Source organism: Psychrobacter sp. Ps6, from assembly GCF_022129235.1.
Classification (GTDB): domain Bacteria; phylum Pseudomonadota; class Gammaproteobacteria; order Pseudomonadales; family Moraxellaceae; genus Psychrobacter.
In genome coordinates this window covers 61502-176844 of sequence record NZ_JADQAI010000005.1, presented here as the reverse complement: position 1 = coordinate 176844, position 115343 = coordinate 61502, and the positions used below count along the sequence as shown (strand labels likewise).

Sequence of the window (115343 nt, the reverse complement as noted above, 5' to 3'; positions counted from 1 at the left end):
GATTCACCACGCCATATGCTACTTAGTGACGCACCATCATTGTGTAATGCAAAAATTTGTTGGCTAATATTTATCACACATAATTTTTACAATTTATTCGGTGACGGGTCGGGTTATATGAATGACTCGCTGCACACTAATTTAGCATATTTTTTATATTTTGATTTAAAAAGCTTGAACTTATAAGACTACCTACTACTTGTCTAGGGAGAGATAAGATGAATAGTGCTATTGTACTGATATTCGGCGTTGCTGCTATGCTTTGTGGCTACGTGTTTTACTCAAAATTCATTGCTACCAAAATTTTAGCATTGGATAACAGTCGTCCCACGCCAGCGCATACGATGAAAGATGGGGTCGATTATGTTCCTACCAATAAATATGTACTATGGGGGCACCACTTTACCTCGGTGGCAGGCGCTGCACCGATTATTGGTCCCGCAATTGCGGTTATTTGGGGCTGGGTACCTGCCATCATTTGGGTGGTTCTCGGTACGATTTTTATGGCTGGTGTACATGATATGTCGGCCATTTGGGCAAGTATGCGCAATAGGGGGCAGTCAATTGGCTCTATTGCGGGTACGGTCATGGGCACACGTGTCCGCAGCTTGATGATGGTTGTGATTTTCTTATTACTATTGATGGTCAACGCGGTGTTTGGTGTTGCTATTGCTAATATGATGATAAAAACGCCCTCTGCTGTATTGCCTGTTTGGGGCGCCTTGGTGGTTGCCTTTATCATCGGTCAGTGTATTTATCGCTACAAGATGAATTTGGTTTGGGTATCTATTCTCGGGGTAAGCGCTTTATACGGGCTGATCTATCTTGGCCCTATGTTCCCGATTGTGTTACCTGAGACCGTGATGGGCTTACCTGATAACGCTGTATGGATTCTTATTTTATTCGCCTATGCGGCGATTGCTTCGTTGTTGCCCGTATGGATGCTGCTTCAACCTCGCGATTATATTAATGGATTACAGTTATTTGTCGGTTTGATTTTATTGTACGCAGCTATCTTTATTGGCACGCCAAATATTGTCGCGCCAGCAATAAACACAGCACTGCCAGTTGGCACGCCATCACTGATGCCGCTGTTGTTTGTGACGATTGCTTGTGGGGCGATATCAGGATTCCACGGATTGGTCGCGACAGGGACGACGTCTAAGCAGATTGATAAAGAAGAAGACGCGCGTTTCGTTGGTTATTTTGGTGCGCTAGGTGAAGGTATGCTGGCACTCGGCGCGATTCTGGCGGCAACCGCAGGTTTTGCTACCCTTGGTGATTGGCAAGCGGTCTATCAAAAATTTGGCGACGGTTCTATCGGTGCCTTCATTGATGGTGGTGCGACCATATTAAACGCAGGTGTTGGTATCGACATGGTACTATCACAGACGATGCTCACGGTCATGGCTGCATTATTTGCAGGTACGACTATGGATACTGGTGTACGCCTGCAACGCTATATTTTCCAAGAGTTTGGTGAGTTTTATAACCTGCCAGTCCTCAATAAAAGCGTGGTTGCAACATTACTTGCTGTCGGCAGCTGCTTGCTGTTGGCGTTTGGTGCCGGTGGTATTGATGGTGCTGGTGGTATGATTATCTGGCCACTATTTGGTACAACTAACCAGTTAATGGCGGCGTTAACACTAATGATCGTAACGGTTATCTTGTTACGTAAAGGCAAACCAGTTTGGTACACTTTAGCACCATTGACGTTCTTGCTAGTCATGACGGTATTTGCACTACTCATTCAGCTCAAAACTTTCTTCACTGATGGCAATTGGCTGCTTATCATTATGGATATCATTATCTTGATAGCAACCATCTTAGTGACGTTTGAGAGTCTGTCTGTGCTGCGTAAGGAATGGTCGATACACAAAGGCAAAAGCGATAACATTTAAACGCTAAACAATACTAAATATTTATCAACGCAAAAACGCTAGCAGCAATTGCTGGCGTTTTTTGTATCATATAGGCATGATAGATAAGAAAAACAGGAAGAAGGATGAGTAAATTATGGACAATAATGGTGCGTCAAACGAGCGAGAAATAACTAAAAACGTCCAATCACCAGAGAGCACTCAACCATGGTGGCAACGGTTTGTGGCTGGGTTGAATGAGTTTTATCATGCACCTTATCGCCAAACGATGGCACGCGCTGCTCGTGATGAAGAAGATTTTTTTATGCTGCTGATGTTTGCTGAGAGCTTAGGCATTGATAACCCTGCCAGCTTTTATACCTTAGAGTTACAACCATTATTTTTAGAAAATTTTCACGAATGGCACACGCGCATGGGTATGGATAGATGTCCATTTGACCATGTTGGTTGCTGCTAATCGTTTGCTGATGATAGAAAAATAAGAATAATATAAGAAATGAGATAAAAATATGGCATTACATCCTCTACATACATTAGTAGAACAACTAAAAGCACAACCGATTATATTTATTGGCGGTAAGGGCGGTGTGGGGAAAACCACCACTGCCGCCGCACTTGCCAGTTATTACGCAAGCCAGCAGCAAAAGACACTGATTGTCTCAACGGATCCAGCACACAGCTTGGGCGATGTACTAAATACACAGCTTAATAACGCAAAAACAGCAATATCACCTTATCTAGATGCTATTGAGTTAAACCCTGATGTAATCGTTGATGAGCACTTTGCTCAAGTTGAGCGTACGATTAAATCCTATGCCAATCCAGATATGATGCCCAAAATTCGTGAGCATCTGCGACTCTCAAAGTCGGCACCTGGCGCCCAAGAGGCGGCGATGCTCGAATCCATGTGTCAGCATTTAGTCGAAGCGGCAGATGCAGGCTATGAGAATATTATCTTTGATACGGCACCGACAGGGCATACCTTGCGGTTGCTAGTATTACCAGAGATGATGGGCGCGTGGACAGATGGATTACTTGCTCAGCAGCGACGGCAGGCTAAGCTGCGCTCAGTAGCGACACATTTGGACAGTCACAATCAAAAAAGCAGTCAAACGAATGACTATCAAAAGAACAACGTAGCTAATCCGTTTGCCGCAAAAAAATCTGATCGCTGGGAGCAAGCGGTATCGGTCTTAGAGAAGCGTAAGCAGTTATTTCGCCAAGCAGGACTACTGCTACATGATCGTACACAAACGGCAATTGTGTTGGTTATGACGGCTGACGTGTTGCCGTTGGCTGAGACCAAACGCGCTATCGAGCAGCTAGAAGAGAGTAAGCTTACGCCGGCAGCGATCGTTATTAATCAGTTGATAGCACCCACCCAGTCAGATGAGTTTTGGCTCCGCCGTGCTGAGCGCCAGCAGCACTTGATGCAGGATATCGAAAAGAATTTTTCTAAATATCCGTTGTATCCAATTTATCTGCAGCAAACAGACGTGCGCGGCACGGAGGCATTAAGCGCGCTACTAGAATAAATGTATAGTAAACAGTAGGACAGTAAATAATTAAGACTCACGCTTGTAGGACTGTAACTTACCCGACAGCGACCATGCCATATCTGCACGCAGCAGCTGCGCCTGTTCGGACTTACCACTGCTAAGCGATGACCATTGCGGTTTGCCACGGGCTTTTTTTAGCTCACTGGGTAATTTATTCACAGGCCATACGGTGATTGAATTGTTATCTTCATCAGTATTGCTGTTGCTATTATTGTGGTAATTACCATCATTTGACGATGTATCAAAGCTGTTTTTCTCGCCTTTGTATAATAGTTGAGTGGCATCAGTCGCAGCATGGCCGCGATGGCGTAGGGCAGTGAGTAAGTCGAGCGCTCGCGTTGCTAACAATGTCAACGTCGCAGGATCGATATACAAGCGTTTTACCCCAGTGATCCTATCTGCAATACTACTGGTGTTAGACAGTAACCCGCCTGCGATACCACCTATCGCTGCACCCAAACCCAATGTCGTACCTAGCGCTGCGGCATCAATACCTAGTCCTAACAGCGCACCTGCTGCCGCGCCAGAAGTAGTGCGAATGCCATAGCTCTTGAGTAGCTCAGGATCGAATGGATCTTGCTGATAGGCTTGTAATTCAAGCGGGGTGGTCGCGACGGCATTATCGTAGAACTTATAAAGATTAAGCAGATTGTGCTGCATCGCACGCTCACTTTGTCTAACCGCTTCTTGCATTTGTTCTAATACAGGCATCGGGTCGTCATCTTCATTAATCTCGCGTACAAAAGAAGCGACATTCAATAAAAAGTCAGCAATAATAACATTGGCCTCGTCATACAACTGCGCCCAGTCTTCAATCCGGCGCTGCATCAATTGCTCAAGCATCTCAGAATGAGTGAGCATGGTCGCTAGGTTTTGCCAAAGATGCATCTCATCTTCAAATTCAAAAGCAACGGAATCAAAGCGTGTGGAGATATGTAGATTGCGTCTTGCTAGCATGGTTTGCCAGTCATCAATATTGGCATTCTGACTGTCGGTAAAGTTAAAGACAGGCATCACCGGAATGGCAGCCCACGATAAAATCGCCAGCTCGTCTTTATACTTACCCAATACTGGCTCACGAGCGTCTACCACATAGATGGCCATGTCACTTGCCAGCAATTGACGAATCACTTTTGCTTCTTGGCTATAATCATAACTATCTAGAACACCGCTATCTGCACCTTGAGCGATATCTGATGCCAAAAATTGCTGTAAGCGCTCGATACCATCACGGCGACTGGCAGTATTGTCCTCCAACCAGTCCATAAGCCCTGATGCATCCTCCAAGCCAGGTGTATCGTATAATGCTACTAACACCTCGCCAGTTTGACTGTCTGTCAGCTGTGCTTGCTCGACATGACGTGTGGTCGCCGCTTCATTTTTGACCTCACCAAAATAGACATCACGCAATAACGTGCGCAATATGGAGGTTTTACCCGTATTGGTATGCCCCACAACCGCCAGTTTTAGCGCCTCACCATTAGCAATAGTCTTTTTTGTCGCAGTTGATGTAGGTTTCATGTCATGAGTTACCTTAGACTGCGCAGCCGTTATTGACGTTGTTGAATGCGAGGTGTCAGAGTTATTTTTTACTTCATTAGGCAACGCTTTGTCTGCAAAAAGACCTACAGCCTTTTGATGCTCGTGATTTTGGTTTTTATTGTCATTAGTCATAGCAGTTTCTTATTGTTATTGATGATCAAAGCACGGTAGCCATTTATTGTAAAACAAATCTGATGGCATGTTGGTTATGGATGCGTAGTGTCCATATCGTAAACCGTATTTTATGTATCCATGATACGCTATGAGATTGCCGTAGGTGGGCGCAGCAGTACCTTAATTTTTTTCCTAATGCCCTTAGCACGAAAAAACCGTTGCCACATTCGGTAAAACACCCCAAATATCAGACCAATAATATTATCGTGACTGATCTCACCAACAGCCCCATATTTGACGGGGTTATTGACGGTGTCTTCTTCTACGTAAGTGCCAAACCAGCGATCAAAAATAATGAGAACACCGCCATAATTTTGGTCAATATATTCACTATTGGTACCATGATGGGCGCGGTGGTTGGATGGGGTGTCAAAGATATACTCAACCCATTCTGGAAATTTCCCCACCGTCTCGGTATGGATAAAGAACTGGTAAATCAAATCTAAGGCATAAAAGAAAAATACCCAGACAGGATGCACACCCAGTAGCATTAATGGAACAAAGAACAACCACCAACCTGTCACCGAGTACAGCAGGCTTTGACGCATCGCAGTGGATAGATTCATCTTATCATCTGAGTGGTGCACGACATGCGCTGACCAAAACCAATTCATACGGTGTGATGCGCGATGGAACCAGTAATAGCTGAATTCAACCGCGACAAATATGGGTATGGCGGTGAGCCAGTTAACTTCGATGGTAAATAGTCGGTATTGATATAACCACAGGCAAATAGGCAGCACAATAAGTGCTTGGACAATCAATTCAAACCCGAGATAAGAGCCGCCCAAGCTAAAATTAGTCATCCCACGGCGCCAGCTAAAGCTTTCATTTTTCCCACGCTTGGACTGGTAAAACCACTCTGCTAAAAACAGTAAGAAAAATGGGCCACCAGCCAGCGGTAACAGCCATTCTTGCCAGTGGGCAGGTAAGACATTTACCAGCATTGGCTGCCATGACTCTGGCACAGCCATCAAGATACTTTGGTTTAGCGCCTCTTTGTACCCATCCAATAGCTGACCATACTCACCTGATGTTAAGAGGGTGTTATCTGTTGACATATCTGGCTCCTAGCCACTATAAAACATCCTTGTTATCCAAGAGATAGCCGTTTTTCTATATTACTGATTTATTTTATCCTTTTTATAAAAATAATTTTTATTAAATATCGCATTCAAAAATTTTAAGAATTAATATCCACCAATCCAATTTTGCGCGCAGAGAGCGCTGTTTGCCACTGCTGATAGCGTACAGCTTGCTTGTCTACTGATTCATCGTCAAGTGTCAAATCAGCATCACTAAGCAGCTGTACAATAAGTCCATCTTTTGCATGAGCGGCGATTTGATCAAGTTTGCGTAGCGTGCCGCGATCAGGCAGTGCTTTGCTATGAATCCCCAATAACACTTGCACAGGATGGTCGTCTAAGTAGTTTTTTAGCCGTGCCATGTCCTCACGATCATCGACGATACCAAAATTCTCAATCTCACTTGATTCTGAAAAATCATGACGGTCATTAGTCAACCCTGACTGCCACCATTTATCCTGATTTGAAGGATATTCAAGCAGGGCGACCAGTTTCTTACCGGCGCTAACGGTCGCCTTTGGTGCGATAGGTACGGGTGCTTCCGTAAAGTCATCGGCATCAACCACATGGCGCTGCCAAAAATTTATTATCTTTTGGTAATACGGTTGCTTAATATCTAACCGCATCTTTTTGCGGCGGAACATCAAGGCACAAAATACCCACGCTATCGCACGCGGGACAATACCGTACATCAGCAAGCTACCGACTAGCAATCCTGCCCACTGCCGCGCGACAGACAGTGGCATCGCTTCTGTGACCAACCTGCTTTGTGCAATCGCTGTACTATCCGGCACATCAAAACCAACCATGCTTGGTAGCCAGCCGAGTATTTGCGTTAAGCTCACAAGCGCCTGATCAGAGAGTAGGGTCGACTCCCAGCTAAAGCTATACTGACGTACGATCAATAAAAATATAATGGCAAGTAGCATACCGGTCAATGTCGCGAGCCACAACTGATGACTAAACCGTCCCAAATACCAACGCATACCGCTGTGCTGTAATTGGCGCTCATACAGAGCGACCGCCGCCTTGGTCACATCGTCTTTACCACGTATGAGATAGCTGGGACTGACAAAGCTGGCAAACCAACTGGGCGATTGCTGGTCTCGATTGATAAGGGTCATCATCAGCCAGCCACCAAGCATAATGGTATGAAAACCAAGCAAGCAGACCAATACATAAAAGAAGTTCACCACATTGGACTGCAATAGCGTGAACAGCCCCAAAAATCCTGAGATACACCACACCACGCTCATGACGATCATGATACCTTTGATGCGACCGTCTATTTTGCCCAGTACTCGCGCAAGTGCACCATTGCTATCGATGCGTGAGGCCCGTCGATGCAGCTTTTGGATAGGCGTGCCATCCTCGCTCTGTAGCTTTTCCGTGATTAGTAACGGGTCAGTGGCAAAGACGTGCTGATCGGTCTCTAAGGCACGTACCAGCTCGGTCAGTTGGTCTTGGGGTGATAGCATAAGGCGCTGATATCCGTATAAGAACGTCAATATAAGTAATGGAAAGCAAAAAACGCGGGTTTAATCGCTAAAAATTATTGTAGCGTATATAGAATGAGAATAATGTCTATTATTTTTATCATAGCAAACGCTCGTAAAATCAGCCAAAATGAATAAACAAACCAACACTTATAAAAAAGGGAAGGTGGCATATGAATAATAAAACCTATCTTATCATCGGCGGAACGGGCGGTATTGGTCAGGCTATGGTCAAGCAACTGGTACAGCAGACAGCTGTTAATCAAACTGACGGCTCATCTGATGAAAGTCGCAGCTTACGAGTATTCGCTACTTATCATCGCAGTGAGCCGAACTTTGAAGCAGAAAACCTGCACTGGTTGCCCATGAATATCAGTGATGAAGACAGTATCAAAAAAGCGGCCGACAGCATCAAGCAGACAGTTGGTCATGTCGATTGGGTCATCAACTGCGTGGGATTATTGCATACCAAGACTGCGCAGCCAGAAAAGGCATTGCGCCAAATTGACAGCGAGTTTTTTTTACAGAACATGCAAATCAATGCACTCGCCAGTTTGCTCATAGCCAAGCACATTAAGCCATTATTCGCCAAAGCTGAACGCAGCGCTGAGAATCCAGCGATTTTTGCGACCATATCAGCCCGTGTTGGCAGTATTACTGACAATCAGCTCGGCGGTTGGTATAGCTATAGAATGAGTAAGGCGGCGCTTAATATGGGGATGAAAAATTTGAGTATAGAATGGGGCCGATCACTCAAAGACGTGTGCGTGGTGGTTATGCAACCGGGCACAGTGAATACCCAATTGTCCGCGCCGTTTCAAGGCAATGTCGCTGAAGGGCATCTATTCTCGCCAGCGTATAGCGCTGAATGTTTATTGGAAGTGCTATCAGGGATGACGGCTGCCCAATCAGGCAGTTTTGTCGATTGGGCTGGAGAGTCGATACCGTGGTAATAAATATATCAACAGAATGAGACATTAGTCACTGAGACGTTAATAAGCCATAAATAAGTCCATAAACTCGTTCACTGGCATTTGCTCCAATTTTTCTTGATCGTCACACAGCTCGATGATCTGCTGACAACGACTGTCGATAAATCGGGTGGCCAGACTGGCACGGAACTTTGCCTCAAGTATGGGAATGCCTTCGGCACGGCGGCGTTTATGACCGATAGGATACTCGATGGCGACTTTTTCTGTGCTACTGCCATCTGTAAAGAATACCTGAATAGCATTGGCAATAGAGCGCTTACTGGGGTCATGGTAGTCTTTTGAATACTGCGCGTTTTCTTCTACTACCATTTTTTCGCGTAGCTCATCGATTGATAAATGCTCTTCGTGATAATCATCTTCATAGTTCTCCGCCATCAGATCGCCTGTCAATAAGGGAACAGCCACCATATATTGTAAGCAGTGATCTCGATCGGCGGGATTGGCAAGCGCGCCTTCCTTTGAGATGATGCGAATCGCTGAATCATGGGTGGTTAGGACAATTTTTTCAATATCATCAATTCGACCTTTCACATGTGGGTGCAAAATAACCGCCGCTTCACAAGCAGTCTGGGCATGAAACTCAGCAGGAAAGCTTATTTTAAATAAGATGTTTTCCATCACATAACTACCAAAATCTCGCTGGAATTTAAAGCGACGATCGTCTTCAGGCTTTGTGGCGAAATCTTTATTGGTATGGCTAAACAGCACATCATAGAATCCCCACTGCGGTGCAGTTAATGCGCCAGGGATACCCATTTCACCACGTGCTGTGATATCTACCAGACGTACCGCTCGACTGGTTGCATCACCTGCCGCCCATGATTTGCGACTGCCAGCATTGGGTGCGTGACGATAGGTGCGCAGTGCCTGACCATCAACGATGGCTTGTGAGATAGCTGCCATGATGCGCTCGCGTGGCAGCTGATAGAGTTTGGCGACCACCGCAGTTGAGGCCAATTTGACCAAAAACACATGATCAAGACCCACACGGTTGAATGAGTTTTCGAGTGCCATCACACCTTGAATCTCATGCGCCATGATCATCGCCTCGAGCACGGTTTTCATCGTAAGCGGAGTTTGCCCTTGGCTGATGTTTTTTTGACTGATATAGTCGGCGACCGCCAAGATGCCGCCCAAGTTATCAGACGGATGACCCCATTCAGCAGCGAGCCACGTATCATTATAGTCAAGCCAGCGCACCATACAGCCGATGTCAAAAGCGGCTTTGATGGGGTCTAGTCTATAGGACGTGCCAGGAACGCGAGCGCCATACGGCGTTATTTGATCGGGGCAATCAGGCCCCAAGTGCTTGGTACACTCAGGGAAGCGCAGTGCCAGTAGTCCACAGCCGATGGTATCCATGAGACAGTGGCGCGCTGTATTCCACGCATCAGTGGGGTTTGATGACTCGTTGTCTATTGAGTAATTGAGCACATAATCGGCGATTTTTTGGATTTCATCGTCATATTCTGGACGAATATTGCTCTCTACCGTTGCCTCATTCGTATTTGAGTGGGCTGTATCTGAACTGGTATTTGACATGGTTGTTTCCTCTTCCTTGAGTGTGCTAACTTTTCGCTTTTTTGACGCATGCTCGCAGTCATCCTTTTAAAGCGGTTATCTTTCAAAAGTAGCACACTCAATATGGAACAACCAGACTGAATTATGTTAAGAAGTAAAACTTTGTAGGCCGTTTAAATCATCAAATACAACAAGCCTAAAATGAACAGCGCCGCTATAATAAACAGCAGAAAACTCAAAATTTTGGTTGTGGTTGATGCAGTATCCACACTTTCTTTTCTTACTTTGTTTTTCTTAGCAACGTATAGCACCATCTTCACGTGCTCAATATTATCTTCAAGATAATGCTCACCTTCAGGTACAAAACCCAAAGACTCATAAAAGCTCAGCAAATACACTTGCGCCGAGATAATAATCGGACGCTTTTTACCGTACTTTTTTCGGCAATGAGTGATAGCCTGAGTCATTATTTGGCGTGCTAGGCCGTCACCTCTGTGCTCTGATAGCACAAGCACTCTACCAATAGCAGGCATGGCAGTGTGGTTGGTCTTGATCGCAGGATCAGCGATCGATAGATTGGATTTTAGCTTATTGAATTCAGGTGGAATGATACGGCAATATCCGACCAATGCTGCATTTTGATGGGCAATCAAATGCAAGCAATCAAAATCCACTTCATCCATATCTTGATAAGCACAGTTTTGTTCGACGACAAACACTTGCGAGCGCGCCTTTAGGATATGGTAAAGGTCAACTGAGGTTAGCTCGTCAAAGGTTTTGATAGAAAATTCACAATTCATAATATCTAGCTTCTAGCGATAAGCGGTAAAATAGGGGCATTATAACGATTTAGGCAGTCATTCACCATGCCTAACCATTTAGGGTTTGGCTGATTTTGTCTAAATTTAAGCTATCCGACATGGCGCTAAAGATCTCAAAGTATTTGCCGCGTTGGGCATAAAGTACCTCATGGGTACCTGTCTCAACCACTTCGCCATTTTCTATCACCACAAGATCGTCGGCATCAATGATTTGAGCAATATTGTGCGAGACCATGATGACGGTACGGTCTTTTTTGATCAGATCGAGGCTTTTTTTGACCTGTTGACTGGCGATGGCATCGAGACTGGCGGTCGGCTCGTCCAAAAACACAATTGGTGGATCTTTTAAAAACATCCTTGCCAGTGCAATCCGCTGCTGCTGCCCGCCTGATAGGGACTTGGCGGTACTCTCGTAACCGTCTGTCAAGGCGATGATTTGTTCATGTATAGAGGCTTTTTTTGCCGCTCCAATGATGTCATCAATGCTAGCATTCATATCGCCATAGCGGATATTTTCACTGATTGTCCCTGAAAAAATATGATTGCTTTGTAGTACCAAGCCAATGCGCTGACGCAACTCGTGGGTATCACAATCAGCCAAATCATGACCATCTAGGCAGATCGTGCCAGCGTCTGGCGCATAAAATTTGACCAATAGATTGATAATCGTGCTTTTACCGGCTCCAGAGAGACCGACTAGTGCCGTGATACGGTTGGGCTTGATGGTAAAGCTGACGTCTTTGAGCGCTTGCGTACCATTAGGATAGGTGAAATCGACATTTTTAAGCTCGATATGACCCTTTAGGTTGTCGCTACTGATACCAGCAATATTTTCAACTTGTTTATCATCTTCTAAGATATCAAAAAACCCTTCGGCATAGGTCAATGCATTATTAATTTGGTCGTAGATGCGATGCAGCTGTCGGATAGGGGCGGCGACGTTTTGAAACAGCATGACATGAAACAAAATCATACCAATGGTCATCTCACCTTGTAGCACAAAATAAGCCGTGAGAAGGATAATAACCACGACGCCAATCTGCTCAATAAAGGTTTTGATGGCATCATAAATAAAGCCAATACTACGAATACGCAGCTGATTATCGGTCATTTCCTTTTGAATAGTTAAATGCTTCTCAGCTTCGATAGATTCACGAACAAAGGATTTCACCACGCTGATCGAATTGATCAAAGAGATTACCAAACCGCTTTTGGCCTCGCGAAACCCGCGCATCTGCCGACGAAAACCCTGCAGACGCTTGGCTTGTTTTTGGCTGATAAAAAAGTAAATGGGTATGATGACAAGACCAACCATGCCGACCCAAAAATTGGTCGAAAACATGATGATAAGCGCCACGATCGCATTGGCAAATAGTGGCAGCATATCGATAAAGAAGTTTTGTACGAGGCTCGTGAGACTGCTGACCCCATAATCAATACGGGTTTGCAATTTGCCACTATCATTTTCACTACTGGTATAAAATGCCATGCGATAAGTAAGAATGCGCTCAATGATCTTTTGAGACAAGTCGCGCGACAAGTTGATGCGTATTTTTTCACCAAAAAAACGCTGACCAAAAGAGATAAATATAGACAGTATCTCTTTGGTCAGGAGGACAGCGCTAATAATGCCTAACATACGCAGACCTGCCTGCCACGGTTCGGCAAGCGTGGCAATTTCGGTCAAGGTATCGACGGTATAACGTAGTACAAACGCATTGACCTGCGCGGTAAAGGAGCCTAGAGCAGTCAGCGCTAAGGTAGCAATGATTAGTAAGCGGTAGGGCGCGGCAAATACAGCCAGTTTTTTGAGAATGTCCCATAGTAGCGCCCGCCGTTCTTTTTTCTCGACTGGCGGTTTTTTGTCTAATTGCACACGGCGGGGTTGGGGAGATGTTGGCATGACACTCTATCAAAAATTAAAATAAAGCCATGACTATGCTTAAAACGCATCTGCAGGCACAAAAACCTCACCGACCATGATACGCCTTGCTGAGCGACTCATCGACACTTTTTTGGCTTGCCAGCGTCCATCGACCTGTTCAGTCTTACCACCGACGAGTAATGTCCCTGATGGATGACCAAAACGTACCTCATTAAGCTCGCCACCGCCAGCAGCCTCGTTAACAAGCGTACCTTGCGTGGTCGCGGCAGCAGCAATCGCGACCGCTGCCGTCCCCATCATGGCATGATGCAATTGCCCCATACTCATGGCACGTACGACTAGATCAATCTCGCCTGCATCGACTGACTTACCACTCGACGCCGTGTAACTTTTTGCTGCGCCAACCCAAGCGATTTTAGGAATGTGTTGGCTGGTTTGCGCCTCAGAGACATCTTTAAACACTCCCATCGCCACACCGCCTTTGGCACGGAGTTTTTCAAGGGTAGCAAGTAGATCGCTGTCGCTGTTGATGTCACCTTGCAACTCAGTACCGGTAAAGCCTAAATCTTCTGCGTTCATAAAGATAGTCGGTATGCCCGCGCTAATAAAGGTCGCTTTGACGCTATTAGTATCAAGGCCACAACCCGTCACATCAAAATCATCGTCCAAGTTGCCAGTAGGGAACATATCGCTTGTGGCATCAACCGGATCAATAAACTCAATTTTGACTTCAGCTGCTGGGAAGGTGACGCCATCTAATTCAAAATCGCCCGTTTCTTGAACCTGTACTTTGTCGTTTGTATCTTTATATACAGGCACATGAGCAATAATCGTCTTACCAATATTCTCTTGCCAAATGCGTACTTCACAAATGCCACTATCTTGATTGTCATCAATGCTATTAGCAATCTTGTCGGCATCAACCAAACCCATATTTATGGCACAGGCACCAACCGCTGCGGTTAAATTGCCACAGTTTCCCGCCCAATCAATCATAGGCTTGGCGATATTAACTTGTCCAAACAGATAATTCACATCATGATCAGGTCTATCTGATTCGGATAAGATAACCGTCTTTGAGGTGCTGGAGCTACCATTGCCGAGACCATCGATTTGCTTGCCATAAGGATCTGGGCTGCCGACGACGCGCAATAAGAAGTTATCCCGCGCCTCGCCAGCGACTTGGCAACGCTCAGGCAAATCAGATAGTTTAAAGAACGTGCCTTTTGAGGTACCGCCGCGCATATAGGTTGCGGGGACAGATAGTTGCGGGGCGAAAGGGGTTTTTGATTTAGTATTGGTTTGGGCCACTGTATTAAGTCCTTTTTATATTGTTATAAGATTGGGTATGGCGTCATCAGCAAGTAAACACGAACGACTAAGAACGCTCATTAATAATGATAGCGACAAGAGATAATCGTAAGATAGTTATCATCGACGGCATATACCAACCGATTGGCGTCGTCGATACGTCTTGACCAAAATCCAGATAGGTTTTCTTTTAGGGGTTCAGGTTTGCCAATGCCTTCAAACGGATTACGCTTACATTCGGTGATGAGTTTATTAATACGTTTGAGTGTTTTTTTATCTTGCGTTTGCCAATACAGATAGTCTTTCCACGCAGCATCTGTCCATGCTAGTTGTTCACTCATTATTAGACCCTTTGGATTGATTAAAGCCTTTGAGTTCAAGCATTCTCAGCGTTGATATCATTATCTTCTGCCGTATCAATTAACTCGCGCGTCACGGTCTTGCCAGCTTTATATTGGGCAATAGAGTCCGCTAAGTGCGCCGCATTGGCAGGAGATTTTAATAGATAGACGGTTTCCATCAGACTATTGTAATAATCAAGCGACATCACAACGGCATCATCAGCGTCACGGCGGGTTACGATAGTGGCATTGGCATCATCGTTTACCGTATCTAAGACGGATTTTAGGTGCTTTCTGGCTTCTGAAAAACTAACGACTCTCATGGTTTGCTCCTTTCATAATACGCTTCATGACTTGTACAATATATAGTACATGTTACGCTATTGATTAAGTAAACTCAATATTTAGCTGCTATCTAGTACTTAGGAGTAAGTCACAAAACTCAGTGTATAGAACGCAAAAGCAAATAAAAGCCGACGTCATATAAGGTTATACAACATCGGCGACTGTTATACTTTTCTATTTATCATGCTAAAACCTACAAGAGACTCTTAGACAATATCCAACGTACCTTCAATAAACTCTTTAGCAAAACGCTGTAGCATACCGCCAGCATTGTACATTTTTACTTCATCAGCCGTATCTAAGCGGCAGATAATAGGCGTCTCAGTGGTACTACCATCAGTACGATGAATCACTAAAGTCATCAACCCGCCAGCCGAGACTTCACCTGTAACATCAAAGGTTTCTGTGCCATCGATATTTAGCGTATGGCGAGTCGTGCCCTCCTCAAACTGTAAAGGTAGAGCACCCATACCAACTAAATTTTGACGATGAATACGCTCAAAGTCCTCGGCGACGACGGCTTCTACGCCAGCGAGACGCACACCTTTGGCAGCCCAATCTCGGCTTGAGCCTTGACCATAGCCATCACCTGCGATGATGATCAGCGGCTGCTCACGGTTCATATAGGTTTCAATCGCTTCCCACATACGCATGACTTGACCTTCTGGTTCGACGCGCGCCAATGAGCCTTGGATAACCTCACCATCTTCATCGCGTACCATTTCGTTCAATAGCTTAGGATTGGCAAAGGTCGCACGTTGCGCGGTTAAATGGTCGCCGCGATGGGTCGCGTATGAGTTATAGTCCTCAGCAGGCAAGCCCATGGTATCGAGATACTCGCCAGCTGCTGATGAGCCAAGAATAGCATTCGACGGTGACATATGATCGGTGGTGATGTTATCACCCAATACTGCCAATGGACGCATACCTTTTAGTTTGTTCATCGCTGCCATTTGACCTTCCCAATACGGCGGACGGCGAATGTACGTGGTCATTTCACGCCAGTCGTACAATGGGCTTAACGCTTTGCCCGTATCCTTCTTGGCTTCATCAAACATTGGGATATATACGGCATTGAACTGCTCAGGCTTCACGGCAGAAGCAACAATGGCATCTACTTCTTCATCATCAAACCAGATGTCTTTTAGATAGACATCGTTGCCATCTTGGTCTTTGCCCAATGAGTCTTTTTCGATATCAAAGCGAATGTTACCAGCGATGGCATAAGCGATAACGAGTGGCGGCGATGCCAAAAATGCTTGCTTGGCATACGGATGGATACGACCGTCAAAATTACGGTTACCAGATAGTACTGCCGTGGTAAATAAATCATTGTCGATAATTTCTTGCTCGATGTCAGGGTCAAGTGCACCACTCATACCATTACAGGTCGTACAAGCAAAGCCAACCACGTCAAAGCCAATCTCTTGTAATTCTGGCATCAGGCCTGCTTCTTCTAAGTACATTTTGACCGTTTTTGAGCCAGGTGCTAAGGATGACTTCACCCAAGGTTTACGTAGTAATCCTTTGGCATTAGCATTACGGGCAACCAAACCTGCGGCAACCATATTGCGTGGGTTTGAAGTATTGGTACAGCTGGTGATAGCAGCGATAATAACCGCGCCATCCGGCATCAAACCGTCTTTTGGTTCAGGCAGCTTTTGATCGGGCGCGTGGGCGATGCCTTTGGCCACCAAATCATCAGTAGATACACGGGAATGGGGGCGCGACGGGCCTGCCATATTACGACCAACTGATGACAAATCAAACTCAAGCACGCGGGTGTATTCGGCTTTTTCCATGCCATCAGCCCAAAGCCCCGTTTGCTTGGCATACTGCTCAACCAATTTAATCTGTTCCTCAGAACGACCCGTCAGACGTAGATAATCAATAGTTTGCTCATCGATATAGAACATCGCAGCAGTTGCACCATATTCAGGCGTCATATTGGAGATAGAGGCGCGGTCACCGACACTTAGCTGGCGTGCACCGTCACCGAAGAATTCGATATAAGTAGAGACCACGCCTGCATCACGTAAGAACTCAGTCATCGCAAGTACCAAGTCCGTACCAGTGATGCCTTTTTGCAATTTGCCTGTTAATTTTACGCCAACGTAATCAGGTAGGCGCATATATGATGGGTTACCTAGCATGACGCTTTCGGCTTCTAGACCGCCAACACCGATTGAGATCACACCTAGTGCATCGACCATCGGCGTGTGGCTATCCGTACCAACTAGCGTATCGGCAAACGCGACTTCTTCACCCGCTTTATTGTGCACGACCTGTACGACAGGTGACATTTTCTCTAGGTTAATCTGATGCATGATACCGTTACCCGGTGGTACGACGTTGACATTGTCAAAGGCATACTGACACCAGTTGATAAAGTGAAAGCGGTCATCGTTGCGGCGCTCTTCAATCGCGCGGTTTTTCTCAAAGGCATCATCTTCAAAGCCTGCGTGCTCAACGGCCAATGAATGGTCAACAATGAGCTGAGTTGGCACGATAGGGTTTACTTTAGAAGGATCACCGCCTTGCTCAGCGATAGCATCACGCAAACCTGCCAAATCAACAAAAGCCGTTTGACCCAAGATATCATGACACACCACGCGGGCAGGGTGCCATGGAAAATCGAGGTCTTGCTTGCCCTCGATATGCTGCGTGAGCGCCGCCGTCAGATCTTCTGGCGGACAACGGCGGACGAGGTTTTCACACAATACTTTTGAGCAAAATGGTAGTTTGTCATAAGCACCCGCTTCGATACGCTCGACAGCTTCGCGGGTGTCAAAATAATAAAGGTCAGTACCGGGAAGTGGTTTTTTGAATTCATCGTTCATGGGTTGTACTAGGGCGTTGTCCATAAGTCACCTTTGGCGGTTGGCTGGTTGGAATACAAATGTTGTTATTAAAAATAAGATAGATATTCAGTTTATAGTTACTTGTTGAACCTTTTGTTCATTTCTAATAGATCATATCTGGCATCGTTAAATTTTTTTCTAAACCATTGATTAAATGCGATTAGCACTTCGAATTTATTATTGAAATCTAAAGCAATGAAAGTCAGATATTCATCTTCTGTTAATTGGCAGGCGGTGCGCTCTAGCGTATATAGATAGTTTTCAAAGTCCTTATTCCCAATCAAGCCAATGGCATAACCAATCACATTTTGTTCAAAAAACTTAAATCACTTGGCACACCTAATATGTCAAAAAAATCGGGGATATAGTCTGTTTCATACCAATCATCTAAGCTTTCATATATTTGTGTTATTGGATAAGGGGGAATTTCAGTAGCATGTTTGCGAGTTAGATGCACAATACAGACTTGGCTTGACTGTTTTATTTTAAATAAATAATCGTCCCCTTGACCGTTTGCAAGAACTTCGACTTCCAATCCATACAGTGGGTGACCTATATAAAGCTCTCTTTCAAGCTCGTCTGTAAAAACTTTCTTGGAATCTGTACTTTCTTTAGTGAAAGACCACCAAGTATGTAAAAAGGGTGCATTTTTTAATGCTGATTTAATATCAAAAGTGTTATCAAATATCATTGTGTTTTAACTTGTTTAAAAAGCGACTGTAGAGCGCCAAAACAATGACACTCTACGCACTTTTATATAAATGAAATCAACGCGCACTCATATCTGGTACAGGGCGCAGCTCTTCACCCGTATATTCGGCACTTGGGCGAATGATACGGTTATTGGCACGTTGCTCAAACACATGAGCTGCCCAACCAGTCAGACGTGAGCAGACAAATATTGGCGTGAACAGTTTGGTTGGGATACCCATGAAGTGATAGGCAGAAGCATGGAAAAAGTCAGCATTACAGAACAGTTTTTTCTCACGCCACATGACTTCTTCACAGCGTACTGATACTGGGTATAGCACTTCATCACCAACGTCCGCAGCTAGCTTCTCAGCCCAGCCTTTAATCACCACGTTACGTGGATCTGACTCGCTATAGATCGCATGACCAAAGCCCATGATTTTGTCTTTACGAGCCAGCATACCCATCATCTCTTCTTCAGCTTCATCAGGTGAGCTAAAGCCTTCAATCATATCCATCGCCGCTTCATTCGCTCCGCCATGCAATGGACCGCGTAGTGAACCGATTGCACCAGTGATACAAGAGTGGATGTCAGATAAGGTAGATGCACACACACGCGCAGTAAAGGTTGAGGCGTTAAACTCATGCTCTGCATAGAGAATAAGCGAGACGTTCATAACCTTTTCGTGTAGCTCGTTTGGCTTTTCGCCTTTGAGCAAGTGCAAGAAATGACCGCCAATGGTGGCATCATCCGTATCAGTCTCGATACGCACATTGTCATGGCTAAAGCGATACCAATAGTTAATGATCGATGGGAAAGCTGCCAGCATACGATCAGTTTTATCGTTTTGCTGAGCGAAATCCGTTTCGCTCTCAAGGTTGCCTAGCATAGAGCAGCCAGTACGTAGCACATCCATTGGATGTGCGTCGGCCGGGATACGCTCAAGCACGTCTTTTAATGCTTGTGGTAGGCCGCGAAGGCTTTTGAGCTTAGCTTGATAGGCATCAAGTTCGCTTTGCGTAGGTAAGTTGCCATATAGCAGCAAATACGCCACTTCTTCAAAAATACACTTATCTGCCAGCTCTGATACGTCATAGCCGCGATAGGTCAGACCAGAGCCCGATTTGCCAACGGTCGATAATGCCGTCTTACCAGCAACTTGTCCGCGAAGTCCTGCGCCTGAAAGTTCTTTCTGTGCTGCCATGTCTACATTCCTTTTGTGGGTAGCTTTTTATATTGTTAAGTGAAAATACTGCTTATTATGGTTATTTATTGTCTGCGAACAGCTTATCTAAGGTTTGCTCAAACTCGTGATAGTTTAAGAAATCATAAAGCTCCATGCGCGTCTGCATGGTATCGACGACTTTTTCTTGCGTACCGTCATCGAGCAAGTGCTGGTAAACGTTCAATGCGGCCTTATTCATGGCACGGAAAGCGGATAGTGGATATAGCACCATATCCACACCCACACCATACAACTGATCAGTGGTATATAGATCGGTCTGACCAAACTCGGTCATGTTGGCGAGGACAGGAATGTCGAGTACATCGGTAAATTTACGATACATCTCGATATCAGTCAGCGCTTCTGCAAAGATCATGTCGGCGCCAGCTTCTTGAAAAGCAACGGCACGTTCAACAGCAGCGTCTAAGCCTTCAACAGACAGCGCATCAGTACGAGCCATCACCACAAAATCAGGATCCGTTTTGGCATCCAGTGCCGCCTTTAGGCGATCAACCATCTCAGAGATACTAACGATTTCTTTATTTGGACGGTGACCACAGCGCTTTTGCGCGACTTGGTCTTCGATGTGTACCGCTGCCACGCCTGCTTTTTCCATTTTTCTGATGGTTTGTGCAATGTTAAACGCGCCGCCAAAGCCGGTATCGATATCAACCAATAATGGCGTATCAACGGCATCAGTGATACGGCGCGCGTCCTCTAGCACATTATCAAGGCTGGTCATGCCAAGATCAGGCAAACCAAATGATGCGTTTGCCACACCGCCGCCAGAGAGATACAGCGCTTGGTGACCGACTTGGGTCGCCATCATCGCGGTATAGGCATTAATCGCGCCTGCAATTTGTAGTGGCTGGTTGTTATCGTTTTTTTGTTTAAGCGCACTGCGAAAGCGTGCACCTGCTGAGAGTGAGGTCATGTGAGTATCCTTTCATGGGCTTGTATGGATAGAAAATAATCTTGTTGTTGTCACTGATTATACCCAATTATCCACGTCTGCAAAGGTTTGCTTATAGATATCTGTTTACTATTTATAATAATTTATTGTAGTTAATTTAATAATATTTATAAAACAAATAGCATTATCTACTTTTTAACGTTTGGTTAGAATAAGTATTCATATTACTCAAATCGCCAAATTTTAACAGGGCGTATTTTTACATTTTGTTACAATTACAATGGGTGTATTGCTCTGTAAATTGCCCTTTTCCCACCAAAAAGCCCTAACAGCTGAGCTATTAGGGCTTCATTTATCATGAGCTTAAAAAAGACTAAGTTTAAGCAAATAAACCTGCCAAATTGGCTAGGAACAATAAGGCAAATCCTGCCAAGAATACCAAGCCTGCGATAGACAGGGCGTTCATACCGGCGGACAGTTTTTTATGTTTCTTAACCAATGAGTAGTTGAGCCAACCAAAGATAGGCGCAGAGACAAACGCAGATATCATGGCAAACTTAAGCATCGCGCCCAATTGTCCTGTGAAGAACGTAATAATCACAAACCCGCCACCGATAGCGTATGTCGTCCAAAAAGCGATTTGCTTTTTATTGATTTCGCTTTCGCCTTTAAGCAGACGCCAGCACTCAGCATTGGCACGGCCGTAGCCATCAGCACACGTGATTGTCGTGCCAAACATACACATGAAGGCGACGAAGGCCACCAGCAATCGTGACCATTCACCGATGGTTGCTGTATACATATTGATTAACTGGTTGATATAAGCACCGCCGACCAGCTCAATCTCTTGCCCTGAACCATACTGGACAAACACACCAAGCGATAAGAAAAACAAGGCTAGAATCGCTGAAACGGCATAACCGACGTTGAAGTCGAGCAATCCTTGCTTGTGCGTGGTGTGATCGGCTTTTACTTTGGCAGAGGTCCACATAGAAGTAATCGCGGCAAACTCAAGCGGTGCTGGCATCCAGCCCATGAGTGCGACGATGAAACCGAGTGTCGCTAGGTTCCAAGGAGACACAGCAATAAAATCTGCTGCCATAACCGTGGGCTTGCCAGCGGCAATCACGACCGCGGCAACGGTAGCTGCCGTCAAGGCAATCATAATCCATTTAGTCACACCATCGAGCAATTTATAATGACCAGCGATCAAAAAGAACCAAGAGACGGCCACGATGATCACAGACAGCACCATCGTCGATAACTCAAGAGAGGCGGGTAGCATAAAGCCCAAAATCACCGCTGCAATCAGCGAGACCGCACCCGTACTGATGACCGCTGATAAGATGGAGAGGATAAAATATACCCAAAGATACACCTTTGAGCGTTTGGCGTAGCCTGCAATCAAACTCTCGCCTGTGTCATAGACGTAATCGGTTGCAAAGCGAAAAAACGGATATTTAAAAACGTTGGCTAAAACAATCATAATCGCCAACTGCCAGCCATATATAGCACCAGCCTGCGTCGATGAAATCAGATGCGAACCACCGATTGCAGCGGTCGCCATCAAAATACCTGGGCCAAAGATACGCCAACTAAAGCCTTCTTGCTGTTCAGTAACGATATCGTCAGTGGTACTTGGGTTGTTGAGTGGTTGTGTGGACATGAATACCTCGAAATGGTTAAAACGGCAAATCATCACTTACCTGTGTCAGTTTGCCAGTGATCATTAGACAATCGCTTTATACATGCTTTTTTATAAAACGATTAATCTTGTATCGACTTTAGCACACCAATACGATTCAGGAGAACGATTATTCTAGTTATTAATAGTGATAGTTATTACTATTTGTTTGCATTGCCATTCTTTTTGGTTAGCATACTAATCTGATAATATCAAGTATTAGAGCATATTATTTTTGGCGTTTCTTTATAACACAATATCCACACAATATCTGGTCATTTAAGAACGTTATACAAATTTTTGTCGCCGGTAGGTGATGCCTCGTTCTTCATAGACCTGATAGATCGCATTCAATAACTCAGAGATACTTGGATGCACAAAATCTTTGAGAGTATGCAGGTAAATAGGAGAGGTGACGTTTTCGTGTACCAAACGCTGGTAACTGATTTGTTCCGTACGTACCGTGGTTAAGCTGGCAGGTACAAGCGTGATACCTTCGCCCGCAGCGACTAAGCCTAGGGCTACTTGCAAGTCACTCACCGTAGTGGTCATAAATGGTGAGATACCGTATTGTGCAAACAAATGTAGCAACGGCTCTGTAATCGGCTCACTAAGTGCAGATTTTTCATTGGTGACACGTCTGGTTTTTGTATTAGCTTCCTGCTTTGTGCTAACTGACTCTGATGTCGGTAGTGTGGTGGCAATCGGTAAATGCGTTTGATGGTACAAAATCAAGCGATTGTTTGCCAAATCTATTAATCGCTGCTCTTTTACATTGGCGAGAGGATGCGACTTTGGTAAGGCCACCACGTAGCGCTCATGCCGCAGTAATATTTGTTGAATCCAGGGATCTTGATGGGCAAAACGCCCAAAACCGATATCAATCTCACCAGATTTGAGTGCCTCCATTTGCTGATAAGAACTGATATCTTTGAGGTTGACCTCTATATCAGGATTGGACTGCTTGAGCATGGCGATGATTTCAGGGAGTAGACCATATAATACTGACGGCACAAAACCGATGTTTAGCGCACTACTTGGCGCTGATAAGCGCTGGGTCATACTCGTGACGGTCTCAATTTCTGTCAGTATGGTGCTTATCTTATCGTAAAAAAATTTGCCCGCTTCAGTCAGATGTAATGGCCTGTGGTAACGATCGATAAGTACCACATCCATATCGGTCTCGAGCTGTTTAAGCAGGCGGCTCAAACTTGGCTGTGACAGTCCTGTCTTTGCTGCGGCTGCACTAAAGCTGCGTAAATTCGCGACAGCAATAAATGCATTGAGCTGTTTTAAATCCATGTTATTAAGCCTGTTATGGTATATGTTGTCTCTATACGAGCTACTTTTGATAAGAATTCATCGCATTATTTAAGATGGGTCTTACGAATGTTAGCGGCCTCAAATAAATTGTGCTTGAAGATAGGGGTGCGAGCAACTATATTGGGGACTAGCGACGCTGTTACAGTTTAGCAATAAAATTCACAACTTCATTTTATCAGTCATTTACTGCCAGTAGCATAAACTGGCTTGGTGTTATTTTATGAACGACGAAAAAAAAGACATCGGTACTGATTTTGACGAAGAGTTGTCTCAACTCGTTCATAAAAAATCGCGTAAGCGTGCCAAAAATAATATTTACGAACGTTTTATCAGTCGAGTTCAAAGTGCTGAAAATGACACCCAAAATGATAATGATGATTCAACCTCATTAAAAACGGCAAGTAAGTTACCTGCTTTTGAGCCTCTAAGCGTAGAAGAGCTGCAACTATTCGAAGATGAAGAAAACGATAAAGAGCCAAGATTAGAGTTAGCCGACATCGTCACAACAAACGCTACTTTTGACTTTTCAGGTCAAAAGGCATCGACACAAAACAAGGTGTCAGATACGCGAATGGATAATTATGCTGGTGTTGACCATAACTTAAATAGTGACTTAGTTAATGAATTAAATAAGAATAATGAGGAAAAAAAGCCATCTTCTGTCGATCTCGATCAAGCGACGCCTTTATCTAACACAACGATTGATGACCCTTTAAATACTAAAGCCATGCCATTGGAGCCAGATCATAGGGATGCCATAACGCCACAAAAGAAAGTGGTAAGTAGTAAAAAGCCTCTCATTATTGGTATGATTTTTGGCTCACTACTCATTGCTATTGTCGTACTTACCCTTATTTTTACGGGATTTTTATCGACTTCTGTTTCTGACACTACTGTTAGCAATGATAGCGACTTAGACGGGATAGCGCCGGCAGCTACGACCAGCACGCCAGTGGTCGGCGCCGAACCTGTAGTGAATAGTGATGACAACCAATTATCTAATGATGCCAATACGGTCGAGGAGCCGTTAGTGTCAGCACAACCGATTAATGCAGACAATAACGAACAAAACGTGCCCGCAGCTGAAGTTGAGCCTATAGGACCTTCTCCAGCTCCAGAGAGTGAGGCTGCCATTACCTATGAGGACTTTAGGCAAGAGTCACAAACCACGTTATATCGCGAGACTAACGATTAATTTTTTTACCAGCTCTTGCTCACAAAGATACTTGTTTTATAGATAATCACAAAACATATCGTTTCGTCAGAAAGTAATTGTCGCTCAATAATTCACACGAATAGTCACAGTATCAGAATAATTATCAGGCGTCACATCAGCACTTGGTACGGTCACATATACGGTTTGAGATTGTGCTACGCCAGTACCAGTACTAGCAAGTCCATTTCCAACAGTTGTCGACGTTGCCGTATTGCCCCAGATGGTTCCGGCAGAGCCCGCGGTACTGCGTAATTGATACGGTACTTTGTCAGTGTTGCTACCAGTACCACTCATCATACCTGCACCGTTTATATTGCCATTCGAGGGAGATAGCCCGATATAGTAGGAGGTATTATTGGTGCAGGTCGTATTAATGGCATTGTTATTACTGCCCACAATATTGGTTTGATTTGCCGAATGGCTGCCTAGGTTAATGTCAGAGGTAGCATTAATCACACAGCTGGGCACAACCTTTGCTTGAACAGTAAACAGCAGAGGCTTCTTTTCTTTTATCACATCTGTTAGACAATCGGGAGTAGATAGTATTGGAAGTAGTCTATCCGCATAAGTGATGGCGGTACCGCTTGTATTAAAATTATTGATATAGGCGCCTAATGTCGCAAGCTTATTATCATTATTGGGTATTAAAGATATTTTGATCGGCACATCGACAGAGATACTGTTCTTTGGGGCAATGGTATGTACGACAGATTTATAAATTGAGCCTGATGCTGTACCCCAAACTGTATCTCCGGGTAATGTCATATTAAAGGCCAATCGGGAATTATTTAGCGTGTTTTTCAAAAAACGTGGAGATATTATACTGGGGTTATAGTCACCGCCATCAGCTGACAGACAGACCGATACTTTCATGCTAAGAAGAAGATCAGTATTTTTGCAAGTATAATTTAGGGTTGCATTGATATTGGCACTATCGGCGTTACTAGGGGTTATTGCTGTGCTGACATTTATGATGCTAGGGCTCATACTTGCGCTGCAATCAGCAGTTAATATGGCATTAGCATGCTGCACGGGCAACAAAGTCCCAGCCAGTGAAAGCAATGAACCATAACACCATTGTAATAGCTGCCTCATTTTTGTACCTCATCGCAGACGAACGGACCAATGAGTGGAATATCATTATGGTCACTGTGATATTCAAAGCTAACATGACAAACCTGACTGTCAGGCGTGGTTACTTGTAAAATATTTTGTGTATCCAGCATATCTAAATATACCTCACCATCAAAACCAACCATAGCTGCTGGTACACCTTTCTTTGAAAGCATCTCTACTGTACTACCGACTGGTATTACTTTATTTTTATCGTCCTGTAGAATAACTGATGCCGCGTTCACTGGTGTGATGTCTAAAGCTACCACCATACCGGATTGCTCTGCTGGCGTGGCATCAATGCTCACTTTGTCGATTCTCATATTGGCAGGCAAGTCCATAGGGTTGATACCTATTTTATTTTCTTGATAAGCATTGAGTGGTGATACTAGTAGCAACCCTTTACTATTGGTGCTGCCAATCGGACTATTTTGTAAAAGAATTGGAACATTAGCGATACCGTTAGTGGAGACTACCGCAAAGCTGCTATTAAGCCTGCGTGAAGGAAACAGGCCACCACCCATCATAACTAACGATCCTGTACTGCCACCATAAAAAGAGAGGTCATCTTCATTCGTTGCAATGCCTGCTTTTACTTGTCCATAGCGCCCAAGATAGCTCAACTCTGCCAACATGTCGTTACGGTCTGCGCTATTACGGGTTTGTGCTCGCCAGCCTACACCGCCCGAGTTAGGCTCGGCTTGCGATATATCTGCCACAAAAAAAGTGCCATTACCTTGCTGTTGTAAGCTGCTACTGGCTGACCGGTTCTGGCCCAGTGCCATAGATGCCCCAATTACTGCACTACTGTTGTCAGAGTTATTAAAATCATGCGTCAGGTTAACGTTCAGCATCAAGCGTCGACCAAAGTTTTTACTCCAATAGGCGCTGGCAAGTTGTATGGCGTCCTGCTGGTCATAAGTTACTTGGTTATAGCTGAGACCAAAGCTTCCTATAGACCGAGTACTGTAACCTGTTAAGAACTGCTCACTTCGATGGGCCGGTGCCGAGCCATATTGCGTACCAATATCTCGGTAGCTACCATGAGTGCCTATGGCATTGAGTCCAACATAAAAACGATGGTTATTCCACGAGTAGCTTGCACTATACTGTGTGCCGCTTTTGCCTTGACCCTCACTGCCCGCCAGCGATGCAAACAGCACTCCACCTGTACGCCCTAATAACCAAGTACCACCAATCCCAGCGTTCTGGAGACCAGAGGTTGCTTCAGCATGGGTTTCTGCAGTAAAACGATCATTTACGCCATAACGCCAAGTGCCACTAGCAGCTATATCGTCAGCATAATTGAAGGATTCAATACCATAATCTTCACGTACTGCTCCAATCTCAAAGGACCAGTCGGAAAGCCCTGATTGTAATAATTGATGTGTATTATATAAAGAGAAGTCGAGGGTCTGACTTTGACCTAATGCATCAGTCACTACTAATTGAGCTCTGCCAGCACCACTAAAACTAGGTACGGTATCAAATTCAAACGGGCCTGCAGGGACATCTGTACTAAATTGCTTAAGCCCATTTATATATAGCTCTACCGCTGAAGGTAGGGTTGCTGTACCAAAAAATGAAGGTAGGGGTGTGGTTACCATATAAGGCTGCAAGTTAAAATTACTGCCTATTTGTAGACCGCCCAAACGGGTGGGGCGTGTCCATGATAATGCACTTGTAAATATGTCTCCTGCCTGCATCGTAATCAGGCTGTCAGGGAATGATTTGCGCCAGCTGGTATCCAATCGAACGGTATGAGCGCTCCAGTCACTCCTATCCCAAGTATCATTTTTTGCGGCTGTTAATGCTGTACTACTCAGCACTCCAGAATTATTGAATGCTCGTAATTCTGTGTAAGCACTGAGGTTACTGTCATCGTTTGGGTCATGTGTACCGTAAAGCGTATAGTTTAATAATATGCCAGGTGATGTATTGGTGGTTAGACGTTTATGTTGATGAGTGCTATGTACTGTCATGTCTAAATTTAGCATGTCAATTGATGCAATCATACTTACCATTTGCTGGCGAGGATTATAGTCAACTTTGAGATTAGGAATACGGTTGAGAGAGATTGGCGTCACGATATGAGATGGTAATATAAAGCCCATCTGTTGTAATACATCAGTACTCGCCCACAGTTGATTGTCATCATAAATGAAATGAACCAAACCCACGTTTTTGCCATTCAATGTGACCTCCAAATACAGATCAAGCTCGGTATCTGGATTATCACTATAGTTGTCCAACTCAAGTTGAGACAATCTTTTTTGGTCAACCTCTAGAGGATTAAACCCATTTACAGCATGACCTATAGATATGGTCATCATATGAAAGATTAGGTTAGTGAGTAAAATTTTCCAGCGTGATATTGGGTATTGTTTGAGTTCCATTCATCAACACCTTAAATTTTCCACCTTTTTTTAGCGTAGCTGGTGATATTTTTAGCACCCAATGCATGGTAGATCCTGGCAAAACGTAACCTAGTAATCCTTTATTAATCTCAGTGAGATTGTTGTTATTGTCCACAAAACTTAGGGCTGCTAGCTGAGCATGCCCATTCCCACTATTACTTACTTTCAGCTTTATCTGATCGGTATTAGGTTGTGTCTGAGCGCTCCATTGTAACTTAGGGCCAATTTTTTTTGTGCCTTTAGGCTGAACGAATACGGGTAATGAATAACTTAATACAAATTGCAGACCAGTTTTTTTATCATCAGATTTGACAGGCAACTCGTTAATCAGCAGTCGAAATGCGTCCTCGGCTGCTGCTATATCTTGTGATTGTGTCTTAGTTCTAATAATTCGAATCAGCTGCTGCTCACCAGGATTTAAACGAATCATAGGCGGGCTTGCTAACAGTCCACGTGAGGATTCAAGTTCATCACGCATATTATTCTGTGACCAGTGATACACACGCACTTGCGCGTTGACCACGTTGTTACCAGAATTGCTAAGAGTCAGCCCACTGGCATTTTGTCTGGCTTGTAACGTTAGAGATATAGGGGATACTTGCAATCCACTTGCTCTTACCGCACCAGAAAACAATAGCAGTCCAGAAATAAGCCCATAATGCACCGTATGCCTTATACAGTCGTTTAACATCATTATTAGTACAGCACGCTAACAGCGACAGTATCAGAATAGTCACCAGGTTTAACGTCTGTTGTAGAAGTTACCTTGGCGTATACGGTATAAGTATCGGCGGCGGCGCTTAATCCAGCACCTGTACCAGAGACACCATCACCTTCCGCACTTAAGATCCCATTATTACCCCAAGCAGAACCACCTGTTGTTTTGGACAACTGATAACTAATTGTATCGCTACCTGGGCCTGTCATCGCTCCCGCCCCTGATGGGCTATTGTTGGATGGTGTTAAATTTATAACATAGGGTGCGTCTTTGGAACAGGTGACTGAAATATTGCTGGCTGAAGACTGTTCAGCGATTCCCGTGGGACCTGTATTTGCAGCATAGCTACCAAAATTAATATCTTGAACACCAGATGATGAGTCTACAGAGCAAAAAGAAGTTATCGTGAGTTTGACGTCGAAGGTGCCATCAGCTGTCGCAGCGTTAGCAGCAGAAAATCCTGCTAGGATAGTAGTAGCCACAAGTGCTGAGGTCATTAAGTGTTTTTTCAATTGCATAGTAATTTCTCCAAAAGTATATTTTGAACATATTCCAATACAAAGTAGGATACTGCTCTAGCAACTTACAATCACCTGTCAATAGCCAAGTAATTTATTTAGAGTATCTATAAAAACAATCAAACAAAAGTTTCTAATCAATTATTGCACAACTTTTGTCCAAGCGCACGACAAATGTATACATATCTATGCTTTTATTAGCGAGAAAAGTGTTTTTCCGAGAGATATGATGCAACTCAATGCTGAGGTCCGACTAACAAAATGCACATTAAAATATAGTTGTTGGTTGTTAGCAATTATAAAAAATAAAGTAAGTAGAGATAAGTTATTTTAGCTCTTAAAATGGGTTGGGTTAGATATGATTGAATAGATTATTCTGACAATAGATTAATGTCAGAAATGATAAGATATGTAGGCTGAGCTATAAATTATTACTCGTAGGCTATGCAATGAATGTGCATTAAATAATACACATTCATCTAGCTATCATAGTTTTCTTGTCAATTTTATCTAATTTTACCCCGTATTACGTAAGCCCGCTGCCAGTGCATTGATACTACGGATTAACGAGTCTTCTACATTGAAATCGCCATATTTATTGTTATCTATCGTATCTTCATCTTGTTGTCTGGCACGCTTTAACAGCTCAATCTGGATATAGTTAATGGGATCTAGATAAGCATCTCGCCACTGTAGAGAGGCAGCTAGATTTTGCTGGCTAGACAACAAAGAGTCTTGCTCAAGTAAAGAGTTCAGTCCTGAATAGGTCAGTTTATGCTCATCGAGGACTTCGCTCATAATTTTCTCACGCAATACAGCGTCTTCACATAATTGGCTATAGGCCTGTGCAATATTCATATTGGCCTTGGTGAAGGCCATCTCAATATTACTGACAAAGACGCTAAAAAATGGCCAGTGCGCATTCATCTCTTTCATCAAAATCTCGTTGTCTTTGACACTGTGCAGCGCACTACCTACACCATACCAAGCAGGTAGAGTGAAACGTGCTAACGACCAGCCAAACACCCAAGGAATCGCTCGCAAGGTGGTTTTACTCGGCAAGCCTTTTTTGCGGTGAGCAGGACGTGAGCCAATGTTTAATAACGAGATCTCTTGTACTGGGGTGACCTCGGAGTAGAATTTATAAAACCCTTCGGTATGATCGGTTAGCTCTCGATAACGCTGCTCGCCAGCATCTGCTAACCGTGCAAATAAGGCTTCATATTCTGGCAACTCATTCGGTTGCACGACAAATCTTGTTGAGCAAGCTTTGAGTGTACCCGTGATTGCCATGGTCAGCTCAAACACGGCAGTATCCGTATTGGCATACTTAGCATAGAGCACTTCGCCTTGTTCGGTCACTTTAATCTGACCATGTAACGTACCAGCCGGCTGTGCAGCAATGGCTTTGTGCGTTGATCCGCCACCACGGCTTACAGAACCGCCACGACCATGGAATAATCGCGTTTTTATAGCATATTGCTCAGCAATGTTATTGATGGTTTGCTGCGCGCTATAAAGCTGCCACGCAGAGGTGATGATACCGCCATCTTTTGATGAGTCCGAATAACCTAGCATGATCTCTTGCGTATTATCGGTATTCTGTAGCAATCCGCGATACAGTGGATTGTCTAACACGGCAGGTAAGATTTTATCAATATTTTTGAGATCTTCGATGGTCTCAAACAACGGTGCGACAGGGAGATCGGCAGACAACTGACCGTCATCATCCACTCTACATAAGCCTGCAAAGCGCATGAGCAGCAATACTTCTAGTAGTTGGCTAGCGTTGTTGGTCATCGAGATAACATAGCTACCAAAAGTAGCCGGTCCTACTAGTTTGCGTAAGGTGGCGACAGAATTCATCAGTGACAATTGCTCACGCGTTTTGTCTGTCAGGTTATCAGTATAGATGAGCGGCGTGCCCGGTTTTTGTAGCAAGCGTGTGAGCCACTCTTGGCGTTCGGTTTCGCTTAGCGTTTGATAATCAGGCAGGTTGGAGGCACTGGCAAAGATATCTGCAATCACTTCGCCATGGTATGACGACTCTTGACGGATATCGAGCGCTGCCAAATGAAAGCCGCAAGTTTTGACCAGGCGAATCACATCGAGCAATAATCCATCTGCATGCGCCTTGTCGTGAGTAGTGACACTTTGACGGATAATGCGCAGGTCCTCTAATAGCTCTTCTGGATTGGCATAAGCATCTTTTTCAGCCTCGATGTCAGTGCCCTTGCTTTGGATACGGCGATTGGTGGCATTGACCTTGGTAAGGATTAAAGAAAGCAGGCGACGATATGGCTCGTTGCCATAGTCATCGAGGTTATAGTCAAACACACGCTGATCGAGCTCATCATAACTTTTGATTTTGGCATATACGTCAGGTGAAATGGTGACAATAGTGTCACTATGAATTAGCTGTCGGCGCAGTTTTTTGAGTAGCACTTGATAGTGACGCAGCACAGTATCCGCATGCATCAATACAGCAAGCTCTGTGGTCTCAAACGTCACAAAAGGATTACCGTCTCTATCGCCGCCAATCCATGAACCAAAGCTCATGAAGGCAGGCAGTGGATAGTCTGTGAGCTCTGGATAGATATCGACAATAGCTTTTTTGATATTGCGATATACTTTGGGAATCGCATTGAATAAACTGGCGTTAAAGTAATGCAGGCCATTATTAATCTCATCATATACCAATGGCTTGCGCGTGCGCACTTCATCAGACGACCATAATAAGTCAATCGTTTGCGCGGTTTGCTCTTTGGCTTGCTCGTAGGCGAAGCTGTTTTCAGACACGTTGTTTAAAGCGTCGCTGTGAGCGAACAGACTTTGTAAGATATTCATTGTGGTACGGCGACGCGCTTCGGTAGGATGCGCCGTAAATACAGGCGTAAACTTTAGCTGATCAATCAGCTCTTGCATTTGAGCGGGCTCAATATTGCGTTCACGACACTCAAGTAAGGTGCGGCGAAACGATCCCTCCCAGCTTTGCTCCGATTGCATACGCAGCTCATGACGTTGCTCACGCAAGTAATTCTCTTCGCTTAGATTGGCAAGAAAAAAATAGATAGAAAATCCGCGTATGACATCCTTTAAAGTTTGATTGTCTAAAGACGCAATAAAGTCGATGAGCTGCTGCTTGTGTGCCTCATTAGGTTCACGGCGCTGTTGAATAAAGCCTTTACGCAGGGTTTCAATAGTATCTATTGTCTGCTCACCAGACTGGCGAGAAATGGCATCCCCTAATAATGAACCCAATAAGCTGGTGCGTTTACGTAGTACGTTGTTATCTAGTGTCATCCTTGACCTTCCTATCAAATGAATGGATAAAATACTATGGCTAGCTTAGATGTAATATCCTTATGGTTTTTTGCAATTTAACATAAATAGGGGAGGCCTGCTTGACGTTGATAACAACTTTTTATCCATTAACTTTTGCCGCATTATCACTAAATCGATTATTTATGGCCATGCTCCTGACTGTAATCGACCCAAAAGTCTGCATTGTCCACGCCAGCCTTTTTAGGATCAAAGACAGGATTGACGCCTAATTTCATCTGCTCGTCGTAATCTTTGAGGACTTTAAAAGCCACTTTGCTCAAAAGTAGAATAGCAATGAAGTTTAAGTAGCACATACTACCAAAGCCGATATCACCCAGCGCCCACATCATACCAATCGACTGAACACTGCCTGTAAAACAAACAATTAGAAAAATCAGCTTAAGTGCATGCTTAAGCATTGGATAGCGAAGCTTACTATCTAAATAAACCAAAGTCGTCTCGGCAATATAGTAATAGGCAATCAAACAGGTGAAGGCGAATAAGAAAATAGCAATTGCAACAAAACCACTGCCATACTGATTAAAGACCGTCGATACCGCTGCTTGGGTAAATGCAGTTCCTGCTTCCACACCAGGCATGTTGCTAACCAATGTTACACCCTCAGGAGTAACCACGTTGTACATACCTGTTGATAAAATCATTAACGCTGTTGCAGTACAAACAAGCACGGTATCTATATAAATAGAAAAGCTCTGTACCAAACCTTGCTTGGCAGGATGTGATACTTCTGCCGCTGCCGAGCTAAAGGTGGCCTCACCAGCACCTGCAACGTTTGAGAAAACCGCACGGCGTACGCCCCAAGATATCGCAGTTCCAACCATACCACCAAATACCGCATCCATTCCAAAAGCGCTTTTGAAGATAAGCGCGAGCATTGCAGGGATATTTTGCGCATTGAAAATCAATACAATCACCATCATGAGAATGTAACCGATAGCCATGATAGGGACGACTTTGCCGGCAAAATTAGCGATACGCTTCACACCACCAAATATAATAATGCCTAGCAGTACGACTAGCAGCATTCCAGTTGCCATGGGCGGTATATTAAATGCGGTATTAAAAGAATCGGCAATCGTATTGGCCTGCACGCCGGGTACTAATACGCCATAAGATAGGCAGGTGACGACAGCGACGAGAACCGCAAAGGGCTTAAGTTTTAAGCCTCTTTCTATATAGAACGGTGAGCCACCACGGTATTGATCGCCGACTTTGTGTTTATAGACCTGTGCTAGAGTAGACTCGATAAAAGCACTAGCACCGCCCAGAACACCCATAGAAATCATCCAAAATACTGCGCCTGGGCCGCCCGCTGCGATGGCAGTCGCCACCCCTGCAATATTACCGACACCAATGCGTCCTGATAACGCCATACAGAATGCTTGAAAAGAGCTAATCCCTGCCGGTGAGCTTTGCTTGTCGAACAACAATTTGATCATTTCTTTGAAATAACGGATCTGTACAGCACGGGTCATGACTGTAAAATATATGCCGACACCCAATGCAAGATAGACGAGCGCATCACTCCAGATATATCCAACGATAGTATTGATAATATTTTCCATAACGTTACTTCCTTGTAATGTTTTCGGTTATGCTAATTTGAGCGTGGCTGATGGCAGTTTTTAATTCACTAACCAGACGGTTTTTGTTTGGGTGTACTGCGATAGTGCCTCCAAACCATTATCACGACCGCCAAAGCCAGATTGCTTGTAGCCACCAAAAGGCGTTGTAATATCTCCTTCTGAAAAACCATTAATCGAGACCGTACCGGCCTTAATGGCAGACGCCACGCGAAAGGCTCGATGGATATTTTGAGTATAAAAAGAGGCGGCAAGCCCATAGTCGCTGTGATTGGCAAGCTGAATGGCCTCGTCTTCGGTCTCAAAACTTGTTACCGCTAAAAGAGGACCAAAAACCTCTTCTTTGAACAGCGTCATATCTGGGCTGACATTGTCAAAGACGGTCGGTTCGATATACCAACCACTACCAAGCTCATCGTGGATGCGACCACCTGCGATCAGACTGGCTCCTTCTGCTTTGGCTGTATTGAGGTGTGATACGACCTTTTCGAAATGTGCTTTTTCAATCATTGGGCCAATAGCGACCTCAGAATCGTAAGGATGACCAACCTTCCAAGATTTCAGACCTTCTTGTAGTAGTGATAATACCGCCTCTTTTTGGCTAGAGTGCACAAGTAAACGTGAACCACAGCTACAGTTTTCGCTCATATTCCAAAAAGCGGCAGATAAAATATGTTCAATGGTCTGTTCATTGACCACAGCATCTGCAAAGACAATCTGAGGACTCTTGCCGCCACATTCTAAAACCACTTCTTTCAGATTGCTTTGTGCAGAGTACTGTAGAAACAGTCGACCAACCTCTGTTGATCCTGTAAAAGAAACCATGTCAACATCCATATGCTGACCGAGTGCCGCTCCCACCTCTTCACCAAGCCCGCAGACCATCTGCAAAGCTGCTTTTGGTACGCCCGCCTCATACGCTAATTGTGTCAATCGATACGCTGAGAGTGAGGTCAGTTCAGCGGGTTTGACGATGACTGAGTTGCCGGTGATGAGGGCAGGCGCCACTTTCCATGCATACATCTGCGCAGGGAAGTTCCATGGCAGCACGGCACCCACCACACCGATAGGCTCTTGCACGACCAAACCTAGTGAGTCACTTCCCGTCGGAGCAACTTTGCCAAAAACCTTATCGGCTGTTTCGGCGTACCATTCAAAGGTTTCGATAGTAGCGGGCAGGTCAGTGTTAAGGCATTCTGTAATGGGTTTGCCAGCATCGACACAATCTAATGCCGCCAGCTCATCGATATGGTCATCCATCAACTGACACCAGCGCTGCATGACAGATTTGCGCTCAGCAGGAGACATCCGTCGCCATTCACCATGTTCAAAAGCTTCTCGGGCAGCCATCACTGCCGTATTGACATCTTGCTGACTGCCGCTGGCAATGTGACCTATGCAGGCATTATCAATGGGGCTATAGTTAGGTAGTGTCTTCTCTGATAGGGAGGCTTTGGCATCAATCAGATGGCCTGCCCAAAGCTTTTGGTTACTGGCGAGCTCAAAGACTTGTGCTGTGGTCATGCTCATTAGGTAGTCCTTTTTATATAGTGGTGAAAACGATAACGATGGCGCGATGTATTAAAACAGCATGGCTAAAAATGACTGAGTCTCTTCACTCGACATATCAGTCAACGGTAGACGCACCGACCCAACATTGATGTTGCCATTGACGCAGCCTGCTTTGGCTTTTTGGTTATAGTTCCCAGACTCCATAGAGTGGATGGCAGGATACATGGCTGTCATCAGCTCTTTAGCACGATTCCAATCGCCTTTTTGGGTGGCTTCAAACAGTGCCACTTGCTCGGCTGGAAATACGTTGGCTGCACCAGCGATCCAGCTCTTAGCACCCCAAAAGAAAAAATCTACGGGTTGGTCGTCACAACCACAAACCACTTCAAAGTCTTCAAAATTAGCCTGCAGCATACGTAATGCATGACTAAAATCGCCACTGCTCTCCTTGACGCCTACAATATTGGGATGCTTGGATAAATGTGCGACGGTTTCAAATTCAATGCTTACACCGACGCGTGCTGGAAAATTGTACATAACGATAGGTAGGTTAGTGGCATCAGCGACGGTTTCAAAGTGCGCAATAATACCTTCTTGGTCTGGTAGGCTATAAGGATTGGCAGATAGCATCAGGCCGTCATAACCCAATTTTTTGGCTTGATGGGCAAGCTCGATAGAATGATTGGTTGATAAACTGTTGATACCTGCAATCAGAGTGACTTTGCCTTTAGCAGCGTCAGCGATAGTGGTCAAAACCAGTTCGCGCTCTGCAGGCGAGAAAGTGTAATACTCACCCGTGGTACCACAAGCGACAATACCAGTCACACCCTTTTCTACAAAGACATTGACAAGCTCGGTCAGTGTTTGGGTATCAACCTCGCCGTTGGCAGTAAAAGGAGTCACGATAGGGACTAAAACGCCATGAATGTTCATATGAATATCCTTATTTGAAATAAAAGCCGTTAGCAAACCGTTGGCTATTAGCGGCATGGTTGGTTCTATGAGTGTTCATAGAGGTGAGAGTTTTTTATCTAAAGCGATCCAATCGATAAGCAGTCGGGTCTACAGTGGGGTTATCGCCAAAATACAATGCGGTGATAACCTGTGCACTGATGACAGCTTGGGTCAATCCCAAATGCTGATGCCCAAAGTTTAAAAAAACAGATTTTTGTCTATCTATGACGGGTAATGAGTCTGCGGTAGAGGGTCTAAATCCCATCCACGGCATACTATCTTCACTATTTAGTGGGATTTTTAGCATGGCTTGTGCTTGTTTCAATAACATGTGGGCACGGTTCATATTGGCTGGTGCTTCAAGCCCTGCATACTCTACAGTGCCAGCCAGACGCAGCCCTTTTTCCATTGGTGTCATAATAAAGCGGCGATCCATACTGGAAATAGGGATGTTGAAACGCTGACTTTCGTTAGGGAGCATCAGGTGATAGCCTCGCTCGGTATCCATTGGTACTGAGATGCCTGTGAGCTGTTTGGCTAAAGCTTTAGAGTGCGCCCCTGCTGCGAGCATAACTTTGCTGGCATAAAGCTGCTTTTGTGTTGTCGTCAGACGAATACCATCAGTCGTTACTTCTGCACTCAGAACACGGCAATTTTCATAAATTTGACCACCAAGCGATCTAAAAATAGTGCTTAATTTATGGGTAATAGCTTCTATATTGGTGATATGGCCTGTCTCTGGAAAAAACAAAGCACCCAGTTGATTGTCTTTTAATGTAGGCTCAAGATCTGTCAGTACTGACTGTGAGAGTAGGCTGTTAGAGACACCTAAACTGTTTAAGCGTTGACCATGTTCAGTCAGAACTTTTAGACTGTTGGGTGTCTCTGCGGTTAATACAGATCCTTGTATTTGTACCCAAGAACGTAACTGCCACTCTTTGGCAAAATCTTGCCAAGCTTGAAGGCTCTGTGCATTTAATGCCAAAAGCGCTTGGTGACTGCGTACAAATGGTTCGGTACGCATATTAAGCAATAGTTGGAAGGCCCATGGTGCTAAGCGTGGAAGGTAGCGCCAATCTATACGCAGAGGTCCTTCAGGATTGAGTAGCATGGCAGGAACATGTCGTAAGATACTGGCATCAGCGATAGGGAAAACCTGTTCAGTGGCAATGTGACCTGCGTTGCCATAAGTTGCACCGCGACCGATTTTATCCGCTTCCAAAATCGCAACTTTTACCCCGCGAGACTGTAGAGTAACCGCAGCACATAGCCCGATAATGCCACCACCGATGATATATATATCAAACACTTGTGTGTCCATGATAGTCTCGCTTTTCTGACATTACTGAGCAATGGTTGGTTATTTCCTAGAAGCTCTATAAACTGGTGTTTATAGAGAAACACCCCATTTGAACGGATCGCTATCTTGAACGATGAGAGAGGTCTCTGCACATACATAGGCGTACCCTCGGATCGTGGGTATAATAGTATTGATAGAATTATTATGAAGAGAGCTATGATTATTAAGTACATCAATAGGCTGATAGCTGGCACTAAAGATACTGCCAATGATGCTTTGCTGATACCAAGTCTCACCAGGTGCGAGTACATTGTCTGCGGCCAAGCAAGCCAATTTGGCACTGGTGCCAGTACCACAAGGAGAGCGATCATAGGCAGATCCAGGGCATAATACGAAGTTTTTGCTGTTAGTGCCGGCGAGATCGCTCTTGCCAAACAGTTCTATATGATCAATTTCGCCATTGTTAGCACCCGTTATTCCAGACTTATGAAGTGCTTCCTTAATCTGTATGCTAAATTGAGTAAGCGCCTTAACATTATTAGCTTCAATAGCTTGTTTATGATCGTTGACTAAGAAAAACCAATTACCGCCCCAAGCGATATCGCCATAGATAGGACCAATATCGGGTACTTGAACTTCTGTTTGTTTTTGGTAGCGATAAGAGGGGACATTCTGGACGCTACAACTACCATCATCATGCAAGGTTGCTTTAACTAGGCCTACGCTTGTTTCTAGATAGTGATCACCAGCGGTTATTTTTTGTTGATAAGCTAGAGATGCAATAACGCCGATAGTGCCATGGCCACACATACCTAAATAGCCATGATTATTAAAGAAGATCACGCCAGCCGTGGCACGAGGATCAGAAGGCGGGCACAAAAGCGCTCCGACAAGCACATCATTACCACGAGGTTCTAAAATAATGCTTCGACGCAAATGATCGAAATTCTTTTTGAAGTCTTGAAGTTTTTCTTGAATAGTTTGTCCAATAAGCTCAGGAAATCCTGCATACACCATACGAGTAGGTTCACCGCCAGTATGCGAATCAATAATCTTAAGAGTGAAAAGCGTATCAAACATGACTGCCTACCTGATTCATCCGTGAGTTAATATACTGTCAGCGTTATTCGTAAATGAACAAAGCGTAAATATAGAATGACGTTTTTCAGAAAAGCAGTCTTGATGTTTTTACATGAATAAATGCGCATTTCTGCACAGGTTATACAGACATATCGGAGTATAAAGGTGAGGTAGCTCCTAAAATCACCAACCACTCAATGCCAAATTTGAGATGCTATATGGAAATATCACCATGAGGCCGTTAGTATTAGATGCCCCAACAAGGCGACTAGCAAAGCACCTACAGACTTATCGACCCGCCACTTTTGATGAGTTTGCGGGGAATATATCCTTATTGATGCCTCTGTTTGATACGATGACGAATGTGGTGTTTTTTGTGAAAGACGATAAAGCCTGCTATCGACTCGTCAATAGAACGCTCATCAAACGCAGTGGGTTTAAGAATAAACAAGCACTAATAGGCCTGACACCCGAGCAAGTTTTTTTGAGTTCTCAAGGCAAGGATTATCTCAATCAGGATTTGAAAGTCTTAAAAGAGGGTAGAGATATCGTGGATAAGCTAGAGCTTCATAGCTATGCATCAGGCCAGCTGGGATGGTGTATCACGCAAAAAATCCCCGTCTATGATATAGAAAATTATATTGTAGCGATGGTAGGTATATCCGTAGATATTGATGAGGATAACGAGCGGATACTGCGTAAGCACGCTCGGCTGGCAAGCGTGGCTCAGTATGTACGAGATCATCTTGATCAAAAAATTCATATCGTCCAATTAGCCAAACTGGCAAATCTGAGTCAATCACAGCTAGAGCGTACGTTTAAAGCCGTACTAAATATGTCGCCTATTCAGTTTGTACAAAAAATGCGTCTAGAGCATGCCATTCGATTATTGGCCAATCATAAATTGACCGTGACTCAAATCTCTTTGAATTGTGGTTATGGAGACCATAGTGCTTTTAGTCGACAGTTTAAGCAATTTACTGGCATGTCCCCTGTGAGCTTTCGCAAAATACATTTTAAAGAATCATAAATAAGCGCAGCCAGATATGGTTTTTAGCTCTAAAATAACTTTCTAACAACTCCGAAGCTTATCTATATAATCCGCCCAATCTTGCATCATTCGTATCCTAGTATCTATCTCATCGAGTCTGTTATAAGCCCCGCCATGTGTATCTTTGATTCTGTGGCCTAACTGTAACTCTGTGACGACGTCTGAGTAGCGTAGCTCAGGCTGTTCCATGAGCAAGGTTTTGGCCGATGCACGAAAGCCATGCGCACATTGCACGTCTTTGTATCCAAGCCGGTGAAATATCTGTACCAGTGTCGCTTTACTGATATAAGCATTGCTTGAACCACGCATTGAGGCAAAGACATACTCTTTATGGCCTGTGATAGACTGAATATTTCGTAATCGCGCAATCACTTGCGTGGCTAATGGCACGACTAAGTGCGAGACCATATCGTCGCGACCTTCGCCTTTGGTCGGGGAGAACGCCCATGTATTATTATCCCAATCGATATCCTGCCAGCGCATCGAGCGTAAATCAATACTACGGACAAATACATAAGGCAGTAAATTCATGGCTTCTAATGTGAGCTTGCTTGCCCCTTTGAAATTGGACATATCATGTAAAAGCGTCGCAAACTGATCCGGTTTGGTAATGGCTGGCAAGTGATTGCCTGAGCCAGCTGGTGCCAGCTCGCCACGGGTGTCAATCGCTACATTTTTATCGCATAATCCTCGTGCGACGGCGAATGAAAATACTTTTTCCGTATAAAGTCGAGTGCTGGCACCAACGAATGTCGCTTGATTTTCATTATGTTGGATTGCTTCACACACACTTAATATCATCTCACTGGTAATATCATTCATCCTTAAATCGCCAATGTTTTGGCACATGTATCCCAAGCATAAATCCCAAAATTTGAGTGTCGACTCACTAAACGCAGGCTTTTTCGATTTGCTTTGCTGACGACTAGATGTTTTGTGATCTCGCCATGCTTGCGCAATGTCAGCGAACGTGGCGTTCTTTAGGTGAGCATACTTATTCACTTGTTCTTTTTGCTGTATGGCTTTGGGGTCAGAGCCGTTTGCGACCGTATTAAGTATGGTCTCTGCTTTATACTTGACCTCATATAAACTGATGTCCTCAACCTTGCCGAGCATCATTCTAGGTCGCTTACCATCGATATGTGGATGAGAGTAGCGCAGGTAGTATTCTTTTTTACCGTTTGGATAGACACGTAGACTCAAACCCGCGATACCTGAGACACTGACCGAGTAGTCCTTATCTCGACATTCAAGTTTGTTGATATCATTTATATTGTCGACAGCCATATTCTTATCCGTAATTTTTATGAGGCAAATGCGTGATGGTTTATGCAAATTCGATAACTTATGAAAATACCCCTATATAAAGAGCCAAAGAGTATTTGGACACTGATGTGGACACCGATATTTATGATGATAATATTACAGGCCTTTTATATAAAAGGATTTATGTGCTAATTATCCCCAAGGCTCACTTGGGGATAATTGTAGCATATTTGGGAAAATAAGGAGTAGACCATGCGCTTATTGGGTCAAGTATCGTTTTTTGCTCATTATTTTGGTACATACTTAGAGGGATTGATAAGGCGAATCGTCCATTTGGTAAGCGATAGCGCGGATTTATTATAAAAAACACGGTCGCGTACGCGCACAGAATATAAAAATCAGGGTAATAGTACTGTTCTATGCAAATTTGGAAGGTGCTATTTTAAGGTCTAATATCAGTGCAAGCACGTAAAACGACTAGAAGCTAATTTTCTAAGTATTCATAAAAACAAAAATCAGCAAGTCTATTGGCAAATTTAAAATAGGGCAGATAAATGATGCATAATAAGATAAACTGCCTCGCGAGCGCTGATGGTGTTCAGTATCTGTCAAAATGCGTGAGCAGCTACCATTTGGCGACCAGATCAACTGCGAAAGAAAATTTATAAAAAACTATTGATATAAGGCACATCGTTATGGAACAAAGAAGCAACTCTATGGCAAAAAGCCAAGACGCTGTAGAGCACAGACCTGTCTTTATGCCTAGAGTCAACAGTGACAATCTAGTAAAAACAGACATGGTCAGATTTGAACGGCATGTGGGGTTTGCGACCAGACAAAAGAAAAAATCTATCAATGATATGCATCAAGTCATTCGCAAAAAGTATGGCTTTAACCATGTTTTGGAATTATCCAGTAAATCTGGCAATAAGCTGAGTTTTCCGCTGAGTCCGTTCAGCTTAAAAATCACTGATGAGCATGATGGCAATCAATATAGTGTCGAAAATGCTTTTCAATCCAGTATGGTTTTTGAAGACGGTGGCCCTTACATTGACTTACTGACAGCACCGCCAAGACAAGCCAGAAAGGACGAGCGATTAATGACCTCGGGTGAGCTCATCGGCTACAATTATTTTGGTATGGAGTGGGGTACGGAGCCGTTGACTGTGTTTTATGATTGGCTGTATGTGAATGCCCTAAAGCAAAACCCTCAGCTACATGAGGAAGTGATGCAATATCAAGCCTTTACTGATATTACCTTTAATCCTAAAAAATCTATTCATAGTGCGGCTTATGCACTGGCGTTATTTGTGGCGCTCAATAAACGTGAGATGCTCGATAATGTTGAAGATCCAATGACGTTCTATGATTTATGTACTGAGTTTAAAATCAGTAATACTGAGCATCTTTTGGAAGAAGGTTGGATTTGATAGGCCAACAACGCAAGAAAGCTTGAGCTTTATCTGGCAAAATTTAGCCATTTTAAGACCGCTAAATGAGTCAATGAGCTAATTGATGACACGCCCTAGACTCATTGTATCGGCGATGAGTCTTCAAGGCGTCCAATTCAAAGTCGGCAGTCATATCAGTCACATCCCATATTTGTGAGCAGGATTTTTCCTTATTCCAAATTTCACGTTTGCTAATAATAACCCCGACAATATCAATATCATTGCCAACATTTTCCACCACGTTACAACTTCGCCGGTAAGCACTACGGACGTTGTCATACCGAATACCGGCACTAATAGAGCAAATGGCATAACCTTGGAGGCAGTATTTTGACTGAGTAGATGTGCCCAGAGTCCGAAGCCCACTAGGGTTGAGATATACACGATAAACCCAAGTGATAGCCAAGATTTGAGCGATGCATCCGTAAATGTCGCCAGCTGCCATGCATCAGCCTCAAACATAAGAGAAGATACAGTTAAGATCACGCAGGCAATGAGACCGCCCCATGCTACCAGTGCAAGAGCAGACAAAGCGGATGTCTTGTTTTTCCCAGTGGTAGGTGTGATAGCAGCCACGTCTGTTTTTTGTTGTGCCGCTTTTAAGGTCGCTTGTGCTGAGGCTTGCTTGGAGGCAATGTTACCAAAGCTCCAACCAACTGCGGCAATCAAAATGCAGACAAATCCAGCCACAGGCATATCTCCGCCAAGATTTAGCGCAATCACGCTAAGGCCTAATACTCCGACCAACATGCCGATGATTTGCATGCGACTGACTGCTTCGCTCAAGATAAAGTACGCCAACAATACAGTGATAAAAATTTGCATTTGTAGCAACAATGCCGTCAAACCTGGTGACGCACCTAGATGCATGGCTGTAAATACAAAGGCATATTGCATGACAAAGGTACCGATAGCATAGATGAGTAAGGTACGGTTAAAGGTAGGCGGTTTAAGAAAAAACACCAACGGCACGGCGGTAAAGAAAAAGCGTAGGGCCGTGAGCATTAGTGGCGGAAAACTCTCTAGCCCCCATGCAATAAAGGTGAAATTCACACCCCAGATAAAGGTAACCAGTACAGCCAGTGCAGTGTATATAGGGGTCATATGATCGTCCGTGCGTAATCTTTATTCTTAACACTCTTGTTATGGTTGGAATCTATACTTCACCTGTTGCCATATACTCTTCAAAAGAGAGGCGAATATGCGTACCAACACTACGAAATGGATCAGGCGGTATCCAGATCAGCATTGAATGATTAAGTATAAAATTTTGCCTGTGCATCAGGCTCTTTAGACTCTAGGTTGTCTCAAACTAATCAAGCTGACCATCTATGGCAGATAGTCTTTTGATCGGTCGCATTGGATAACTCCATGCTATCAAGTCATTTTATGGTTTATCATAATAGAAGAACAATCTATCACAAAGTAGTGCATTGAAAGTGCAGTATTTTCTATTAATCTTATATGCGGATGATATGAAATGCATGAGTGTTTATTAAAGCAGCTCAAAACCAGACATCAATATTAATAAAAGCGTGCATGCATATCCAAAGCATATAGACTTTATTTAACATAATATACATTATGCGAAAACATACCAACGGTTTTAGCAGAAGAATAAATATCAATCTGCGTCATATCATTTCTATATTTAAATGAGCATTTTTATTTTCAAAATAGCTTAACGCTAACATCTTTAATATCAATTCAGTTTTCTACTAGCGACAAGTTTCAAGCAAATGCTTACTCAAAGTTCCACCGTCTTCATTTAAGCTAACATCTGCGATTTGGCAAACTTTATCATTGCACGTCAATTCATAATAGATATCACTACCTTGCGCCAAGCTAACTTGAACCAATCCTTTATCAGTCATCGAAAACTTTTTGTCTTGCTTATAATCAGGATCTTGAGAATTCCACAGCACATCATAATCAACATTACAGGACATTTGATTTTTATCAAAATAATCTTGTTCTAGCTGCATGGCTGCTTGTAAGTCAGCATTGGCATATTGCTGTAGCACCACAGGATTACTCATACCTTGATCATCGATATCTTGTTGGTACATTTTTGTGATGGTCGTGATTTTTATATCAGCCACAGCAGTTTGTTTTTGAGATGTTTTTGTCACATCTGCTGTGGCAGTACCGACAGTTGTTAGTGCTATGGCTAATAGCAATATCAGTGATTTGTATATTGGCATGTCGTTCTCTACGAGCTTTTATCTTATAAGTGTTACGGTCTATTACATCATAGCCATATAACGACTCTGCTGTATTATCGTATCATTCAGGTTTACTCATCATAATTCCGATTACATAGCGCTTTTATGCTCTTTTTTATCTATTGTGATGATAAATTTTAGTGTCTTATCGTGACGTTTATTTCGCTAATAACTGTGGTAAGGATGCTTTTATGATAATACTACCTACCTTTTTTAAGGAAAAATCTACAATATTGGCTTCTAGTGGCCTTTTATTGCTTACTTTGACCGCGACTGGTTGTCAGTCCGCTTCTGAGTCCAGTGAAGCCATTGTTTCTCAACCTACCAGCACCTCAGCAACGCCTATAAGTACTGATATCAGTCAACAAACCCTAAAACAGCAAGCGTTGCGTATACAGCGGGCGCTCGCCAATAAGGATTTTGCTAGAATCACTGATGATATTCATCCCACACGTGGCGTTCGTTTTTCGATGTATGCCTACGTACGCCCTGAGTCTGATAAAGTCTTTAATCGCGCACAATATGCACAGTATTTAGAGCAGTCCAATATTCGCTTCACATGGGGCGAAAAAGATGGAACGGGTGATTTATTCATCACACCACTGCCGACATACTTGGACACTTGGGTGGATGGCAAAAAATTCAATGATGTGGATATCAGCGTCAATAAAACTACCAATAACGGCAATTCAATCAATAATTTAAAAGACATATACCAAAACTCAGACATTGTAGAGTTTTATTATAAAGGCACTGCAGAATACGCTGGCATGGATTGGCGGGTGCTGCGATTGGTGTTTGATGAGTATCAGGGTAAGCGTTATCTCGTTGCTGTCATTAACAATCAGTGGACAGTTTAAATAACAGCGTAAGCATCTGAAGGGTCAGATATAGTGTATTAAAAAAGGGCAATGTGTCATATATGAAGCACTGCCCTTTTTGTTTCTTTATTGCTTTATATTCATTTTTTAATATATATTTCACTTTATGGTTTTGTCTCAAGTGGGCTTTGCTTAAAAAACTTGACCATAATATCGTAAATATCAGGATAAGCATCCACCAGCTTTTGCGGCGTCTCAAAAAATACCTCGCTCAATACTGCAAAAAATTCGGCAGGATTGGTCGCACCATAACGATCTAAACCTGACTTACGGTGCGTTTGAAAATCTTCAAAATCGCGCGACATGATTTCAGTCCAACGTGCAGGATCCATGTCAGGCTGCATCGGCGGAAAGCCATTAGCGCGGCCATTCATCATATCAAGCTTATGGACAAATTCATGAATGACAACGTTGTGTCCATCACGCTCACCTGAGTGCTTGGCATCCTTCCAAGAAAGAACAACAGGGCCTCGCTGCCATGCTTCCCCGCTGCGGTGCTGACTGCCTTCGTGGACGATGCCGAACTCATCCATGGTGGTTTGGTTGCTTTTATATGAGCCACGATAAATGATAATAGACGACCAGCCGCTATACCACTCAAGGCTTAGGTTTAAAATGGGCAAGCAAGCCTGTAGCGCAATGGATTGTCTGACTGCATCAGTAATCTCAAACCCTTGCGCGCCTGTAAAAGACTTATCATCCAAAAACAAGGTCGCCAAATCAAACAAGCGGCTTAGCTCGTCTTCATTTAATCTATCCAATATCACGATACGCTCAGCTGCTCGTGTCCAGTCTTCATGCGTGAACTCGCTGTTGTCCAATATACGCTGCTCACGCCAGTCTTTGATGATGTCAAACATACACTTTATCCCTATTGTTCTTATTATATAGGCCGTCAATACTACACAGACTACAGCGATACCCAGTAGTACACTATGATAATTACTATATTAAAATGTATAAAAAACGCCGCTCATAAATACATTATTGAGCGGCGCAGACTGTCATCCATACATTATGTTTTAAAATTGATACTGTAAGCCTAACTGTACTGAGCTGTCTTTATCGTCACGTGCAAAGGTGGTATCGCCATTCAGATACGCGTAGACATTGTTATGAACCTTGTTGCTAACACTCAGCTCAAAACGTCCGTAGTCATCATCTTTATTTGTTTGGGTGATACTAATGTCTCTTTTTTGCCCGTCAGCAAAAGACGTTGTCGATAAACGGTCTACTAAACCATCTTCGATAACATGCACGTAAGCGAGTTTGCTCTGAAGCTTAGCAGGCGTGCCCATCAAATCAAAACCATACTGCAACTGGTAACCGAGCTCTGAGTTCCATGCTTCACTAGATGTGCTATCAATTTTTAAGGCTGTGCGAGAGTTAGCATTGCCACTCGTGTAGCCTTCTATGTCGGTATCGCTGTAGTTCAAACCTAAAAAAGCGCCATGAGCGATATTTTCCTTGATAAGGAAATTGTAGCCAAGCTCATTATAAGCACTAAACACATCGGCATCAGTATTACCGCGTTCGCTATTGTTAATAATGTTGATACCATTATTACCGTCTAGTCTAACGGTGCTATTAATGTCTAAATCGTGTTTGGATAAGCTTACAGAAGTCGTATTCCACCAAGCCGTGTCTTTGCCGCCCAGTAACGAGTAAGCTTGAATACCATAGTTGGTGTCTTTTTTGATGCCGTTTTCTACAGCTTTATTGTTTTGATTGGCCGCTTGTAGACCTGCACCAACACGCCAGCTAGGTTGCACAACGTATTCACCATAGATGCCAATATTGGCGCGAGTACCTTCTTGGACGTTATCAGAATCGACATAGCTTTGAGAGCCATCTACCCAGACCTGAGTACGCGAAGCATCAAAGGCATCACTATTATCAATGGCAGGTAAAGCCAAAGCATTGGCACGCTCAAGAATAGCTGAGTGCGAATCAGTGGCACTGCTCTTTAACGCAGCCACCATTCTATTTTGAAGATTAAGCGCGCTTTTATTTGCGGCAACGATGTCAGCATTGGTTTGCTCAACGATCAACCTACTAATAATACGTGAATAGTCACGCATTCTTTGTGCGATACGTTCTTCCCCAAATGCAGCTGTCAGTACTTCCTCGTTGTCTAATGCAGGGTTATGCCACGTATAGCCACCTGGAATATTTGGGTTTTCCGTTTGCGTATAACCATCATAATCAGTTCCAAGAGCCCAATTGGTCGCCTCAAATCCTACGACGGGCATCACGTTGTCAAAAGACTCCTGATCACTACAACAGCCAACGCCATAAGGCTCGTAGGGTTCTATCGCGCCAGGTGCAATGATGGCTGGATTGACGTCGAGTGTGATACCAAGCTCTTTTGCAATACGTAGCGCATTTTCACGCAGTCCTACATTGGCAGCCACTTCATTGCCATCATCATCGTAAGCATTGCGTCCTGCGTTGGCATACATCTTATCGCCTGTAATCAGGCTATCTAAGTTGATCATGCCCACTGCTGTCGATTTTTCTGCGTCAGTGAGCTGGTCAACAAACGCCTTTGAACCATTGAGACCGCCCTCCTCTGCACCAAACGCCACAAACTGAATGTCATGTTCTGTGTCAATGCCGCTCAGGTTTCTTGTCAACTCAGTCAACACGCCAGAGCCAGAGGCGTTGTCATCTAATGCCTCTAGATTTTGATAGTTTGGATAAGCAACAGCAGAATCATAATGCGCGCCAACAAATAGTGTTTTATTAGTATCAGCAATACCTTTTTGGGTCACGATAATATTATTACTCGTTAATGTTTGACCTCTAAACAAACCGCGAGGTGCAACGAAATCAAAAGTCTGACGATCGACTTTGTTGTTACTGCCATCAATGGTCATACGTTGCTGCATATAGTTAGCAGCTTGGGTTTCCTTGTCAGATCCGGTATAGCGACCAGCATAGTCGCGCGCGAGCGTTAGCGCCGTTTCTTTACCATAATCACCGTATTGGGCTTCTGCAAATGTTTGTGAGCTTGTAAGTAGTGTCAGCGCAGCGACCACTGAAATCGTAAGCGGTGATAATCTAGTATGCAAACTGTTTCTCCTTGGTTAAAGAAATGTAATCGACACTAAAAAATAACTCAAATAAATGTGGTTTACAAGAAAAAGAAACAACGCATTTTTTCAATCAAACTTCCAGCGACAACATGTTCATAATCAATTTAATCAAGGTTTCCTTTTGATTCGGGTCAGACTCAGCGACCAACAAGGTTAAAGACGGACTTGTCGCTTACCCTCCTAACGAACTACCGAGGATTGCTCGGTAGTTGCTTCTGGTCTAATTCACCTTCTTTATAGATGTTTTTTAGGTGCAAACCAATCGTATCAGAGTCTTTTTCAAACAGTACTGCATCATCATTCATAACAAGCTCTCGTCGCGTAATATCACACTATAATCTAATAAAGATAACGATATCTTAAGCTATCTAACTTTCAAGGACATCGATGATAATTAGGACAACAAAAAACCCAAGCCAGTACATAGTGACTGACTTGGGTTTAGTGTAGTGTTTTGAATAGCATCATAACGATGTCTTATTCAGTGTTGTGCAATCTACCTCATAACCTGGTACATGGAAGACTCACTGGACTGCACCTAGATAACACCTCTAGTGCATTAGCTCAACCACGATTGCGTGGTTGCGCCAGCGAGCTAATGACACTAGAGGTGTTATCTAGGTATTAGCAGGACTGAAACAGTCTTCCTTGGGTAAAATGTAATGGCTTGACTCGTGGACGACGCAGCATCGTCCTTCACCGAAAACGGTGAAACGCTAAATCTCACAACGTCCTTATTCTGCCTGATTCTTGATTCTACTGTCAATCATTCTTTAACCAATAGTTGAGATTTACTTCACCTATGCGACAAATAATGTCGTGTAATTATATTTATCTATCTACGCGACATATATTGTCGCATTTTAATTTTTTGGTTAACAAAAGTTCTTGATATTTATCATCAGATAGGCTTTTATATGCTTACAAAATATCATTCGCTTACTATATTATTAAGGCACACCGCTATGAGTCTGTCGTTCGAACAAATTCAGCATGCTTGGCAGGTACAAGATCCAAGCTTGGTCGAAAAGCTTTGTTTATTATCCCAGCAACCCGATCCGTTGCCTGAATCACCGATATCAGAGGATGAGCTGACATTTGAGCGATTTTTAAATAAAATTTTGAGTCATTCATTCCGCGAGCAGCATCCTGAAGCACAATTTGCAGAGCGTGTAGCGATGATGGCAGTCTTAGAGTCAGATGAAGGCGCACATCCTCTTCCTGATCGCTACAAAATCCACTTAATATTAATTGCACTTTGGGAAGATAAAAGTGCTTACTCAAGAACCATCTTAAAGCAAGCTATCAATGATTTAACTTTAGGTTACGGCGTTTGGCGCGGGTTAAAATATATTTATAAAGCGGCTGAATATGAGCAAGATTATGAGATTTTTGCGCCTATCACTGCCAAAATTGATTTGCATCGTTTTGACCAAAGTGCCCGAGACTCTGTCAGTCTTGCTACCAAAACCTATATGAGCCTCAGAGCATGGCGCTATCTGCGCAAACTGGGTCAGCAGATGCCAATGGGGTATATTGAGACCACAGTTTCTGTACTTGCCAGCTATGATGAGACTATGGTTGTCGGTCAATTGCCACAAATCAACAGTTGGGTGCTCAATCACATCTGTTTTCACAACTCAGCGGACTATGGTGTCAATCGATTTCATAGCCACGCACCGCGTAAATTGTTTGATAATAAAGGTCGCGCTTTTAAAGAAGCATGGCAACGTGATTCTGAACCGCTGATTAGACTATTAGCAACAGCGAAGAACGAGGCCATAAGGCAATTTGCGACGGACAGCCTAAAACATGACTTTAAGATCCAGCTGCGTGATGTAAGCCACCAAACTATTCAATATCTATCGGCAGGCTATGCACACAGTCAGGCGCGCGATGAGATGATCGTATGGCTGATTGAGCAATCGCCACATTTTGAGAAGTCAAAATTTGTAGCGCTTGGATTGCATGAAGTGGTTCTCAAGTTATTACGTTCAAGCTATCCTGCCGCTTATCAGTATGCCATCGGTTATGCCAAAAGTTATGCGCAATCTCTCCCGTTAGCGGAGTTAATGATGCTAGCCATGTCAGATCATGAGCCTGTTCGCAGCTTTGCCATCAGTGTTATTTTGAATCGTCATCCCATCAAAGATATTGGGGTATCAGGTTGGGGACAGTTATTGGATACCTCTTATCACCACAACATTGCCGCCGAACAGCTCAGTAAACACTTCACACGCCGTGATCTGACGGCTGAATGGTTTTTTGAGCGCCTGATCAGCAATCAGCGTTACAGCACACGCTTTGCAATACGTAGACTGCCAGAGCTGTATAGCGCACAGGAACTTGGCAGTGACTATTTTATTCGTTTGGCAGTACAGATGGATACCTCTACAAATCGTGACAGCAGCGAGCTGTGCATGGATTTTGCATTACAAGAGCTCAAACGCCTCGATTTGAATGTCATAGACATCAACGTTTGGCAGTATCTATTGCTGCATCCTCTAGCGCAGCAGACGATCGTTGATTGGATCGATGAAGATGTTTTGTCAGGAAATAAAATTCCAATACCCTACTGGCACGCGCTCGCCTATGAACCTGATTGGCATGGCAGTGAGGAGATTGCACAACTCAAAAACACTCCCTATCTCAACCATTATGATTATGATGGGGGAAAAACTCCCTCAATTGTAGATACTGTCAAACAGTGGCAAAAAGAGCTAACCTTTGATGAATATTTGGCTGATACCGTGCATGGTTGGTTGTCTGATGTTCGCCGGTTTGCACCAACTGACTTAGGGTTTGAGTGGCTCATGACACTTGCCCGTAGTGAGCATCCAGCATACCGTGAATTTGCGATCGAGCGTATTAACAAGGGTTTCTTGCCTGCTGATTTTGCGACCACTCAAAAGATATCATCAGAGGAAGATCAGGCTAAAGATACAAACACCACTCAAACCACTGGAGCCAACGAAGCCACTGTCGATTTGGGAAATCAGCGTTATTTGTTTACAGGTAAAATGCAAAGCATGAGCCGAGGCGATGCTGAAAAGCTGGTCAAAGCAGCCAATGGTGCGATCAGTAGTGCCGTGAATAATAAGTTGGACTATCTTGTAATCGGTGATGACGGCTCACCGCTTTATGGCGCTGGTCGCAAAGGCAGTAAGCAGCTCAAAGCCGAGGCATTAATTACCGCAGGCGCACCCCTCAAAATCATATCAGAAACCGCATTTTTGCAGATGCTGACAGGACAATCACGCGCAGCATCCGAAGACGATGTGATAGCGGGTGCAGAGGTGCTGTGGTCAATGGCAATCGACGATCCTACGGCACCCGTCAGCGAGCTGGCTATCAGTTACCTGAGTCATCATCATGAGCAGATCTGTATGGCATTAACGGATAGGCCTGTCGATCCCGATGCGATTGTTCCCTCTGCGTTTTTTAGCGCCGAGCGCGTTATACCGTTATTGCAAAGCAGTCAGCAAACGCTACGTCATTTCGGCCTCTTATTAACAAAATATGAGCTGGCTAAGTGGTCGCCAACGCCGACGCTTTGGCTAACAATGGCAGAATCGCCTTATCTTGAGGTCACGAAGTTGTTGCAACAAGCGCTATTGGCAGCACCTTCTGTCAGCAATCGTGCTTACCATGTACCTGTAGAGCAGCTTAACGAGGCGATGCTCAACGCATTCATTGGTAGCAAAAAACGACTGGCACGGCAGCTTGGCATGACATTATTGCAGCGACATCATCAATTTCAAAATCCGAAGTCTCTTTACCTATTAAGTCAAAGCGCTGATCGTGAAATACGCTATGCCGCAGTGACCATGCTTTGGAAGCAGTATAAGGCGCGCCATGTCTCGCCTCTTTGGCAGCCTGCAAACCAGCATGAGAAAAATGAGAATGCATCAGCAAGCAAAACAAGCACTGCTAACACTGAGCCCCATGCAAAAACTGACATAAAGACCTTTACGCATACCGCGCCAAGTGATTGGTCAACCAATCCACCTGCTGATTTGAATCAATTACTAATGCTATTAAGACGAGGTCTGTTTGAGTTGCCACCAGGACGGCTGAGTTCTTCTAACAACAATGAACGATTAAACTCACGAAAAAACGAGCAAAGTCACCGTTCAAAATATTCGCAGCGCCCTGATAAAATACAGGGAGCGACAGATCAAGCAGAAATCCTCTCATCCAAACACATACCTGCCAGCCGAGCAAAACTGGCATTGATTGAGACATTCCGTGATGTGGGATTGGCGGATGAGTATTTTGCTAAGTTGATCATGCCTTTGTTGTACACCTTTACCCATTCTGCAGGCAAGATGGAGCGTCATGCATGTCTGACCGCTGTCACGCGCTTATTGCATCGCTACCCCCAGTTGTCCGAACATTTACAGCCCTTAACAGCTAGCTCAAGTTAGAGAGTAAGTAGCGAAAAAATAAGAAAAATGAGCACATCACACGACGCCATTTCAACTGAGATTAGATCATGAAAACAATTGCATTGCCTTATTGGGGTCAGATTATAGGTTTGGTTAGCAGACCATTCACTCCTGAGTATACGCCGCAAAAAACCACAAAATCAGCAGCGCTACCAGTCGCACAGGGTCGCAGTTTATTCATCACTCGACCACCGCTAGGTGCTGAAAGTAGCCATGCAGACTTGTATCGACTCGATAATATCGGTGAGCAAATAAGCTTATCAACCACTGCATTGCCCTGTGCGATGGCTGCCATTACCACGATAACTGATGATACTATTATATTGCTTGGCTGTGATGGGCACTTATATCAGACTGACTGGCAAGGAGAGATAATCCATAAAATCAGTCAAGAGTCATTATTTGCAAGTATGATTGAGGCTCAGAATAGCACTGAAAATACAGAGACTAATACAGACAATGAGTTTGTCACCGAATCCTTACCAACGAATAGCAGCCCGCAAGCAATTGCGATGACCACGCTGCATCAAGCTGTCGTTGTGTTATATCCCAATGACATCGTCGTCTATCCATTTGCTAGCAATGATCCTTTAAGCCCATCAGTGCAGACAATAGCCAATCAGGTTGTCGTGCAGTCTTATACGGATAGTAAGTCTCAAAAAGCCACTTCGCTTGCTGCATCCAGTGATGGTAAGTGGTTGGTCATAGGCGATAATCTCGGTAACGTCAGTAGCTATCAATGGCTAAGCAATGATGACACTGGCGCTCAGCTGATTCAAAGTAGTCATAAGGCACTACATCAAGGCCGCGTCAATGCCCTGTGCTTTGAGCCTATTGGTCATTACTTCTTTTCAGCAGGCGCAGACAAGCAACTTTATCGCACCCATGTACAAGGTGAACTACAAGCGATAGATAGAGCCAAATCAAGCCAGCACAGTCAAATGATCACCGCGCTTTGTGTCTCAGATACGCGCCTATTTACTAGTGCCGATGACAACAGTATTAAATCATGGGCGTTTGATAAAGGTCAGCCAAACACCTGCAAAGAAGACCTTAGTAAAACACAGCGACTGGTCTATTCAAGCTATGCAGAAAAACCTGCACTATTAGCAGTTGGGTCGGATCAAAGCCTACGTTTTTTGCCGATTGATGAGACACAAAACAGTAAGCTGCTAACGGTTGCCACTGTCATTGAAGATGGATATCATCGTGTTCAGCAGCTACTCACTGACAATAGCCATAACAGTGAAGTAGCGTTTTTAGAGGGCTTGGCACTGCTTGAATCACAAGCGGATAAGCAAACGGTAAAGCTGGTTGGACGCCTTTTAGCAGATCGTAGCAATAGTTTGAGCGCCAGTCGCGCTTTACAATTAGTGCAGTGGCTCGCTGGTACGACGCTTGAGACGCGCTTAGCGATACTCGAGGAGCAGCTCAACTCACCGCGCAGTAGTAGTGTCCGCCTTGCAGCCTTTGATGGGCTGGCTATCGCTGCCACGCATACGGCAGACCCTCACGTACTACCTGCTTATTTAGAATATGCTCTTGGACGCACTAATGAAGACGTTATTAGTGCTGCACTACAAAGCTATCTAAAAATCGCCGTTCAAGACGCGGACAAACAGCCTCGTGTATTGCCGATTTTACAACAAGCGCTGTCACATTCTATGCTACCCATTCGCCGACAAGCATTGGCATCGCTTGAGCATTTACTGCCAGATATCAGTCCAAAAGCAGATTTTATGGCTTTGGACAGTCGCTACCCTGACATTATTCAAGCAGGTCTGATTCGACTTTATCAGCGTAGCTTATTGGATAACCCAGAAGTATCGCGCCAGCTGATGCTACTACAAAGCCATCATCAAGCCGACGTCAGACAAACCGCCTTTTATGCCGCTTTATTGGCGCAGCCTGAGCTCATCACTGCTTTAAAACAGCAAGCGCATGCTCTGGATGACGCTCAGTTACTACGCACATTGACCGACTTTGATGATTTTCGCTTACTGCGCGGTACAATCTTTGATAACGTAAAAACGGCTAAGCGTACGTCCGATCATGATGAGCTAGTAACTATCAAGATAGGTACACGTTTTGATCAACAAAACAAAAATGCGACTGGACGTACTGCTCAGGGCACCGAAGAGGACAGTGCTGCCATCAACCTTGCATTGAATACGCAGGATTTTGCTGCATCAGTAGCACAAACGTCCACACCAGAACGAGCAACAGATAAAAGCCCCATACTAAATAACTCAAGCCTTGAGCCTTTATTACAAAACTTGAGTAATCGCTACGAAGACATCGGATTTCGTGCCGCCTATGCCCTTGCCTGCTTGCAAGATGAGCGCGCATTTGGCACCTTGATACGGTTTATACATCACAAGAATGATGCGTTCATTCGTGCAGGCGTCGCTGCTGCTTTGGGATATCTACAGTTAGCCGATGGTAAGGCTATTTTGCCCACCTTGCTCGATGATTCTGATGCAGGCGTGCGTCAAGTGGCCATGAGCGCGTTAGGTAAGCTTGTCAGTGATGAGCTTTCTTGGGTGGCGTTTGGTTTTGCGTCAAAGCATCAAGACATTCATGAGCGCGCGCTTGCGATATTGCTAACACAAGTGCTTAATGACAAAAAAGTATCTGCTGACTCATCAAGCATGAGCACAATGCTAGCGCAAGCACTTAATAACCCTTTCACCAGTATTCGCCTTGAAGTGGTCAAAGTACTACTCAATAGAGCGCTTGAGCGCGCGTCCAAAAGCGCCATTATCAATATGATTGAGCAGCTACAGCACAGTTTGTTTGAGGATGTGCATCAAGTGGCATTAGAAGAATGGCAGCGGCTATTACTACAAAGCGCGTCAAAATCAGCTACGACGCAAGACAGTACTATAGACACCTATCAAGACGTTTTGACTTTGCTATTTGCAGATAACTTTGCCAATATCCGTCAGCAAGCGTTTGATACAGCACTTAAGAATAGCAAGCGTCTCGGATTTACCGAGCTGATGTTGACCGCACTGGCCAGCCCTTATCTTGATATCAAACGTTTGGCACTGAGCCAGTTGCAAGCCAAAGCCAGTAACCAGCATCTGCGTGACTTGATGCCTGCCTTAATCGCTTTGTTAGCCGATGATAGTATGGATGTACGCCAGCAAGCATTAGAGGTCGCTTTAGCGGCCACTGATATAGGCATTTCGTTCAGTCCAAACCATAACAATAGTCGTAAAAATGACAATGATACCAGTCCGATCGATCATGAGCCATTATTCAGCGCAGGGCTAAGTAGTCCTTATCCTGATATTAAACTGACCGTTGCCAAATTGCTGGCACGTCAATCTCGTGATTACCCTGCACCACTAAAAACACAGTATGAAGCAAACGCTTACGCAGTCTTTGAGCAGTATCTAAATAAAGAGATGCCTGTAGTCGTCAACGATAAAAAAAATAATGAGGACTATAAGCAGTGGCATCATCATATCACAGAGGCACTAACGGGCTTAGCAACGCTCTCTGATCCACAAAAATATCACGCTTTAGACTGGTATGCGCGTTACCTACATCATCCAGATGCAGATTTTAAAGCGCTCGCTCCAAAGCTTATGTACGTTGCGCCTGCACAAGATGCCGAAGTGGCTGCTGTGTTGGCCACATGGCAAAAAGACGAGCGCCCTATTATTCGTCAGTCAGCCAGTTTGGCTTTGGCAGTTTGGGGCGACAGTCGCGGCCAGCATTTTTTTAGCAACGCATCGAGCAATAACGCTCGCACCAACGATAATAAACAAGGTAGCTTGCGCCATCTTGTCGAGCCTATTGGCCCCATTCAGTGGCTACAAGCGCGCGCAGGTTTGGGTATTACTCAAGCACAGCAATTGCGCGAGTTATTCGATACGCAATCTTATGCACCAGCGGCTAGACTGTTGCTTATATTTAATGTCTTGGCGTCACCATTAGCACTACCGCGCATGCGACCTGAGCGCTTGATTGAGGCACTTAGCTTTGCAGACAATGAGACCGCTGTTGTTTATGCACATGTATTGGCACGCTTTGAGCTGCCTTTAATATCTAATTGGCAATACCTCAGTAAATACCTCTCTCAGAAGATTGACAACATTTTGTCTGCCCACCCAACGGTGCTAACACTGTTGTCAGAGACAAGTGGCACAAACGCGCTTAGCACGACTGACGCGCGCGCCAATATCCTTAGTACTGTAGATGTCGCAAGCTTACAGAAATTTGCACACTTGACCCAGCACGATCACCCTTTGATACGTGCGCAAGCAGTAGCAGTATTAGGGCATTTATCCCATCTACTGACACAGCAACCTTATGACGATGAGGCGCAAGTAGTTACTGCCATACAATCATGGCGACGCAGTATCGAGGCCTTACTTCAGCGTCACCACAGTGCAGCTATTACTGATGATGCCAGTCAACAAGGTTTACGCAGAACTGACACCGACCATAGCTACCAGACACTTGCGTTTGGCGCGTGGCTTGGTGTGATTCGTGAAAGCGATAATGACAATAGCAGCACCGAGCAAGCCATTCGCGGGCTAATGTGGCTGACCAAAGCATCAGCCGACAGCAACCCATCTAAAGCTATCGACTGGGCGGACAGTGTCAGTCGAGCGCTGTTGCCTCTACTGCACCGTCCTCATATTGAGACGCGCGAGCTGGCATGGGATTGCCTAACTCAGCTACCTGTTCCGGCGTCAAAGCTGGCTGAGTATGCAATGAGTACGCCGTATCGTGATATGGTCAAGCGCGGTTTGCAGTGTCTGATTGAGAGCAAAGATGACGCTGCCCTTATTGATAAACAGCTCAGAAGCCTACTACTCACCAATCATCAGCTATTGGCAGAAGAGACTTATCAGCTATTAAAAGCGCGCGTGGGGCATCTACCGGCAAGCCTAATGGCACTGCACACCGAGAGCTTACCACTCTTACGCCAGTTGGTCAGTGAGTGGCGTCAAATTACAACTCGCGCTTCCAATTCGACCATTACAACGGCAACCACGCTAGATGCCTCTGATCAGAGATCATCAGAGCAAGCATTGCGCCAAGACAAGCTGACTTTTTTATTACAAGCGCGCCATTGTCACGATTGGCAGGCACGTTATCAGACCTTTATGCAGCTTATAGAGCTTGACGAGGTATTGTTTACCGACACTGCGTTTAATCATACAAAGCTTAGTGATACAAGTCTCATTGACGAGCTATTTGCCTTTTTGCTCGACAGTACAAACAAATATGAGCAAGGTCAAATTTTGTCTCTTATTACTCAAGTATTGCAATTTTGCCAGCGCATGCAAGCCGCCGTGCACAATAACAATATTAATAAAGAGCTCGATAAAAAGAGTGTTGAGCAAGTGGCTCAGACAGCCTACAACAAGCTATTGGACTTACTAGACAACTCAACACTCAAGCTATCAAATGCTGACTTGTACCGAACTATTGGCACGCTCCGTGATAGGCACATGGCAGCACCACTACGCCACCGCTTACAAAAAATGTTTGAACATCCAGCTTCTCACTCACATCAAGAGCGCCAGCAGCTGTTTGATACGCTTGTGATGATAAGCGGCTACGACCAACCTATCTATGATTACTTAGATGAGGATAAAGACTTGCGCTGGCTACAACGCCAGCATCCAAGAGATCTGGTAGCGTTACTGTCTTTATTCATTTTACTCCTTCGCTATGCCGACTACGCCCATGCCGCCCAGCTGTTGAAATCACTGGCTTGGATACCTGCTGTCTGCGAGCAAGACACTACTATTGGTAACAATATCATTGATAAAAATCATAGCACTGACAAAGAAGGTATTGCTGTGCGTATTGATAGGGCATTAGCGCTATCTTATGAGCAGTTACCTGCCAAATATACTCAAAATCTGATCGAAGCCGTCGCTTACCGTGCAAAAAAACGTAAAAACCATGCAGATGTCCTAAAAAACATACTCAAAAAGGCGCTATCGAATAAAGACGCGTACATACCATTTTTGGCCGCAGAAGGTTTGGCACTTTGCGGTAATAGCGAGGGCTTGAGCACGTTAATGGCAAGTATTGATTATCACACGGATGGTGATGTTCGTCGCCGTAGTGTGCTTGCCATCGGAGAGATGATGCAGGTTGAACCACAACCTGCCGACAAGTCCGTACAGTCCTCTGCTGCCCAAACCACGGACATGACAAATGCACTATACAAGGCTTACGATAAGTTAATCAAGCTAGCAGAAGATAATGAGCACTACTTGCAAGACGTGGCCTCTGAAGCGTTGGGGCATATCGCACAAGGTGGTCACTTTGAATATAGCGCGCAGATTTTTGACTTATTGACATCGCAGTTATCAGACCCTGAGTTACAGCCTTACAACCCAGCTATTACTCATTGGTTAAATGGACTGCGCTGGTTGAATACAAATGCCGCTTGGGCGCAAATCCGTAGTCACATACAGCGCCAGTTGCATCAAAAATTACTGTTTGCACCGCAGCAGCACGCCATCTCTTTATTGTCGCATCATGATAGCGAGGCAAATAAAACACTGCTACTAGATATCCTCAAACAATACAGCGAGCAGACAGCGATATTAGAAACTGCTTATACAGCGGCACAAAACCTATGGGGCAGCCATGCTGATCATATCTATACATACGATTGGGCGGCAATACAAAACCCAAATGAGGACTTTGCGATGTTAGCAATGCTGAGTCTCAAACGCATCGTAACGTATAGCAGCATTGATACGCTGGCGCCTTTCATCACTGAGCATATTCATCAACTACCCGCACAGACATATACCGTATTACAAAATGCGCTATTGGCAAAACCAGACATGAGCCATCCGCAGCTTCGCAGTTTGATGGACAGTCCAGATGCGCAAATACAGCAAATAGGCCTACGATATATTACTCAGCACCCTAATCAGTATCTTGATACACAGATGCAGATTGACTGCAAGCAACATCTACTCAACGCTCAGCAGCAATGGCAAGCACTACTTGATAGCCTCATAGCGCGTCCAGCAATGCGGCAGGATGATTCATGGCTGACCGAGGTACGGCAAGTAGCAACTACTATCACCCATCTATTGTGGATCACATGCCGCTATACTACACCTGATAAAGCCGTGTTTACATGGTTAGCAGCGCAGCTAGCCTCACCTATTATTAGTAGCGTGACCGCGCTTGCTACTGCGGTCAGCCACTATTGGCAGCAAGCCTTATTAGGGCTACTGGCACGGCAGGCGAGCGACGATCATTTGCTGACTGAGCTAATACCAACTCTGACCGGCATTGCCCATGATCAAACCGTTCAATTAGCTACAGACGATAATGCGCTATTGTCCACCCTCCTCGAGCGCTTGAGTGTGCAAGATGCTCAAGTAAACAAAGTAAATGAAGCGGGCGCGTTGTCACGGTTGGTGGGTTTGTTTTCACAACGTAGTGATAATACTGAAGCACTCAACGTAACGCCTCACACAGACCTAAATGAGCAGTTACTGGCCGCAATAAAGGTTAAAGACGCTGCTGCGCTATATCACTGCGCACAGAATCATCACGCTGAAACGGCCATACGAATACGCGCCATCGAAGCACTCGGACAGTTGCATGATCCCAATATTGGCACGTGGCTAGATGCTTTAATTCAGGCATCTACTGAGGCTGATATTCAAAAACTGGCTTACAAAGTTTTGCGTCGCTGGCAACGGAATATGACGCGCGTTCAGCAGAAACGCCCGCAAGTGCCTAACTTACAGGTGATGAAGGCAACTCATTTAAAGGCCGCAGATACGCAACAAAATCAGGGCGAAGGACAGCATCATGACCAATAATCAAGTAGACAACCCAATTGAGCAAGACGCCTTAGCAATCAGTCAAGAGGACACGCCAGCAGGCAATGACAAGACCAATGATGGCATGAGAATGGCACTAAATTATGCTGCGCCAAGTCATGTAAGCTTATCGGCAGATCAACAATCCACCCACAGCCGACATGTGGCGCTGTTCACACAACTAGAACGTGATGCCGTCAGCTTTCATGGCACGGTAAAAGACCCGCTGGTGTTTCGGGATAGCTTACTTGCCTTATTTGACGTAGTCAGTAGTGACTACCGCTACGTGCCAAAAGACCGCGCCGCCTATGCCGTTTTCATGCAAATGCGCCGTGCTAGTCGTCATAAGAACTTATTTTCTGCACAGCGTGATTACTTCACATGGCTGTTTGACAATGACCCTTTGGCCTTTTGCCTTCTTGACCCTATCATTCAAGTGCACCAAACAGGTGTCAGCTTTGAGGTGTTCAGTCGTGATGAAGGCTGCTATGCGCAGTTGACCTTGCAGCATGGTTTGTTTGAAACGGACGCAGCGCCAGTGCTTGGCACCACCAATATTGATTACAGTAGCGCCTTATTTGATGGTATTGAGCAAATCCGTGATCATCAAACAACCACCTTAGATATTGGTCAAGAAGCAGTACGTCTACAGCGTTCAGACTTATTAGCGTCGACAGACAATGCTGAGTCCGAAATGGATGCTACGGTAAACGATGATAATAAATATGAAGTCATCGAAAAACGCATCAATGTGCCTAAGAGTTGGATACGCGCATTGTTGCAAGTGCAGTCAGCAGGTCAGCTGGCACACGAACGCATTGATCTTGATCCTATTGCGCTATACAACGTTCTATTTGAGCTGCGTATGCATGCCGACATCAAAGGTAAGCGCCGCGGTTTATTGATTGAGCTGATACCGCAGCAGTTACCAGTGATTATTTTAGAGCCATTTGATATTGCCGTTACCAGCCAAGTCAGTCGCCAGCAAACGCCCTATCAAGGACAAAAAGCCAAGCTCATTCGCTTGTGGGGTCGCCGCCGTTTGAGTTTGTTAAAGCGCCTATTACCGCATACCGACACCGTCAGTGTGTCGCTGCTTGGTCAAGGCATGCCAAGCTACTGGACGCTCACGGGGAAAGGCTTTCATTTTACCTTTGCCATGACAGGCTTTAGCCAAGCAAACTGGTCGCAATCTCTAAATTTTGATTTGCTATTACCCACGCGCCCGCAGCAAAACGCACTAAAGGATGAAAGCCATAACGATGATGTGTTACCGCTGATACAAGCGCTTGCAGAGCAACCAAGCCGTATCGATGTCTTAACCGAGCGTTTATCCGCGCTACGTACATCAGATAATTTACTGACAGCTAGTTATGTACGCCAGCAGTTATTATCAGGTGCTCAGCAGGGATTGATTCGTTATGACATGGCCAACCAGTCTTATTATTATCGTCCATTGACGCAGACGCCACTCGATATGGCGCAATTTGCGCATCATAGTGAGGCAGAAAAACAGGCATTTGACTTAGTTGGTCGTAAGGATAGCGTACAAAATCTAAGCGTGCAGACAATAGCGACGCAAGGCGTATCCATCAGTGCCGATATTCATGTCAAAGAAGATCGCCGCACTTACCAGAGCCAATTACAATTGGGCGAAGATGGCTTGGTCAGTCGCGCCGTGTGTAGCTGTCCGCAGTATTTGCAGCACCGTCTTAGCCAAGGCATCTGCGCGCATCTTATCGCCTTACGCTTAAGCTACCATCAATACGATCACACGCAGACAAACAGCTGGCATGATACGCGTACACTTAGTAAACGGGTCCCTAAGCTACAACCAAAAATGAGAGCAAAATCGTCATTTACTAAAGAGACGGCTCAACCAACATTGCCCACCAGTAATATTTTAGATTTATCGACTCTTGCTCAAGGCTTGCCATCAGATGACACACACGCAAAGTCATCGTCAAATAACCCTACGGCGCATACTGTCCGCTACGTGTATTTGACTTGTGACCACAAAAAATTGTTGATTGAGCAGGTCATCGATGATGACAGTACGCGTCAGCAGTTCGTATTCAATCAACCTGCCGACGCTCATGCCGCATTTTTACAACACATTGCCAGATTTGAAGCCAAAGGCTTTATCGAAAATAAAGGGGTATAACCCATGACCGCACCAAACAATCAGCAAACCGATTACATTAGCTCCGTTCAGACTATGACCTCAGCTGAGCGTCAATGGCAACAACTGTGGCAAAACATTGAAGACGCTGGCGGGCGTTATCAGTATATCCAGCAGCAAATGATACAGCACGGGTTTATGGTCGAGCGCAAGCCCATCGATAACATGACGCCAAAAGAGCGCGAACGCTATAAAAAAGCGCTTAAGAAAGAAGCAGCTGAAGAAAAGAACCTCAAAAAAATGGCATGGCAAGCTTACAAAGCACAGCATATTGTCTATTTGGGTCGCCACATTTATTGGTCAGATGACACCAGTATAGACAAATGGGATATCAAAGACGCCAGCAATCGTCTTATTGAAAATAAACTCCCACTCATTAACAAACATACGCAGTTGGCAGACGCTGTCAATCTGAGCGTGCCGCAGCTAAAAGCGCTTTGCTATCAAAGAGAGGTGGCCACCAATATCCCCTACACGCATTTTACGATCAATAAACGTAACGGCACGCCTCGGCAGATATGGTCGCCTATTCCTCGGCTCAAATTTGTCCAGCGCTGGATTTTGGAGAATATTCTAAACAATCTAACGACGCATGGCGCCGCTCATGGCTTTGTTCGTGGTAAATCCATTGTCACCAATGCAGCGGTACACAGTAATAGCGCCCTGCTCATCAAGCTGGATGTCAAAGATTTTTTTCCTAGTGTGCATTGGCGGCGCGTCAAAGGCGTGTTTCGTCACGCAGGCTATCCTGAGCAAATAGCCACCTTATTGGCGCTATTGTGTACAGAATCGCCAAGACAGATGGTGCAACAAAATGGCAAAACGTATTACGTGGCGCTCAGTGATAGAGCCTTGCCGCAAGGCGCACCAACCAGTCCTGCTTTGACCAATATCGTTTGCTTAAATCTTGATCGCCGTTTAACAGGACTGGCAGACAAGATGGGTCTGCGCTATAGCCGCTACGCTGATGACTTGACGTTTAGCTTACCAGCCAATTCCACCAGCACCGAGAATGCTACTCAGCCGTCTGATCATAATCAACTCATTGGACAGCTATTGGGTTCTGTACATAAGATTTTGCGAGAAGAAGGCTTTATCTTGAATGGTGATAAGACGCGTATCATTCGTATGGGTAATCAGCATACGGTTACTGGTATGGTGGTCAATGGCGAAGGCGTGCCACGTGTGCCACGTAAAATAAAGCGGATGCTACGGGCGGCTCTTCACAATCTGGATTTAGGACAGTCCTTAAAAAATGGTGAAACCATTGATACCTTGTCAGGATATGCCGCTTGGATTGCCTCGGCTGAGCCTGAATTGGGTCAGCGCTATCTGGCACAAATTGCTGAGTTGGCGCAGCCTGCCTCTGCTTAAGGCCTGAGCTGCAACGATTGAAGACAACGTGGTGCGTATTAGCGCGCCACGCCCTCTTCTTGCAAATAATCATACAACCCTTCTGCGAACTGACGGTAACCTGCAGCATTGGCGTGGATGCGATCAGACTTTAACGTGTCATCCGACAATACCGCAGACCAACCACCTGAATATAAAGGCACCTCTTTAGCATCAGCAATATCTTCGTATAATGGGTTATCACTCACCCGTCCAAACAAAGCACTGGCACTAAAGTATGGCTCAGCAATAAGGACCACGTCGATATTTGCAGATTTCAAGGTATCGATAGTAGCAGTGATATTGGCACGTGTAGTCTCAGGCCGAACGCGTTGTAATACATCATTACCACCCACGCCAAACAGTACCAAGTCAGGTTTTTGAGTAGTGATATCATCGATACGAGCCAGCACATCGGCGGAGGTATCCCCATTGACACCTGCATTAATAACGGTCCAATGACTCAGATTGGCAAGTACCGCGGGATAGGCAGTATTTGTACTAGCGCCATAGCCGTAAGTAAGCGAGTCACCAAGTGCAATCACTGTGCTACCAGCTGGCAAGGTATCTTGTTGCGGTTCGCTACCACAGCCGGTCATACCGAGAGTCGCTACCAACCCCATACTTGCCAGCACCAAAAACTTACCTCGTATCTTCATGTCCACTCTTTTCCTTTTTTCATACAAATTGAGTTAAATTTATCAGAATTAAGTTGATATTACTAAAAACCTATTACTTAACCCTTGTTGTATGTTACTCGGTAACCGTTGTATAGTTCATACAGGAGATAGACTACCTGTTGGGCGAAATACAAGTGCTACTCAGCTTAGCATAGAGGGTGTAGTCATCATAAAGTATAACTTTACCAAGGATACGTGAGGTACTTATGAATAAAAAATCATCTCAATCCCAGAGTCAGGGTCAGAGCCAAAACCAACCTCAAGAAGAGCAGTCAATAGGTCAAATCAAAGACCAAAGTCAGAATAAAAATACAAATGAGGATACTGCTACCCCTAAAACGAGCGTGAAAAATAAAAACAACGCTCCAGAGCAATCGCAGAGCCAATCACAAAATCAGTCACAGGATACGCCCTCCACTAATTCATCAGACACACCGCTATCACGCGCACCAAGCTTTGATGAACTCCAAACCGGCAAAGGTCAGTATCGCCCAGTGGCAAAAGCCGTTGGTCATTGGCTTGATAACATCAACATGGATGCCCTCAATTATCTAAACGAACAAGCAGAAAACATCTTTTACCGCAAAGGGGTTACCTTTACCGTCTATAGCGATGCCAAAAACATCGAGCGTATGATTCCGTTTGATATCATTCCACGCATTATTGCCGCGAGCGAATGGCAACAAATAGAGGCAGGCTGTAAACAGCGTATCACAGCGCTCAATGCTTTTTTGCATGATATCTACCATGATCAAGCCATTATGAAGGCCGATATTGTCCCTGCCAGCTATGTGTATGCCAGTGGTTGCTATGAGCCATGGATGATGGGCATTGAGCTCGACAAACCAATATACTCTCACATTAGTGGTATCGATCTAATCCGTGATGAGTCTGGTAAGTTTTGTGTGCTAGAGGATAACTTGCGTACCCCGTCAGGCGTCTCATATATGCTTGAGAGCCGCAATATATCAGAGACACTCTTAGCTGATATCTTTGCTGACACGCCTATTATGGGTATTAGTGATTATCCCAACCGTCTCAAAGCCTGTCTTGCCAGCTCAACATCCAAATATGATCCGCAAGTCGTCATTTTAACGCCAGGCCGCTTTAATAGTGCCTATTATGAGCATGCCTTTTTAGCGCATGAGATGAATGTACCACTCGTTCATGGTTATGACTTGGTGGTTGAGGACAGCAAAGTCTACATGCAAGGCATTCGCGGTAAGGTGCAAGTCGATGTCATCTACCGCCGCATTGATGATCCTTATATTGATCCTTTAGCATTCCGCTCAGATTCTATCTTGGGTGTATCAGGTCTTATGAGTGCGTATCGCGCTGGCAACGTGGTGATTGTTAACGCACCAGGTACGGGCGTGGCCGATGATAAGAGTTTATATCCTTTTGTACCAGATATGATTAAGTTCTACTTAAATGAAGAGCCTATCCTACCTAATATTGAGACCTACCAGTGCCGTAAGCCTGATGATCTCAAATATGTGCTTGATAATCTGGACAAGCTGGTAGTAAAAGAAACGCAAGGCTCAGGCGGCTACGGGATGCTTATTGGTCCGACATCAACCAAAGAAGAAATCGAAGAATATCGCGTACGTCTGCTTGAAAACCCAGCTGGCTTTATTGCTCAGCCAACCATCTCACTATCTACCAACCCTACTGCCGTGAGCGATGGTATTGCACCACGTCATATTGACTTGCGCCCTTTTATTCTCAGTCATGGCGATGGCACGGTAGATATCGTACCCGGTGGTCTGACACGAGTGGCCATGGTTGAAGGCTCGTTGGTCGTCAATTCATCGCAAGGCGGCGGTATCAAAGACACATGGGTTATTGATGACAGTGATTTAGACAGCCAGCAAGCCGATAAGTGTGCGCCTTTATCCTCAGTAGGTGTCAATTCTACAGGCAACGCTTTAGGGCATGCGAACTACTATAATCGCGTCCAGCCCTTAGAAACCGGTTATGAGAGTTTAGATGATGCGCCCATGATACTGCTACTCTCTACCGCCAGTCACTTAATATGGCTAGGCCGATATAGTGAGCGCTTGTATCACTATGACGATGTCATGAAACAACTCATCAAAGGCGATCTTGAAAAATCACAGATCAAACACTTAATCAGTCGCTTAGGGTTTGCCGCTGATGGTGAGACGTCGCTTACCACTATGAAAGTACAAATGATGGCTGATTTGGAACAAAACATCATACCCAATATCGTGCAATCGATTGAGGACAATGTCCAAGAGGCCAAAGGTGTCATTGGTAAAGATACCGCTGAGCTATATAACTTGATCAAGCGTTTATCGAGTGCTGGCACGTATCGAGCGGCGACCTTGCAGCTATACGCGTGTAACGCTGCGATGAAACAAGAGAATCCGACAGTGACTTGTTTTTGGCAATTAGGGCGTCACTTTGAGCAGCTTGAGCGTGCAGTCTTATTGGGAGAGGATTCAACAGAGGTCAGTTTTGAGTTCAGACATTGGATTAATGAGTTGCCGGAGAATACGCGCTGGCGTGAGCTTATCCGCTTGACCAACCAGATGATCAGGTCAAAGAAATTTAGTGATTTTGCGCTGATTAGCAAAGAGTTCAATCTCATATTGCGTCAAGGTGTATAGAAGGTGTCTAGCCAAAAACCAATAATAATGGCTTATGAGACATATGGAATAAACAGAAACAGGAGAAGATATTATGAAACTTCAAATCAGTCACCAAACCAACTATTATTACGATGAGCTGGCGCAGCGCAGTGTACAGTACATACGCATGACCCCCATGCAAATGCCGCACCAAACCATTCATAAATGGGATGTCATGCTCCCTAAAGTGGCGACCAACCAAAAGGACGGCTTTGGTAATGCATGGCTCACGCTCAGTCGTAACGAAGCACATAACAACCTACAAATGCAGGCGTCGGGTGTTGTTGAGATCAATACCGAAACCGAACGTTTAGAGGATATGGATCATGTCCCCTACCTACTATTTACCGTACAAACCCCGTTGACCAAATGCTCACAAGAGATGCGAGAATTTGCAGCACCCTATCTGAAAACTCCCACTCACGACAGCCTAAAGGCGTTGGCAAATGCACTGATTATGAAAATGCCTTTTGTTAAAGACGTCACGCATGTGGGCACGACCGCTGCTGAGGCATTTGCGACAAGTGCCGGTGTGTGCCAAGACCATACGCATGTATTTTTAAGCATCTTGCGCGATCAACAGATTCCAGCGCGTTATGTGTCCGGTTATCTGTATGACGATACCGAAAATCACATGGCCAGTCACGCATGGGCTGAGGTTTGGCTGGATGGTTACTGGTATACTTTTGATATCTCAAATCAGGCATTTACCCCAAACTCACATGTGTATGTGGCGATTGGGCGAGATTATCTAGATACCGCACCTGTGCGCGGCGTGCGTATGGGCGGCGGTTACGAAAATCTTTACAGTTTGGTATTAGTCAAAAAGCTATCATAGCGTTTGCTATTTTCTACAATTTTTCTTTATCAAGGGTACCTTATGACCTATTGTGCTGCCATTCGTTTAAAAGACGGCATGGTCTTTGCCAGTGACACGCGCACCAATGCCGGTGTTGACCACATATCGACATTCAGAAAGCTATATCAATATGGCGTTGAGGGCGAGCGCTTTATGGTGCTACAGACAGCGGGTAGCTTAGCGACGTCGCAGGCCGTGTTCAATAAACTACAAAACGACATTGACCAGCGTGCTGAGAGCAACCTCAATACGGTAGCGACGTTGTTTGACGCGGCGCAAATGGTTGGCGAATGTATGCGTGATATTATGAATCATGCAAAAGCAGTCGCTAATTCTAGTCGCGATGGGGCCTTTACTAGCTCATTTATGCTTGGTGGTCAAATTAAAGGACATCCGCCTGAGTTATACCTAATTTATCCTGAAGGTAATTGCATCAAAGCCACAGAAGATACGCCCTTCTTTCAGTTAGGCGAAAGCAAATACGGCAAACCTATTTTAGATCGTTCTGTCAGCTATAACATGGATGTAAGACACGCGGCGCGTGCGTTGATGCTGTCATTTGATTCGACTATTCACTCAAATCTATCGGTCGGTATGCCGATAGATTTTGTGCTTTATGAAAATGACAGTTTAATCTTACCCAAAGGTCGCCGTATTGATGAGCGTGATGAGTACTTTAATACCATCCGGCATAAATGGTCAGATGCGTTACGTCGCACGTTAGTTGAATTACCCGAATGCCCTGATAACTATTGGGGGTAGACCTTTCACTCTTAGACCCAATTTGAAGACTGGTCGTCACATCAATAAAATCACACCAATAAAAACGGTGCGGTGCGACTGTCTTCTGATTGGGCCACGTCTTCTGGCGTGCCTTGAGCGACAATTAACCCGCCCTCATCACCTGCCCCTGGCCCAATATCAATCACCCAGTCGCTATTGCTGGCCACTTGCATATCATGCTCAACCATAATGACCGTGTTGCCCGCGTCGACCAGACCGTTTAATTGCGCCATCAGCATGGATACATCAGCAGGATGCAGCCCTGTGGTTGGCTCATCTAAGATATAGAGTGTATCGCCTCGCTGCGTGCGTTGTAGTTCAGTGGCAAGTTTAATACGCTGTGCTTCACCCCCTGACAGCTCAGTGGCGGGCTGCCCCAAACGTAAGTAGCCAAGACCCACTTGCAGCAATGCATCTAGCGCGCGCAAGATAGGCGCCTCATCAGCAAAAAACTCATGAGCTGCTTCAACGGTTAAATTTAATACTTCAGCAATGTTTTTATCTCGATACGTGATGGCAAGTGTTTCTTTGTCATAACGTTGCCCATGACAGACCTGACAAGGTGCATAGACGCTTGGTAAAAATAGCAGCTCAACACTGACAAATCCTAAGCCTTCACAATTTGGACAGCGACCTTTTTTGGTGTTAAACGAGAAACGTCCAGCATCATAGCCATGTGCTTTTGCTTGCTTGGTTGCGGCAAACAGCTTACGCACGTCATCGAACAATCCTGTATAGGTTGCTAAATTGGAGCGCGGTGTCCGCCCAATCGCCTTTTGATTGATATTAATAAGACGACGGACGTGCTCCATGCCAGCGACAATTTCACCGCCGGTGACTGTCTCAAGCTCTTGCTCAAGCAAATCTGCCTCACCTACAGGCGCTTCTGTAACTGTCTTCTGCCCCAATGCTTCACTGACAAGTTCTACCAACGCTTGGCTGACGAGACTCGACTTACCTGAGCCTGAGACACCCGTGACACTGGTCATCACCCCAAGTGGAAACTCAACGTCTAAGCCTGTTATATTGTTACGCTCAATGTTTGCGAGTTTCAGCCACGCTGTCGGTTTCCTTTTGTCAGATTTTGACTGATGATTCGCCGTGTCGTTGGCAAAGAGGTATTGACCCGTATGCGACTGCGCAACCTCACGTAGCCCCTCTACAGTCCCACTATAGACAATCTCACCGCCATGCGTGCCAGCCTGTGGCCCGACATCCACTACCCAATCAGCATGCCTAATTACACTCACATCGTGCTCAACCACAAACACGGAGTTGCCAGACGCGATCAGCTCATCTAGCGCCCCAAGTAGCGCCTGCGTGTCAGCAGGATGCAGACCTGCTGATGGCTCATCAAGGACATAAACCACGCCAAACAGCTGCGAGCGAATCTGGGTCGCTAGTCTGAGTCGTTGCAGTTCACCAGGCGATAGCGTTGGTGTGGTACGCTCAAGCGACAGATAGCCCAGACCAAGCCTTGTTAGTGCCTCAATACGAGAGAGAATATCACTAGCAATGCGCTGGGCAACAATGGCTTTTTCGCGGTTTGGTGTATCATCTGCCACTTTGGTGTGTGCCGTATTTTCAAGTTTGATTGCCATATCCGTCAATGTGAGCTGCGACAGCTCACCGATATCGAGTCCTGCAAACTTAACCGACAGTGATTCTTTTTTGAGTTTTTTGCCATGACATTCTGGACACTCGGATATCTGCATAAATTGCGAGACGCGTTTCTTGGTACGCGGGCTTTGGGTAGTGGCAAAAGAATGCAAAATAAAGTTTTTGGCACTGGTAAACGTGCCCATATAATTTGGCTTCTCCCCTTTCTCAATTGCCTCACGTGTTTGCTCTATATCATACTCAGGATAAACAGGCACTGTTGGCGTTTCATCGGTAAACAAAATCCAGTCGCGGGTCTTCCTTGGCAGGGTGTGCCAAGGCGTATCGATATCATAGCCAAGCGTTGTTAATATACGGCTCAGGTTTTGACCTTGCCATGCCGGTGGCCATGCCGCAATCGCCCGCTCGCGAATGCTCTTGGTATTATCGGGTACCAGCAGCTCCTCGGTGACCTCAAACACACGCCCAATACCTGAACACGCCGGACAGGCACCATCTGGCGTATTAGGCGAGAACGCATCGGCATACAGTATCTCCTGGCCAGCGGGATACTCTCCGGCTCGTGAGTACAGCATACGTAGACCATTAGATATGGTTGTTACACTACCCACAGACGAGCGTACTGACGGCGTACCTCGCTGCTGCTGTAGAGCAACTGCTGGCGGTAACCCTTCTATAGTATCGACATCGGGTTCATCAACCTGATCGATGAGCCTTCTTGCATAAGGCGATACTGAATCAAGATAGCGGCGCTGTGATTCGGCAAACAACGTACCAAATGCTAATGATGATTTTCCTGAACCGGAGATACCAGTAAACACTACCAGTGCATTGCGCGGTAAATCTACATCGACATTCTTTAAATTATGAACACGCGCACCTCTGACCTGAATATTTTCTTGATTAGGGTTATATAGAGCGTTCTTGATGATACTTGTCTTATTTTCTGTTGCTTCTATTTTTTTTGGATTGGCCATAACGCTATTTTTCCTATTGAATCGCTATTTATTGCTAGCGTATTTATTATTCATATGAGTAGCAGGAAGGTTAACACGTACTCATGCAAGGTTATGGCAAGGCTTACGTATCAATAGCATAGATAGACAAAACGACAACTTAAGTCATTAGGCACCTTATAATAAAAAACCCGCAGTCATTGCGGGTTTGTTGAGAAAAAATACTATCAGAATACGGATAACCTAAATACTAGCCCACTACCAAGCGCATCAATTGGGTACTGATATACCCACCAAACGTCCCCACCGCATAGCCCATAATACCCAAAAACACCCCAACAGGCGCAAGCGATGGATGAAAAGCCGTCGCGACAATCGGTGCCGATGATGCGCCGCCTGTATTGGCATTAGAACCTACCGCCAAAAAGAAAAACGGCGCACGGATAAGTCTGGCAACAGCAAAGATAATCACCACGTGAATACTCATCCATAAAAAGCCGATAAGCAATAGCCGCCACTGCGAGACAATACCCGCCAAATTAATCTGCATACCAATCGCGGCAATCAGCACGAAGATAAATACGGTACCCATTTTGGACGCGCCAACATGGTCAAGGCGACGAATCTTAGTAAAAGAAAAAATGACACCTAGCAGAGTAATAATGACCACCATCCAAAAGAATGAACTGGCAAAACTATATTGCACCGCCCATTTGTATGGGGCAAAAAAGTCAGCAATTTGTCCACCAACAAAATGCGCTATTCCTACCATGGCAAAGCACAAACCAAACATTACCATCAAATCATTGATGGTGGCTGGGCGGGCATGATCGCGCTCATAGCTCTCAACGGCTTTGATAACTTTATCAATGCTACTAGTATCCGCTCGCAAGAATCGATCGATTTTTGCGCTGTGTTTTGCCATCACCAAGATTGCGAGTAGCCACAATGAGGCATTGGTGGCATCCACCAAGATCATCATGCCAAATAGATCATCACTGACCCCAAACAGCTCCTTCATCGCAGCTTGGTTCGCCGCGCCGCCGATCCAGCTGCCCGCGACGGCAGAAAACCCGCGCCACAACGTATCGTCGACAAACATCTCAGGTGACACCCATTTGGCAATTCCTAAGCTAATAGGTCCACTGATAATAATGGCGATACTGGCAGCAAAGAACATCGCAATGGCTTTCCAGCCCAAACCTAATATTTTGGGAACATCCATGGATAAGGTCATCAATAGCAAACTTGCTGGCAGCAAATACGTGGCGGTAAAACCATAAATCTGCGCGCCAACGCCGTCAGCAAACACCCCTAAGCTGTTTAGGGTGGCGGGTATAAAACAGCACAGTACAATACCGGGTAATACCGCATAAAACCGTCGCCAAAACTTGCCCGGTAAGCCTTGGGTATAAAAGACCAAGCCGATGATGGCCATGATAATGCCAAACGCTAATGGCAGGCTATCGATTGCTAAAGAGGAGGTAGTAGGCATCAAGTCGCTCCAAGGCTGACAGCTGGCAAAAGTGAATCAGTATAGACAAGCTAAAAAACTCGCGCAAGCAGACATTATGCTTGGTTTGATGACCAATGGGTTTATCACTTCAATAAACAGTAGTCTTTCATTTGAGATATCTATTTTCAGGTTCATGATGGCTAGATCAAACATAAAAAAGCCAGATAACAAGTATCTGGCTTTTTGCTGCTATCTTTAGACGATTAATGAATTAGTAGCTTTAATCGTTCGTTATAGCGATATTATGAGTCTTTACCACGGTTGCCGCCGTTTGGACGACCTTGGCCACGGCTGTCAGAACGACTTGCTGGGCGACCTTGGCTGCCACTTGGACGACCGCGACCAGTTGCAGCACGCTCACCACGTGGAACGCCATTGCTATCACCGCGGCTTGGACCACCTGTGCGCTTGCCTTGATACGGCTTGCCACCTGAACGCTCATTTGGTTTACCTTGATAACCGCTATCGTTGCTTGCGCGTTGACCAGTTGGTGCGCTGTCGCTTGAACGACCACGACCTTGACCGCCACCGCTAGATTTACCAGCATAGCCACCGCTTGAACGACCACGGCCTTGACCGCCACCGCCGTTAGAACGGCCACGACCACGGCCACGACCTTTACCTTTGTTTTCGCTAGGTACGTAGGTTTTCTTAGGCTCCATACCTTCGATAACACAGACTTCCATTTTGCGATCTAAGTAACGGTTGATGGCGGCCAGCTGTGGACGATCATCCATGCTGCATAGACTGATGGCAACACCAGTACGACCAGCACGGCCACAACGACCGATACGATGGACGTAATCTTCAGTCTGACGCGGCAAGTCATAGTTGATAACGTGCGAGATAGCTGGGATATCTAGACCACGAGCAGCAACGTCAGTCGCTACTAAGATTTTTACCTTACCATTACGCAAGTCTTGAACGATGCGGTTACGCTTGCTCTGTGGCAAGTCACCATGTAAGAAGCTTGCTTTATGGCCCGCTTCTTGTAGCTGTTTAGCCAGTTTTTCAGTACTGCGTTTGGTCGCAGCAAAGATAATGATTTGATCCATCTCTTGCTGGCAAACGATTTTGTCAAGCAAGCGGTTTTTGTGATCAAAATCATCACAGTAGTACACTTTTTCTTCGATGTGTGCAGATTCTACTTTGATTGATACGCGCTCAGGGTTCTTAGTGAAGCTAGCAGCGATTTTACCGACTGGGCCATCCCAAGTTGCTGAACACATGATCGTTTGACGATCGATTGGCGCTGCACGAAGGATATCACTGATGTCATCAGCAAACCCCATGTCTAGCATGCGATCCGCTTCGTCAAGTACCAACACTTCTAAGTTTGATAGATCAACACGGCCTGCATTGATATGGTCAAGTAGACGACCAGGGGTTGCAACGATGACTTGAACGCCTTTTTTCAAAGCAGTGATCTGACCGTTGTATGGTGCGCCGCCAACAAGTGGCACACAAAATAGACCGCGCATGTCTTTAGAGTACGTACGGACGCTGTCATGTACTTGCTGAGCAAGTTCACGCGTTGGCGTTAGGATAAGTGCTTTGGTGAGCTTGTCAAAGCTAGTTGCACGGCTCAAACGGTCAAGTACTGGGATCACGAATGCCGCTGTTTTACCACTACCCGTTTGCGCTGACAATAGAAGGTCACGGCCGGCTAGTGCAAAAGGAATGGCTTGTTCTTGAATAGGGGTTGGATTGGTATAGCCACTGCGATCAAGTGCAGTAAGAATTGGCTTAGCAATGCCAAGATCAGTAAAGGTGACTTTGTTTTCTTCAGCAGTGTCAGTGGTAGCCGCTTGAGTATTGGTGTCAGTATTTGCAGTAGTGTCGTTGCTTTCGATGATGCCGTTTTCAGCGGCGATTGCAGATAAGATGTCAGTCATAGGAATCCTTGGTAAGTATAAGCTGCTGTAAATTCAGCAAACTTGATGCATACCACTGATAACCGTTCATCACGCTGCTTTTATTAAAGGTTACCGAGCAATATAAAAGTGTCGATAATCAGAAACCAAGCCAATAGAGCTTAGCGTCCTTATAATAAATGCGTTCGTGCTGTCTGACGTATTTTGGTGGTAGTGCCGAGTGTCTTATCCATGCTTGATATACGCATATTATCAATGCTTTGTCCAAAGCAGATAATCGCAAACAGCAACCAATCTAGACCCTATATAGGTCAGTAGATAAGATATGAGTCAAAAATAACTGATATGTTTAAGGCGTTATTTAAGTACACAAAATCATCGGCAACAATTACTTATGGTCATCCTAGACCCAAAATCGCAGGCGATGTTATCAATCTCATAATTCACGAAAGCCTAAGCTAACGTGGCGACGCAGTATAGCACAATAAAAAATTATGTGTAGCCATTTATTCAATTACTGAGTAAATAGCCCGAATAAGTCCTCTATTGAGCATGCTAAACGTCTCATTCAATAAAAAATCGGTGATTATTTAACTACTTTAACATCCGTGACATAAGTCGGTAGCTGCCATGCCCCGCCCGCTTCGATAAGACGGCATAGTCCAGTGGTGCTTTCATGGCTTTTCTCAAATGCGCGGCCCGTCCACACCCAATCGACTCTACTCATACAGTCGCCAATACCACGGCCTTTTTGTACTGAGCTAAGCTTACCTTTGTCGTAATTAGTGGCGCTAGTCGTGACCAATGTCGGCTTGTAAGGCTTGCTATCATTGATCACCCACGCGCCACTACCTGCATTGTAAGCAGCTATCCAACAATCATGCTGTGCGAGCAGCTGTGAATCATTTAGGCGACTGACACGCCAAGGCGACTTGTCTGATAGATTTGGGCAGTCAGCATCGGCATCTTTCATCGTTCCTTTCATCAATGAGGCCAATTGAGAGGATCTCATGACAAACTTTTTATCATTACTAGTATCATACTTGCCACTAGGCTCTACAAAACGTAATACTGGTACAGCTTTGGGTGGCAATACACTGCTGTTAGATTTTATGGCCTCGTTGCTATTTATAAAGGCGCTTGGTGTGCCTACTCTTCCTTGGACATCATCAGCTTTTAGCATCACTGCACTAGCGCCTTTATCTGAAAGCTGCCAGCGTGAGTTGCGCAGTGCTAGCGTAATCTTGCTTGATCTTTGAAGCGCGCTTAGGAGTGCTGTAACCTGTGCTTGGGTTAGCTCAGCACTGCCTGCTGCTGCAGAATACGGCTTGGTTTCGCCATAATTTCGATCGTTGATAAATAGTGATATTCGGTGACGGTTACCCAACTGCATTAAGGCTTTAGAAGAGCTGTCTTTAGCGCCACCAAGCTTTACTTTACCATCCACGGCAGCATCTGCACCTGCACGGCGAGTCAGCAAGATAGATACTGGGAACTCACTGTTATTGTCTGCTTGATAACCTGCCAACCGGCAAGTACGGGTATTATCACAGACCACCTGCCAATCTTGGCTAGTAAACTCAGTTTCGGCGTTCGCCATACTTGCTGTACTGAACAAAGCCATGCTAACTGCTGCAAGCATAGGTAAGCGCATTTTATTATTGTTTTCCATAATCCATTACTCATCAATCAAATAAGTATAAACACCTGTCTGTCACGGTGATAAGCGGTTATCTTAACGCACCAATGTTTCTATCTGTTGTACTAATGTACCATTATGTAAATACAAAAGAAAGTAGGTAGCTGCCTATATATTTATAAAAATAAATATAATAAAAATAGGCCGATAAGTGAGTAACTTACCGGCCTAACTGTAATAATGAAATGATACTCGCGCTAATAATTAATCGATTGGCTTTAGTTCTAGCTCCACAGCACGCTTGACGGCAGGTCTCTCAGCGATTTTCTTCGCCCAACGCTGTATGTGTTTGTAGTCTTGTACTTGTAAAAACTCTGCCGCATCATATAGCTTACCGAGTACCAACTGTCCATACCATGCCCAAATGATCATATCGGCAATATTATAATCAGCCTCATCATTACCGCATAGGTACTCACTATCTTTTAGATGGGTATCTAATACATCAAGCTGACGTTTAGTCTCCATGGTGTAACGATTAATTGGATATTCTAATGGCTCTGGTGCATAGGCATAAAAATGTCCGAAGCCGCCACCTAAGAAAGGCGCACTACCCATTTGCCACATAATCCACGACAGACAATCCGCTCTCGCTTTTCCTAGCGATAAAGGTAGGAATCTATCAAACTTTTCTGCCAGATACATTAAAATCGCGCCCGACTCAAAAAGCGCAATCGGCTCACCAGCGGTATCAGTAGAATGATCGACTAACGCTGGAATTTTTGAGTTGGGGTTGATCGCTACAAATCCTGAGCCAAACTGCTCACCTTGCGATATATCAATTTTATAAGCATCGTACTCAGCACCGCTAATACCAAGCTCTGCCAACTCTTCTAATAAGATATTTACTTTGACGCCATTGGGTGTGTTCAGTGAGTATAGCTGTAGCGGAGCATCGCCTACTGGTAGCTCTTTATCATAACGAGCGCCGGACGTTGGGCGGTTGATACTTGCGAACTTACCGCCGTTGTCTTTGTCTTGTGTCCAAACTTTAGGCGGTACATATTTATCGTTTTGTGTGTCACTGGTTGATGCATTACTCATAAAATATCCTTAGTTATTATTGATACTATTTTTGGTCAGATTGGCTTTTACTTATCTTAGTACTGTTTTTGTTGATAGCCATGCTAATTTCTCTATTAATTACCATGCTATTTGTTAGCTAGGCTTTACTATAACGATAACCTCTGCTGATATTAAAGTCTTCTCTTGTAATCAATGTTACGATTTTGCTGTGATTAATGACATGCCACTCAATGACCCAAGCCCGCCATAATGCTTCGTTACCTTGAGGCACTTTAATTACCCTCTAAGCTTTCTTATACTACTCAACTTATATCGCGCAATCTGTCCGTAAAGACGCGAACCTCTCGATTTTATAATAAGATATCCAATGGGATTGACATGCTGACGCTCACCCCAACCCAAAATAAATACCTACCCTATGTCCTAGCGGTAGCGTTATTTATGCAGATTTTAGATGCCACTATTTTGAACACCGCATTGCCACAAATGGCATTAGCGTTGGATGAATCACCGTTAAAAATGCAATGGGCTGTCATTAGTTATGCACTGACCTTAGCCATTTTTATCCCAATTAGTGGGTTTTTGGCAGATAAGTATGGTACACGCCGTGTTTTCCTATCAGCCATTGTGATATTTTGCGTGGGCTCCCTACTGTGCGCTATGGCCTCTACGTTAAATTTTTTGGTCATCTCACGGGTGATACAAGGCATTGGTGGTGCCATGATGACTCCGGTTGGACGCTTGATTTTGGTCAAGTCCTACCCACGTAATCAGTTGCTGACGGTGATGAATTTTGCGGTAATTCCTGCTTTGGTCGCACCACTGGTTGGGCCTTTGCTTGGTGGTTATTTAGTGCAATATGCCAGCTGGCATTGGATATTTTTGATCAATATTCCGATGGGTGTGGTGGGTTTTTTGATTGGCAAAAAACTAATACCAGCACTATTTGGTGATAAACAATCGCTAGACTGGCTGGGTTTTGGGCTGTTTGCATTGGGTGCGTGCGCGTTGACGTTAGCGGTTGAGATGGGTTCAAAAGTGGGCCACGGTTACAATGCGCTATTGCTAGCTGCGGCATCGATTGGTTTTTTACTGGCGTATGTATGGCATGCCAAACGCCATGTTGCGCCACTCTTTTCTTTGACACTCTTTAATGTGCCCACTTTTCGTATTGGTATTACTGGCAATCTATCCACGCGTATTGGCATCAGTGCCGTACCTTTTTTATTGCCATTACTATTACAAGTCGTGTTTGAATACACACCTTCGCAGGCAGGTTGGCTGCTTGCTCCTATTGCCGTTGGTGCACTTGGAGTAAAGCCATTTGTCAGCAAAATTATCCAGCGTTATAGCTACCGCGTGGTATTGGTATACAACACCCTTATTTTGGGTTTACTGATCATTGTACTAGGACTGTTCTCAGATGCGGCGCAGTGGCCGTGGATGATCCCGGTGCTGATTGTGATTGGTGTTTGTAACTCAATCCAGTTTAGTGCCATGAATACCATCACTATCGGCGATCTACAAGGGGCACAGACCAGTAGTGGCAACAGCTTAATGGCCGTCAATCAGCAAATGGCAATCGGCTTGGGTATTGCCTTTGGTGCCGCACTGCTTAACTTGTTACGTGAACGGTTTCAAATTGATACCTTACTTGCTTTTCAAATCACTTATTGGATATTGGGCGGCTTTACCATTCTCTCAGGATTGGGCTTTTTACGGCTAAAACCAGAAGATGGGCGTGGTTTGTACTAACTACCGCGGTAAATACTTAAAAGTTGATTGCCGCATCTAAGCCTTTAGTGGTTTCTAGACGTAAAAAAGCCAGCGTGTGTTTTGGTGAAAAACCAATCACACGCTGGCAAGTTTGTTTCATTACTGATTGAGACGAATGCTAATTAAGACAAATTATTTATGGCGCGTCATCATCACTGATTTGTGATTGTATATAGCGTTCTGCACCCATACTTTCGATCAAGTCTTCTTGCGTCTCTAACCAATCTTGATATTCTTCATTACCATCTTTTAGCGTAACTAGTAGGTGACGAGACACATAGTCAGACTTTGTCTCGCATAGGGTGATTGCATCTGTAATGATGCTAAATTTTTGTTTCTCTAAACGCAAATTGCACTCGATTACTTCGGGCACATCTTCACCGACCAGTACCTTACCTAATTCCTGTAAGTTAGGTAAACCACCTAACAATAAGATACGTGCAATCAGATCATCTGACCATTTCATCTCAGCGATAGACTGCTTATAAAGTGAGTCGTTAAGCGCTTCTAAGCCCCAATGACGGGCAATACGTGCGTGCAAGAAATACTGGTTAATCGCAATTAATGATTGGCCAAGCACCTTGTTTAATGCACGAATGACCTCTTTATCCCCTTTCATGATCTCTCTCCCTTTCATATTTATACTAAACGCTCTATTTTTATTCGTATCTGTGATGATATCAAACAAGATTAGGAGTGACTTCAGCCATCTGGGTTTGTAGATAATTAGGCAGGCCAATCATGTCAATTAAACGTAACTGTTGCTCAAGCCAATGCGCATGGTCTTCTTCAGTATCTTTTAGCTGCTCAACAAGCATCTCACGTGTGACATAGTCGTGCTCTGCTTCACAAAGCGCAATGCCCTCTTTTAGATGTTTTTGTACTTTATATTCTAGATCAAGATCAATTTGCAACATCTCAGGGACCGTGCTGCCGATATTGATCGTATCAACCGTCATTTTTGGCGTACCACTTAGCATCAAGATACGACGGATAATTGCTTGTGCATGTAGTGTTTCGTCTTCCATTTCATGATGGATACGATCGTACAATTTGCCATAATGCCATTCAGCATACATCTCTGAGTGAATAAAATACTGGTCACGTGCAGCCAGCTCGCCGCCTAACAAGAAATTCAAATAATCAATGACTTTTTGACTGCCTATCATAATGTACACTCCTCTATTTATTTTTTACAGACCACTATATATCCACATATTTAAATATAAAAACAGTGGAATCGGTAAACTGATCAGTAAAGGGTTAAATCAATAAAACATCTTACAATCTTAGACAGATATAGTAGCATACAGTCGCCATGTGGCATGTAATGTTGTGAACTAAGAATAAGATGCTAATTGAGAATTGTAATTAGCTACAGTTGTCAGTCACGATACTTGATACATATTGATAGCAGCGATGTTGGCGTATCAATGAGGTTATATGGACGCCTGCTACCTACTCCTTATGTATAATAAAAGAATAGATGCAAGATATTGAATATATTTGGTTGGATTAAAGATAAGATCGACTGAGCTGAAAGTAGTTATACTGCATACGCTAAGACATCGAGTGCTGCATGATGCTCGTCCAAGTAGTCATTGACCATAGGCTCACAGCATCCACAGCAAGTTGCAACGTCGAGAGTGTCTTTTAGACCATCAAGGGTATCAACACCAGAAGCAATGGCTGCTTTGATTTGCTTTTCTTTGACGTTATTACAGATACATACGTACATGGATTGGCTCCTCTGATTACCACTATTTGATAGCGACTACTTGCTTAGCATCACGCTGATTACATGCAGTATAATAACGATAATTGTTATCATTTTCAATAACATTCGGAACTTTTTTGGTCGTGATGGTACTGTTATATTTCGCACCATTCATCTATGTAAGTGGATATAAGCGTCCATGTAACCGAATATTATAGAAGGTAGTAAATTAACGATGAACTGTAATTTTGCTTATTTTTTAATCGATTTTCTAGATAACTGCTGTTATATTGAACCCCTATAAACGAAGTCCATTGGAATTTTCCTATGTCTGATAATAATTTTACGATACGACCTATCGATTTGTTTAAAGTCTTATCTGATCCAACACGCCTAAAAATATTTCAAATTCTCTTTAAAAAAGAAGCACGCTGTGTGGGTGATTTGGTAGACATGCTTGATCAACCGCAACCAACGATATCGCGTCATTTGAACCATTTGAAAAAACTGGGTATCTTAAGCTGTGTGCGTGACGGTACATGGATGTGGTATGAAGTCGCTGATGACTTACCAGAATGGTGTCAAGACATCTTGAATATCACTTATGATCAACTCTCTCCAAGTGATTCAGATAAAGATGAATCGAGACTTGCTTAAAGGTTATGAATAGACAAGTGTAGTTCATTGCACTCTGTACGATTCAACAAGCCAAAAAAAATCCTACTTAGGTAGGATTTTTTTTGGCTTATCGATCATGAATGACAATGAGTTAAAAGCTAAGCCGCTAAGCCAAATCCAAGAAGTCACTGATAAAGGCATTGGCTGGGCGATGTATCAGTTCCTCTGACGTTCCTACCTGCTCTACTCGACCTTGATTCATGACGACGATCTCGTCCGATACGGCGCGGGCTTCTTCTTGATCATGGGTCACCATGATGCTTGTGATACCAAGCTCGTGGTGGATGTTCTTTAACCAAGTGCGCAGCTCTTTACGTACTTTGGCATCTAACGCACCAAATGGCTCATCCAGCAGTAGCAGCTTTGGCTTGACCGCAAGTGCCCGTGCCAGTGCAATTCGCTGACGCTGACCACCTGATAGTTGGTGCGGATACGCATTAGCGACTTGTGGGAGCTGTACCAGATCTAGCAGCTCTGCCACGCGCTTATTGATATCTGCTTTGCTAGGACGCTCATTTTTTGGCAGCAACGTCAATCCAAAGGCAACGTTATCCGCGATGTTCTTATGACGGAACAACGCATAATGCTGAAACATAAAGCCAATATGACGCTTCTGTACTGGCGTATTGGTGACATCCAGCTCATCAAACAGTACCTGTCCAGAGTCGGCATATTCCAGACCTGCAATGATACGTAGCAATGTGGTCTTACCGCAGCCTGATGGACCTAGCAACGTCGTCAGCTTGCCAGTTGGCACAGTAATATTGATATTGTCTAAAGCCGTAAAGTCACCAAATTTTTTATTAACGTTACGAATCTCAATGCTCATAATGGTATCTCTTATAATATCTTTTGTCGTATTGAGACTGATGTCTTAACGACTGTGTCAATATGATTGAACAATCCTGAATACTTACCCAAACAACTTATAGCTTACTAGCACTCTCAGCCGTTGATGTCGTCGCATTGGCACTCACGGGTAGCTCAGGGGCAGCCGCCAAACGCTCAGACTTAGCAAATTTGCGCTCTTGCATTTTGGTCATGACTTGCTGAATCAGTAGCGTCACTAAGGCAAGGGCGGCAAGTAAGCTCGATAAGGCAAATGCAGCGGTAAAGTTATAATCATTATAGGCAATCTCAACTAACAGCGGCATGGTATTGGTCTCGCCGCGAATGTGACCAGATACAACACTGACCGCACCGAACTCGCCCATCGCACGTGCATTGGTCAAAATCAAACCATATAGCAGCGCCCATTTAATATTAGGCAGTGTCACATGCCAAAAGGTCTGCCAGCCAGTCGCGCCCAAGGTTAATGCGGCTTGTTCCTCAGAGTCGCCTTGTGTCTGCATCAGCGGTATCAGCTCACGTGCAACAAACGGAAAGGTCACAAATAGCGTCGCCAGAATAATACCAGGCACCGCATAGATGACTTGAAAACCCATGCTCTCAAGCCAGCCACCGATCGTAGAGTTGAGTCCGAATAGCAGCACAAACATCAAACCAGCCACGACTGGCGAGACAGAAAATGGCAAATCAAGTAACGTCGTCACCAGCTGCTTACCTTTGAACTGATAGCGTGTAACCAACCATGCAATCGCAATACCCATGACCATGTTGATCGGTAAAACAATCGCCGCTGTGATCAATGTAAGTTTGATCGCTTGTAAGGCCTCAGGGTCAACCAATGACGCAAGATATAACTGCCAGCCATTTTTGAAAGCCTCATAAAACACAGCCAATAATGGCACCACTAGCATTAATACCATAAACAGCACAGCGATAACAATAAAGGTGCGGCGTATCCATGGCGTGTCTTTGGTCGCAGCGTTGCTTTGGTAGTCGTAGCTATTAGATATTTGCATATTAGCGAGCTCCTACGCGGCGCGACAGTTTCCACTGCATGATATTGATGGTCAATAAAATCACAAATGAGATAAGTAGCATAAACAGCGCAACTGCAGAAGCACCTTGAATATCAAACTGCTCAAGTTTACTGATGATGATAAGCGGCAAAATCTCAGACTGCATCGGAATATTACCCGCGATAAAAATAACGGAGCCATACTCGCCAGTAGCACGGGCAAACATCATACCTGCGCCCATGAGTAAGGCGGGCAGTAGCTCTGGCAAAATTACTTTGCGAAAGGTGGTTAAGCGATTAGCGCCCAATACGGCTGCGGCTTCTTCAAACTCAACCGATAGTTCAGCGAGTACAGGCTGTACTGCACGGACGATAAAGGGAAAGCTCACCACAACCAATGCCAGCCAAATACCTATCGGCGTAAAGGCGACCTGAATATCAAATTTAGCGAACCATTGACCAATCAAGCCATTAGGCGCGTACAGTGTCGCAAGCGAGATACCCGTCACTGCGGTTGGTAGTGCAAATGGCAAATCAACCAAGGCATTAATTAACGACTTACCCCAAAACTCATAACGCACTAGGACCCACGCGACAAGCGTACCAAAGACCATATTCGTCAGCATCGCTAAAAACGACATCCATAAGCTAAGCTTAATTGCAGCAGTGACTTGCGGCTGGGTGATGGTTTCCCAAAAACCTGTCCAGCCCATCTGAGTTGTGGTATAGGCCATCATGGCAAACGGTAGCACCACTAGTAATGACAAGCTAAAGACAGTAATACCCATGCTCAGACCAAACCCAGGTAGCACATTGCGCTGACGCAAGCGTGTTAACCACCCTTTTTTGTTGGTGGGTTTGCTGGCAGAAGAAGATGTTGCACTCATAGTGATGTCCTATTGCCTAACTGATGGTACTTAGCGAGGGTGCTCATCGTAAGACCATTATTATCACAACTGTTATTAAAATTATTATTGGTCGGCTTATGATATAAAGGACATAGTGCGTACGACCATGTCCTTTATGGGGTGCTTCATGACTGACTGTACGATTAACTGCTTCGATTAGTTTCAGTGGTTAGCGCAGTAGCAGCTCTTATATACGTAGCAGGCGATTACTGCGGTGCATTAACAGCCAACTGATCAAACACACCGCCGTCACTGAAGTAAGTGCTCATGATTTCATCCCATGTGCCAAAGGCATCGTTCGGGCGGAAAGTCTCAACAGGTGGCAATTTGTCACTGTTTTTGTCAAGAACGCTCTTAACGCTAGGACGTAAGTATAAATCGGCTGCTAGTTGCTGAGCAGGCTCACTCCATAAATAATCAAGATACGCTTTGGCCGCGTCTGTAGTACCTTTTTTGTCTGTTACCGTCTTCACAACTGCCACAGGGCTTTCTGATTTGATTGAGTATTTTGGATAAACGATGTCTACTTGACCTGCGCCAAAATCAGTCGCTGCAAGGTTGGCCTCGTTCTCAAAAGTAACCAAGACATCACCGATACCACGCTGAACGAAAGTCGTCGTTGCGGCACGTCCGCCATTCTCATAGACTTTGACATTTTTGAGCATGTCTTTGACGTAACCTTTAGCTTTTGTTTCATCTTGATTAAAAGCATGTAGACCATAACCGTAGGCGCCTAAGAATGCATAACGGCCGTTACCCGTCACTTTTGGGTTAGCCATCACAATCTCAACACCATCTTTGGTCAAATCTTCCCAGTCTTGGATATTTTTTGGATTGTCTTTACGTACCAAAAATACGATCGTACTAGTAAACGGCACTGCATTGTCAGGGAATTTGCTTTCCCAATCTGACTCAACCAAGCCTTTTTTCTCGAGTAGCTCGATATCAGAGCCTTGGTTCATGGTGGCAACATCGGCTTGTAGACCATTAGCCACAGACAATGCTTGCTTACTAGAACCACCATGTGACTGCTTGATTAGAATCTTGCTGTCTGGATGCTCAGCTTTATAATGCTCAACAAACAAAGGGTTGTAGTCTTTATAGAAGTCACGTGCCACATCGTATGAGACATTGAGTAGCTCAATATTCTGCCCTTCTGTCGTCGCTGAACCGTCAGCTGCTGCCTCAGTAGTCTCACTGTTGTTACAGCCAGCTAGACCTAATGTCAAAGCAACGCCAGCAATACTCAAGGCACTAAGGGCTTTACTCTTTTGTTGATAACGAGCTACGTCTGTCATAAATACCTCAAAGATGTCTGTTGTGTAATGCAAGTATGCTAACAGCGCCATCTTATTATGTTTAATGATGAATATGCGTATGTTATTGCCAAAAGGGAATAACAAGCAGGCAAAGCCAATCATATCAATAATTTATGAAAAAATTCTATACGCATAACCAACTGTTTTCTGATTTTAATACTGGATATGTCTTATCTATCTTATTTGTGTTTCACTGATAACGGCTAAGACAGATAATTCTACAAGCCAGAAATTAACGACTACTTAGCACTTGCCAGCTGATCGAAACGACCACCGTCTACAAAGAAAGTATCCATAATCTCTGCCCATGGACCAAAAACAGCGATAGGCTCAAATGTCTCAATATCAGGTAACGTGTCTTTATGAGCGGCAAGTATTTGCTCATCACTCGGACGCATATACATCTTTGCCATGAGCTCTTGTGCAGGCTTGTCCCATAAGCCTTTTAGATAAGCACTTGCCGCTTCGGTCTTGCCCGCTTTATCAGTCACTGCCGTGACGACTGCTACTGGGTTGGCAATCGTAATCGAATAGCTCGGATAGACAATATCAACTTGACCTTTGGCAAATTGCTGAGCGGCCAAATTCGCTTCGTTTTCGGTGGTGATAAGTACATCGCCTAGGCCGCGCTGGGTAAAACTGGTCGTCGCAGCACGTGCGCCATTGTCATAAGTGACGACATTTGACAACAGCTTTTTGATAAAGTCATTGGTTTGAACCGGGTTATCACTGCTGTTTTCTTTAAATTGATGCAAGCCATAGCCGTAGGCGCCTAAGAAAGCATAACGTGCTGTACCACTGGTCTTGGGATTGGGCGTGACCACATCGATATCCTTACGTGCTAAATCCGACCAGTCTTTGATGTTTTTTGGATTGCCAGCACGAACCAGTAGCACCATAGTGCTGGTGTACGGTACGGCATTATTTGGTAGTGCTTGCTGCCAGTTGGCAGACACCAGACCTTTCTCAACCAACAGATTCATATCGCTCTCTTGGTTAAAGGTGACCACATCTGCTTGCAAACCATTGGCAACAGATAATGCCTGCTTGCTTGAACCGCCATGCGACTGATTAATATTTACTTTGCTATTTGGATGGGCTTTTTGATAGTCAGCGCTAAATAGTGCGTTATAGTCTTTATAAAAGTCACGAGACACATCATAGGAGACATTGAGTAGATTGACATCCTGCGTCCCACTATTAGCGTTGTTTCCTCCATCATTTTGCGACCCTTCGGTTGAACTACAACCTGTCATCATGATCGCTGCTGCGAGCATGCCGCTGGTAGTAAGTGTCCGCGCTTTTATATGTTTATTATTGGTTGGCTGGATGCTAGCAATGCGGAATTTTTGGAATTTTTTTTGCATGATGCTCTCGATAAAGGTAGTAGAAGCGTGTTGTCAAAATTTTTGACCATCATCACAAGGCTTACAATCATTTGAGCTTAGTTCTTTTGACTTTTACTCTGTTGATTTAGGTTTTCAGATGATGAAAGCTATGCTAGCAGCATAAACAGCAAACGCTTAGTGACGAATCCGCTTATCAAGTCCTGATGTTGGCATAAGCACTTAGCATAGACTCTTACGAGATTATGAGGAACGAGAGGTAAATCATTGCAGGCAGGCTTATCAAATAGACTATAATTTAGCTAGGCTGTACCATCATTTTATATAGTGTGCCCCAATTGCCAATGCTATATCCATTTTACCGTCTTATTTAACCAAAGGCCTTTTTATGACTCTTTCGTCCCATCGCTTTCATTCTATTGCAGCATTAACATTGATGGCCTCTGCCCTAGCTGCCGTAACTGGTTGTCATAACGTGGCGCCCGCGGTGAAGAATGCTGCGCACAATACTGTAGCAGTTCATTCAATTCCAGTAGGCGTTATCAGTGATGTTATGAAAGACGATATTTCTGGTGATTATGCTTCTGCAGATTATGACAAACGCGCACAAGGATATGACTGGGTTGGCGTCATGGTACGTGCAGAGAGTGACCAACAAATCGATATAAAAATTCGCTCACGCAGCGATATCAAAAAACAGACTTGTCAGTTCGATGGTAAGGCGATATTAATGGGGCAAGACGCGGCACACGGTACGATTTTTCAGGCGCAGGCAAATGACAGTACCGTCTTTTTTCAATTTAAAGACAATATGCTGACGATTGATAGTCCAGATACGTATGCGCTGAATTATTTTTGCTCAGGCGGTGCCTCATTTGCGGGAGAATATCAAAAACTGGCAGAAGATTTAGAGATTTGATAGCTCACGCTAACTGAGGTGAGAGATGCTAGAAATGATAAAAATAAAAAAGGTGTCAGACGATAAGCCTGACACCTTTTTTAGGTTTGATTTAGCTATACTGACACGTTTGGATTTTATACCGCAGATGCGCCAGTGAGTTTGATCTCAGCACGTTCTTCACGAGCGATGCTACCGTAGTAGTTCCGTAGTATCTCAAGCACTTCTGGACGGCTAAAGTTCTCTGGTACTTCCATGTCTTCTGATAGCGCTTTACGCAGCTTGGTACCTGATACTTTAACGTGTTCAGACGCGTCATGCGGGCAAGTCTTGTCAGACGCCATCGCGTTACACGCATTACACCAGAAGGTCCAACCAATTTTTAGCGGCTGGGTGATTAAATCGTCTTTGCCAACCTGTTCAAAAATGGTTTGGGCATCAAACGCGCCATAGTAATCGCCCACACCAGCATGATCACGACCGACGATCAGATGGCTACAGCCATAGTTTTGGCGGAATAACGCATGTAATAAGGCTTCACGTGGACCTGCATAGCGCATATCTAATGGATAACCCGCTTGAATCACCGTGTCTTGCTTGAAGTAATTATCAATCAGGGTTTTGATGGCTTCTTGACGTACTTCTGCTGGAATGTCACCTGGTTTTAGTGCGCCGAGCAATGAATGAATCATGACACCATCGCAGATCTCAATGGCGATTTTGGCCAAATATTCATGTGAGCGGTGCATCGGGTTACGCGTCTGGAAAGCGGCCACAGTTTTCCAGTTTTTCTCTTCAAAGATTTGACGTGTTTGCGCGGGCGTCTTATAGATACCAGGATAACGCGTTGGGAACTCGCCCTCGCTCAGCACTTCTACACTACCTGCAATATTGACGTCATCTTGATCCAATACTTGCTGGACGCCTGGATGCTCTGGATCTGTGGTGGTAAATACTTGCTGACACTCGTGTTCTTTATCAATGGTATAGGTCTCTTCTACCGTCAAGATACCCATGACTTCGCCATCTTGTGCAACTAGGGCTACTTTGTCGCCTTGACTCAAACTATCCGCTGTCGCCTTTGGCGCAGACAAGGTGATCGGAATTGGCCAAAACAAACCTTCATTGTCACCGCTTTGCAAGCGCATGTTATCAACCACACCTTGCCAATTGGCTTTATTCATAAAACCATTTAGAGGCGTAAAGCCGCCGATACCGAACATGATCAAATCACCACGCTCGCGTGAGCTTAAAGTAATGGTTGGTAAGGTGCTGGCAAGCTCTAATGCTTGCTCGCGTGCGTCGCCTTCTAACAACAGTGGTTTAAGCTCGGCACTGCCATGTGGTGGAACCAGCTTTGACTTGAATTGGGATTGAGTTTGGCTTTGGGTCTGAGACATATCGTTATTAAAACCTCTTATTAGAAAGAATGGTCGAGAAAGATAATCAACAAAGTAAGCAGCTGATAAGCCAGCCACCAATAAATGATAATAAAAATAGAGCGCGAATGATCAGGCGTTAAATTTGATAAGCATAGGCTACCTAACTTTCGTTATGAAAATTTATGCTGTGTTTGGATATGGATATGTCTGAAAGGAATTTATGTTTATAGATAGAAGCTTATATGATGTGACCCTGAATTGTTTAAATTGCGATTTGTGGTAAAGTCTATCACCTACGAGCACAGATATTAGATTGCTTCCATCGCTGCTTTTAAGACTAAAAACAAAACTGAGATTACGTCATGTATCAATATAATTACGCTGACCAGACGTTAGTAGACGAACGAGTTGCCCAATTTCGCGACCAAACTGAGCGATTTTTGGCAGGTGAGCTGCCAGAAGAGCAGTATTTGCCACTGCGATTGCAAAACGGCTTGTATATCCAGCGTTATGCACCGATGCTCCGTATCGCCATTCCATACGGCTTGCTTGCCAGCTATCAGTTGCGCAAACTGGCTGAGATTACCCGCAAGTATGACAAAGGTTATGGGCACATGACTACCCGTACCAATATTCAGCTGAACTGGCCAAAACTAGAAGAAGTGCCAGACATTTTGGCAGAATTGGCAACGGTACAGATGCATGCCATCCAAACCTCAGGTAACTGTATCCGTAATACGACAACGGATCCTTATGCGGGTATCCATAAAGAAGAAATTGCTGATCCACGTCCCTATTGCGAAATCATTCGTCAGTGGTCAACCTTTCACCCTGAGTTTGCTTTTTTACCGCGCAAATTTAAAATCGCAGTCATCGGTACCGAAGCGGATCGTGCGGCAACGCAAGTCCATGATGTGGGTCTGCACATCGTTACTAATGACGAAGGTGAGCTTGGCTTTGAAGTCATCGTTGGCGGCGGCCTCGGACGTACGCCTATTATAGGTAAAACGATTCGCAAATTCTTACCGCGTGAGCATTTACTCAGCTATCTCGATGCCATTTTGCGCGTTTATAACTTGCACGGTCGCCGTGATAACAAGTACAAAGCCCGTATCAAGATTTTGGTTGATAGCTTAGGCGGCAATCAGTTTGCCAAATTGGTGGAGGCTGAGTGGGAAGCGCATACTAAAGATGGCCCGCTTACCTTGACTGAAGACAATTTTGACACCGCTGCTAGCTACTTCAGCATGCCTGATTATCAGTCATTTGATGCTCTGCAAGTACAGTCTGAGCTACAGCAACAACTAAATGCTAATAAAGACTTTGCCAACTGGTATAACCAGAACACCGTCGCACATAAAGTGGATGGCTACCGTGCGGTTGTGATTTCTTTAAAAGCCGGATTGGTGGACGGTCGTTATGTGCCATCAGGTGACTTGAGTGATGCGCAAATGGATGCGCTTGCCGATTTGTCTGATCGTTATAGCTTTGGTGAGTTGCGTGGTACGTATCAGCAAAATCTGGTATTCGCTGACGTGCAAACCAATGAGCTTTATGAATTGTGGCAGCAGTTGTCAGACTTGCATTTAGCACGCGCCAATATCAACACCTTAACCGACATGATTGTCTGCCCAGGTTGGGATTATTGCTCACTGGCCAATGCGACTACGCACAATATCGCTGAACAAATTGAAAAGCAGTTTGATGATCTAGATTACTTGTATGATCTTGGTGATATTCGCTTAAACATGTCAGGCTGCATGAATGCCTGCGCCCATCATCACACAGGTGATATCGGTATCTTGGGTGTGGACAAAAAAGGTGAGCATTGGTATCAGATTAGCCTTGGTGGTAACTCTAGTAATGACGCCAAATTGGGCAAAATCTTAGGAAAAGCGGTGCCAGCGGATGATGTGGCCAGCACCTTGCAAACCATTTTAGATGTGTATCTCGATATACGCGGCACTAACGAACAAGATGTTGAGGGTTTTGGTGACGTGATTGATCGCGTTGGTATCGCCCCCTTTAAGGAGAAGGTCTATGGCTAATCATCATGTGCTCGATAGCCATGGCGCAGACATCAGTGGCGAAGATACTTGGCAAGCGCTAGCGACAGCGCAGCTGCCTGATGGTATCGCGTTATCAAACCTGACCTTACTTGAGCTGTTACACAAACAAGAAAAAGTCGATGTGCTTGTCCCATTAGCAGATTTATTAAATGCTGATGGCAAACTGGCAAATGGTTTGATAGAACAAGTATTGGATATCCTCAAGCAGCACAGCAGCCGGTTGGGTGTGTGGATCACGTCTAACACCGATGCTGATAATCTGCCTGATGTAAAAGACTTTTTATTGACGCAAGACTTGATTGTCATTCATGTCCCAAGTTTTGTGGATGGTCGCGGTTTTAGTTTTGCAAAGACCCTGCGTCAGCTTGGTTATGAAGGCGATATTCGTATGGCAGGCGCGTTTGGTCGTGACCAAATCGCTTATTTGCTGCGCGCTGGTGCTACTAGCTTTGTACTCAATGAGCATGATGTCAACTCTAATATCAGCCAAGCCTTCACTGCCCTAGCCAGCAGCTATGATGGTCGAGACGCTTCAGCATTACCGATGTTCTCGGGCACTTAGTTTTTCAGGCATCTAATTTTTTAGATACTTAGTTTTTCAGGTGCCAAGTTTTATTACTGAATATTTTACGACTCACTGTTAAGTCATCATTTTTATATTAACAATTATTAAGGAATGTATCATGAGCCAATTACACCCAAACCTAGATATCGACCAAGCAAACCAAGATTTGCAAGGTAAATCACCTGAGCAAATCGTTGAGTGGGCACTGACGCAAGCAAAAAACCCAATCATCACCACCAACTTCCGCCCTTATGAGTCAGCGATTTTGCATTTGGTTGCTAAGCAGCGCCCTGACATCACTGTATTGTGGGTAGACTCAGGTTACAACACCGATGCGACCTATCAGTTTGCTAACAAATTGATTCGTGATCTTGATCTAAACGTTGTGACTTATATCCCAAAACAAACGGCTGCACACCGTGATGCAACTATGAATGGTATCCCAGGTATCGATAACCCTCAGCATGACGAGTTCACTGAGCAAGTAAAACTTGAGCCATTCCGCCGTGCACTAGACGAGCTAAAGCCTGATGTATGGTTCAATGCGATTCGTAAAGATCAAACAGAATTCCGTCAAGGTCTTGATGTACTCAGCTTATCAAAAGACGGCGTATTAAAAGTAGCGCCATTGTTTGAAAAAACAGATGCGGATCTAGACGTGTACTTAGATGAGCACAACTTGCCAAATGAGCATGACTACTTTGATCCAACTAAGGTAGAAGAAAGCCGTGAGTGTGGTCTGCATACTCAGCTTTAATTTTAGTGTTTTCTGAATAAAAAAAGCCCTTTCTTTAATTTAAGAGAGGGCTTTTTTATGGTTGACGACTATGTTGGCAACGACTAAAGCTATTTGCGACCTAGTACCCAACCGCCATCCATCAAAACGTTAGCGCCTTGCATATAATTAGAATCATCAGATGCCAAAAACACGGCAAGTGCAGCAATCTCTTCAGGCTTACCAGCACGCTCGGCCGGAATACGCGTCAGGCGCTCATCGTCGATACCTTCAGTCATTGGTGTTTCTATAAAACCTGGCGACAATGTATTCACTTTGATGCCTTGACTGCCGAAATCAAAAGCCAGTTGCTTCGAAAACCCCAAAATGGCATGTTTGGAGGTTACATAGGCTGAGCCGCCCGGTCCTGCCATTTGTGTCGCTTGCGAGCCGACATTAATAATAGTGCCGCCACCTTGCTTGATAAAATGCGGAATCACCATTTTTGAAGCCAGATAAGGCGCTTTGACATTAATCGCCATCAATTTATCGTAAAAATCTTCTTCTAGCTCAACAGCATTGTCATAACCATCATGAATACCAGCACCGTTGTACAAAATATCAATTTTATCGTAAGTCGTTAATACGCTATCAACCACTGCTTGAATATCACTCTTTTGCGTCACATCAGCTTTTACAAAGATGGCATCTTGATTGTTATCTCTAATATCTTTGACAATTCGATTGCCGTCTTCCTCATCGCGTCCTGTGACGACGACTTTAGCGCCTTCATTAGCAAATGCCTTGGCCGTCGCCTCGCCCAACCCTGAAGTGCCACCAAATATAATCGCCACTCTGTCTTGTAATTTCATAGTATGCTTACTCTTTTTAAATATTGTGAATGATTGATATACGACTAATTCTCTTAAGACATGCTAGCACAGCCTAATTTTGGGATATGTTAGCGTGTGTTAGATAATTTATTGATTTGAGAAAGTCATCTCATCTATTCCTATTGGCAAGAAAAATATCCATTAATATTTCAAAAACGAATATGCTAATGCCAATTCATTAGGTGAGAGTGTGTCTGTGATACCTCATAATGGCGGCATTCCTGATATCTTTTCTACTTTTATAATAAATAACTCAATATATGGTGACACTATGAACACCTTCCCGCTATTTTTTAAATTAGAAGGCCGTAAAGTGCTCATCGTGGGCGGCGGCGAAGTGGCACTGCGTAAAGCGGACTTGCTGAGCCGTGCAGGTGCGTGCATTACGATTCTTGCGCCTGACATCAGCCATGAGATACAAGCCTTGCTAACGGATGATAAGCACGAATTTATCTACGAGAATTATAATAAACGCTATATGTCAGGTGCACGCGTGATCATTGCCGCGACTGACGATGAAACGCTTAACCATGAGATTCACGCAGATGCGACTGAGCTCAATATCCCGGTCAATGTGGTCGATACGCCGCCCTTGTGTGATTTTATCTTTCCAGCCATTATTGATCGTAACCCTATTGTCATCGGCATTTCATCAAATGGTAAAGCACCGGTGTTGGCACGGCTATTACGAGCACGCCTTGAAACTTTGATTCCGCAAGGCTATGGTAAATTGGCCAAGTTGGCAGGGGATTTTCGTAGTGAAGTAAAGTCTAAAATACCAACGCTCACGGGACGGCGGCAGTTTTGGGAGCGTGCGTTTGAAGGTCAAGTCAGCCAGTTGATGTTTGCTGGTAATGAAACGGAAGCGGCTGCCCAGCTGCAAGCGGATTTGGATAATACTGCCGCTGCTATTCATGATAAAGCCCATCCTAATGCTGCGGGAAATACAACGCCTACGTTATCAGATGATTCAGATAAAAAAGCAACTCCTGTCGGTGAAGTCTATATCGTTGGCGCAGGCCCTGGTGACCCAGAGCTTTTGACGTTCAAAGCGCTGCGTTTGATGCAGCAAGCAGATATTGTCTATTATGACGCCTTGGTATCGCCACAAGTGTTGGACCTTTGCCGCCGTGATGCGGACAAAGTGTTTGTCGGTAAAAAACGCAGCAATCATACGGTCGCGCAGCTTGGCATCAATGAGTTATTGGTCAATAGCGCCAAAGAAGGTCGGCGTGTGGTTCGCTTAAAAGGTGGCGATCCGTTTATCTTTGGTCGCGGCGGTGAAGAGATCGAAAGCCTGCGCGCTCATGGTGTGCCGTATCAGGTCGTACCGGGTATCACCGCGGCCAATGCCGCTGCGAGCTATGCGGGTATTCCACTCACTCACCGTGACCACTCGCAATCTGTGCGTTTTGTGACGGGGTTTTTGAAGGCTGGTGCACCCAACAGTAACTTCAAAAACTTTTTGAATACTGATGAGACGGTCGTATTTTATATGGGGCTGCATTCGCTAGCGCGCTTGACTGAAGGCTTGGTTGACGCTGGTCGTAGCGCTGATACGCCCATTGCTATTGTCTCTAATGCCAGTATGCCCAATCAGCAAGTACTGACAGGTACGCTTGCAACGATTGTTGCCAAACAAGAGGACGCCGAGTTGCCGACGCCTGCTCTACTTATCATGGGCGACGTGGTCAGCCTGCATCATGATTTGGCTTGGTATAATCAGCAAAATCAAAACAATGCTCCTTCAGATGAGAACTGGCTGCGTGAGGGTACGACAGGTGAAGCCAACAAACAGCCGATAGACCAGCAAGCACATGCACTATCGATGGTGGCTAACCTTGCAATGCAGCAAGAAGATGGGCCGGAGCAACTTATTATTGACTAGCCTTTCCTTTCCTTATCACGTCAAGCTTATCATCAAAAAATATTTTTCTCATAAATATAAAAACCCTGCCAATAGATAATTGGCAGGGTTTTATTATGGCAACAGAGAAAATTTCAACGATTCTTGCTAGAATGAAAGCCACCTAACCCCTGTTGTAACGTTTAATAATAAGCCAAACTATGCCCCTATCTATCGCTCCTAAATACACCTCTGTTAGACCTTTAAAAATATTGCACACGTCCGATTGGCACTTGGGGCGACGTCTATATGGTCGTCTTCGTTATGATGAGTTCGAGGCGTTCTTACAGTGGTTAGAGAACACTATCAGCACACAGCAAGTAGATATATTGATTGTCGCAGGTGACGTCTTCGATACCATGACGCCAAGCAATAAAGCCCAAGCGCTATATTATGAGTTTTTGGGTAAGGTTTCACGTTCCTGCTGTCAGCATGTGGTTATTGTCGCAGGCAATCATGACTCACCGACGTTTTTGGATGCGCCAAGCAATGTGCTCAAATTTTTGAATGTCCATGTGATCGGCACGGCTTGTGATGATTTAGAAGATGAGGTATTGGTATTAGGTGATGATGACAACAATCCTCATTGCATCATCGCCGCTGTACCCTACCTGCGCGACCGTGATGTGCGTAGCAGTAGCGCTGGCGAGTCCGCGGATAGCAAAGATGCCAACGTTATCAAAGGTATTCGCGCCCACTATGATGCAGTAGCAAGTATTGCAAAAGGACAGCAGGAAGAATTAATAAAAAATCATCAACGGCATATTCCTATCATTGCCACTGGTCATCTATTCGCAGCAGGCGGCAAGACAACCGATGATGATGGCGTGCGTGATCTCTATGTTGGTTCACTTGGTAAAATCTCCGCTGATATGTTTGATGAGGGTTTTGACTATGTCGCCCTTGGGCATTTGCACGTACCGCAGCGTGTTGGCGGTCGTGAGAGTATTCGCTACTCAGGCTCACCCATCGCGATGGGCTTTGGCGAGGCAAAGCAGCAAAAACAGGTATTGCTGGTACAGTTTGGTGCTATAAGTAATGTTGATAATGAAATCGTAGAATTAAACACCATATCTGATAGCATTATACCTCATCTATCTAATACGGTTACTAAGGTAGAAAAGACTGCTAAGAGAATAGCGAGTCAAGCCACTGTCTATATGGATGACTTATTTGGATTTGACGCGCCAGCTGATAATCATGAGATAACAACAGCGGCTCTTCAAGCGAACACTGACGATCAAAAACAGCATAAACCCAAGCCTAACGACTCCATTACTTCTAACGAAATTTTGCATCATGATGACCACAATCAAATGCAAGTAGTGTCCCTGCCCATTCCAAAATTCCAACAGCTGGCGCAAATATCTGGTGACCTAACTACGATTGAACAAACCATTAGAGCGCTTATGCAATCGGACTCTATTTGGCTAGAGATTGTCTATACAGGCGATGAGATTGTCAGTGATTTGCGTGAGCAAGTGCAAGCAATGGTAGAAGGATTGCCGTGTGAAGTGCTTAAGATAAAAAACACTCGTACTTATAACAAAGTGCTTAACCAACAGCAAACCTCGGAGAACTTGCAAGACTTAAATGAGATGGAAGTGTTTGAGCGCTGCTTGACGTTAAATGCTATCCCTGACTCGCAAAAAGACGCGCTACGCCATGCTTATGGTCAAATACTGCACGACCTCCAACATGAGGACAAACAGGCCAAATAGTGCCGTTTGACCTTAAATTTCCCATGCCTTTTTTGTTCCATTTCTACCTTTGCTGCGACCACCAATCATAAGACTGACTCATGCGCCTAATCGAACTTCGACTCAAAAACCTCAACTCCCTTAAAGGCGAGTGGCATATTAACTTTGCTGATAGCGCCTTTATCGACGAGGGTATTTTTGCCATCACAGGACAGACTGGCGCTGGCAAGACCACCATTTTGGATGCCATCTGCTTAGCGTTATATAGCTATACGCCAAGACTGGGTAAAATAACAGGGGCTTATAATGAAATAATGACTCAAGGCACTGGAGAGTGTTTTGCAGAAGTCGTGATTGAGGTTAATTCGAAAAAATATAGATGTTCATGGTATCAACATCGTGCCCATAAAAAGGCAAAAGGTAACTTGTTGCCTATCAAACATGAGATCAGTGATGTTGACACAGGCAAAATCCTAGAAGATGGGAAGAGTAAAACTGCTCCTTACATACAAAATTTACTAGGTATGGATTTTGATCAATTTACTCGTTCTATCATGCTCGCTCAAGGAAGCTTTGCTGCCTTTTTAAAATCAGATTCTGACAAGAGAGGTGCTATTTTAGAAAAAATAACAGGTACGAGTATTTATGGCACTATATCTTTAGGTGTTCACGAAAAACATCGTATTGAAAAAGAAATACTCAGCAAATTGCAATACGGCCTAGACGGCTTAGCGCTGTTAGATGTCGATGAAGAAAATCAGTTACAGCATGAGCTGCAATCTCATCAAGACAGTCACCGCACGCAGCAACAAAGCATTGAAGATTTGGCCAAAAAGATACAGTGGCTCGATAGTGTCACAGCATCCAAAGAAAAAATGTGTGTTTATCAACACGATCTTGAGCAAGCACAAAAAGCTGAGCAAGACTTTATCCCCGATGCCAAGCGTCTGACAGCGGCCAGTCAGGCATTGGAGATTGACAGTCAGTTTATCAACCTGACGAATGCGCGTACGCAGCACCAGCAAATGCAAACTGACGCAAAGCAGCTAGATGAGCTATTACCAAAACAACAGACTGCGGTAGAGCAAGCTAAGGGATATCTTGACAAGGCCATTACTAACGTACACATCGCCGACGATGCCTTACAAACCGCGCTACCCACTATTAAAAAAGCCCGAGACTTGGATATTGATATTGCCCAGCAAGACCATATCTTGCGTGAGATGCAACGTCACCATGACACCCTGACGACAGAAATTACTGATGCAAAGACTGCATTAGACGAAAAACTGCAATACCGCAGCAGCAAGCAAGCCAATTTAGATAAGCTCACTAAGCAGCTAGCGAGTACCGCGCATTTGGTGCAATTAGATGGCGACATTGCTAACTTTGACAGCGATTGCCGCCGTCTAAAAGATGTAATACAGCAAAATGCAGCGCTTTCGCAAGACCAGATGCGCAAAACACGTGAATTAGAAGAAGACAAAATCGCACTGGCAGCACAACAGCAGCGCCAACAAGCACATGATGATAAAAATAAAGCAGCCCAAGAGCGATTAACCGCACTGCAAACCGCTCAAAGTGATCTCATGCAAACTCAGTCGATCACGCAGATGCGTGCGGTGCAAACACAGATAGACAGCACCAGTCAGCAGCTTGAAAAGCTAGGCTTTCATGACCAGCAGCGCCGTGTCTTGAACGTGCAAATCACGCAGATTGCACGTCGCATCGAGCAGTTGAGTAGTGAGATTAGTGGCTATGATGATATTTTGATCAGCAAAAAAGCCACGCTTCAAAATACGCAAGAAAAACGCCAAGACAAAGCAAATCAGCTGCAACTACAACAAAAAGTCGCCGCGCTAGAGAGTCATATTGCTAATCTGCAAGAGGGTCACCCCTGCCCGCTGTGCGGTGCGCTGGAGCATCCATATAGCGAGCAGCATCCACACCTTGTGCCCGATAGCGACAGTGCCGAGCTGGCGGAGTCTATTCGCACGTTGGATAAAGTCATTGCCGAGCTGAATGACAGCATCACGGCCCAACAAATTGAGCAGGCAAGCAAACGAAGTACGCTTGAGAGTAAAAACAGTCAGCATACCGAACTCACGACGCGAATACAGCAGCACGATACCGCCATCACGGAACTGCTGCATGTTGTCAGCCAGCAGATGGAGAATAAAGACACTGCCGACAGTATGATCACCACATTGCTAAAACCGTTATTGGCGCTAGGTAGTGATGATGACCTCGAGTCAGCGCTTACTGACAGTATAGATAAGTTAAATCAGTATAGAGCAGACATCACAGATACTTTAGAACGCTATGACAGCTACGCCGAAGAGTTAGCGCGTGTGCGTGAGACATTAGAGGCCGCAGCACAAGATCAGCAAACGCTGGCAAGTGACATCTCTGAGCAAAAATCTAAGATTACCATCAGTGAAAATACGATAAGCACGATTCATGGACAGCTTGCCGCAAATTTTGTCGAGCTAAAAACACTCATCACTGGCATTTTACAGTGTATCGCCACGTATGCTGCCAGCAATTATCCGACAGAGGCGCTTAGCACCCTACAGCGTGCACCCGAGTACTTACAGCCGCTCGCGGACAGCATTGAGCAGCAATCCGTGCTGAGCAATGCAGAATACGACCATCATCTTGAAGCGCTACGTGAGCAGCGCCGCGCACTGTTACAACTAAAGGGTACCTTTACTGAAGATAAAGACCAGCAGCAAGCACTACAGACTGACCTTGCGTCTATAAAGACGCAAATACAAAGCCAAGAAAAGAATCTGGATAAAGACATTGCCAAGATTCGTCAATTGATACAAACGCTGGATAAGCAAAAAGACGCCTTAACTCAGCTACAAAGCGCACGCGCTCAACTCTTTGCCGCGACCGACCTTGACGCCGCTGAACAATCGCTTAGAGACACTTTAGAACAAGCAAAAACCGATCATGCTACGGCTCAAAGACAGCTGGATAACGAGACGTATAATTTGCAACAGCTCATCCAGCAGCAAGAGACCTTAGCCGAGCGTATCAAAGACGCCGCGCAGACTTTAGAGATACAACAGAACACCTTTCAAGATGCGCTGGCGGGTTCTGATTTTTCTGATGAGGCGGCATTTTTGGCAGCGCGCCTGCCATTTGATGAGCGCAGTCGTCTAAAAACAATACAGAGTCGTATTGATAATACCCTACAGCAGGCACAATCGGCGGTGGCGAGCCTTGAGAGTGAGCTTAACAACTTGCAGTCAGCACCGCCGACAACAGACGATAGAGAGACACTTGTCCAGCAGCAACAGCAAGCTCAAGAGGACTCTAATGCACGCGTTGAGGCGATTGGTGCCATCAGCCAACAGCTACGAGACAATAAGGAGAAAAAACACACTCAGCAAGCGCAGATTGATGCCATCAATACTCAAAAAGACAAGCTACAAGTGTGGCAGCAACTGCACAAGCTGATTGGCTCAGCTGATGGCAAAAAGTACCGCACCTTCGCCCAAGGTCTGACCTTTGATCTGATGATCACTCACGCTAATACGCAACTGCAAAAAATGAGTGATCGCTATTTATTGGCACGTGATGATGACAGTCCGCTTGAGTTGAACGTCATTGACAATTATCAAGGCGGCGAGATACGCAGCACCAAAAACCTCTCAGGTGGTGAAGGGTTTATTATTAGCCTTGCTCTGGCATTGGGGCTATCACAAATGGCCAGCCAAAATATTCGCGTAGACTCGCTATTTTTGGATGAAGGTTTTGGTACCTTGGATGAAGAGTCTTTGGATATTGCGCTTGATACGCTGACCAATTTGCAGCAAGAAGGCAAATTAATCGGAGTGATATCCCATGTACAGGCGCTAAAAGATCGTATCTTAACCCAAATTAAGGTCGAAAAGCTCTCGGGCGGATTTAGCCGAATTAGTGGTCAAGGATGTCACAAAGTTGTCAGTGAAAAAGCATCATAATTTAAGCTAGTCAGTTTGCTACTCTCTACTCTACTTTCGATTAAACGATTTTGCTTAGACAATAAAAAACCACCGAACATCAAGAACGGTGGTTTTTTTGAACATACAGATATTTATTTCTTACTGAGTAACTAATTATTTAGTGACTAAACCACTCAGCTCACTCATCAATACTGACAACGTTGACAGACCAATTTGACCTTCTTCATCGTTGCTATGCAGCTCATCTAACTTATTCATCTCTGTCGTGACTGCTGCCAGCTGATCGACGTGTCTTGCTCTCCATTCACTAAATGCTTGTTTGGCATCTGGTTTAGACAGTACCGCATCCATTAGTAGGCGCAAGCTGCGTGACAACTCGTTCACTAACGCATGGCGTGCACGGCGATCCCAGTAATCTTGCTGCGGTAAGTTGGCAATATTGTCCATCATCCAATCTAACTGCAACACTTGATAGGCTTCAAAGTATAGGGTTGCAATCTCATCAACAGGACGCTCATACTGCTCAGCCAGCAATGCAGCATCCAGCGCATCGACATGGTACGGTAGCATTGCAAATAAAGTAGCATCGTTGTCAGACAGATCTTTTTGCATCAAACGCTCGGTGTCTTCTTGCAGATACTGTGCAAACTGCTGCTCGATAAAACCACTTGGCTTAGTCAGCTTTTCAACACTTTCACTAAAGCGGCTAATCATATCAGCAACTTGCAAGTTTTGACCGAAGGCGTTGATGAACCAGACCACACCGCGCTCAAGCGCATCACGTAAACGTAGCTCAAGATTCAGCAGTAGTGTTGCTTCAACCTGATTATCTAATGCTTCCAATGCTTGCCAAGCGCGTGATACGTTGAATACATCACGGCTAATCGCATAACCACGTACGATAGTCGCTAGTGATTGGTCGGTTTCCTCAAAGAGACGGAATAGCGCTTCAATACCTAAGCGGTTGACCACACTGTTGGTCAAGTAAGTGCTGATAATTTCACGATGCAAGCGGTGCTCAGTCATCTCGTCAAAGAAGCGTGACGCAAGCTCATCTGGGAAGTATTTACGTAGCTCGTTAATGAAGTACGGATCATCTGGTAAATCAGATGATAACAGATTGTCATAGACCCACATTTTGCCATAAGCCAAGACGACTGCGAGCTCAGGGTTGGTTAGACCGGTATCTGCTTTTTGACGCTTCGCAATTTCTTCGTCTGATGGTAGATACTCAATCGCACGATCCAGGCGCCCTTCACTCTCTAACATTTGGATGAAGCGCTGATGATCACTTAGATTGGCTGCGGCGCGAATATGGCTCAGCTCAATGGCTTGTGGTTGCAAGTAGTTTTGACGTAGTACCAATTCTGCTACGGTGTCAGTCATACTCTCAAGCAATTCATTACGCTGCTTCAGCGTCATGTCGCCTTGCTCGACCACTTTGCCAAGTAAGATTTTGATATTGACTTCATGATCCGAGCAGTTTACACCGCCTGAGTTATCGATGGCATCTGTATATATGCGTCCGCCCGTTTGAGCATATTCGATACGACCTTGCTGGGTTAGACCTAAGTTACCACCTTCACCAACGACGGCTGCACGTAACTCATTACCATCGATACGTAACGAATCATTCGCACGATCGCCAACATCGGCATGAGTCTCGTTCGCACTTTTGACATAAGTACCGATACCACCATTCCAGATGAGATCGACAGGCGCACGTAGCAATGCGCTAATCAAATCATTCGGTGCAAGGCTGTCTGCACTGATATCAAAGAGCGATTTCATCTCAGGACTGATAGCGATGGTTTTGTCTTGGCGTGAGAATATACCACCACCTTGACTGATCAATGACGCTTCATAATCTGCCCATGAGGAGCGTGGCAGTTCAAATAAGCGTGCACGCTCAGCGTATGAGGCCGCCGTATCTGGATTAGGATCAATAAAAATATGCAAATGGTTAAAGGCAGCAACGAGCTTAGTATGCGTTGAGAGCAGCATACCATTACCAAATACATCACCACTCATGTCACCAATACCAACAACGGTGAAGTCATCACGGTTTTGAATGTCCATACCGCGCATGCGGAAGTGACGTTTGACCGATTCCCAGCCACCGCGCGCCGTGATACCCATTGCTTTATGGTCATACCCTACTGAACCACCTGAGGCAAAGGCATCATCCAGCCAGAAGTTGTACTCTGCTGCTAGCGCGTTGGCGATATCAGAGAAAGTCGCTGTGCCTTTATCTGCTGCGACAACCAAGTACGGATCATCTTCATCATGACGTACTGTGTTGGCTGGCGGGACAATATTGCCATCGACAATGTTGTCTGTGACATCAAGCATACCGCGTAAGAACGTTTGGTAGCAGGCAATGCCTTCTGCTTGGAACGCTTCTCGACCATCAGCCATGCTTTTGGTTTTGACAATAAAGCCGCCTTTAGAGCCAACAGGAACGATTACTGCGTTTTTGACCATCTGTGCTTTGACAAGGCCAAGTACTTCAGTACGGAAATCTTCCATACGGTCTGACCAGCGCAGACCACCACGGGCGACTTTACCACCACGTAGATGCACCGCTTCAACGCGGGGTGAATACACAAATATTTCAAACATTGGCTTTGGTTTAGGCAAGTTTGGAATGTCTGCTGCCAAGAACTTAAACGACAAACGATCTTTACGCTGACCGTCGCTATCCACTTGATAGAAGTTGGTACGTACCATCGCATTAATCAAATCTAAGTACCAGCGCAAGATACGATCTTCATCTAGGCTATCAACATCTGCTAATGCAGCAGTGATTTGCTCTTGAATAGTAGCAGCCTTTTCTTGGCGCTCTTCTTCGCTATACTTAGGATTCATGCGCGCATCAAACAAGCTGCCCAATGCCACACTGATATCACTGTTCTTGACCACAGTTTGCTGAATATAAGCACTAGAGAATGGCGCACGGGCTTGCAGCATATAGCGAGACAATGCACGCAATACGACGACATCGTAAGTATCGAGCTTGGTCGTTAGTACCAATTCATTGAACGAATCACTCTCAACACGGCCTGCCCAGATCTGCTTAAGGCTGTCTTCGAACTGACCACGCACGACTTGCATATTGACCGTATCGACATGCTCTAGCGTCAATTCGTACTCTTGCATCCAGATAGGCTGCTCTGGCAAATCAAACTCATAAGTTTGTGCTGAGATAACCGATACACCAAAGTTTTCAAGTATTGGTAGCACTTTTGATAAGATAACAGGCTGCTCGCGACCGTATAGCTTTAGGTGAAGTTGGTTACGTGCATCGCCTGTCGACTGGTATAAATGCCAAAGCATTGGATTTTCTGCGGTCAATCCAGCCAGACGCTTCGTATCTTCGACTGCGGTACGTGCATCAAAACGCTCTTGATACGCAGCAGGAATATAGTCTAAAAAGCGACGATTTAAGGCGTTGGCTTGTTGCTCACCCACATTATCAAGCAGCATTTTTTGATAGTTATCATCCCATGATTGCATAAGTGCTGACAACTTGGCTTCAAGTGTCGCGATATTGACGTCATTCACCTGACCTGGCACTGTGCGCACATGGACATGAACGCGGGCGTGCGCAGATTCATTGAATTCAGTGGTAAAGCCTGAAGACATACCGTTGTAAGCATCTTTTAGAACGTTTTGTACTTTGATGCGTAGCTCAGTGTTGAACTTATCACGTGGAATATAAACTAAGCACGACACAAAACGCTGGTAATGGTCGATACGGCTAAATAAGCGTAAGCTCTTTTTGTCTTGTAATTGGCTAATACCTGAGACAATTGGGTACAGCTCTTCGACGCTGGCTTGGAACAGATCATCACGTGGCAATGTATTAATCACATGCATCAATTTATGATGGGCATGACCATCACGTGGCAATTCTGCCATAGCCATAATCTTGTTGGCCTTTTCGCGTAATAGCGGTATTTGCTGTACGGTAAGCTGATACGCTTGTGATGTCAGCAAGCCGATAAAGCGATATTCACCGATCAATTTACCATTATCATCGAACTTATGGATGCCCAAAAAGTCCATATATACCGAGCGATGTATCGGAGACACGCGGCTTGATTTAGATAGCATCAACACGCGCGGCTCAGTCAATAATTGTTTTAGCCCTTTAGGCAGTTGATTGAAGCTTTCTGACAGCTTGTCTTCTTCTGAACCGCGCAATAGACCAAGACCGCTATTACCAATGGCAAATAAATCTAAATTAGTAGGTTCGGTGACTTCGATTTCATGACCGCCTTCTAAGCGGTACTCGCGATAACCTAAGAAGATAAAGTGATCGTCTAATATCCAATCTAAAAATGCTTGGATTTCTTGTTGTGAGTAGAACACTTCTGGCAGTGGTTTGTTAGACAGCTCAGCCTTAATGTCATTTAACTGCGCACGCATTTGTTTCCAGTCACCAACGACGGTATCAAGCGTGTCAATTTTAGACATGAGCAGTTGTTGTAATGCAGCCAAGTTTTCATTATCTTGATAAGCGATTTCACAATGAATCAACGACATATGAGAAGTGGCACTTTCATGTGCGCCTTCAACATAAGTAATCTGGCCGTCCTCATCGCGTTTAACACTCACGATGATATTGTAAGTACGATGCACATCGATACCTTCAGCTTCAAGGCTCATCAAGATCGTATCGACTAAAAATGGTCTATCATATGCCACGATCTGAATGACCGTGTGTGAGCTATGAAAGTGCTGCTCTTCTGCTAAGGGATTCAATACTGCCAGTTGTGGTTTGCTGCAATCGTAGGCTTTGAGCAATGTAAAGTGATGTAGCGCCATGCCCGCCAAGTCAGCATTACTAATCGCCTCTGCAGTTTCTTGATGCAGCGGCTCATAGTAGCTATGGATAAAATGATCAAATAGCGATTTGTCTTTTTGTACATAACTGGTAGCAATATCGCTTATCTGGCTAATGCGCTCTTTTGCGATACTGAGGGAGTTTGGCATTGTCCTTCGTCCTTTTTATAGGTTTGGTTTATCTATTTATGTTTATCAATCTGTATTAATTACCGTCATTGCATATGGGGCTTTGTAACTTGTGATGCAATGGCAATATATCCAGTCACGCGACTTATTCTTTTATTATGACGTCTAAAGATTTTCTCCTTTTTTACTCTTATTTTTATGAATATGTAGCCATCAGGATTTAATACCATCAATATAGTGAAGTTTAACGCACCTGCGGCGCGAGCTAAAGCGTACAACATCATTTCATGAATCAGCGTCATGTCGATAACCTTTGCTAATGAGACAATGATGTTTAATGCCATAATATTCAAGATTAGGTGCTGGCGAGCGGATACTCATAGTAATTAATACTGTTTTTTTGTTAGAATATGCCGATATATCTACGAGCGTACGAATAGCTCATTATTAACTTTAATGCTAAGGGCAAGAGGTATGATGAATATTTTGGTGATTGGTTCAGGTGGTCGTGAACACGCGCTGGCATGGCAGTGTGCAAAAGATGACAATGTCAAAAATGTCTATATCGCTCCTGGTAATGCTGGCACGGCCCTTGAACCTAAATGCCAAAACGTTGTCCTAACGTCTACTGATGCCGACGAGCACAGCGCTGTTATCGAATTTTGCCAAAGTAATGACATCGATATGGTCATCGTTGGGCCAGAAGCACCTTTGGTCACTGGTATCGTTGATGCGTGCCGTGATGCTGGTATCAAAGCATGGGGGCCAACAGCCTACTGCGCTCAATTAGAAGGTTCGAAAACCTTTGCCAAAGAGTTCATGGAACAAAACAATATTCCAACGGCGGCTTATCAAGGATTTATAGACGCTACTGCTGCCAAAGCTTATGTTGATGAGCAAGGCGCGCCAATCGTTATCAAAGCTGACGGGCTTGCTGCTGGTAAAGGCGTCATCGTTGCTGAGACTATCGAGCAAGCGCATGAAGCGATTGACGATATGCTAGCGGATAATAAATTCGGTGATGCTGGCAGTCGTGTAGTCATCGAGCAGTTCTTGCAAGGCGAAGAAGCCAGCTTCATTTGCATGATTGATGGTGACAATATCTTGCCAATGGCGACCAGCCAAGATCACAAACGTGCTTTTGAAGGGGATACGGGTCCTAACACTGGCGGTATGGGTGCTTATTCACCTGCGCCAGTCGTGACCAAAGACGTTCATGACAAAGTCATAGAGCAAGTCATTCAGCCAGTAGTTGATGCGATGAAAGAGGCAGGTCATCCTTATACTGGATTTTTATATGCTGGTCTGATGATTGATAAAGCAGGTGACCCTTATGTTATCGAATTCAACTGCCGCTTTGGTGATCCAGAGACGCAGCCTATCTTAATGCGCCTGCAGTCATCAATGGTAGACTTGGTCACCCAAGGACTAGACGGTCAATTGCCTAGCGAAGCCAAATGGGACAACCGCCCTGCCCTAGGTATCGTAGTTGCGTCGAAAGGCTATCCTGAAACATCATCGAAAGGCGATGTGATTGCTGGCTTGCCAGAGCTGGATACTACAAACGATAATGCGGTTAAAGTATTTCATGCTGGTACGGCATTCTCGAACGACAATGAGAACGAAGTTGTGACTAATGGCGGTCGTGTATTGTGCGTGACTGCTTTAGCAAATAATATTTCTGAAGCTCAGCAAGCAGCACTAGCAGTCACTGCTGCGATTAGCTTTGATGGTGCGCAGTATCGCCGTGATATCGGGCATCATGCCATTGCTCGTGAAAATGCTTAATGAATTAACGCTTGTCAGATAATGTGAGTTTTTCACTCCATATATCTGACTAAGCAAATACGACTGATACGCTATACATTATTTGACCTAGCATCATGCATGCTAGGTCTTATTTTTTGATATTCATTTTTATATCTATTTTTGATGAAATACTCATAAAAGATGAGATGGCGGCTTAACGACAGACCAGACATGAGCACAACTCTCAACATTAAATCGGCAAAATATCACGCAACTATTTTGACTTACAAAGTAACTATCAACAGCCTGTGTGCGCTCATAAAACCCATGCACTTTATATGATACAATTTTATACCCGTGCATCACATCTCCCTTGTATTGTAGGTCTCGAACCCGCAAATCAATACCAACTGGATGAATGATTATATTTATGGCAAATGATACGTCTAAACCTTCTAACAATAAGCAATCAATCGATAGTCTAAAAACCTCAGGGTTTGATCGCCGCATGTCGATTGCTAAAACCTCCTTAAATATTGGTCGTCGTTGGGCGGGTAATAGTGTGTCTGGCATGTTTTTGAATAAAGAAGCACGGACCGCACGTAACCAAGCATTTATGGAAGCTCAAGCGAGTTATTTGGCATCAGAGCTTGGTAAGTTGAAAGGTTCAGTTGTCAAGATTGGTCAAATGCTGGCCATCTATGGTGAACATATATTGCCACCAGAGATTACGCGTGCCTTGCAAACGCTCAATGATGATACGGCGACGTTGACTTGGCCGACAATTGAGCAAACATTGCGCCAGCTATTGGGTGAAAAACTGAATGAGCTTGATATTGACCCTGTCCCTATCGGAACGGCTTCTCTTGCCCAAGTCCATCGGGCGACAGTATTAGCAACTGGTGAACAAGTCGTATTGAAGATTCAGTATCCGGGGGTGGCCGATGCCATCAACTCTGATCTCGCCCTGTTTAAGCGACTACTAAAGGTAAGTAATATCGTTCCTCAAACGCGCGCGCTTGATGCTTGGTTTGAGGAAATACGTGACCTACTCCACCATGAAGTCGATTATGAAGCGGAAGCAGCAACAACAGAACGCTTCTATGATCGTTTAAGCAATGATTCACGTTATATCGTACCTAAAATTAATCGTACTTACTCAAAAAAACGTCTGCTATGTATGTCATACGAGCCAGGTATCACTGTCGTGTCTGAAGCACTACAGCTGTTGCCTAAAGAGCGCCGTAGTGCGATTGGTCAAGCCGCCATTGAAATTATGATGCAAGAGATTTTTGTTTGGGGCGAAATGCAGACAGACCCTAATTTTGGTAACTATTTAGTTCGAGTTAGTGAAAATGCAGACGATATCGATAAACTTGTTCTGTTAGATTTTGGTGCTATTCGTCAGTTTGATAGTAATTTGCTTACGATTGCTCGTGGATTATTGAGGGCAGGATATCACCATAACCATCAGGCGATGACTCTAGCCATGACGGGTTATGATTTCTTCGATAGTATGAGTGATAAAGTACGCTCTGATATTGCCTCATTGTTCCTATTGGCTACCGAGCCGTTCAGTGATCCTGAGAAAAACGATGACATCCCTACAGATTGTTTGGATGAGCAAAATCGCTATATTTGGGCCAATAGTAAACTGCATTCACGCTTGTCCGCTAAAGCTACTCGTGCGATGCAATCTTTTGAGTTCAATCTTCCTCCAAAAGAATTTATGTTTATTAGCCGTAAATTTATTGGCGCATATACCTTTTTAACGGTACTTGACGCCCATACCAACCCTAATACTTTGGTAAAACCTTATTTATAGTTTTCAATAGTGTGAAATTTTGGCCGCCCTTCAGTGACGGCTTTTTTTGATCTAGATTTTTTTGTTTAGGCTATTTCATATTTAATCTTCTTATTACATTGTAACGATATACTTCTAGTTGTATTTTTAGCTGCTTAGGCTATTTTTTTATCCATCATTAAGCTTGCCAATTATCAAACCTTGTTTTATACCATTTCGGCTTACGGATGCTTAGCTCCCAGCATACCTCTTGCCTCGCTAGATACTTCACTTCAAAATGCGTACGCTGGCTGTCGACAGGCACTCGGTAGCGAGTATTTGGCAGGCACCAGAGCTTAGCTGCTTGATGCTCTGCGTTATCCATATAGGATTCAATATTGGTGACCAGTATTATCTCTCCCCCTACTTGCAAGCGAGATAACAGAAACTCAAAAAAGGGCATATTTAGCCATTGCTGATTGGGATTATGCTGTTCAGGGTTGGGATAAAGAATAAATATTTTAGCCACACTATTGGGTTTTAGCGCATGCACCGTCCAAGCAATCGCATCTGCATGGATCGCATTTAGGTTCGGTAGGTCTTGTAGTGTAGCCAGCTTTGAGAAAGCATCAAACTTATTGCGTGTGCGCTCAATGGCGATCAAATGCTTATCAGGATTTTGCACGGCAAAGCTAAGTGCGTGCTTGCCCTTCCCTGCTCCAATCTCCAAGATTAACGGCATTTCGTCTTTATTATCACTGATGATTATTGGAATAATAAAGTCGCGCGGTGCGGAGAGTCGTTGTGGTTGAAAGGCACGCGCTTGCTGATGCGTGAACTCGATATTGTCTGTCATCTACTATCCTTAAAGCATTTGTCTTTTGTCATTATTCTGCCCCATGCTATTATATAGCCAATCTAATTGAATAGTAATATAACGATAGCCAGTACTCCTCAATTCATCACAATTTATATGATAATAAATAACTATCGTGCGCAAATGATACTAATAACATCAAGGATACACCCACCTTTATTATGACTGACTCTAATACCAACACTGCACCCAAAACCTACCCTTGCCCACGTTGTGGCACTCAAACTGCTTGGCAAGACAACAAATATAAGCCGTTTTGTAGTAGTCGCTGTAAGCTGATTGACTTAGGTGCTTGGGCAAATGAAGACTACACGTTACCTGCAGAAACCACACCTTTCTCTGACGAGCTATAACCTACCCCTTTACTCAATTTATTATACCAAGGATGTTTTACATGTCTGCTACTTACCTAATGCCCACTTATAATCGTCAACCTATCAGCTTTACCCGCGGTGCAGGCAGTTGGCTCTATACAAAAGACGATACGCCATACTTAGATGCCTTAACTGGTATCGCGGTATGTGGACTAGGACATTGCCATCCACAAGTGACCAACGCTATTCAACAGCAAGCAGCGACCTTGGTTCATACCAGCAACCTGTTCGGTATTGACTGGCAAGAGCGTGCAGGAGAGATACTATGTACGGCAGCCCAGATGGATAGTGTGTTTTTTGCCAATAGTGGCGCTGAAGCAAATGAAGCCGCATTAAAACTTGCACGCCTGTATGCGTCGCAACAAGGCTTTACACGTCCAAAAGTCATCGTGATGGAGCAGTCATTTCACGGCCGTACATTGCTATCACTATCGGCCACTGCTAACCCAAAAGCCCGCGAAGGGTTTTATACATTAGATGACGACTTTATCCGTGTGCCATTTGGCGACATTGCAGCGGTAAAGCAAGCGGCGTTAGACCATGAGGACATCTGCGCCATTTTTGTAGAGCCGATCCAAGGTGAAGGTGGTCTTAATACTGCGGCCAATGGCTTTACTTATCTCGAAGAGCTACAAGCAGAATGCGATGCTCATAACTGGCTGTTTATGCTTGATGAGGTGCAAACAGGTAATGGTCGTACTGGTAAATATTTTGCTTATCAGCATAGCAATGCGCGCCCTGATGTATTGACGACCGCCAAAGGCTTAGGTAACGGTTTCCCAGTCGGTGCTTGTATGGTACGTGGCCGTGCTAATGGTTTGTTTGGTGCAGGGAGCCATGGCTCTACTTACGGTGGTACGCCATTAGCCAGTCGCGTGGTACATAGCGTATACGATGTACTTGCAAATAGCGACATCATGGAGAATGCGGTGACGGAAGGATTATTCATCCGAGAAAGCCTCGTCAATGCATTAGGACAGTATGGTGTGAGCAGTCGCGGTGCTGGTATGATGATCGGTATTGCACTGCCAGAAGACATGGACTGTAGCCAATTGGTAGATCGTGCTCGTGATGAGCAAAAACTCATCATCAATGTGACAGGTGGCCATGTGGTACGTTTGCTACCACCGCTCAATATGAGCCGTGATGAAAGCACACAAGTCGCTGAACGCTTGATCAACTTATTAAAGCCAACATTCTAAAGCTTGCTTGAATATATAGCATGTAATAAAAAAGCCTATGGATAACGATATCCATAGGCTTTTTACTGACCGATTATTGAAATAACCAATATCTAGTCTAAACGGTACTTAGTTTGCATGAAAATATTTCTTCAGTACTTCTAGGCAACGAGTGATTTTAGCTGGTTGTTGATCGCGGTTTAAAGTAACGGCATATAGTACAAAGCTTGGCAGCTGATAACCAGTCAATACCTCTACCAACTCTCCGCTCTCAAGCTCTTTTTTGATGTCCATTTCCATCATTCTAACCAGACCATGACCTTCTTTAGCTAAGGTTGTCGCCATAAAGACATTGTTGGTATAGATACGTGAGTTCATTTTTACACGCGTTTTTTTATTTGTCTCTGTCTGAATCATATCAATCTGATTGGCATCTTTCATGATTTCAATACAGATTAATTGATGGTCAGCCAGTTCTTTAGGCGTGTTCAGCTTAGGATGCTGACGCAAGTACTGAGGTGAGGCAACAAGTAACTGGCGCACATCTGTGAGCGGATGGCTGCTTAGGCTTGCGTCATTAATCGATGGACTCATGCGAATCGCAATGTCGATACGCTCGTCAATCATATCGATATAATGATTGTCAGCGAGATAAGTAACACTCAGATCATCATGTGCAGCCATCCATGTAGAGAGCGCTGGCAATATATGATTTACGCCAAGCTCAGGCGTCGTCGACACCCGTAGGCTACCTGCTAGCTCATCACGCAATTGATTAACTTTGATTCGACCTTGCTCAGCCGCGCTGACCACATCTTTTGCAGACTCATAAAAGCTCTCACCAGCTTCTGTCAAGCTTAGCTTACGAGTTGAGCGATGTAGTAGCACAACGCCAAGCTCATTCTCTAGTGAACGAATTTGCTGACTGACTGCACTCGTTGTAATACCAAGCTCACGAGCTGAGCCACTAAAAGAACCATGTCCGACCACACTGGCGAACACAGCCATACCGCGTAAATTATCCAACATATTCTCACCTAAACTTCATTTCAGTTTTTAATATAACTTAACCCATTATAACGAATTTTAATTTATATTATCGTTACTTAATATTTTTCTCTTACTCGAGAAAGCCCATTTAACCCGCAATAAAAACAAAAATATCAAGGCGATAGTGTGATATCACCTTGATATTTTATATAAAACTACGTTTAAAACCTATCTATATTTTTAAATAATTTTAACAACAGCTTTTTTTAAAACTTAATATAATTGTACTTTACCCATCTTTCCTTCACCACGTTCAGTCAAGTACTGCATTACTGGAGTGTGTAGCAATTTCGTCTCAGCAACCGTTTTGGCTTGCTCCAAACGTTTCTGCTGGCGACGCTCCGGTGTTTTGTCATCACTTTGCATAATACTGTTATCAATTTTCAAATCAATTTCTGCACTTGTGAACTGTTGCTGCAGCTTAGCAGCTAACTGCTGAAAAGTAACTTGTAAATGCTTACTATCAACACTGGTCAAAAACGTAGCTTTGCCATTGCATTGACCTATCATTGTACCTTGCCGAGCTAAAGCCAGCTCGTCCTGTGCCAGTACGTTGTCTTCACGAGCAGTTTGTAACCAGTAATCCCATTTTTCTGAATTCCACTCACCCGTCAGCTCTTGAGGCGTACAACGCAGTAAGGTGCGTGGATCTTCATCAAATGATGATATTGATTGAGAATCATTTGCACCAGGCTCAGCAATTGGCTCAGGCTCAGCAATTGGCTCAGGCTCAGCAATTGGCTCAGGCTCAGCAATTGGCTC

Annotated in this window: 78 protein-coding genes and 4 pseudogenes; 29 read left to right on the top strand and 53 right to left on the bottom strand. The window is 44.6% G+C overall.

Features of this window, described 5'->3' with window-relative positions; genetic code table 11:
- Positions 1-218: 218 nt before the first annotated feature.
- The 3 genes from I3255_RS07860 to I3255_RS07850 all read left to right on the top strand — a co-directional run bounded on the left by I3255_RS07860 (position 219) and on the right by I3255_RS07850 (position 3415).
- Positions 219-1901: a carbon starvation protein A gene (locus tag I3255_RS07860; RefSeq protein ID WP_238038327.1), complete on the top strand. Its 1683-nt coding sequence runs from the start codon at positions 219-221 to the stop codon at positions 1899-1901.
- A gap of 115 nt (positions 1902-2016) precedes the next feature.
- The gene (locus tag I3255_RS07855) at positions 2017-2337 is read left to right on the top strand and encodes a cory-CC-star protein (protein WP_238038326.1); all 321 of its coding nucleotides are present in this window, start codon (positions 2017-2019) and stop codon (positions 2335-2337) included.
- 52 nt (positions 2338-2389) lie between these two features.
- On the top strand, positions 2390-3415 hold the full coding sequence (locus I3255_RS07850) for an ArsA family ATPase (RefSeq protein ID WP_238038325.1): 1026 nt from the start codon (positions 2390-2392) through the stop codon (positions 3413-3415).
- 30 nt (positions 3416-3445) lie between these two features.
- On the opposite strand, the gene I3255_RS07845 is transcribed toward I3255_RS07850, so the two are convergent.
- The 3 genes from I3255_RS07845 to I3255_RS07835 form a co-directional block, all read right to left on the bottom strand.
- Entirely contained in the window at positions 3446-5113 is a 1668-nt protein-coding gene (locus I3255_RS07845) for a DUF3482 domain-containing protein (protein WP_238038324.1), read from the bottom strand.
- Positions 5114-5241: 128 nt separating this feature from the next.
- Complete coding sequence (locus tag I3255_RS07840) at positions 5242-6216, bottom strand: sterol desaturase family protein (protein WP_238038323.1); 975 nt, start codon at positions 6214-6216, stop codon at positions 5242-5244.
- Between the two features lie 122 nt (positions 6217-6338).
- A complete protein-coding gene (locus tag I3255_RS07835) occupies positions 6339-7718 on the bottom strand; it encodes a DUF2868 domain-containing protein (protein WP_238038322.1) in 1380 nt (459 codons plus the stop codon).
- A 191-nt stretch (positions 7719-7909) separates the two neighbouring features.
- Between I3255_RS07835 and I3255_RS07830 the strand changes: the two genes are divergently transcribed.
- Complete coding sequence (locus I3255_RS07830) at positions 7910-8689, top strand: SDR family oxidoreductase (protein WP_238038321.1); 780 nt, start codon at positions 7910-7912, stop codon at positions 8687-8689.
- Positions 8690-8728: 39 nt separating this feature from the next.
- On the opposite strand, the gene I3255_RS07825 is transcribed toward I3255_RS07830, so the two are convergent.
- The 13 genes from I3255_RS07825 to I3255_RS07765 all read right to left on the bottom strand — a co-directional run bounded on the left by I3255_RS07825 (position 8729) and on the right by I3255_RS07765 (position 23628).
- On the bottom strand, positions 8729-10270 hold the full coding sequence (locus I3255_RS07825) for a bifunctional 2-methylcitrate dehydratase/aconitate hydratase (RefSeq protein WP_238038320.1): 1542 nt from the start codon (positions 10268-10270) through the stop codon (positions 8729-8731).
- 152 nt (positions 10271-10422) lie between these two features.
- A complete protein-coding gene (locus I3255_RS07820; protein ID WP_238038319.1) occupies positions 10423-11049 on the bottom strand; it encodes a GNAT family N-acetyltransferase in 627 nt (208 codons plus the stop codon).
- Between the two features lie 70 nt (positions 11050-11119).
- A complete protein-coding gene (locus tag I3255_RS07815) occupies positions 11120-12973 on the bottom strand; it encodes an ABC transporter ATP-binding protein (RefSeq protein ID WP_238038318.1) in 1854 nt (617 codons plus the stop codon).
- 39 nt (positions 12974-13012) lie between these two features.
- Positions 13013-14266, bottom strand: coding sequence for a 2-methylaconitate cis-trans isomerase PrpF (gene prpF / locus I3255_RS07810; RefSeq protein ID WP_346268621.1), 1254 nt, complete (start codon positions 14264-14266; stop codon positions 13013-13015).
- 80 nt (positions 14267-14346) lie between these two features.
- A complete protein-coding gene (locus I3255_RS07805; RefSeq protein WP_037025847.1) occupies positions 14347-14607 on the bottom strand; it encodes a Txe/YoeB family addiction module toxin in 261 nt (86 codons plus the stop codon).
- 35 nt (positions 14608-14642) lie between these two features.
- Positions 14643-14930: a type II toxin-antitoxin system prevent-host-death family antitoxin gene (locus I3255_RS07800; protein WP_238038317.1), complete on the bottom strand. Its 288-nt coding sequence runs from the start codon at positions 14928-14930 to the stop codon at positions 14643-14645.
- 228 nt (positions 14931-15158) lie between these two features.
- Positions 15159-17816: a Fe/S-dependent 2-methylisocitrate dehydratase AcnD gene (acnD, locus tag I3255_RS07795; RefSeq protein ID WP_238038316.1), complete on the bottom strand. Its 2658-nt coding sequence runs from the start codon at positions 17814-17816 to the stop codon at positions 15159-15161.
- A gap of 74 nt (positions 17817-17890) precedes the next feature.
- On the bottom strand, positions 17891-18118 hold the full coding sequence (locus I3255_RS07790) for a hypothetical protein (RefSeq protein ID WP_238038315.1): 228 nt from the start codon (positions 18116-18118) through the stop codon (positions 17891-17893).
- Complete coding sequence (locus I3255_RS07785) at positions 18115-18504, bottom strand: hypothetical protein (protein ID WP_238038314.1); 390 nt, start codon at positions 18502-18504, stop codon at positions 18115-18117. Before I3255_RS07785 ends, I3255_RS07790 begins: the two co-directional genes overlap by 4 nt.
- A 76-nt stretch (positions 18505-18580) precedes the next feature.
- Positions 18581-19708, bottom strand: a complete 1128-nt coding sequence (gene prpC, locus I3255_RS07780) for a 2-methylcitrate synthase (RefSeq protein WP_238038313.1) — start codon at positions 19706-19708, stop codon at positions 18581-18583.
- A gap of 61 nt (positions 19709-19769) precedes the next feature.
- The gene (gene prpB, locus I3255_RS07775; protein WP_201599353.1) at positions 19770-20663 is read right to left on the bottom strand and encodes a methylisocitrate lyase; all 894 of its coding nucleotides are present in this window, start codon (positions 20661-20663) and stop codon (positions 19770-19772) included.
- A gap of 358 nt (positions 20664-21021) precedes the next feature.
- Positions 21022-22209 carry a divalent metal cation transporter gene (locus I3255_RS07770; protein ID WP_238038421.1) on the bottom strand — a complete coding sequence of 396 codons (1188 nt, stop codon included), beginning with the start codon at positions 22207-22209 and terminating at the stop codon, positions 21022-21024.
- 405 nt (positions 22210-22614) lie between these two features.
- Positions 22615-23628 carry a LysR family transcriptional regulator gene (locus I3255_RS07765; protein WP_238038312.1) on the bottom strand — a complete coding sequence of 338 codons (1014 nt, stop codon included), beginning with the start codon at positions 23626-23628 and terminating at the stop codon, positions 22615-22617.
- A 241-nt stretch (positions 23629-23869) separates the two neighbouring features.
- Here I3255_RS07765 and I3255_RS07760 point away from each other — a divergent pair, with 241 nt between their 5' ends.
- Positions 23870-24844 (top strand): hypothetical protein, encoded by a 975-nt coding sequence (locus I3255_RS07760; protein ID WP_238038311.1) that lies wholly within the window; start codon positions 23870-23872, stop codon positions 24842-24844.
- Between the two features lie 84 nt (positions 24845-24928).
- Here I3255_RS07760 and I3255_RS07755 read toward each other — a convergent pair whose 3' ends face one another.
- The 10 genes from I3255_RS07755 to I3255_RS07710 form a co-directional block, all read right to left on the bottom strand.
- A complete protein-coding gene (locus tag I3255_RS07755; RefSeq protein ID WP_238038310.1) occupies positions 24929-25960 on the bottom strand; it encodes a spore coat U domain-containing protein in 1032 nt (343 codons plus the stop codon).
- Positions 25957-28374 (bottom strand): fimbria/pilus outer membrane usher protein, encoded by a 2418-nt coding sequence (locus I3255_RS07750; protein WP_238038309.1) that lies wholly within the window; start codon positions 28372-28374, stop codon positions 25957-25959. Before I3255_RS07750 ends, I3255_RS07755 begins: the two co-directional genes overlap by 4 nt.
- Positions 28325-28999: a molecular chaperone gene (locus tag I3255_RS07745; protein ID WP_238038308.1), complete on the bottom strand. Its 675-nt coding sequence runs from the start codon at positions 28997-28999 to the stop codon at positions 28325-28327. Before I3255_RS07745 ends, I3255_RS07750 begins: the two co-directional genes overlap by 50 nt.
- Positions 29000-29091: 92 nt before the next feature.
- Positions 29092-29631, bottom strand: a complete 540-nt coding sequence (locus tag I3255_RS07740; protein ID WP_238038307.1) for a spore coat protein U domain-containing protein — start codon at positions 29629-29631, stop codon at positions 29092-29094.
- A 516-nt stretch (positions 29632-30147) separates the two neighbouring features.
- Positions 30148-32934: a phosphoenolpyruvate carboxylase gene (gene ppc, locus I3255_RS07735; RefSeq protein ID WP_238038306.1), complete on the bottom strand. Its 2787-nt coding sequence runs from the start codon at positions 32932-32934 to the stop codon at positions 30148-30150.
- Positions 32935-33092: 158 nt separating this feature from the next.
- The gene (locus I3255_RS07730; protein ID WP_238038305.1) at positions 33093-34541 is read right to left on the bottom strand and encodes an alanine/glycine:cation symporter family protein; all 1449 of its coding nucleotides are present in this window, start codon (positions 34539-34541) and stop codon (positions 33093-33095) included.
- Between the two features lie 60 nt (positions 34542-34601).
- A complete protein-coding gene (locus tag I3255_RS07725) occupies positions 34602-36089 on the bottom strand; it encodes an aldehyde dehydrogenase (RefSeq protein ID WP_238038304.1) in 1488 nt (495 codons plus the stop codon).
- Positions 36090-36140: 51 nt separating this feature from the next.
- Complete coding sequence (gene dapA, locus I3255_RS07720; RefSeq protein WP_238038303.1) at positions 36141-37004, bottom strand: 4-hydroxy-tetrahydrodipicolinate synthase; 864 nt, start codon at positions 37002-37004, stop codon at positions 36141-36143.
- Between the two features lie 94 nt (positions 37005-37098).
- Positions 37099-38346, bottom strand: coding sequence for an FAD-dependent oxidoreductase (locus I3255_RS07715; RefSeq protein ID WP_238038302.1), 1248 nt, complete (start codon positions 38344-38346; stop codon positions 37099-37101).
- Between the two features lie 69 nt (positions 38347-38415).
- Positions 38416-39405 carry a proline racemase family protein gene (locus I3255_RS07710; protein WP_238038301.1) on the bottom strand — a complete coding sequence of 330 codons (990 nt, stop codon included), beginning with the start codon at positions 39403-39405 and terminating at the stop codon, positions 38416-38418.
- Positions 39406-39637: 232 nt separating this feature from the next.
- Between I3255_RS07710 and I3255_RS07705 the strand changes: the two genes are divergently transcribed.
- Complete coding sequence (locus I3255_RS07705) at positions 39638-40435, top strand: helix-turn-helix domain-containing protein (protein ID WP_238038300.1); 798 nt, start codon at positions 39638-39640, stop codon at positions 40433-40435.
- A 42-nt stretch (positions 40436-40477) separates the two neighbouring features.
- On the opposite strand, the gene I3255_RS07700 is transcribed toward I3255_RS07705, so the two are convergent.
- Entirely contained in the window at positions 40478-41743 is a 1266-nt protein-coding gene (locus tag I3255_RS07700) for an integrase arm-type DNA-binding domain-containing protein (protein ID WP_238038299.1), read from the bottom strand.
- A 695-nt stretch (positions 41744-42438) separates the two neighbouring features.
- Between I3255_RS07700 and I3255_RS07695 the strand changes: the two genes are divergently transcribed.
- The gene (locus I3255_RS07695) at positions 42439-43152 is read left to right on the top strand and encodes a hypothetical protein (RefSeq protein WP_238038420.1); all 714 of its coding nucleotides are present in this window, start codon (positions 42439-42441) and stop codon (positions 43150-43152) included.
- Positions 43153-43311: 159 nt separating this feature from the next.
- Here I3255_RS07695 and I3255_RS07690 read toward each other — a convergent pair whose 3' ends face one another.
- The 3 genes from I3255_RS07690 to I3255_RS07685 form a co-directional block, all read right to left on the bottom strand.
- Positions 43312-44277 carry an EamA family transporter gene (locus I3255_RS07690; protein WP_238038298.1) on the bottom strand — a complete coding sequence of 322 codons (966 nt, stop codon included), beginning with the start codon at positions 44275-44277 and terminating at the stop codon, positions 43312-43314.
- 52 nt (positions 44278-44329) lie between these two features.
- Positions 44330-44455 carry a hypothetical protein gene (locus tag I3255_RS14860; RefSeq protein WP_269117291.1) on the bottom strand — a complete coding sequence of 42 codons (126 nt, stop codon included), beginning with the start codon at positions 44453-44455 and terminating at the stop codon, positions 44330-44332.
- A gap of 436 nt (positions 44456-44891) precedes the next feature.
- The gene (locus tag I3255_RS07685) at positions 44892-45377 is read right to left on the bottom strand and encodes a hypothetical protein (protein ID WP_238038297.1); all 486 of its coding nucleotides are present in this window, start codon (positions 45375-45377) and stop codon (positions 44892-44894) included.
- A 212-nt stretch (positions 45378-45589) separates the two neighbouring features.
- Between I3255_RS07685 and I3255_RS07680 the strand changes: the two genes are divergently transcribed.
- Positions 45590-46258 carry a hypothetical protein gene (locus I3255_RS07680; RefSeq protein WP_238038296.1) on the top strand — a complete coding sequence of 223 codons (669 nt, stop codon included), beginning with the start codon at positions 45590-45592 and terminating at the stop codon, positions 46256-46258.
- Positions 46259-46383: 125 nt separating this feature from the next.
- Here I3255_RS07680 and I3255_RS07675 read toward each other — a convergent pair whose 3' ends face one another.
- Together I3255_RS07675 and I3255_RS07670 are read right to left on the bottom strand one after the other, a co-directional pair.
- The gene (locus I3255_RS07675; RefSeq protein WP_238038295.1) at positions 46384-47139 is read right to left on the bottom strand and encodes a M90 family metallopeptidase; all 756 of its coding nucleotides are present in this window, start codon (positions 47137-47139) and stop codon (positions 46384-46386) included.
- 162 nt (positions 47140-47301) lie between these two features.
- On the bottom strand, positions 47302-49353 hold the full coding sequence (locus I3255_RS07670; RefSeq protein ID WP_238038294.1) for an autotransporter domain-containing protein: 2052 nt from the start codon (positions 49351-49353) through the stop codon (positions 47302-47304).
- 989 nt (positions 49354-50342) lie between these two features.
- Between I3255_RS07670 and I3255_RS07665 the strand changes: the two genes are divergently transcribed.
- From I3255_RS07665 to I3255_RS07650, 5 genes and pseudogenes are all read left to right on the top strand, one after another.
- On the top strand, positions 50343-53804 hold the full coding sequence (locus tag I3255_RS07665; RefSeq protein WP_238038293.1) for a BRCT domain-containing protein: 3462 nt from the start codon (positions 50343-50345) through the stop codon (positions 53802-53804).
- Positions 53805-53872: 68 nt separating this feature from the next.
- Positions 53873-56326: pseudogene (locus I3255_RS14960) on the top strand (hypothetical protein); the annotation flags it as partial.
- A 4866-nt stretch (positions 56327-61192) separates the two neighbouring features.
- Positions 61193-61300: pseudogene (locus tag I3255_RS14955) on the top strand (hypothetical protein); the annotation flags it as partial.
- A 346-nt stretch (positions 61301-61646) separates the two neighbouring features.
- Positions 61647-63821 (top strand): hypothetical protein, encoded by a 2175-nt coding sequence (locus I3255_RS07655; protein WP_238038292.1) that lies wholly within the window; start codon positions 61647-61649, stop codon positions 63819-63821.
- Between the two features lie 3 nt (positions 63822-63824).
- Complete coding sequence (locus tag I3255_RS07650) at positions 63825-65213, top strand: reverse transcriptase domain-containing protein (protein ID WP_238038291.1); 1389 nt, start codon at positions 63825-63827, stop codon at positions 65211-65213.
- Between the two features lie 38 nt (positions 65214-65251).
- Here I3255_RS07650 and I3255_RS07645 read toward each other — a convergent pair whose 3' ends face one another.
- Positions 65252-65890, bottom strand: coding sequence for a GDSL-type esterase/lipase family protein (locus tag I3255_RS07645; protein ID WP_238038290.1), 639 nt, complete (start codon positions 65888-65890; stop codon positions 65252-65254).
- 515 nt (positions 65891-66405) lie between these two features.
- Between I3255_RS07645 and I3255_RS14950 the strand changes: the two are divergent.
- The 3 genes and pseudogenes from I3255_RS14950 to I3255_RS07630 all read left to right on the top strand — a co-directional run.
- Positions 66406-67764: pseudogene (locus I3255_RS14950) on the top strand (circularly permuted type 2 ATP-grasp protein); the annotation flags it as partial.
- 853 nt (positions 67765-68617) lie between these two features.
- Positions 68618-69403, top strand: a complete 786-nt coding sequence (locus I3255_RS07635) for a transglutaminase family protein (protein WP_075107609.1) — start codon at positions 68618-68620, stop codon at positions 69401-69403.
- 42 nt (positions 69404-69445) lie between these two features.
- Positions 69446-70186 (top strand): peptidase, encoded by a 741-nt coding sequence (locus tag I3255_RS07630; protein WP_238038288.1) that lies wholly within the window; start codon positions 69446-69448, stop codon positions 70184-70186.
- Between the two features lie 50 nt (positions 70187-70236).
- Here the strand turns inward: I3255_RS07630 and uvrA are convergent, their stop codons facing one another.
- From uvrA to yghU, 5 genes are all read right to left on the bottom strand, one after another.
- Positions 70237-72804 (bottom strand): excinuclease ABC subunit UvrA, encoded by a 2568-nt coding sequence (gene uvrA / locus I3255_RS07625; protein WP_238038287.1) that lies wholly within the window; start codon positions 72802-72804, stop codon positions 70237-70239.
- Positions 72805-73033: 229 nt separating this feature from the next.
- Positions 73034-74278: a DUF819 family protein gene (locus I3255_RS07620; RefSeq protein WP_238038286.1), complete on the bottom strand. Its 1245-nt coding sequence runs from the start codon at positions 74276-74278 to the stop codon at positions 73034-73036.
- Between the two features lie 263 nt (positions 74279-74541).
- Positions 74542-76194, bottom strand: a complete 1653-nt coding sequence (locus I3255_RS07615) for a DEAD/DEAH box helicase (protein ID WP_238038285.1) — start codon at positions 76192-76194, stop codon at positions 74542-74544.
- A 565-nt stretch (positions 76195-76759) separates the two neighbouring features.
- Complete coding sequence (locus I3255_RS07610; protein ID WP_238038284.1) at positions 76760-77845, bottom strand: DUF1176 domain-containing protein; 1086 nt, start codon at positions 77843-77845, stop codon at positions 76760-76762.
- Positions 77846-78076: 231 nt separating this feature from the next.
- Complete coding sequence (yghU, locus tag I3255_RS07605; RefSeq protein ID WP_238038283.1) at positions 78077-78916, bottom strand: glutathione-dependent disulfide-bond oxidoreductase; 840 nt, start codon at positions 78914-78916, stop codon at positions 78077-78079.
- Positions 78917-79276: 360 nt separating this feature from the next.
- Here yghU and I3255_RS07600 point away from each other — a divergent pair, with 360 nt between their 5' ends.
- Positions 79277-80653 (top strand): DHA2 family efflux MFS transporter permease subunit, encoded by a 1377-nt coding sequence (locus I3255_RS07600; protein WP_238038282.1) that lies wholly within the window; start codon positions 79277-79279, stop codon positions 80651-80653.
- Between the two features lie 157 nt (positions 80654-80810).
- Here I3255_RS07600 and bfr (I3255_RS07595) read toward each other — a convergent pair whose 3' ends face one another.
- From bfr (I3255_RS07595) to I3255_RS07585, 3 genes are all read right to left on the bottom strand, one after another.
- Positions 80811-81293 (bottom strand): bacterioferritin, encoded by a 483-nt coding sequence (gene bfr, locus I3255_RS07595; protein ID WP_238038281.1) that lies wholly within the window; start codon positions 81291-81293, stop codon positions 80811-80813.
- A gap of 61 nt (positions 81294-81354) precedes the next feature.
- On the bottom strand, positions 81355-81843 hold the full coding sequence (bfr, locus tag I3255_RS07590) for a bacterioferritin (protein WP_075107601.1): 489 nt from the start codon (positions 81841-81843) through the stop codon (positions 81355-81357).
- Positions 81844-82220: 377 nt separating this feature from the next.
- Positions 82221-82412, bottom strand: coding sequence for a (2Fe-2S)-binding protein (locus tag I3255_RS07585; RefSeq protein ID WP_075107600.1), 192 nt, complete (start codon positions 82410-82412; stop codon positions 82221-82223).
- 306 nt (positions 82413-82718) lie between these two features.
- On the opposite strand from I3255_RS07585, the gene I3255_RS07580 reads away from it, so the two are divergent.
- Positions 82719-83048, top strand: coding sequence for a metalloregulator ArsR/SmtB family transcription factor (locus tag I3255_RS07580; protein ID WP_075107599.1), 330 nt, complete (start codon positions 82719-82721; stop codon positions 83046-83048).
- Between the two features lie 127 nt (positions 83049-83175).
- On the opposite strand, the gene cysA is transcribed toward I3255_RS07580, so the two are convergent.
- The 5 genes from cysA to I3255_RS07555 all read right to left on the bottom strand — a co-directional run bounded on the left by cysA (position 83176) and on the right by I3255_RS07555 (position 88527).
- Positions 83176-83898, bottom strand: coding sequence for a sulfate ABC transporter ATP-binding protein (gene cysA / locus I3255_RS07575; RefSeq protein ID WP_201601073.1), 723 nt, complete (start codon positions 83896-83898; stop codon positions 83176-83178).
- A gap of 97 nt (positions 83899-83995) precedes the next feature.
- Positions 83996-84934, bottom strand: coding sequence for a sulfate ABC transporter permease subunit CysW (gene cysW / locus I3255_RS07570; RefSeq protein WP_238038280.1), 939 nt, complete (start codon positions 84932-84934; stop codon positions 83996-83998).
- A gap of 1 nt (position 84935) precedes the next feature.
- Positions 84936-85820, bottom strand: a complete 885-nt coding sequence (gene cysT / locus I3255_RS07565) for a sulfate ABC transporter permease subunit CysT (RefSeq protein WP_201548240.1) — start codon at positions 85818-85820, stop codon at positions 84936-84938.
- A gap of 227 nt (positions 85821-86047) precedes the next feature.
- A complete protein-coding gene (locus I3255_RS07560) occupies positions 86048-87139 on the bottom strand; it encodes a sulfate ABC transporter substrate-binding protein (RefSeq protein WP_238038279.1) in 1092 nt (363 codons plus the stop codon).
- A gap of 260 nt (positions 87140-87399) precedes the next feature.
- Positions 87400-88527, bottom strand: coding sequence for a sulfate ABC transporter substrate-binding protein (locus tag I3255_RS07555; RefSeq protein ID WP_238038278.1), 1128 nt, complete (start codon positions 88525-88527; stop codon positions 87400-87402).
- A 367-nt stretch (positions 88528-88894) separates the two neighbouring features.
- On the opposite strand from I3255_RS07555, the gene I3255_RS07550 reads away from it, so the two are divergent.
- Positions 88895-89425, top strand: coding sequence for a hypothetical protein (locus I3255_RS07550; protein ID WP_238038277.1), 531 nt, complete (start codon positions 88895-88897; stop codon positions 89423-89425).
- A 116-nt stretch (positions 89426-89541) separates the two neighbouring features.
- Here I3255_RS07550 and sat read toward each other — a convergent pair whose 3' ends face one another.
- Positions 89542-90804 carry a sulfate adenylyltransferase gene (sat, locus tag I3255_RS07545; protein WP_238038276.1) on the bottom strand — a complete coding sequence of 421 codons (1263 nt, stop codon included), beginning with the start codon at positions 90802-90804 and terminating at the stop codon, positions 89542-89544.
- A 344-nt stretch (positions 90805-91148) separates the two neighbouring features.
- Here sat and I3255_RS07540 point away from each other — a divergent pair, with 344 nt between their 5' ends.
- The 3 genes from I3255_RS07540 (at position 91149) to I3255_RS07530 (ending at position 94177) form a co-directional block, all read left to right on the top strand.
- Complete coding sequence (locus tag I3255_RS07540; RefSeq protein WP_238038275.1) at positions 91149-92834, top strand: nitrite/sulfite reductase; 1686 nt, start codon at positions 91149-91151, stop codon at positions 92832-92834.
- Positions 92827-93417: a DUF934 domain-containing protein gene (locus I3255_RS07535; RefSeq protein WP_238038274.1), complete on the top strand. Its 591-nt coding sequence runs from the start codon at positions 92827-92829 to the stop codon at positions 93415-93417. The genes I3255_RS07540 and I3255_RS07535 overlap by 8 nt, the downstream gene beginning before the upstream one ends.
- 121 nt (positions 93418-93538) lie before the next feature.
- Positions 93539-94177 carry a phosphoadenosine phosphosulfate reductase family protein gene (locus I3255_RS07530; RefSeq protein WP_201601048.1) on the top strand — a complete coding sequence of 213 codons (639 nt, stop codon included), beginning with the start codon at positions 93539-93541 and terminating at the stop codon, positions 94175-94177.
- 89 nt (positions 94178-94266) lie between these two features.
- Here the strand turns inward: I3255_RS07530 and I3255_RS07525 are convergent, their stop codons facing one another.
- Positions 94267-95007, bottom strand: a complete 741-nt coding sequence (locus I3255_RS07525) for a glucose 1-dehydrogenase (RefSeq protein ID WP_238038273.1) — start codon at positions 95005-95007, stop codon at positions 94267-94269.
- Between the two features lie 292 nt (positions 95008-95299).
- Between I3255_RS07525 and cysG the strand changes: the two genes are divergently transcribed.
- The 3 genes from cysG to I3255_RS07510 all read left to right on the top strand — a co-directional run bounded on the left by cysG (position 95300) and on the right by I3255_RS07510 (position 102608).
- Positions 95300-96916 (top strand): siroheme synthase CysG, encoded by a 1617-nt coding sequence (gene cysG / locus I3255_RS07520; protein WP_238038272.1) that lies wholly within the window; start codon positions 95300-95302, stop codon positions 96914-96916.
- A 179-nt stretch (positions 96917-97095) separates the two neighbouring features.
- Positions 97096-98655 (top strand): exonuclease SbcCD subunit D C-terminal domain-containing protein, encoded by a 1560-nt coding sequence (locus tag I3255_RS07515; protein WP_238038271.1) that lies wholly within the window; start codon positions 97096-97098, stop codon positions 98653-98655.
- An 80-nt stretch (positions 98656-98735) separates the two neighbouring features.
- Complete coding sequence (locus I3255_RS07510) at positions 98736-102608, top strand: AAA family ATPase (RefSeq protein ID WP_238038270.1); 3873 nt, start codon at positions 98736-98738, stop codon at positions 102606-102608.
- Positions 102609-102743: 135 nt separating this feature from the next.
- Here I3255_RS07510 and I3255_RS07505 read toward each other — a convergent pair whose 3' ends face one another.
- Positions 102744-107588, bottom strand: coding sequence for an NAD-glutamate dehydrogenase (locus I3255_RS07505; protein WP_238038269.1), 4845 nt, complete (start codon positions 107586-107588; stop codon positions 102744-102746).
- A gap of 65 nt (positions 107589-107653) precedes the next feature.
- Positions 107654-107869, bottom strand: coding sequence for a hypothetical protein (locus I3255_RS07500; RefSeq protein WP_238038268.1), 216 nt, complete (start codon positions 107867-107869; stop codon positions 107654-107656).
- A 175-nt stretch (positions 107870-108044) separates the two neighbouring features.
- Here I3255_RS07500 and purD point away from each other — a divergent pair, with 175 nt between their 5' ends.
- Complete coding sequence (gene purD / locus I3255_RS07495) at positions 108045-109355, top strand: phosphoribosylamine--glycine ligase (protein WP_238038419.1); 1311 nt, start codon at positions 108045-108047, stop codon at positions 109353-109355.
- A 391-nt stretch (positions 109356-109746) separates the two neighbouring features.
- Positions 109747-111141 (top strand): AarF/ABC1/UbiB kinase family protein, encoded by a 1395-nt coding sequence (locus I3255_RS07490; RefSeq protein WP_238038267.1) that lies wholly within the window; start codon positions 109747-109749, stop codon positions 111139-111141.
- A gap of 157 nt (positions 111142-111298) precedes the next feature.
- Here I3255_RS07490 and I3255_RS07485 read toward each other — a convergent pair whose 3' ends face one another.
- Entirely contained in the window at positions 111299-111955 is a 657-nt protein-coding gene (locus I3255_RS07485; protein ID WP_238038266.1) for a DUF938 domain-containing protein, read from the bottom strand.
- Positions 111956-112137: 182 nt separating this feature from the next.
- Here I3255_RS07485 and I3255_RS07480 point away from each other — a divergent pair, with 182 nt between their 5' ends.
- A complete protein-coding gene (locus I3255_RS07480) occupies positions 112138-112329 on the top strand; it encodes a DNA gyrase inhibitor YacG (protein ID WP_238038265.1) in 192 nt (63 codons plus the stop codon).
- Between the two features lie 41 nt (positions 112330-112370).
- Positions 112371-113552: an aspartate aminotransferase family protein gene (locus I3255_RS07475; RefSeq protein ID WP_238038264.1), complete on the top strand. Its 1182-nt coding sequence runs from the start codon at positions 112371-112373 to the stop codon at positions 113550-113552.
- A gap of 108 nt (positions 113553-113660) precedes the next feature.
- Here the strand turns inward: I3255_RS07475 and I3255_RS07470 are convergent, their stop codons facing one another.
- Both I3255_RS07470 and I3255_RS07465 read right to left on the bottom strand, forming a co-directional pair.
- The gene (locus I3255_RS07470; RefSeq protein WP_238038263.1) at positions 113661-114560 is read right to left on the bottom strand and encodes a LysR family transcriptional regulator; all 900 of its coding nucleotides are present in this window, start codon (positions 114558-114560) and stop codon (positions 113661-113663) included.
- Positions 114561-114794: 234 nt separating this feature from the next.
- Positions 114795-115343: pseudogene (locus I3255_RS07465) on the bottom strand (DNA polymerase III subunit gamma/tau); the annotation flags it as partial.

Bases quoted from the DNA above. Each gene is read 5' to 3' on its own strand.
- I3255_RS07785 (WP_238038314.1), bottom strand. From the start codon at position 18,504: ATGATATTTGATAACACTTTTGATATTAAATCAGCATTAAAAAATGCA.
- I3255_RS07825 (WP_238038320.1), bottom strand. From the start codon at position 10,270: ATGTCAAATACCAGTTCAGATACAGCCCACTCAAATACGAATGAGGCA.
- I3255_RS07850 (WP_238038325.1), top strand. From the start codon at position 2,390: ATGGCATTACATCCTCTACATACATTAGTAGAACAACTAAAAGCACAA.
- I3255_RS07485 (WP_238038266.1), bottom strand. From the start codon at position 111,955: ATGACAGACAATATCGAGTTCACGCATCAGCAAGCGCGTGCCTTTCAA.
- prpC (WP_238038313.1), bottom strand. From the start codon at position 19,708: ATGGCAGCACAGAAAGAACTTTCAGGCGCAGGACTTCGCGGACAAGTT.
- I3255_RS07560 (WP_238038279.1), bottom strand. From the start codon at position 87,139: ATGACAGACGTAGCTCGTTATCAACAAAAGAGTAAAGCCCTTAGTGCC.
- I3255_RS07760 (WP_238038311.1), top strand. From the start codon at position 23,870: ATGAACGACGAAAAAAAAGACATCGGTACTGATTTTGACGAAGAGTTG.
- I3255_RS07685 (WP_238038297.1), bottom strand. From the start codon at position 45,377: ATGCCAATATACAAATCACTGATATTGCTATTAGCCATAGCACTAACA.
- I3255_RS07490 (WP_238038267.1), top strand. From the start codon at position 109,747: ATGGCAAATGATACGTCTAAACCTTCTAACAATAAGCAATCAATCGAT.
- I3255_RS07500 (WP_238038268.1), bottom strand. From the start codon at position 107,869: ATGACGCTGATTCATGAAATGATGTTGTACGCTTTAGCTCGCGCCGCA.
- I3255_RS07630 (WP_238038288.1), top strand. From the start codon at position 69,446: ATGACCTATTGTGCTGCCATTCGTTTAAAAGACGGCATGGTCTTTGCC.
- I3255_RS07705 (WP_238038300.1), top strand. From the start codon at position 39,638: ATGAGGCCGTTAGTATTAGATGCCCCAACAAGGCGACTAGCAAAGCAC.
- I3255_RS07750 (WP_238038309.1), bottom strand. From the start codon at position 28,374: ATGGAACTCAAACAATACCCAATATCACGCTGGAAAATTTTACTCACT.
- I3255_RS07510 (WP_238038270.1), top strand. From the start codon at position 98,736: ATGCGCCTAATCGAACTTCGACTCAAAAACCTCAACTCCCTTAAAGGC.
- bfr (WP_238038281.1), bottom strand. From the start codon at position 81,293: ATGAAAGGGGATAAAGAGGTCATTCGTGCATTAAACAAGGTGCTTGGC.
- I3255_RS07770 (WP_238038421.1), bottom strand. From the start codon at position 22,209: ATGGCGACCGCTGCAATCGGTGGTTCGCATCTGATTTCATCGACGCAG.
- I3255_RS07470 (WP_238038263.1), bottom strand. From the start codon at position 114,560: ATGTTGGATAATTTACGCGGTATGGCTGTGTTCGCCAGTGTGGTCGGA.
- I3255_RS07765 (WP_238038312.1), bottom strand. From the start codon at position 23,628: ATGGATTTAAAACAGCTCAATGCATTTATTGCTGTCGCGAATTTACGC.
- dapA (WP_238038303.1), bottom strand. From the start codon at position 37,004: ATGAACATTCATGGCGTTTTAGTCCCTATCGTGACTCCTTTTACTGCC.
- I3255_RS07620 (WP_238038286.1), bottom strand. From the start codon at position 74,278: ATGCCTACTACCTCCTCTTTAGCAATCGATAGCCTGCCATTAGCGTTT.
- I3255_RS07730 (WP_238038305.1), bottom strand. From the start codon at position 34,541: ATGGAAAATATTATCAATACTATCGTTGGATATATCTGGAGTGATGCG.
- cysG (WP_238038272.1), top strand. From the start codon at position 95,300: ATGAACACCTTCCCGCTATTTTTTAAATTAGAAGGCCGTAAAGTGCTC.
- prpB (WP_201599353.1), bottom strand. From the start codon at position 20,663: ATGACCTCACTCTCAGCAGGTGCACGCTTTCGCAGTGCGCTTAAACAA.
- I3255_RS07835 (WP_238038322.1), bottom strand. From the start codon at position 7,718: ATGCTATCACCCCAAGACCAACTGACCGAGCTGGTACGTGCCTTAGAG.
- I3255_RS07805 (WP_037025847.1), bottom strand. From the start codon at position 14,607: ATGAGTGAACAACTAGCATGGACAGATGCTGCGTGGAAAGACTATCTG.
- I3255_RS07710 (WP_238038301.1), bottom strand. From the start codon at position 39,405: ATGTTTGATACGCTTTTCACTCTTAAGATTATTGATTCGCATACTGGC.
- cysT (WP_201548240.1), bottom strand. From the start codon at position 85,820: ATGAGTGCAACATCTTCTTCTGCCAGCAAACCCACCAACAAAAAAGGG.
- cysA (WP_201601073.1), bottom strand. From the start codon at position 83,898: ATGAGCATTGAGATTCGTAACGTTAATAAAAAATTTGGTGACTTTACG.
- ppc (WP_238038306.1), bottom strand. From the start codon at position 32,934: ATGACACTAGATAACAACGTACTACGTAAACGCACCAGCTTATTGGGT.
- I3255_RS07480 (WP_238038265.1), top strand. From the start codon at position 112,138: ATGACTGACTCTAATACCAACACTGCACCCAAAACCTACCCTTGCCCA.
- I3255_RS07680 (WP_238038296.1), top strand. From the start codon at position 45,590: ATGATAATACTACCTACCTTTTTTAAGGAAAAATCTACAATATTGGCT.
- I3255_RS07725 (WP_238038304.1), bottom strand. From the start codon at position 36,089: ATGAGCATGACCACAGCACAAGTCTTTGAGCTCGCCAGTAACCAAAAG.
- I3255_RS07665 (WP_238038293.1), top strand. From the start codon at position 50,343: ATGAGTCTGTCGTTCGAACAAATTCAGCATGCTTGGCAGGTACAAGAT.
- I3255_RS07740 (WP_238038307.1), bottom strand. From the start codon at position 29,631: ATGCAATTGAAAAAACACTTAATGACCTCAGCACTTGTGGCTACTACT.
- I3255_RS07695 (WP_238038420.1), top strand. From the start codon at position 42,439: ATGGCAAAAAGCCAAGACGCTGTAGAGCACAGACCTGTCTTTATGCCT.
- I3255_RS07820 (WP_238038319.1), bottom strand. From the start codon at position 11,049: ATGAATTGTGAATTTTCTATCAAAACCTTTGACGAGCTAACCTCAGTT.
- I3255_RS07855 (WP_238038326.1), top strand. From the start codon at position 2,017: ATGGACAATAATGGTGCGTCAAACGAGCGAGAAATAACTAAAAACGTC.
- I3255_RS07475 (WP_238038264.1), top strand. From the start codon at position 112,371: ATGTCTGCTACTTACCTAATGCCCACTTATAATCGTCAACCTATCAGC.
- I3255_RS07650 (WP_238038291.1), top strand. From the start codon at position 63,825: ATGACCGCACCAAACAATCAGCAAACCGATTACATTAGCTCCGTTCAG.
- I3255_RS07505 (WP_238038269.1), bottom strand. From the start codon at position 107,588: ATGCCAAACTCCCTCAGTATCGCAAAAGAGCGCATTAGCCAGATAAGC.
- I3255_RS07800 (WP_238038317.1), bottom strand. From the start codon at position 14,930: ATGAGAGTCGTTAGTTTTTCAGAAGCCAGAAAGCACCTAAAATCCGTC.
- I3255_RS07600 (WP_238038282.1), top strand. From the start codon at position 79,277: ATGCTGACGCTCACCCCAACCCAAAATAAATACCTACCCTATGTCCTA.
- I3255_RS07635 (WP_075107609.1), top strand. From the start codon at position 68,618: ATGAAACTTCAAATCAGTCACCAAACCAACTATTATTACGATGAGCTG.
- I3255_RS07715 (WP_238038302.1), bottom strand. From the start codon at position 38,346: ATGGACACACAAGTGTTTGATATATATATCATCGGTGGTGGCATTATC.
- I3255_RS07655 (WP_238038292.1), top strand. From the start codon at position 61,647: ATGACCAATAATCAAGTAGACAACCCAATTGAGCAAGACGCCTTAGCA.
- I3255_RS07535 (WP_238038274.1), top strand. From the start codon at position 92,827: ATGGCTAATCATCATGTGCTCGATAGCCATGGCGCAGACATCAGTGGC.
- I3255_RS07525 (WP_238038273.1), bottom strand. From the start codon at position 95,007: ATGAAATTACAAGACAGAGTGGCGATTATATTTGGTGGCACTTCAGGG.
- sat (WP_238038276.1), bottom strand. From the start codon at position 90,804: ATGTCTCAGACCCAAAGCCAAACTCAATCCCAATTCAAGTCAAAGCTG.
- I3255_RS07585 (WP_075107600.1), bottom strand. From the start codon at position 82,412: ATGTACGTATGTATCTGTAATAACGTCAAAGAAAAGCAAATCAAAGCA.
- yghU (WP_238038283.1), bottom strand. From the start codon at position 78,916: ATGAGTAATGCATCAACCAGTGACACACAAAACGATAAATATGTACCG.
- cysW (WP_238038280.1), bottom strand. From the start codon at position 84,934: ATGCAAATATCTAATAGCTACGACTACCAAAGCAACGCTGCGACCAAA.
- I3255_RS07515 (WP_238038271.1), top strand. From the start codon at position 97,096: ATGCCCCTATCTATCGCTCCTAAATACACCTCTGTTAGACCTTTAAAA.
- I3255_RS07580 (WP_075107599.1), top strand. From the start codon at position 82,719: ATGTCTGATAATAATTTTACGATACGACCTATCGATTTGTTTAAAGTC.
- I3255_RS07530 (WP_201601048.1), top strand. From the start codon at position 93,539: ATGAGCCAATTACACCCAAACCTAGATATCGACCAAGCAAACCAAGAT.
- I3255_RS07540 (WP_238038275.1), top strand. From the start codon at position 91,149: ATGTATCAATATAATTACGCTGACCAGACGTTAGTAGACGAACGAGTT.
- I3255_RS14860 (WP_269117291.1), bottom strand. From the start codon at position 44,455: ATGCACAGGCAAAATTTTATACTTAATCATTCAATGCTGATCTGGATA.
- I3255_RS07675 (WP_238038295.1), bottom strand. From the start codon at position 47,139: ATGTTTGACATCATCAAAGACTGGCGTGAGCAGCGTATATTGGACAAC.
- I3255_RS07700 (WP_238038299.1), bottom strand. From the start codon at position 41,743: ATGGCTGTCGACAATATAAATGATATCAACAAACTTGAATGTCGAGAT.
- I3255_RS07840 (WP_238038323.1), bottom strand. From the start codon at position 6,216: ATGTCAACAGATAACACCCTCTTAACATCAGGTGAGTATGGTCAGCTA.
- I3255_RS07860 (WP_238038327.1), top strand. From the start codon at position 219: ATGAATAGTGCTATTGTACTGATATTCGGCGTTGCTGCTATGCTTTGT.
- I3255_RS07690 (WP_238038298.1), bottom strand. From the start codon at position 44,277: ATGACCCCTATATACACTGCACTGGCTGTACTGGTTACCTTTATCTGG.
- I3255_RS07845 (WP_238038324.1), bottom strand. From the start codon at position 5,113: ATGACTAATGACAATAAAAACCAAAATCACGAGCATCAAAAGGCTGTA.
- I3255_RS07645 (WP_238038290.1), bottom strand. From the start codon at position 65,890: ATGAAGATACGAGGTAAGTTTTTGGTGCTGGCAAGTATGGGGTTGGTA.
- purD (WP_238038419.1), top strand. From the start codon at position 108,045: ATGAATATTTTGGTGATTGGTTCAGGTGGTCGTGAACACGCGCTGGCA.
- uvrA (WP_238038287.1), bottom strand. From the start codon at position 72,804: ATGGCCAATCCAAAAAAAATAGAAGCAACAGAAAATAAGACAAGTATC.
- acnD (WP_238038316.1), bottom strand. From the start codon at position 17,816: ATGGACAACGCCCTAGTACAACCCATGAACGATGAATTCAAAAAACCA.
- I3255_RS07815 (WP_238038318.1), bottom strand. From the start codon at position 12,973: ATGCCAACATCTCCCCAACCCCGCCGTGTGCAATTAGACAAAAAACCG.
- I3255_RS07555 (WP_238038278.1), bottom strand. From the start codon at position 88,527: ATGCAAAAAAAATTCCAAAAATTCCGCATTGCTAGCATCCAGCCAACC.
- bfr (WP_075107601.1), bottom strand. From the start codon at position 81,843: ATGATAGGCAGTCAAAAAGTCATTGATTATTTGAATTTCTTGTTAGGC.
- I3255_RS07610 (WP_238038284.1), bottom strand. From the start codon at position 77,845: ATGGAAAACAATAATAAAATGCGCTTACCTATGCTTGCAGCAGTTAGC.
- I3255_RS07615 (WP_238038285.1), bottom strand. From the start codon at position 76,194: ATGACTGACATCTTATCTGCAATCGCCGCTGAAAACGGCATCATCGAA.
- I3255_RS07830 (WP_238038321.1), top strand. From the start codon at position 7,910: ATGAATAATAAAACCTATCTTATCATCGGCGGAACGGGCGGTATTGGT.
- I3255_RS07755 (WP_238038310.1), bottom strand. From the start codon at position 25,960: ATGAGGCAGCTATTACAATGGTGTTATGGTTCATTGCTTTCACTGGCT.
- I3255_RS07550 (WP_238038277.1), top strand. From the start codon at position 88,895: ATGACTCTTTCGTCCCATCGCTTTCATTCTATTGCAGCATTAACATTG.